Here is a 115,343-nt window from a genome sequence, read left to right as displayed (position 1 = left end):
ATTTGGCGAATATTTGGCGATTCATGCTCCAGATTAGAATAACAGGATCAATGTAAACACACAACCGCCGTATTCCGTGAATTACGGTATACGGCGGTTGTGTGTGAATGGACGGCGAATGTTTGAGCATATGGACGTAGGGAAGTTGTGTGCGGTATGTGCCTGTTAACCGATTATTGCGCTTGCCCTACGAGCTGCTTGATGACGGTTTGCTTTCGTCTAGGGATAGGGATGTTCTTGGAGTCGGATGCATCGGTGCCGAAATAAGCAATGCCATCCGTGATCGCCTTCACTTTGCGAATGTTAATGTAGCAATTGGAGCTGACTTGATAAAAATGGCTGTCGTCAATCAGCTTGCGAATTTGGTCCCCGGTCATTCTTTTCTTTATATTGTAGTTTCTGCCGTGGAAGCTGACGAGCTCGGGCATGCCGACCTTGAAAAAAAGGACGTCCGACTCGATTTCAAAATCCTCGTAAATATTGCGTTCACCGTTCAATACAGTATTCATCATTCCATAAGCCCCCTTCAAGAAATGAGAATGAAAACGGAAAATTGTTAGCGCTTACATTATATCATGGGCAGAAGACATTGGAAAGCGTTTTTTCAAAAACGGTTGTCATGCTTATTTTCATTGTGCTATGGTCACTATAATATAAAAATTACGCTTACATAATGAGAGTATGAGAGGATGAATAAGATTGAAAGCAAACAAGCTCGCAGGAATCGTCTATATCGGCTGCTACGGCAGTGCAGCGGAGCCGTGTATTTACGTGGCGAAGCAGGATAGCGAAAACGGTTCGCTAACGGTCATTCAGCAGGTAACGGGTATCGAAAACGCGTCATTTCTGAACGTGAATGAAGCAAGGGACCGGCTGTATGCGGTCAGTGAAACGGCGGAAGCAAATGGTGTGCGGGGCGGCGAGGTTGCTGCTTATGCGATTGACCCAGCAACCGGCAAGCTGAGGGAGCTAAACCGCCAGTCTACCCATGGCGAGCATCCATGCTATGTCAGCTCGGATGGCAAGTCCGTATTCGTAGCTAATTATACAGGCGGGAATGCAGTGATACTGCCGCTTGCAGAGGATGGGTCCTTGAAGCCGGCGGCGGCAGTTGTCGGCAGCAAGGGAGAGCTTGGGCCAAATGCGAGCCGTCAGGATGCGCCGCATGCCCATGCGATTTTGCCGCTCGGCGGTCCATCGCCTTATGTTTACATAACGGATCTCGGCACGGATTCCATCCTTATTTATCGCCAGAATCCAGAGGGCGCGGAGCCGCTTCAGCATGTGTCCTCCTACCAGCTGCATGCAGGAGCAGGACCGCGGCATTTGGCGCTGCATGAGCAGCTTCCCATCGTCTATGTGATGAATGAGCTGGATTCGACGGTTTCGGTGCTGAAAAAGAATGCGGAGGATGCAGGCTCCTTGGAGCTGGTGCAGACCATAAGCGCGCTGCCTGAAGGGTTTAACGCGTACAACGATGCGGCGCATATTGCGCTGGCACCGTCGGGCAAGTTTTTGTACAGCTCCAATCGCGGCCATAACAGCCTTGCGGTATTTGCAGTGAATGCGGCTGACGGCAGCCTAACGCTTGTGCAGCATATTTCCTGCGGCGGGGAAGGCCCCCGCAATTTTACACTTGCTCCTGATGGCAGCAGGCTGCTTGTGGCGAACCAGAAGACGAACCATCTTTTGAGCTATCGGGTTGATGCAGGCAGCGGCTTGCTGACATCTGAAGGCGAGCTGTTACAAATTTCAAGCCCTGTGTTCGTCTGGATCGGTTAAGCACAGCAGAAACAGTGAGAGAAGGCGTGCGGCATGTCCAAGGCACATCCATTAAGCAATCCTACTAAAACAGTTGATTCGAAAAATAAAGCGTTATTTGGCATATTATTTGCTATAAGCGGCGTCCATCTGCTGAATGATTCGATGCAGTCGGTCGTCGCCGCCCTTTTCCCGATTTTTGAACAATCGCTCGGTCTAACGTTCGGCCAGATTGGCTGGATTACGTTTACTTTGTATATGACCTCCTCCGTATTGCAGCCAGTTATTGGAATTTTATCGGATAAAAAGCCTGCGCCATGGATGCTCATTGCCGGCATGTGCTGCAGCATGGCAGGGATGGCGGGACTTGGCTTTGCGCCGAACTTCTGGACGCTGCTGCTCGCGGTTGTGTTCGTCGGCTTTGGGTCAGCGGTATTCCATCCCGAAGGCTCACGGGTTGTTTATTTTGCTGCGGGCGGCAGGCGCGGACTGGCGCAGTCGATCTATCAGGTCGGCGGCAATTTTGGACAAGCGCTAGCGCCGCTCATGACGATTTTTATATTCGTCCCGCTTGGGCAGCGCGGTGCCGTATGGGGGACGCTGCTGGCGCTGGCAGGCATTATGCTGCTGCTGCGCATCGTGCCTTGGTACGCAGCGGAGCTTGCGGCGAAAGGGCTTGCGGATCGCAAGGCGAAGCAGAGCGGTACAGCCGCAGCAAATGCGGATGCACTTAGCACGAAAGCGGTAGCCATTGCGCTGGGACTGCTGCTCGTCATGGTATTTGCCCGCTCCTGGTATGCAGCTGGGATTACAAGCTTTTATCAATTTTATTTGCAGCGGGATTATGGGCTGTCGATTGGTGCTGCACAGGTGCCGCTCTTTTTGTTCATGGCGGCAGGTGTCGCTGGCACTTTTTTCGGCGGCACGCTATCCGACCGCTTCGGGCGCAAGCGGATGCTGCTGTTCTCGATTGCGGGGGCTGCGCCGCTGACCGTCATTTTGCCGCATTTACCGATTTTCTGGGTGTATCCGGTCATTACACTGCTCGGCCTTATTCTCCAGTCGAGCTTCTCGGTCAGCGTCGTCTACGCGCAGGAGCTAATGCCAGGTAAAGTCGGCATGGCATCGGGGCTTATTACCGGGCTCGCCTTCGGCATGGGCGGCCTTGGGGCCATAGTGCTCGGCACAGCAGCCGACCATTACAGCATCGCGCAGGTGATGTACGCCTCGAGCGTGCTGCCGCTGCTCGGCTTGTTCGGCATCTTGCTGCCGAAGGATCGGCGGGATTAAGCTTTGCTTGAAGAAGTCTCCAAAACCGTGGATAGGAACGGTTTTGGAGATTTTTTGCTTCTATAAGTACAGGGAGAGCTTCCCTGCCTTTTATAATTTGATTTTTTAAAGTGGATATTGTTAATAGCCAAACAAAATGTTATTATGTCTATAAAATATATTGTTTGGAATAGGTGGTGTTTGTTTTGTCGCAACATGATTTATTCTGGTCAGCGGAGCTTACCGACTTGAAGAAAGGCTTTGTGTTCGTTCAAGACGAGGGCCGATACAGCTGTCTCGTATGTGGAGCAGCCTTCGAGGATGGAGAAGTATTCCGTGTTCCTGATAACGATAAATGGTATGATGCCCGCAAATATGCGGCCTATCATGTTCAGCATAGCCATGGCTCGATGCTCGATTATTTGCTCAGTCTGGATAAGAAGGCGAGCGGTCTGACCGATTTGCAAAAGCAGCTCATCCGTCAGTTTGCCTCGGGTATGTCCGATGCGGAAATCGTCAAAAGCTCGGGAGGTGGCAGCGCCTCGACCATTCGCAACCATCGGTTTGTGCTGAAGGAGAAAGCGAAGCAGGCGAAGCTGCTGCTGGCCGCCATTGAACTGATGGAGAGCGGAGTGTCCGCAGATACACCGCGTTTTATGCCGATTCACCGCACAGCGACGCAGGTTGATGAACGGTATGCGATTACAGAGGATGAATACGTGTCGATTATGCAGCAATATTTTCCGCAGGGGCCGAATGGTCCGCTTGCTTCGTTCCCACGTAAGGAGAAGCGCAAGGTGGCGATTTTGCGCCATATTTCAGCAGACTTTGAAGCTTCGCGCAAGTACACGGAGAAGGAAGTAAATGACCTGCTTAAACGTTACTGGGAAGCCGACTATGCGACGCTGCGCCGCTATTTAATTGAATATGGCTTTCTTGACCGTACGGATGATTGCAGCGAATATTGGGTTAAAGGCTGACTTGGCAAGGGCAGCTTGCTAGCTGAAAGTGAATAGACGAATTTGAGGAGGAATAACGATGAATAAAGAAGAGCGCAAGCAGCTGACGGCACAGTATATGGAGCAGGAACGGGTAATGGGCGTCTATCAAATTACGAATACGGCAAGCGGACGCAGGTTTATTGGCTCGACCTCCAATATGGATGGGGCGCTGAACCGGGTGCGGTTTGAGCTGGACTTTGGCACACACAAAAATGATGAGCTGCAAATGGACTGGAATGAGCAGGGAGCGGCGCAGTTCGAATTTGATATTTTGGAAAAAATGAAGCTCGAAGAGAAGGTGCTGTTCGATTATAAGGATGTAAACCCAGCGGAGCAGGGAGGCACGTCGGCCGAGCAAATGCGCAAATATAAAAAAGCGGCCGAGGGGTTGGAACAGAAGTGGCTGGAGAAGCTGCTGGCCGAAGGCGTCGATTGTTATAACGAGCCGGAATAGGCTGCATCAGATTGGGAGAACGAGCATGATTTTAGCTTATGAGGCGGCATAAAAAGAAGGAGCAGGATCATTCGCCCTAAGGGGTTGGATGGTCCTGTTTTGTATGCTTGTCGCTATTTTGCTCGCCCAATCGATAAACTGAATCGGTCCATAGACAATTTCTATTAGCAAGTAAATTGACGGTAAGAGAAGGGAAGTGATAGAGTGTTGTTAATCATAAAACCAATTAAATTAATGAGTTTTATCGGGATTCGAACGAGAGGTGAAGGGCGGGAACGAATGGAGGAGCAGCACAGTGCTTCACTGGAAGCGTAATCTTTATATTTTATGGTTTGGGCTGTTTTTCAATCATATGGCATATACGCTCTCGGTGCCATTTTTTCCATTGTTCTTACAGCATGATCTCGGTGTCGACAAGGGACTGGAGGCTTGGTCCGGCGTTTCCATTGCGATCAGCTTTCTGATCAGCGGTTTATGTGCGCCCTTCTGGGGCTCGCTTGCTGATAAATATGGCAGCAAGCTGATGCTTGTGCGTTCAGGCGTTGGCCTTGGGGCCGCGCATGTGGCGAACTATTTTGTCTATGATCCTTATACGTTTATCATTGTGAGGATTTTTCAAGGGCTGATGGCCGGTTTTACGCCCGCCTCACTCGCTTTGGTCGGGACGAACACACCGGAAAAGCATGTCGGGTACGCACTCGGCGTCATCTCCACATCGACCGCTGCTGGCGGCATTATAGGTCCGCTTGTCGGAGGCGTGCTGAGCCAGTGGATTGGACTGCGTGAATGCTTCATTGCGTCAGGCATCATTACGCTGATTTCAGCGTCCGTCGTTTTAGGTGTAAAAGAAGTACGTGAGCGCCGCACCGAGGCACGGCCGAGTGTGCTTCAGGATTTGAAGCAGGCAGCCCGGAATTCCAAGTTAATTCGCATCTATGGGCTGATTTTGCTGGTGTCCACCTCGGTCATGATTTTGGAGCCGCTGGTTACGCTCTATGTTGTGCAAATTGGCGGCAGCATAAGCAGCGCTAAGCTTAGCTCGGGTATTGTATTTTCGGCGATAGGGGTTGCAACCGTCATTATGGGCCCTTATTGGGGTAGGCTTGGCGGACGAATCGGTTATGGCAAGGTGCTGCTTATTGGGCTGATTGGTGGCGGCATTGGCAATTTGCTTCAGTTGACCATGCAGCATCTGGTCGGCTTTGGGATTTTGCGCTTTGGCTACGGTTTGTTTTTCGCCGCAGTGTATCCAGCGCTGAATGCGCTCGTTATCCAATATGCGGATAAGGACTTTCGGGGGAGAGCGGTTAGCTTGAGCCAAACCGCCAGTCAATTTGGTATTGTAGTCGGCCCTCTGCTTGGCGGTTTTATTGGCGGGTGGGCCGGTATCCCATTTGTATTTTTATTAACAGGTATTACTTTGCTGGGAGCAGCATGGGGAATAAGGGAGGCAAGTCATGACAAAACGACAATTGAAGCTAGGGGCTAATTTAAATGGGGTGGGCAACAGCATTTCTTTTTGGCGCCATCCGGATGTGCCCATTAATGCGAGCGTAAGCTTGGATTTTTACAAAAAGCAGGCGCAAATAGCCGAGCAGGGCAAATTTGATCTGCTGTTTATTGCGGACGGCTTGTTCATTAACGAGAAGTCCAATCCGCATTTTTTAAACCGGTTTGAGCCATTGACGCTGTTGTCGGCGCTGACGGGAGCGACCTCGCATATCGGCCTTGTTGCGACGTTATCGACCTCTTACAGCGAGCCGTTTACGGTCGCTAGGCAGTTCGCCTCCATTGACCAATTGAGCAGCGGCAGAGCGGGCTGGAACGTCGTCACTTCACCACTCGAAGGCTCGGCTTTGAATTTTGGCAAAGGTGAGCATCCGAATCATGCGCTGCGCTACGAAATGGCCGAAGAGCATTTGGAAGTAGTCAAAGGCTTGTGGGATTCATGGGAAGACGATGCGTTTGTCGGCGACAAAGCAGCTGGCGTGTTTTTTGATAAGGAGAAGCTGCATACGCTGCATCATAAAGGCACTTTTTTCTCGGTACAGGGGCCGCTTAATGTGGCGCGTTCCCGTCAGGGCTATCCGGTTATTTTTCAGGCTGGCTCCTCGGAAGCGGGCAAGGATTTAGCAGCGAGGTCGGCTGATGCGATCTATTCGGCACATGAAACGTTCGAGGAAGCGCGGGCTTTTTATCAGGATGTGAAAGGAAGAGCGGCAGCATTGGGAAGGGAGTCCGGCGAGCTGCTGATTTTCCCAGGTATCGGGCCAATTGTCGGCAGAACCGAAGCGGAGGCAGAGCAGAAGTATCAGGAAATAGCTGAACTCGTGGAAATGGAACAAGCGCTGCTTTATTTGGGGCGTTACTTTGATCATTATGACTTTTCCCCGTTTCCACTGGATGAAGCATTCCCAGACATTGGCGATATCGGCAGCAACAGCTTCCGCAGCACAACGGACAAAATCAAGCAGGAGGCGAGAGAGCAGGGACTCACGCTGCGCCAAGTCGCACTTCGGGCATCAACACCCCGCACATCGTTTATCGGCACACCGGAAACCATTGCAGATCAGATTCAGCAATGGTTTGAAGGGGAGGCGGCAGATGGCTTCAACGTTCGAACGGTCGTCCCAGGAGGCTTGGCAGATTTCGTAGAGCTGGTTGTTCCGATTTTGCAGCAGCGCGGGCTATTTCGTACCGAATACGGAAGCGACACGCTGCGCGGCAATTTAGGGCTTGAAGTACCAAGTAATCGGTATGCGGTAAAGCTTTGATCCTAGCATCAATCAACGACAAAAAAACGACCGAGATCGGATCTCGGTCGTTTTTGTTGTTAAAGCAGTGAAAAAATCGCAGTGAAATATTAGAAGCTAGCTGCAATTTCTTTCGCTTTAACGATCGCTTGTGCTTTAATCGCTTGGCCTTGATCTTGCGATACAGCCATACCTTCAACAAACAGCGGCTCGAAGGAAGGGATTCCGTAGAACAGCGAGATTTTTTTCAGGTAGCTAAAGCCGCTTTCCATTGCAGCTGCAGGGCCTTCGGAATAAACGCCGCCGCTAGCTTGGATGTGCAAGCCTTTTTTATCAGTAAGCAGGCCCACAGGACCTTCAGCAGTGTATTTGAACGTTTTGCCAGCAACGGAAACCGCATCAATGTATGCTTTCAGAACTGGAGGGAACGAGAAGTTCCACATTGGAGAAACGAATACATATTTATCAGCTGCAACGAACTGTTCTACGAGTTCGCCAAGGCGTGCAACTTTAGCTTGCTCAGCAGCAGAAAGCTGGTCGAATGCAGTGCCGGATTGAAGCTTGCCCCAGCCGCTGAATACGTCAGCATCGATAGCAGGAATATCAAGATTGAACAGGTCAAGACGAACGATTTCATCAGAAGGATTAGCTTCACGATAAGCGTTAACGAATTCTTCACCTACAGCAAGGCTGAAAGATGTGGAGTGATCATGCGGGTGTGCAGTAATGTACAATACAGTAGACATAATTATAACTTCCCTTCGTGTTTAAATGGTACTTCTCCATTATAACTTTTTTTTAGTTAATTTCAATAAGTAATTTGTTAATTTTAATGTTAGAGTATTTTTTAGATTGGGAACGTTTATGGACTCAAGTCAGTCTTCCCCTATGAGGAGTTATTTATTTATACAAATTCAGCTTGAAGGAAAGCTTATGATTGACAGCAGAAAATCCAAAACCACAGCCACGTTACGACTATGGTTTTGGATTCCGCTACTTGAAAGTAATCATTTTGTACTTACTTTGCGAGCAATTTATCCAACAAGCGAATGATCATTGCAACGGACTCCGCACGGGAAGCAGATTCATTCGGTTTGAACAATCCGTTGCCTTTGCCACTTACGATACCCGCGGCTGCGAAAGCACTTATAGGTTCAGAGGCCCAATTGGCAGTTGCATCCGAGAATGGATTGGATGAATTAGGAGTATAATTGGTCAATCGGGCAAGCATGGCAACGATCTCAGCACGAGAGATTTCTTGATTAGGATGGAAAGAACCATCACTGTAACCCGTGATTATCCCTTTACCTTGTAAGGCTGCGATCGCTTCAGAGGCCCAATGCCCTTGTGTATCTGTGAAGGAAGAGCCGCTAGCATTCCCAAGACCAAAAGCTTTCGCAAGCATTGTGGCGAACTCCGCGCGAGTTACCTTTTCATTGGGATGATAAGAGCCATCACTGTAGCCTGTTACAATACCCATCTTAGCGGCACGCTCGACTACTGAAGCACTCCATGAAGCTGCTGGAACGTCCGTAAAGCTTACGGTAGGAGCAGATTGTTCTTTTTCTACGATAGCCTTAACTACATCTACATCTACCTTGTCGTTAAAGACCAGCGTCGAAGGCGTTGGTGTCTGTGCTGGCGTTGGTACAGGTGTCGATGTCGGTGTTGGCGCTGGTGTTGTTACTGGCGTCGATGTAGATGGCGACGTCGGCGTCGGTGTTGGAGTCGTCGTTGGCGTTGGTGTAGGTGTCGACGGCCCATTGTTCGTTTGTTTCACAACGGAAAACTCATCTACGATATTACCTGCACTCGTACGTGCTTCCACATGGATCTCATCATCGGTAATTTCAATAGCGGAATAAACGGGAATGTCTTCATCAAAGATAAAATTCAAATAATTATACTGGGTGCCATCATAGAATTTCCAGCCCGAAGCACCGCCATCAAGGTATACAGTACCTTCATTTGTGGTTTTATTCGGCTTGCCCTCCTGCATTGGATAGGTGCGAGCATACACATGATCGTGACCCACTAGAACTAAATCAACTTTCTTTTCTTCCAAAATAGGGGCAAAATACGTTTGGGTATACTCCACAAGGGATTCTCGACCATTTTCCGTATGGTAGGCAGGACGGTGGAACATAGCGACCGTCCATTTTTTATCATTTTGATCCAAGTCTTCTTTCAACCAGGCTGCTTGTTCAATCATTTGTTCCTCTGTGCCTTCTGAGTTCAATACGACGAAATGAGTATCATCGACCTCATAAGAATAAGCATATTGCAGTTGGGATGCGGGTCCGTTCTTTGGAAAATTCGCGCCTTTAGTAAATACTTCCTTCCCTTCGCTCTTCACATCATGATTACCCAAGGTTAGAGCTGTAGGAAGTGTTGCTGCATAGACCGAGGAAGCTTGCCAGAACTTCTGCCATTCTTCAAATGCACCGCCTACATCAACCATATCTCCGCCATGCATAATAAACTGCGTTGATGGATTTTGTATCAAAGCGCTATTCATTAGTGCTTGATAAGCTTGTATTCCTTGTGATTGATTCGTATGCGAATCCGTAATAAACAAGAATGAGGTCGGGGTGGACTTGTTCTGGTCTACAGTAGAATATTCATGCCACTGCGACCAATTACTCTCATGGCCTACACGATATTTGTAAGCAGTATTTGCTTTCAACCCTTCAATCAGGACATTATGAAAGCGGATCTCACCCTTCGATCCATTCTCCTTCATACTCAGCACCTGAAGCTCGCTTTCCGCTTGCTGTTGCTTTACATGGTTGAAATCGGGATTTTCTTCAGTTCCCCATTCACTAGCTTCGATGTATTGAATAGAAGTAAAGGCTTGCTCCGGATTTGTTTGCCACGCAGCGCTCATTTGTGAGGACATATCCTCTGTTACATAGGTCTGAACATATTGCGGTTCATCCGTTCCGTACTGCTCCACAACTTCGTAATGGACAACCTTACTGTTCTGATCACCGATGACAGCTTGAACCTGATAGGTTCCAAGTGCCAACGTAGTTAAATCTGTCGTTAATTGACCTTTAGCATCTGTTTGGCCAAGACTGCTGTTCAATAACTTACTGCTGACATCAGCTTCAGAAATATAGCCTGTTGTTTGGCCATCTGGGAGAATAACCTCGAATAAACCATCTTCAGCTTCAGCTGAAGCATAGAAGCGTTCTCCAGCTTGTGCAACCACTATCACGTCAGAAGACATATCATCATCGCCATAAACATTAGACGTTACAGATTCAACCGTAACGACTGAGCTTTGCTTTAATAAGCCAGTGAAAACAATATCTGCACCTTCATACGGTGTACCTTCACGGTCCAATACGGTAAAAGTAGACGATGTGCCCACACTCACTCCCGTCATTTCCAGCTGATATGGAAATGCGATTGTATAGTGGATAGGGGAAGCTAGCGGTGAGCTAGTCTGAGCTCCGCCCGCTGTAAGATTAGGAGTACTCATGGTTATGGTTTTGTAATTTTCACCACGCTTTAACACGGCATGAGAGCTCACTCTAAAGTTAACCGTAACGACATCATGGGTTGCGGCTGTTACGTTATCAAGTGCTACCTGAACAATTCCTTGATCATTGTCGATATTTGAGTCCAGGGCAACTCCAGTCGCCTGAGTAATGCTTTCAACTTGAAGAGTGTTTGCATCATAAATTAATGCGAATTTTACCGAGTCTGCATTCAAGTAGTCTTTGAGGCTAACTTGAACAGGGTAGATTTCATTACTGACGGCTTCTTCAGCAGCAGTCATGAACAAACGTTCACCTGCATTTATCGTGAAAGCATATGTTCTGCTTGCTGGGTTGCCGACCATATCCAACACGTCAATAACAAGCTCATGATAACCACCATCCACAGATGCTCCTGGATAGGTCAATAAACCAGTGTCAGAAGAAAAGTTTGTTCCTTGTGTAATATCCGTTCCATCCAAAAGAACCGATAACGTATCTAAATCTAGACCTGCTCCGATATCGGTTAGCTCAACCTTTATTTCATCAAGCGGAGCGTTTAATACGTCATTCTCGACGGGGGATATAGGTTTAATGCTAGGTACGTCTTTATCCTCATCCTGATCCTCATAGATAAAGGTAATATCATCTACCCAAATCGAGCCTTTATTTTTTTTGCTCATATTCGATTGTTTCAATTGGAAAAACAATTCAAGGACTATCGGACCTGATTTGCCCTGCGGAACAGCGGCCTCAATATATTTCCAACCAGACCAGTTGATGCCCGTTTGACTTGCGTCATAAAACTCTGCTTGGAAAGAGGAGCCGCCTTGATCTCTAAATTTTGTCGTTAGCAAATGCCCTTCATTGTTCCCATAAACCCACATGCCTACTTTAGTAGGGTAACCTGTTACGGGGATGCTCCCTGTTTTATAACCTACTTCGATTTGAGAAGGGTTATCCACTATCCCAATCATATCGTAATCAATTCTAGCCGAATATTGTCCATTTCTTACGTGCTTCTTGTTATCCTCCAGGTGCAGCGTAGCCTCATACATCCGTTTAGGATTAAATTTCACATCTGAGATACCATCTTCAAAATTCTCAACTATGACGGAGGGCGTGACCGGTTCCGCTGCATAGACATGATCATTTTGCCCAAAGCCTGGATTCAATCCTCCTACTAGCAACGTTACCAATGATAAGGTTACTATTGCCTTGCGAAATGCTCTGATTTTCATTACTTTTCCTACTCCCCTTAATAAAATGATTGTCCAACGAGTAATATAACAGCGCTATGTAAATTTAAAACTCATTTACTATTAAGAAATTATATTAATTTAATTTGAAAAAATAATAATTCTTTTGATAAGTAGAACCTGAATTTGTATAGGTTAGGTTTTTCATGATGGACATCATCTACTGCAATGGAAATTGGGATCGAACCTAGCAATGGGGTAGTGCTGCTTGACATGCAAAAAATCCACAACCGAAGCGGTTGCGGATTACATGGTGATGGCGAGGGAGTCGGACCCCTTTTCGAAGATTACGCCAAGCTTGCTTTTATAGGTGTAGTAAAGGATTTGATGTCACCTGAGAAGCCGCCTTTGGCTCATCTGCTTACAGAATGTTCTTTCAATATATGCGCAGTAGTCTCCAACGAATGAATTCCTTTTGCAATATCTACGATAAACTCCACGGCATATTCACGTTCCATTCTTAGATGTTTTCCATTTAACAAAAGGAATGATTTTGTCACCAGATGAGCTGTCCGTTTATTTCCATTGTGAAAGCAAAGATTTTTAACTAGCGACTCTAGTAGGGCTGCAGCTTTGTCGAATAAATGGGGGTAAGCATCTTCTTCAAAAACACTTTGCTGAGGTCTATGTACCGCAGATTCCAGCAGGCCGTGATCCTTCACACCTGCTTGGTCTGCGTCGTTCATTTTTTTCATCATGAAGTAGTGGGCCGAAATAACCTCTTCTTTGGTTAGGAATATGGCCATATCATCGATCCCTTAAATCTTTAAGGATACCTTCATCTTCTTCAAACACGTCAAAGAAGGCTTCAAGAACTTCTGGTCTTACATTATCTGGGAGTTGACCTTGCCGCACCTTCTTCAACACCACTTCACCGCGATCATTCTCAATAAATTCGATCTCATCACCTTGTGAGATATTCAGCTTCTCAGCCAGGCTTTTTGGCAAGCTTACTCCCAAACTATTGCCCATTCGTCCAATTTTGCGGGAATACCGCGTTACATTTGGTTTATTATTTGTCACTTTGACCACACCATTCATTGATATTCTCATCTCTATAAGTATGATCTATACTCAATTTGTTATACCTTATAACTGTAATAACTTTTATAACGTATGTACATAATAGCAAATTACTCCTCAAATATAAAGCACAAACACCATCCTCATATGGATGGTGTTTGTGGTGGTAGGGGCAAATTGTGGATGTACAAAACCACAATTATTATACCCGGCATTCAGACCAATCGTCGATTTTGGTGATAATGCCTATTCTTCTGATTCATGGAGTAGAATGAGCAAGGGAGTTGCCCCTTAGCTAAGCTATCTAATGCTCAATCATTGTCAAAAGCTCTGCCAAAGGCGTACGAGGCTTCGGCGCAGGCTGCGCTTCCGAGTTAAAATAGCCCAGATGCAGCGTACCGACGATTTTCTCCGCCGCTGTTACTCCGACTGCCGCCTGAAAATCGGCATGCTCATTGTAAGGACTTGTTTTCCATACACATCCGATCTCCTTTTCCCAAGCAAGCAGTTGAATGTTTTGAATGAGCGCGGATGTGGCTGCGAAAGCTTCTTCCCATGCCTTCTGAGGCAAGTCTGCCTTCATCACGACAATGAGATGAACAGGTGTCTGGCTGCAATAGGCCTCGCGTATTTGCTCTCCATACTTTGCAACGAACTCCGGCGGCCTTGTATGAAGGACAGCCTCTGCAAATCCGCGTCTTCCCTCACCGATAAAAAGAATGAACCGCCAAGGCTCTTTCTTCGAATGGAACGGTGCCCATACAGCGTCCTCCAGAAGCGTATATATTACTTCCTTTGGAATCGGCACACCATTAAAATCCTGAATCGTCCTTCGTTCTCGAATGATATTTGCAATATTATTCATTACTTTCATACCCCAATCGCCATTAGGAATTCAACGAAAAAGCAGTCGTAATTTCGTCGATTATTTTGTTAAGCCCAATCGGACCGTAGCCTGCAAACCATAAGTTTGCATCTCCGATATAGACGCGATTATTTTTAACAGCGTTTAGGTTCGACCAGATGGAGGTGCTCATAATGGTATCCAGCGCTACCTTGTTGACATCGCCAGGACGAAGAATGATGAACATGCGATCCGGATTCAGCTCAGGGAGCACCTCTGCTGAAATCGGCACATTCCATGAATCTTTAAAATCGACAGCTTCTACCGATGCAGGTGTTAAGCCTAATGCACCAAACATGACGAAGTTATCGCTAGGCTGAATCAGCTGTAATTGCTTGTCCTGAACCCTCATAAAAGCAACCGTTTCATTCGGGGCTTCAGCAGCCAGCTTATCATGTGCATCCGCCACTTTCTTATCGTATTCCGCTTGAATGCGCTCTGCTTCAGCTTCCATGCCGAACACAGCAGCGGTTTCATGGAATCTTTCCCAGTCTCCTTCATTCTCGTTGTCAAAAAGAATGGTTGGAGCGATTTTGGACAGCTGGTCGTAATTGGCCTCGCTGAGCGTTTTAGACGCCAGAATAAGATCCGGCGCTGCTTCAAGCAGTGCTTCGTAATTTGGCGCTTCACCTGAGCCGATTTCAATCGTATTCTTCATTTGGTCAGCCATGTACGCAGGAAAACCAAGATCGTTGTAAGTAACCATTGCATGAGGCTCAATGCCGAGTGCCAGCAGATGGTCGGCGAAAACATACAGCATGCCAGCTACCTTTTTCGGATGAGCAGGTACAACAACATCGCCTTTAACCGTAGAAATAGTCCGGGTTTCAGCCCCGGATGCCACTGGCGAAGCTGATGGAGACTCGGATCTAGGGGACTCCGTACTTGAGGATTCCGCCTGCTCAGAGGGTGATCCGCTTGCCGCTGCATTTCCGGTGCTGCTGCTTTGGCCGCAGGCGGCTAACAAGCCGATAAGAAGCAGGAGCGAGAGAAGAAGAGTACCTCGCTTCATCATTTGAGAGAACACACTTATTTTAAACAAAACTTGCCACACGCCTTCCTTTATGATTTTGATAATCATTATCGTTATTTATTATAGGCAGACGTATGTTTTAAAGCCATGGACGATCCTGCTCACTGCATGGACGTTTGGCTCATGAATAATTCGGTTGTCCGGCGTAGAAACAAGGCATGGGATAGAGACGTGTAGCAGGAATAGCTGCGGGAAGCTCCAAGATCATAAATACGGCCGCTGCGCGCCGCTTTAAGTTCACGCCATGCTGCATTTGATTCGATCGAATGTCTGAATGCCTCGCTTTTTCGATGATCCCCGCCGGTGAACAAAATCAAATGATCGATATGATAGGCGGCTAGCTCCTCAATCGTAAGCATTTGAGAATGGGAGACATTAGCCAGTTCTCTCGGCATCGCAAACCCTAAATCGCGATACAGGACCGTACCCAGATTACGACTTCCAAACAGTTGAAAACGACCATTTTCAAATTGGGCCACGGCAACAGTCTGATCTTCGATTTGGTGTTGGATGGCGATACGCGAGCGTTCAGCCGATGTTTCATACTGCTCCAGCCATAAATCAGCCGCCTCGGTCCGATTCACTGCCCGGCTAATCATACGAAGATGGTCGCGCCATTCCCCATGGAAGGGCACCGTGCAGGTAGGGGCAATATGCCGAAAAAGATCGGCTTTGTCTGGTTCTTCATAATCTGTGCGCTCAAAACCAATGATGAGTTCGGGTCTGGCATGCAGAAGCTTGTCCAGATCAGGCTGAGCATTTCCTACTGTCAGGGTGTCACGCAGCTCGGCAAGGGGTTCTTGCGAGGGGTTGACCATTGCGGCATAGGGCTGCATGCCAAGCGCCAGTAAATGGCCCGTGTAAGGGATCGCTACAGAAGCGACTCGCGCTGAGTTGCGGTATTTTTTGATGAAAACGGTTGGCGAAGTACCCGTTGCAGCTTTAAATTTGCGGCTGAAATAAAACTCATCCTGGTAACCGACCCGATGTGCCGTCTCGCGAATGGTATGATCAGAACCAATCAGCAGGTTGCCTGCTTGTGCGATGCGGACTTCATTTAAATATTCCATAGGCCCCCGGCCAAATTCCCTTTTGAAAAGCCTAGAGTAATGCGCCACGCTCATACCTGCCATCGCTGCCAGCATTTCACGTGTGAGGCTGTGGTGAAAAGAGGTATCGATATAAACTTTCGACTGCTGCATCAGCTCACGGACATGGTTATGAAGCAGCTCAGGCTCCGTCTCAGCATGCCTAAGGACTAGCAGCAGCAGTTCTTGAAAGCGAATGTTCGCTTCCATGCGATCCCACCTGTTGCCTGCTTTCCATGCTGCGCTTATTTCCCTGGCCAGCTGTGGCGCTTCTGATAATGACACAGCCTGCTGGAAGTTTGGTTCAGCCTTCTGACGGTGAAGTGTGCCATCTGATCCTTCTATATAGACATCAAACGTAATTCGTTCATATTCAAGGGGAGAGTGGCCCCGAGCTCCTAACGTCCAGCTTATATCCGGTGAGAGAAGAAGGGCGTGTGATGGATAAAGAATAAGCGGCTGCCCGTTCCATTTTCCTTCCCCGCTGCCTTTTGTAATGATGAGAAGAGTATAGTGATCGGACTGATGAAGTTCCGGTTCAGTCAGAACTGTGCTGACGCTTTGAGCATCAATGAGCATATATAATCTGCCTTGTTCCTTCATTTGGGTTAGTTTGCTCCTTCCGCTGAGAGTACGATGTCAAACAATAATTACTCATATTTTACACCTATTTGCAGAGGGAGTACCATGGATTGTTGTTTGTAATGATGCAAAAAGCCGACCTGCTTTGGTCGGCTTCTTAGTCGTATTCATCTTTTCGTATTTAGCATCATAAAGATCTAATCCTATTTCAAATTCAAACCGGCTGCCCGCTCTTAACCTTCGCGAAAAAAGCACTAATCGCATAATAAGCGGCGCCGCGAACGGCGGACTGATCCTGCAATTCGGCGAACAAAATTTGCAGCTTCTCGCGGTGATAGCTGAGTGTGCGACGGGCGATAGAGGCGTGAATCGCATCCTCCAGCCAAGCTTGTGCGCGGCTCATGCGGTTGCCGATGATCACGACGTTTGGATTAAACACATTCACAATGTTGGAAATGCCTACACCCAAATATTCGCCAATGGCATAAAATAAGGCCTGCACTTCGCGGTTTCCTGCCTCTGCGGCAGCAAGCAGCTCCTCCAGTGTCTCAAAGCCAAGCGGCTCTGCCTGCTCCAGCAGCGCATTCTCCGAAGCATAAAGCTCCCAGCATCCCTGATTGCCGCAGCGGCACGGCTTGCCGCCATATTCGATCGACAAATGCCCCAGCTCGCCGGAAAAGCCGGAAGCCCCTTTATAAAGCTCCTTGTTTAAAATAATGCCCGTCCCTATACCGATGCCGACACTGACGTATATTTGGTTAGCGATGCCGCGCCCCGCGCCGTATTTCTGCTCGCCCTGCGCGCCAGCATTGGCTTCATTATCGATAGTCACAGGCAGCTGGAAGCGCGCTTCCAGCATTTGCTGAAGCTCAACCTGCTGCCATTCAAGGTTCGGCGCAAACAGGATCGCGCCTTTGTCATCGACGATGCCTGGCGCTCCAACGCCGATGCCGATTAGGCCATAATGGCTGCTCGGAGCTTGCGAAGCCAGCTCCTCAATAAAAGCGATGAGCTGGTTCAGGGCAAAATCCTGCTCTCGCTTTTTGAAGGTAAGCTGCCGCTCGCTAATGACAGTCCCTTGCAGATCGGTTAACACGCCGCGCATATAGTTGACGCCAAGGTCAATGCCGATGGCATGTCCGGCTTGTCCATTAAACAGCAGCATGACGGGCTTGCGTCCGCCGCTCGATTCGCCGGGGCCATTTTCAAAAACGAGATGATTGTCGATCAGATCCTGCACAAGGCTGGAAACAGTCGCTTTATTAAGTCCGGTCCGTTCAGATATTTGAGCGCGAGAGAGAGGGGCATGCTTAATAACGGCCTCCAGCACAATCGCGGTATTCATTTTTTTGATAAGCGCCAAGTCGCCGGTCGTCTTCAGTTTCAACTAGATTGCCTCCGTCCATCTAAAAATCCATGTAGTGTATTGTATCACAGGCGTAAACGATATGACCGTACCGCAGGCGAAAAAGCTTGAGTCCTATTGAAATGCAAGCGGAATCATTAGCAATGGTTAATAGGACTATTTTAGCACAAAAAAACTTAGTTTAGTCAATAGACAAACTAAGTTTGATCATGTTATGCTGTTGGGGAGCGTTTACATCATGAGATATGCAACAAAGCATTTATCCCATACCCTATCAGGAGGTTTTATAAAAATGAGCTATTTTTCTAACATTGGCAAAATTCAATTTGAGGGCAAAGGTTCGGACAATCCGTTTGCATTCAAACACTATAACCCGGAGCAAGTCATTCTTGGCAAAACGATGGAAGAGCACCTGCGCTTCGCTGTTGCTTACTGGCACACATTTAACGCTAACGGCACAGATCCTTTCGGTTCGGCAACAATGTTCCGCGAGTGGGATAAGCTAGACGGCCTTGACCGTGCGAAAGCACGCGTAGAAGCTAACTTTGAATTCATGGATAAGCTGAACATTCCGTTCTACTGCTTCCATGATATCGACATTGCTCCAGAAGGCGCTACACTGCAAGAAACAAACAAAAACCTCGATGTTATCGTAGCACTGCTGAAAGAAAACATGAAAACTTCCGGCAAAAAATTGCTTTGGAACACAGTTAACATGTTCTCGCACCCGCGTTTCGTTCATGGCGCTGGCACAACCTGCAACGCTGACGTTTATGCCTATGCTGGCGCACAGCTGAAAAAAGGCCTTGAAGTCGGCAAAGAGCTTGGCGCTGAAAACTATGTTTTCTGGGGCGGCCGCGAAGGCTACGAAACGTTGCTGAACACGGACATGGGCTTTGAGCTGGATAACCTGGCACGTCTGTACGAAATGGCGCTTGCTTATGCGAAAGAAATCGGCTTCGACGCGCAATTCCTGATCGAGCCTAAACCGAAAGAGCCGACGAAGCACCAATATGACTTTGATGCAGCAACAACGATTTCGTTCCTGCGCAAATACAACCTGCACAACGATTTCAAGCTGAACCTTGAAGCGAACCATGCAACGCTTGCTGGCCACACGTTCGAGCACGAAATCCGTACGGCAGCTATTAACGGCATGCTTGGTTCCCTTGATGCGAACCAAGGCGATCTGCTGCTGGGCTGGGATACAGATGAATTCCCGACTGACCTTTATTCCACTACACTGACGATGTATGAAGTGCTGAAAGCTGGCGGCATCGGCCGTGGCGGCGTTAACTTTGATGCGAAGGTTCGTCGTGCATCGTTTGAAGCGGATGATCTGTTCCTTGGTCACATTGCGGGTATGGACAGCTTTGCATGGGGTCTGAAAGCAGCTGCGAAGCTGACAGAAGAGAAAATTCTGGATGGCATCGTAGACAACCGTTACCGTACGTTCAAAGAAGGCATCGGCGCTGACATCGTTTCTGGCAAAGCGACTTTGGCTTCACTTGAGCAATACGCGCTGCAAAACAACCCGATCCGTCTGGAATCCGGTCGTCAAGAGCGCATTAGACTGCAACTGAGCGAAGTTATTTTCAGCGTTTAAGTCGGGAGGACTTCGGCTATGAGCTATGTCATTGGAATAGATTTAGGTACGAGCGCCGTCAAGGCGCTCCTCATTAATAAAGAAGGCACGGTTGCGGGCGAAGCTTCCCGCAGCTATCCGCTTTATCATGAGCACACGGGCTGGAGCGAGCAGAAGCCTGATGATTGGGTCGATGCAACGCTTGAGGCGCTTGGCGAGCTAGCCGCTGCCATTGGGCCAGAAGCAAGCGCGCAAATCGAGGGCATCAGCTTCTCCGGTCAAATGCATGGACTTGTGCTGCTGAACGGTGCTGGCAATCCAGTGCGCAATGCCATTCTCTGGAATGACACGCGCACGACGGCGCAATGCCGTGAAATCGAGCGTACGCTTGGCGACAAGCTGCTCGGCATTACGCGCAATCCGGCGCTGGAAGGTTTTACGCTGCCGAAAATCCTATGGGTGCGCGAGCATGAGCCTGCTGCTTTCGAACAGGCAGAGCTGTTCCTGCTGCCTAAGGATTATGTGCGCTATCGCCTGACAGGCGAGCAGCATATGGATTACTCCGATGCAGCGGGCACGCTGCTGCTGGATGTAGCAGCGAAGCGCTGGAGCGAAGAGGTGCTTGCAGCATTTGAGCTGCAAGCAAGCTTCTGTCCGCCGCTCGTCGAGTCGCATGGCCAGACGGGTACGCTGCTTGCTGAACTGGCACAGCGCACAGGACTGCCAGCTACAGTAAAGGTGTTCGCTGGCGGAGCCGACAATGCTTGCGGCGCAATCGGCGCTGGCATTTTGAGCGAAGGCTTAACGCTATGCAGCATCGGTACGTCCGGCGTTATTTTGTCCTATGAAAATGACAAAAATAAGGATTTTGCCGGCAAAGTACATTTCTTCAATCACGGCAAGGAAGATTCCTTCTACGCAATGGGCGTGACGCTGGCAGCAGGCTATAGCTTGAGCTGGTTCAAGAAGACATTCGCGCCGAGCGAATCCTTTGATGAGCTGCTTGCAGGCATCGGGGAAGTGAAGCCGGGAGCAGGCGGTCTGTTGTTTACGCCTTATCTCGTAGGCGAGCGTACGCCGCATCCGGATTCCCTTATTCGTGCCAGCTTTATCGGCGTGGATGGCTCGCATGAGCGGGTTCATTTTGCCCGTGCCGTGATGGAGGGCATTACGTTCTCACTGCATGAATCGGTCGATATGTTCCGTGCGGCTGGCAAAACGGTCGATACGATTGTATCGATTGGCGGGGGTGCGCAAAATCCGGTTTGGCTACAAATGCAGGCTGACATTTTTGACGCGAAGGTAGTAGCGCTCGAAAACGAGCAGGGGCCTGGCCTCGGCGCAGCGATGCTTGCTGCATACGGCAGTGGCTGGTTTGAGAGCCTGGAGGCTTGTGCAGCGAAGTTCGTGAAGCATGCCGAGCAATATTTGCCGCAGCCTGAAGCTGTTGAAGCGTATAAAGGGCTGTTCCGTATCTATCAGCAGGTTTACACGCAAACGCGCAGTTTGAACGAAGCGTTAGCCGCATACCGCGGTTAGCGAGGTTACCCGCAAGAACACATATGGCTGCCGCTTCTTCTGTGTTTCAGGAGGAGCGGCTTTTTTTGTGAAATGAATATAGAGAAGAAGTGAGAAGTGTCAGAAGAAAATAAAGTTCTAGACAGAGAAATTAAGGTATTAGACTGATGAAGCTTTATTAAGCTTTATTAAGCTAACAGGCAGTTTAACTTAATAAAAAACAAGAAAGCAGACGGTACTTGTCATGGTTTTTCTTATTTAAACAAATGGCGTAAAAGCGCTAGCTGGCATATTTTATGAGTTATGGTCTAGCAACAATAAACCACACCTGCATTGAAATAGTCACACCGTGGTTCTAGTAAATTCGCTAATATAATGCCATGATTATGGTGAAGGGTTACAGTTGCCGATAGTTATTTATTCATATCAAAACCAAATTATGATTTATGTCGAGCGACACCCTATAAAGTGTGAGATGAGTGGAGATGAAATTTATGATTAGAGTTGCAAAATTGGAGGATAGGAAAGATATAGCCAAACTATTGGCACAATTAGGCTACCCGGATACCGAATTTTTTATTAAAGAGAACATGGAAAGACTTCTAACTGACCCCAACGAAGAATTAATGGTTTATGAAGATGAAGGACACGTTATTGCCTGTATTGCCCTTCATTATATCCCACAATTAGGTATTAGAGGAGATGTTGCATTAATTAGTTATCTTGTTGTAGACTCCTCAATTAGAAGTAAAGGAATTGGAAAGGAATTAGAGGAATTTGCCTCTGCCTCTGCCAGAAAAAGGGGATGTGACAGTATCCAAGTTCATTGTCATTCTAGAAGAATAGACGCTCATAAATTTTATGAGAGACAAGGTTTCAAGGAGGCTCCTAAGTACTTTTCAAAAATGTTAGACAAATGAAGGACTAAATTCTCACTAGCCTTTATTGAATCGACAGCAAAGTTTTAATAGGGAGGTAATGATTTATTCAGCAAATTAATATTTAATTAACGGGTAACGTTTGTTTAATGGCAACAGCGGCAGTCTAAGACTTTATTTCTCAAGTCTAGGTCGCCGCTGCTTATTTTAATAGGCCAGTCTAATACTTTATATTCACTGAACAATAAGCTTGCATCTGCTCACCTGCCCACTCACTGCTTGAAGCTGCTCCAAATCGCTTCCGGCTTTACTCCCAGCTCTCCGGCGATCAGCTCGGCTGTGAGCCGCTGGGGCTTTTTTATTTTGCCGTTGCGAATTTTGGAAATGGTCGTCAAGGAAATGAGCGTGGAGCGGGAAAGCGATGTAGCGGAAATATTTTTGCTTAGCATCAGCATTCTCAGCTTGTAGGAAGGGTCCTCCTCTTGGGCTTGCTGGTTCAGCTCTGTGAGCATGATCAAATAGCTATGAAACGCCTTGTTGCCCGAATAAAAAGGCTTAATCAATGCTTTTGCGGTATCCTTGCCATCTCCGATCTGCATATGCAGCTCCAAATGCTCAATTTTACCGATGCTTTTGGCCCGTTCCATGATGCGACGCAGCGGTGCGCGGTGCTCCTCGGCAACCAAATCAAAAATGCTGCGATTCAAAAAGCTGGCCGAGCCTTGGGCAAGCGGGGCGAAATAACGCTTCAGCGAAAATATGCGGAATTGTTCCGAGATACCGATGGCCATCATGATTTTATGATCGATAGCGAATTCATCGCCCCAACGCTCGGCAGACACATCCTTGCAGACGAGCATATAATACGTTTGCTCCTCCATTTGAAATTTACGGCAGCTCAGCCGAACGGTCGCCGTCATCGTAGAGCGCGTCGTCAGCTCACAGTCGAACGTCAGCTGATCATCCTCAATAAGCTTCGCCATCAGCTGCCCGAAAGGCTGCGAATCCTTTACGAAATCCTCCGGGTTGACCTCTAGAAGCTCATGCTTTCGATAGCCGGACAGCCCGGTAAAGGCTTTGTTAATATCGCGAATATACCAGCGGTTAAAATCATATTCCACAATCATCATCGGGTCGGCTAGCTGGTAAAAGATCGTATGCATGCTAATAATGCCTCCTTCAATCGGTGGTATATCTAGAGTTAAGTTAGATTACATTAAGGGTTATTAAATGTGACATATCTCGTATTTTAAATTATGCAGAAAAAAACTCGAAATGACAACACCCTTTAGTCATACTTCGTTAACAAATTGGGGCAGACTAAAGATAGAGTCAACGCCCGAAAGGAGAAAAAACCGATGAATTCGGCATTATTGTTTGATTTCGCAGATATTACGAGCGCGGGGATGGCCTTTGATACGCTGGAGCAGCTTGGCTATGATCCGGTCCTGCATGAAGGAGGAAGACTGCATATTCATATGGAGGGTAACGATCTCATTTCTGCGCTTGAGATTATGCAGATGCATGGGGGCCGGCTTATTCAGGAAGCTGCCATTGATGCGAACGCTTACACGGATACTACCTATTCGCTTGACGGCATCACCATTCCCGCGCATATTGTTAATGAGGATTGGAACGAGGAGCTGTAGCCAGCATTTTCGGCAAAAGAAAAGCGCGGCTTTAGCTGTCTGAGACAGCCATTGCCGCGCTTTTTCCTGCATTGTAGCCTGTTGAGAAGGCCGCAGTAATGTTGTAGCCACCTGTGTAGCCATGAATATCGAGCACCTCGCCGCAAAAATACAGACCGGAGCTTTGCTTGGAGCCCATCGTCTTCGGATCGATTTCCTTCAAATGGACTCCACCGCCGGTGACGAAAGCTTCCTCAATGGATAGCGTCCCGTTCACCTTAACGGGGAAAGCTTTGATTTGCTTGGCGAGCGCAAGAAACGGCCCCTTGGGAAGATTGTCGTACGTAATATCGCCGTTGATGCCATTTTGCTGAAGCAGAAAATCCAGCAGCCGTTCCTGCAAATAGCCGCGAAGCACATTTTTAATTGCTTTTTTAGACTCCAGCTTCGCCATTTGCATCATTTCCTCATAAACGTCGGCTTCTGAGCGCCCCGGCAGCAGGTCGATTGTGAGAAGTACGGTTGCAGCCTCCCTAGCTTCGCTTCCTAAGTGCTCTGCCGCATCTAAAGCGTCTGTGCCCCCTATTCTGCCATTTGCTACGCTGATGCCTTGAGCGGCGCCAGAAGCGCGCTGCTCTTTGTTTGCCGCCTGTTTGAGCGCTTTGACGACGAATTGGCTGCATCTAAGGGCGGTTGGACCGGATAAGCCGAAGTGGGTGAAGATCATGTCGCCCTCATGGGTGATCAATTTTTTGCCTTTCGCATTCCACACCGTTAGCTCTACCTCGCGCAGTGAAATGCCCTGTAGCGTTTTGCTGCGTATCCAAGGCTCTGAGGAGGTGAGAGGCACTTCTGTCGGATACAGCTCAGTAATGGTATGCCCGCCGCTAATAGCCCAAGGATAGCCGTCTCCAGTGGAACCGGTATGGGGGACGGATTTGCCGCCCGTAGCGATGATGACGGCTTTCGCCGCGAGCTTTTCACCATTTTGCAGCAACAGTCCTTGTACGGCACCGTCCGCGTAAAGGACCTCACGCACGGGTGTATTTGTTCGAATGTCCACCCCTTGCTCTCGAACTTTGCGGATGAGCGCATCGACGACCGTTTTGGCTTTGTCAGAAACCGGAAACATTCGGCCTCGGTCTTCCTCCTTCAAGGCAATGCCCATCCCTTCGAAAAAAGCGATAATATCGCGATTGCCAAACGCATTTAGCGCACTGAATAAAAACTTTCCGTTTCCGGGTATATGTTGGATGAGCTGATCCATCTCTTTTGCGTTCGTCACATTACAGCGTCCGCCTCCGGAAATGCCGAGCTTGCGCCCAAGCTTGTCTCCTTTATCAACGAGAAGAACAGAGGCACCGTGCGCGCTTGCAGCTACCGCTGCCATCAGACCGGAGGGACCTCCGCCAACAATTATAATATCGTACATGATTCACTCAGCCTTTCTTTCTGCAATCTTGTTTATTGTACCATTCTTCGGACGAAATATTGAGTTATAATAGAACATAATTCATCAGCTGGAGGTGCCTTGGATGATTCGTATGGAATGGACGTTTCAGGGTTATGGGGATACCGAACTATACGTAAGAGAATGGAAGCCAGAAAAGGAGCGTCCAAAGGGCGTTTTATGTCTCATACATGGGATGGGCGAGCATGGTGAACGTTATCGTTCATTTGCGGCGAGGCTCGTAGCAGCTCAATATGCTGTAATCGCTCTTGATCAGCAGGGCCATGGCCGTTCATCCGGGCCAAGGGGGCATTTGCCTTCTGTAGTTGATGCGGCAGCCTACGCTGCCATGCTGGTGGAGCAGGCTGCAGAGCGCCATCCAGGGCTGCCAATCTTTCTTTACGGGCACAGCATGGGCGGCAACATCGCGATGAATTGTGCACTGCGGCTCCAGCCAGCAGTGAAGGCGCTCGTGCTGTCTAGTCCGTGGCTAAGGCTGGCCTTTACGCCACCACGTGCCCAGCTTTGGCTGGGGAAGCGGCTCGCCGCCATTTGGCCAGGGCTGCCGCAATCGACGGGACTTAAGAGCGGGGAGCTGTACCGCCGAGGTTATGAGGAGGCCGTGCATATGGAAGGAGACCCGCTGTGCCATTCCCGCATTACGGTTAAAACCTTTCTGAATCTCCATGATTCAGGTGAATGGGCAATAGCCAATTGCAGGCAGCTCCAAGTGCCGCTGCTGCTCATACACGGCGCAGCTGACAAGATCACCTCACATGAAGCAAGCGAGAAGGTGGCGCAGCGGCTTGGCGAGGCATGTACTTTTGTTTCTTGGTCTGACGGCTATCATGAACTTCATAATGATTTGGAAGCACAGCGTTTTATTGAAGTGGTGACGAACTGGCTGGATAGGCATACAGATGAAAATAAGGATCACGCAATTTAATCTAGTAAGCGATTAGGGGGGGAGACCTGTCGTTCGTGTTGAAAGAATTGCTGTTACAATTCGTAATCTCACTTATTCCCGTATTTTCCTTTCAGCTCTGGCATTATAAGCAGCGCAAGGAAAACCATATTCGAGTGTTTATAACGGCTGCTAGTGCAATCGCAATGGTTGCGTGCATGGCGGTTTCGACGGATTTTAATGGATATGAGCTGAATTTTCGCTTTGTTCCATTTATTTTGGGCTCTTTATACGGAGGGGTATATGGTGCCCTTATTCTTGATCTGCTTTATATTATCCTTAGAGTGCCAGCGCTTGATACCGATGCGGAAAAAATGGTTTTTGTCTTTTTCATGTTTGTTCACGTGCCTATTATTTTGCTCTTTGCCAAGCGATTCAGCAAGAAGCCCTTGCATCGAAAGCGGCTCATAGGCGTTAAATCGATAGCGCCAATCTCCGTCTACATATCCTTAATGTTTGTCATGTTTATGATGAATGAGGGCTTCTACTGGTCAACTGAGCTTGTTGCGGTATTCGGTTTATTATTAATTGGCTCGATCGTTGCCATTTGGTTGTCTATATTTATTGTGGAGAAATTTGTTGAAAATTCGCAGCTGCAGCTGGAGCTCAAAAATGTTTCGTCTAGCTATCGGCTGGAAGTAGAAAAACAGCAGCAGTTCATCGATGAAATGCTGCTAGCGATTTTATTCACAGATGAGCGTGGCGTCATCACGCATTTGAATGCGAAGGGCAAGGAGCTGTTCCAGCGGCAGCTTGAGGCAAGCGGAGATTTATTTTCAGGAAACGTACGTATGGACACCTTTTTTGCTGCAAAAGAGGACGGTTCCTATATCAAGCTGCTTGAGGATGCGCTCGCTGGAGCCAAGAGCAGTAAAGGACCACACACGGAAGAGGGCAAAACGCTGCTCAAGACAGCATTCGCCATTCGGAGGCAGGAGGATCATTCCATTGCGGGAGCTGCCCTTATTGTCCAGGATGTAACGGAGCTTACGCTGCTGCGCGATGAGCTGGGACGAATGGAGCGCCTTAGTCTAATTGGACAAATGGCTGCAAGCATTACGCATGAGATCCGCAATCCGATGGCGGTAATACGGGGGTTTATGCAGCTGATGCGGGAGCGAAGCCGGCTGAATGAGCAGCAGTATTACCAGATCGTTATGGAGGAGCTGGATCGGGCGAATACGATTATTAGCGACTTCTTGTCATTGGCGCAAAATCGTTCCGTCCCGATGCAGAAGCATGCCTTGCAGACGATAATCATGGAAATATTGCCGCTGCTTGAGGCGGACGCCAATCTTAGAGGACAGGTTGTGCAAACGGAGCTTGCCGATGATTTGCCCGCCTTTCTTATGTCTGACAAGGAAATGAAGCAGCTGCTTATTAATCTTGTGCGCAACGGCATGGAGGCGATGGAGGAGAAGGGCGTTCTGCACATATTTACTTGCTATCTCCCTCTGGAAAATAAAGTGGTGCTTCGGATTCGTGATAATGGCGTAGGTATTCCAGCAGATCAGATGAGCCAGCTGTTTAAGCCTTTTTATACGACGAAGTCCAAAGGAACGGGACTGGGGCTGCCGCTTTGCCTCAGCATTGCTGAAAGGCATAATGGCAAGCTGGAGGTGGAGTCCGAGGAAGGGGAAGGAACGACGTTCATTTTAACCTTTATGCTGGGTGAAACGGATATTTAGTTAGCGTTCTAATGCTCTATTGCTCTAATAACATAATGGAAACTAAACCTGCACATACTACCTTTGCCTGTCAGTCATACAAGACGGATGAAGGAGGAGAATACATGGAGCGCAATCATGCGAAGTCTGAACAATCCCTGCAGCAGGAGCAGCAAGATGCTGAAAATGCCAAAAAGCGCAAAGGGACATCTCAAGCTCAAGCCGGTTTCGACAAGAAGCTGGACGGACCGAATCGCCCGTCTGTCTAAAGATGCAGCGGTCAAAGCTGCCCGCTGGCAGTTGGGAGCAGAAGGAGTGCGAAATCATAGAGCAGCAGCTGAGACATGGACGGCTGTTGCTTTATTTTCCTACCCAGCGTTATAATAGTAACTAAATTTAGGTTATCAAAAAGGAGTGTATTTCAGTGTCCATGTCATTTGAAAGATACATGCTCGATATGGTTCAACCGATGCGTGATGATTTGACGCGTCTTGGCATTCAAGAGCTTCGCACACCCGAGGATGTGGAGCAAAATCTTCCTGAATCCAAAGGTACAGCGCTTGTAGTCGTAAACTCCGTTTGCGGCTGTGCAGCAGGCCAGTGCCGACCAGGCGTAGCGGAAGCGCTGCAGCATGATATTACACCAGATCATTTGTTTACGGTATTTGCTGGACAGGATAAAGAAGCAACGGCTAAAGCTCGCGAATACTTTGCGCCGTACCCGCCTTCCTCTCCATCCATTGCGCTAATGAAGGACGGAGAGCTTGTTCATTTCATTGAGCGTCACCAAATCGAGAACCGTTCCGCGTCGGATATTGCAGCCGATCTGGCTGATGCGTTCGATCGGTTCTGCCGCTAAGGGCAGGAGGAACTATGAGCTTACAAGCAGATATTATAAAAAGACTTGGCGTTAAGCCAGTCATTGATGTAGATCAGGAAATCCGCACCCGCGTTGATTTCCTCAAAAAATATGTATTGGACTCCCATACGACAGGCCTGTTGATCGCCATTAGCGGCGGCATCGACAGCGCAGTAGCAGCGGGCCTTTGCAAAAAAGCGACCGATGAGCTGACAGCTGAAACCGGTCGCGACTATATGACGCTTGGCGTTTACCAGCCTTACAGCGAGCAGTCAGATATTTCCGACAGCTACGCGGTATCTGAGGCATTCGGTATTACGAAAACCGTAGAAACGAACATTGGCGAAGCGGTAGACGAAATCGCCATAGAGACGGAGCACGGTTTGAAGGGTATCGGTATCCATCGTCATATTAGCCGCGGCGGCAAAGGCAATGTGAAGGCAAGAACGCGTATGGTTGTCCAATATGCGCTTGCCTTTGACCTCAATTTGCTCGTTGTTGGTACGGATCATGCATCCGAAGCCATAACAGGCTTTTATACAAAATGGGGCGACGGGGCCGTTGATATTACTCCGCTCAGCTCACTGAATAAACGTCAAGTACGCCAGCTTGCCTCGCACCTTGGCGTGCCGAAGAGCATTCTCGACAAAGCGCCATCCGCTGGTTTATGGGAAGGGCAAACTGATGAGGATGAGCTTGGCATTAGCTACGATGACAACAGCGATTATTTGGAAGGCAAGGAAATTGGTGCTGAGGCAAAGGAAAAGCTGGAAAAGCAATACCAGAAAACCGAGCACAAGCGCGCGCCTATTCCTGGCATTTAATTAAAAACGTATCATTTAGAAGCTTGTCCGCTGCAAAAGCGGGCAAGCTTCTGTTATTATGGAGCAAATACGTTGTAGGGAAGAGTACATATACAGAGTAATCATTGAAGGCAGGCGAGGCAATGATAGTAGGAATTGGTCATGATATAACGGACATGAGCAGAATGCAGACGATACTTGCCGGCAGCTCGGCGAGGAGATTTTTGCAGCGGATTTTGACAGAGCAGGAGCTTAAGCTGGCTGAAAGCTATGAAGGGAAACGGAAGGTTCAGTTCGCATCGGGGCGTTTTGCGGCGAAGGAAGCGGTGGTCAAGGCGTTTGGCTGTGGCATCGGAAGCATTATTGGCTTTGGCGATATTAATATTTTACGTTCGGAATCTGGAAAGCCGGAATGTGTATTGTCAGAAGCGGCATGGCAGAGGCTTGGATTATCCGCTGCCGCAGTGCGCGTTCATATTACGATTACGCATGACCGGGAGCTGGCATCTGCCGTTGCCATTGTCGAACAGCTTGCCTAATTACGCTGCTTATTGTAGCAAAATAGTTAGTTAGACAAGATTATGCTACGAATTGTAATGTTGATGTCAACTTTGTCATTATCAGGGGGCTATTTGCCGATAAAGATAAGGAGAATGAATTTAGGGCATTGAAGCCGTCGCTATTATTCGGCACGTTCTATATACAGCATGTGTTGGCAGCAGGCTTGCTCGCCGCCTATCGATGGCGGCGGACAAGCCTGCTCGTCTATTTCTTGCCAGCTAGCCAAGCGGCGAGTCCAGCGATTTCTTCGCTTGTGAGACGATCCTTGAACGACGGCATGGAGCCTTCGCCATTTTCCAATTGTGTCACTATGTCTGCCTCGCTCATCCGGGCTCCAACCTTCTGCAGATTGGTCTCTGTCCCCATGCGGCCTTGCAGGTCTGTACCGTGGCAGCTGATGCAGTTGGATTTATAGACAGAGGCTGTGCCGTCAGGTGCATCCATATGCGGCGTTGCTTTCGTTCCCGGCTGTGACTTGCCGCCGCAGGCAGCAAGCAGGGCTGTAGTCAGGGCTGCAAGCAGCAGCATTTTGACCCAGACAGATAGAGAATTACGTAACATTTGGGTTCCTCCCGTTTATCCATATTAGGAAATCATAGAGATAGTATAGCGGATTGCTTGCTGCAACTTCCATAGGATTTTGCCAAGGGGGGCGCTATAATAGAAAAGGCTAACAAGAAAATACGACAAGAGATCGGTAGGCATGGAAGATATATGGAAATAACTGGCGAACATATGCTCAACCAACAGTTTAAGCAGTTAAAGGTTGATGTGATGGTGGCATCCTATACGAAAAGTCCAGCAGGCTGGATAATGAGGCGGATGGAGCCTGACTATTTCTGCTTATGCTACGTCGATAAAGGTGAAGGTTGGCTGGAAGTGAACGAGTCCAAATATAAGGTCAGCGCCGGGCGGCTTTATTTGCTCCGTCCAGGCTGGGCAAGAAGGTACGGCTCGCTGGGTGAAAATCATTTTATTCATTATTGGTGTCATTTCCGCGCGGAGATGGCTGCCGAATCCTATATCCATTTGGCTCATCTGCCGCTGGAGGTTGAAGTGAAGGACGCGCAGGTCGTCAAGCAGCTGTTTACGAAAATGCTGGCGGCGCAGGAAGAAAGCGACCTCACGGGCGAATTGCGGACGAAGGCTGTGCTTTTCGAGCTGCTTGCGCTGTTCATGGAGAATAGTCGGACGCAAAACACGACCTTGCTGCAGCTGTCGGAGCATGAACACTGGAATGAAGTGCTCGTCTATGATGAAGTGCTTAATTTTATTGAGGCAAATTTGCAATATCAAATTCCAATTGGCGTGCTGGCCAGGCTGGCAGACCTATCGCCTATGGATTTTCATGCTGCGTTTAAAAATAAAGTCGGCTGCTCGCTCGTTCAATACATCACGCAGCGGAGAATTGCGACAGCCAAGAAGCTGCTGCGCACGACGAGCTTGCCGATTGCCGCTATTGCTGCGGAGGTTGGCATGCTCAATCATTATTTGTCGCGGTTGTTCAAGCAGCAGACGGGCATTACCCCTTCGGAATACCGCCGAATTATTTGCAGCAGCGCTTGGCAGGAAGCCGGGCAAACAGATCGAGAGGAGTACAGAAATACATGACAGCGGAAGCAAAACAACATTTCAGCAGAGAACTGCTGCATTGGTACCAGAGAGGCAATCGCGATTTGCCATGGCGTAAAAGCCGCGACCCTTACCGGATATGGGTATCGGAAATTATGCTTCAGCAAACGAGAGTCGATACGGTTATTCCCTATTACGAACGGTTTATGGCAAAATTCCCATCGGTTCAGGCACTTGCCGAAGCGCCCGAGCCCGAGGTGCTTAAGTGCTGGGAAGGGCTTGGCTATTACTCGCGGGCGCGGAATTTGCAAGCGGGAGCGCGCCAAGTAATGGAGCTGCATCAAGGACAGGTGCCGGATGATAAAACAGCCGTCGCTGCTTTGAAAGGCGTGGGGCCTTATACGAGCGGCGCAATTATGAGCATCGCCTTTAATCGGCCTGAGCCAGCTGTAGATGGCAACGTCATGCGCGTGCTGTCCCGTTATTTTGCGCTGGAGGATGATATTGCAAAGCCGGCCACACGGGTGAAAATCGAAAAGCTCGCCGCCGAGCTGATTCCTGAAGGCGCAGCAGGCGACTTCAATCAAGCTCTAATGGAGCTGGGTGCGCTCGTCTGTACGCCAAAGTCTCCTAGCTGCCTGCCATGTCCGGTGATGGAGCATTGTGAAGCAAGAATCGAAGGCCGCGAGACGGAGCTGCCTATTAAATCGAAGGCGAAGCCACCGCGGCCGGAAGCTCGAATTGGCGTCATTGTTGAAGGCTCAGGCGCGCATGCAGGCAAGGTGCTTGTAAGGCAGCGTCCGGCTACCGGGCTGCTTGCGCAAATGTGGGAGCTGCCGCATTTGCTTGTGCCGAAGGAGCTGGAACCGCTGCTTCATTTCAGCGAGGAGCAACTGACGGAGCAAGCACCGCTTGGCGGGCTGCTGACCCAGGCGGTCGCGGGCGATACGGGCTTGCTTATTCGTCCTCACCGCCAGCTGATGGACGCCGATCATATTTTCAGCCATATCCATTGGAAAATGAGAGTTTATAAGGCGGATCTAGGTGCGATGAAGATGGGCGCATTAGTGCCAATGGCGCAAATGGCTGCTGAAGTTGCGGCTGTTTATACAGCTGCTGGAAAGCAGCTGGAAGAGCAGGTGGACACAGAGCAGGGGGAGCAGTTAGAGCAGCAGGGAGAGCTTCCCGAGCCGTATCGCTGGATTGGGCCGGAGCATATGGATGAGCTGGCATTTCCGAATTTATTTTTGAAAATTTTACGCGATTATTGGAATCAGGATTTGTAAAGCCGAAGGGAGAGCTTTGGAATGAGTGATAGGTTGAAGCAGCTGCTAGAGCACAAAATCGTAGCGATTCTTAGAGGGATCGAGGATCGCCATGCTGATGCGGCAGGACAGGCATTAATAGACGGCGGTATTCGCCTGATGGAAATTACGCTGAATACGCAGGGCGCTACAACGATGATTCATCGCTGGCGCACCAAGTTTGACGATCAAGCGATTGTCGGCGCAGGTACGGTGCTGGACCTTAAGATGGCGCAGGAGGCAGTGGCTGCGGGGGCGCAGTTTATCATTTCGCCGAATCTTGATGAGGAGGTTATTGCTTACGGCGCCGAGCATGGCGTATCTGTATGGCCTGGCGTTATGACGCCTACCGAAATCGTCAAAGCTTGGAAAGCTGGGGCGGAAGCGGTCAAGCTGTTCCCGATGGGGACGCTTGGCACTAAATATTTGGCGGAGATTCGCGGCCCGCTGGACCATATTCCTATTATGGCGACAGGTGGAGCGGATCTGCATAATCTCGGCGAATATTTTGGAGCTGGGGCGAATGCCGTCGGTCTGGGCGGCAAGCTCGTTAATCTTGAGTGGGTACGCGAAGGCAAGCTTGAGCTAGTTACGGAGCGGGCGCGGCAGTTCGTTGATGCGGTGAGCAAGCTTTAATATGGGTTAGCGGGCGGTTAGCCCAAGAATTTATTCTCTATTATAGTTTTCTATCATCTGCTGGGGGTAATAAATAAAAGGGCCTGCGGCAACAACGGCCGCAGGCTGCAAGAGAGAATATATAATAAAGGGGGGTCATAAAGCTAGTATAATTGGATAAGATGAATATAACCTGAGCGATATATTACAGTTAGATTACAAGAAGGAAATCGCTTACAAAAAAGGTGGGTGAGCATGATGCGTTTTTCCATTTGGAAACCGGCGGTCATCGCAGCAGCGGTGTTAGGCACGCTTTATTTTACAATGAAGCCGGAGTGGCTGCCTGTATTCGCGGCATCGGAGCAGCAGGGCCAAGGCAGCGGAACGATCAGTCAATTGGAGCAGGAAATAGCCGCACATTTTAAAAATAGAGAAGAGCATTTCACGCTTCAATATAATGGGGATAGCAGCAAGCTGTCGACAGAGCTTAAAGCGATTATTGACCGCGCGATGGCGAAGGATGATTATACGGCGTATATTTTGGAATCGTATGTGTATACGACGCGCAGTCTCGGTACTCGCTCAACGATCAAGATGGAGGCGAGCTACCGGGAATCGAAGGAGCAGACGGCTGAGGTGGACCGCGTGGTTGCGCAGCAGCTTAAGAAGCTGGTGACTCCTGGCATGAATGACCATTTGAAGGTGAAGGCCATACATGACTGGATTGTGGGCAAGCTGCGGTACGACCAGTCGCTGACTCAATATACCGCTTATGAAGCACTTACTACTGGGAGTGCCGTATGTCAGGGCTACGCGCTGCTTGCCTACAAAATGCTGAGTGAAGCAGGCATAACGACGAAGATTGCCGAGGGTACAGTTGATACAGGCGATCATGCGTGGAATATGGTTAAGCTCGGCGGGAATTGGTACCATCTCGATGTGACATGGGATGATCCGGTCTCAACCGATCCTGCGGCGCCAGCTGATACGATCCAGTACAGCTACTATTTGAAGACGGACAAGGAATTGCGTCATGACCATCAATGGAAAAAAAGCTATCCGGCCGCGAATACTTCGTATGCCACAGAGCTAGACAAGCTTGAGAAGAAAGGCGGTTCTGCCGCAGCTTCTTACAAAAAGCTTGGGCAGCAGCTTGGCTTCCAATGGCTGAAGCCGGAAAACATCGTCGCCGATCGGGCTGCGCTGACCGAAAAAATTCGCGCTGGCGTCAAGCGCGGAGCGGCCAGCCTTGAGTTCCGCTATATGAAGGGCGCTACATTTTCCGCCGATCTCAAAAGCGCCGTAGCTGCGCTGAATGTACCGATTGGCTACTCTGCACGCTATGAGCCTTATTTGCATGATGGCTCGCAGCTGGTGAAATTGCAGCTGTCGTATTGACCCCTATACAAGCCGCGCAAACAACGTGGCAGCAAACGAGCCGCCAAGTAAGAAAAACGAGCTAAGTAGCAAAAAACCTCTCGTCTCCCTTCAATTTACTGAAGGTGAGCCAAGAGGTTTTTTTGAAATATAAGCATTTATAAGTTTCATCCTTATAATCAGCTTATATTTCACCGCGAAACGGTAGCATTGCCGCCAGAGGACGGCTTAAGCCGTTTACGCTTGTTTATAGCTGCAAAAGGAAAGGTAATCTTAAAGTAAGGGCGCTTCAGCGAATACGGCTCTAGCTTTATTTGCCCTGCTGGCGGGCGGCCGTCATTTGCTGCCAGACGGAGCCAGCTGCTTCCTCGCCGCGCTCGATGCGCTCCAAGGCGATTTGGGCTTGCAGCTGAATTTCGAATTCGCTGTCCTGTGCTGCGATGCGCAGGGCAGGAATGGCCGATTCGTCGCCAACTTCGTAAAGGAAACGGGCGGCCCGCCAGCGCACAAGCTTGTTCGTGTCGCTAAGCGATTCAATCATCGGTGCAGTAGCGGCAGGATCGCCCCAATCGGAGAGCGTGTCTCCAGCCGTTCTGCGCACTGATACCGATTTGTCGCGGAGCGCCTGGAATAAATAAGGCATCGCTTCAGCTGTGCGAAGGTCGCCCAAATAGACAACGGCTAGCCTTCTGATCGACACCGTGTCGTCGGTCAGAGCCTTAGCGAGAAGGGGCAGCAGCTCGGGCTCTGGCGTCAAGCGGTCAAGCGCGGCATAACGAATGCGCCAGTCCGGCGATTCCAGCAGCTCGGCGATTTCGTCCGCCGCTCGCTGCGCGGGCCTTGCCTTCGCTGCTGCGGCATCGCCGTCCGCTGCGCCTTGCGCCTTCGCGGCGGCGATCAGCTCATTCAGCCGCTCCGCCGTATAGGCGGCTTCCAGCTCGAGGACGACATCGGCGGCGATCTCCTCAAGCTCGCCATAACGGACGCCGAACTCCTCAAGCTTGCGTTCGCGAATCATGGAAGAGCCGGCCGCTTCGCTGACGGCGTTCGTGAACAGCTCGGGCAGCGCGGAGCGGGCTTCGCGCTCGCCGTTTTTCACGCGTACCTGCATCGGAATGCCCCGATACATCTGTACGAGCACATGCGCCTCGCCATAGCTGTTCTCGGTCAAGGCTGCTTGACCAGCTCCGCTGTCGTCGCCATGCAGCAGCGTTCTTGCTTCGCCGAGAATGAGCGCCCAATCCGCGCTCGATACGCGGTCCAGGGCAATAAAATCAGCGGTGCGGAAAATGCTGCGCACCCCTTCTATAGCAAGGAGACTTTTTAGTGGCTCCGGTGCGTGTTCTGCTTCTTTTTTCGAAAAAGTCTGTCTTACGCCGCGCGGCAGCGATTCATCCATATTCAGTTTCATGGAGTTCGGGCTGGGCGTCGGTTCAATGGATAAAAGCTTCACATTTATCATCCTCCGTTCATACAATTCAAAGGTTATGGGTTTAGTTTACATGAATTTGCAGGAGGATGCGAATTCAAAGTGCATAAGAAGCGGCTGGAAAGTTGCTTCGATCGCTCGTAGTTGGTATCTTAATGCTATACTAAGTTGAACAAAAGCTTTGTATGGGAGCTTCGGTCGCCACTACGAGAAAGTTTGGACTTACGGCCGCTGTTGTTTTCTGATTTCTCGATTACTATTCTTCTTTGAGGAGGAAATCAGAAAACAAAGGCGGACGCTAAGCTAATGCTTACGAAGCGGCTTTCCTACGGAAAGCTGTGGCTCTCTCCAGTTCCAATCTTTCTCTCCGTTACTCCCCTGCTCCATAACATTTTTGTTCAACTTATATATACTCTATTTTTATAAAGCGTAGGAGGAAGCCAGGATGAAACCCAGAAGATTTGAGAATCAGCAGCAGGTTGAACAGCATAACTCCTTTAAACAGTTTCAAAGATGGCGCTCGGAAAGATCAAATAAGATTAAAATCAAAGATTATTCATATACCGTGCCGAATGTAGCGCCGGATCTGCATTATTTGCATCACAATCGCAAGCATCCTTCCGTCACCTGGGTCGGGCATTCGACTTTTCTGATCCAGATGGCGGGGCTTAATATTGTGACGGACCCCGTCTGGTCAGGGAATATGGCCTTTGAAAAAAGGCTTGCGCCACCGGGCATTCCCATCAGCGATGTGCCTCCGGTTGACGTTGTGCTCATTTCCCATTCGCATTATGACCATTTGAACATTAACTCGCTCCGCAAGCTGGGAGGCGTAAAGCAAATTCTCGTCCCTGCGGGGCTTGCAGGCAAGCTTAAGCTCAAAGGCTTCCGCCGCATCAAGGAGCTGCATTGGTGGGAATCGGTCCATATTCATGGCGTTAAGTTCACCTTTGTGCCATCCCAGCATTGGACGAGGCGCAATCCGTGGGATACGAACAGCTCGCATTGGGGCGGCTGGGTGATGGAGCCTTATGCCACGATGCCAAGCGGAAGCGGCGACCACTCGCACGAGCAAGTTCAATTGCACGGCATGGGCGGCAGTGCCAGTGTGGCGGAGCGAGAGCAGCAGACAGTGGAAGCGCCAGAAGCAAAAGCTGCAGAGGCAGCAAAAGCAGCAGGAGGAGTTGATCGCCCGGGACATTCACATGGACCGGGACATGCTGCCCGTCCTGTAGCAGGAATTGCGCCTACCGTTTATTTTGCAGGTGACAGCGGATATTTTCCGGGCTTCAAGGATATCGGACGCAAGTTCCATATCGATGTTGCCCTCATGCCGATAGGCGCCTATGAGCCGGAATGGTTCATGGGGCCGCAGCATGTGACGCCGGAGGAGTCGCTGCAGGCATTCGAGGATGTGGAGGCGAAGTTTTTTGTGCCCATGCATTACGGTGCCTTTAAGCTGGCCGATGATACGCCGCGCGAAGCGCTGGACCGTCTAGAAGCCTGCCGTGAGAGCCGCTGCATTGAGGAAGAGCGTATTGTTGTGCTGCCTCATGGAGAATCCTGGCGGCTTGCAGGACAATAAATGCCAAACGCGGACAAGAGAAAGCCAAAACAGTGAAATGACTTCCCGCCCACTACATGCGTATACTTAGTAAGTAGGCAAGCAGAATGAACGGCAATAATAAATGACAGCGCATCGTTATTAGGAGGAGCATGTAATGAGTCAACCGATTCGTATAGGAATTATTGGGGCCGGAGCTATCGGCAAAGTGCATATGGAAACGTTTCAAAAGGTAGGGGCGGAAGCCGCGATTGTAACGGCGGTAACGGACGTATACTTGCCGCTTGCCGAGCAGCGTGCAGCGGAATTTGGCATAACGACGATTCATGAAAGCCCGCAGGCGCTGCTCGAGGATCCGGAGCTGGATGCGGTCATCATCGGTGTACCAAACCAATTTCACGCGCCTTTAGCGATTGAAGCATTGAAGCAGGGCAAGCATGTGCTGCTGGAGAAGCCGATGGCTATTGATGCCGAAGCGGCCCGCACCATCTATGAAGCTTCGCAGGCTGCGGGCAAGGTGCTGATGATGGCGCATCAAATGCGCTGGCTCGGCATTAACCGTGCGATTAAAGCGCGTGTGGAAAATGGCGATCTCGGCTCGATCTACAATGTGAAAACCGGATGGTTCCGCAAAAAAGGCATTCCAGGCTGGGGCTCATGGTTTACCCGCAAGGATCAGGCAGGCGGCGGTCCGCTGATCGACATTGGCGTGCATATGCTTGATCTGTCGCTGTATTTAATGGGTAACCCGCGTCCGGTATCGGTATATGGCTCGACGTATGCCGAGTTTGGCCCGAAGCGCCGCGGCATGGGCACTTGGGGCACACCGAATTGGGACGGGTATTATGATGTAGAGGACTTGGCAACGGCGCTTATCAAGTTTGAAAATGGCGCGACGTTGTCGCTGGACGTCAGTTGGGCTGCGCATTCGGCTTCGCTTAGCGAGGAGCCGTTCATCCATTTGATGGGCACGGAGGGCGGTGCAGCGCTTGTTGGCACCAATGGCTGCTACGTTACCCATGAGGATGATAAAGTTGTGGAATCAGAAATCACGCCATTTGATGGGGAAGAGGATCGCGTGCTGCTGAGCAGGCATTTCATCGGCTGCATTAACGAAGGCAAGCAGCCGATTGCTTCGGCGCTGTGCGGTTATACGAACAGCCGGATTTTGGATGCGATTTATGAATCGTCCCGTACAGGAAATGAAGTGAAGCTGCACTGGGACTAAGCCCTTGTGCAGGAATAGCAGCGCACAAGCCCTGGTGTGGACTTGCTGGCGCAGGGCAAGATGAAGTAAGGTCCCGAAAGGCCGCTGTTTGAATAGGCGGCTTCACCGGGGCCTGTTCGCGCGGAAAAATGCAGCGAATTGACAATTCGAGGTTCGTTTGCGGGCATACTGTGCTATAATAATGCAAGATAATGAGAATGAATGTGAAGGACGGGATTGCGAACCATGATTAGTACTACTGGCATAACGCTTCGATTTGGGAAGCGGGCGCTTTTTGAAGATGTTAGCATTAAGTTTACGCCGGGCAACTGCTACGGCCTTATTGGCGCGAACGGCGCAGGTAAATCAACGTTTTTGAAAATTATGTCCGGAGAAGTAGAGCAATCGAGCGGTGAGGTTCATATTACACCGGGCGAGCGTCTTGCTGTACTGAGACAGAACCATTTTGAATATGATGAGTTTGCCGTTATTGAAACGGTAATGATGGGCCACAAGAAGCTTTATGATGTAATGAAAGAGAAGGACGCGCTGTATGCCAAAGCTGACTTTACTGATGAAGACGGCATGCGCGCAGGCGAGCTGGAAGCTGAATTCGCCGACATGAACGGCTGGGAAGCCGAGTCGCAAGCAGCAGAAATGCTGAACGGCCTTGGCATCACGCCTGATCTGCATGACAAAACGATGTCTGAGCTGAGCGGTAATGAGAAGGTACGTGTATTGCTCGCGCAAGCGTTGTTCGGCGAACCGAACATTTTGCTGCTCGATGAGCCTACCAACCATTTGGACATTGAGTCGATTCGCTGGTTAGAGGATTTCCTTGCAAAATATGAAGGAACCGTCGTCGTGGTCAGCCATGACCGTCACTTCCTGAATACGGTATGTACGCATATCGCCGATATCGATTTCGGTAAAATCCAGATGTATGTCGGCAACTACGACTTCTGGTATGAGTCCAGCCAGTTAGCGCTTTCTTTGATGCGCGGCGAGAACAAGAAGAAGGAAGACAAAATTAAAGAGCTGCAGGCGTTCATTCAGCGCTTCAGCGCGAACAAATCGAAATCCAAGCAAGCGACTTCCCGTAAGAAGCTGCTTGATAAAATTTCCCTCGATGACATTCGTCCTTCGAACCGGAAATATCCGTTTATCAACTTCAAGGGTGAGCGCGAAGCAGGCAAATCGCTGCTGCTCGTAGAAGGCTTGACGAAGTCGGTGGATGGCGTGAAGGTGCTGGATAACCTAACGATTGCCGTTAATAAAGGCGACAAAATCGCTTTTGTTGGCCCGAACGAACAGCCGAAGACACTGTTGTTCCAAGTGCTGATGGGCGAGGTTGAAGCGGACGCGGGTACGTATCAGTGGGGAGTTACAACCACGCAAGGCTACTTCCCGAAAGACAACTCGTCTTATTTCGACGGTGTTGATCTGAACCTGGTCGAGTGGCTGCGCCAGTATTCCAAAGATCCGGATGAGACGTTCATCCGCGGCTTCCTCGGACGGATGCTGTTCTCTGGCGACGATGCGATTAAGAAAGCAAGCGTATTGTCCGGTGGAGAGAAAGTCCGCTGCATGCTGTCCAAAATCATGCTCAGCGGCTCGAACGTATTCCTAATGGATGAGCCAACGAATCACTTGGATCTCGAATCCATTACAGCGCTCAATAACGGCCTGATCGATACGGATAGCACGATTCTGTTCACTTCGCATGACCATCAGTTCGTTCAAACGATTGCGAACCGTATTATGGAGATTACGCCTAACGGACTGATCGATCGCATGATGACGTATGATGAGTACCTTGAAAGCGATGAGGTTAAAGCGCTTCGGGAAAAAATGTACGCCGAATAATAGAGCTGAATTCAGCTTGAAATAGAGAAAGGCTGCCCTCGTCTGTATGGACGATAGGGCAGCCTTTTTTGTGTTTGATGCAGCAGCTTTTATAGTATTTAGACTTTCGGAAAATGTATAAAGCTCGGCATTAGACTATTCTTTATGCTGGTTCCATTCCAGCAGCTGATGCTGCAAATGGACAATTAGCTTGTCGACATCTTGTAGAAAAGTGTCTCTGGCTTCCGTTTCCATGCTTTCAAGTGCTTTCGCCAGCGGCGGTGCGCCCGCAGCTTCCAGCGTCGTCATTAACTGCTGAAGCTGAGCTAGAACAGGTGGCATCCCATCAAGGCCCACTTCTGCTTCGGCAGCTGCGAGTGTCGCTACAGCGGTAACAGGCGGAGCTGCTACAGGCACATTAGCAGCTGCCGGTTGGGCGGCCGAAACAGCAGCGCTATCAACAGAAGCCGTATTAGCAGCAAGCGAAGCGCTATGATTAGGCAGATTGTCCATTACGCCGCACAGCGGCTGATCTTGCTGCTCTACAGATGGCTGCTCGGCCTGTAACGAGGCAGCTTTCTTTTTAGCTTCTGCCGGCTGGGCTGGCTTGGCCCGCTCGGCTTTGTTGTTCTGGCGAACGGACCATGTTTCGAGCAGTCCGGGACCGTTCTTGAACAGCAGCTTCTCTTTCGTGCTTGCTGAAATATCTGGGTCCTTGAATAGCTTAGCGATTTTCTTGACGTCGCTGACAGGCATCTCGTCACGCGCGAAAATAAGCGCGAGCGGGTCGCGCAGCTCCATCGGCAAGTCTTTAATCGGAAGCAGCTGATCTTCCGTCAGCACATCCTTGCGGATCGCTGTGCCGCTGACGATCCGCTTCTTGACCGCGCTGCTGAATTTGAGCAGCTCGCATTTATTTTTAATATACGATTCCGGCTTGCTGAGCTTGCTCGCAAGAAATTTAACGGAGCTGCTAAACTTCTCGTTGTTCAGCAGCTTGTGAAATGCCTCCGCCTCTTCAATCGGCGAGAAGCCCTCACGCGTCAAATTTTCGGCAATTTGCTCCAAATAAATATCCATTTCATTGGTCATCGTCGAGACGATGCAAGGAATCGTCGGCTTCCCAAGCGCGATGCAAGCTTTGTATCGGCGGTTGCCATATATAATTTTGTAGCGTCCGTTATCTGTTTTTCTGACTTTAATAGGCGACAGCAGGCCAAGCTCCTCGATGCTAGTGATGAGCTCCTGCAGCGACTGCTCGTCGAATTGGTAGCGGGGCTGGTCCGTATCTTCATCAATCAGATTAATATCCATTTGTATAATGTCCATATCTACTCTCCTATCTATAAACCAGGCTTCCATGCCGGCGTGGCAGGGCTTATGGGCCAACCTTAATTATATAACAAGGAGGGCCTTCGGGGAAATGAAGGCCCTTGGAATAACTGGATTTTATGCTTCTATTATAATTGCTCGGTTTTGAAGCGGCCAATGAGTGCATTCAGCTCTTCAGAGAGCTGGCGCAGCGATTCCGCTGAGAGGCTGATTTCATTCATCGAGGCAAGCTGCAGCCCGGAAGCGTCAGCGACCTGTTCGAAGCGCGAGGCTGACCCGCGGGAAATGCTCTCCATATCCTCGATGGAGGCAGCGACCTCCTGCGATCCGGCGGACAGCTGCTCGGAGGCGGCAGATACCTCAAGCAGGCGCTCATTAATGGTGCCAATGCCGGAATGGATGGAGGCGAACGATGCTCCTGCCTCCTGGACAACGCTTAGACCTGCGAGTACTTCCGTGTTGCTCGCCTCCATCTGCCCAGACAAATCAGAAGTATGGCGGACAATTTCTGCGATGAGCGTCGCCACATGCTCGGAGGATTCCTGTGACTGGGTAGCGAGCTTTCTCACCTCGGAGGCGACGACGGCGAAGCCGCGTCCTTCCTCGCCCGCACGGGCAGCCTCGATTCCGGCATTAAGGGCAAGCAAATTGGTCTGTGCGGCAATCCCTTTCATTATCGAAATAATTTCGACAATTTTGCCGGAATGCTGCTCCAGCTGTGCAGACGTTTCGCCCATTTTGGAAGTGGCGGCATGAATGGTGTCCATCCGCTGAATGACAGCGGAAATCGCTTCCTCGCCATTTTTAGCGCTGCTGGTCGTTGCTTCCGATACGGATGAGACGATGGCTGCGGAATGGGCAATATGCTGCATGCTTGAGGTTATCGCCTCCATCGCATGCGTAACTTCCCCAGCGCGTACAACCTGTGCGGCAGCACCCTCCGACGTTTGCTGAATGCTGTCCGTAATCGTAACGCCTGCTTCCTTCGTCGCAAGGGAATGGGAAGAAACGGCTTCGGCGGCGGTTAGCAGCCGATCTGAGCTGCTGCGTATGCCGCTAATGACCGTACGTGTATCTTCTACTAATGCCTTGAAGGCGGCTGCCAGCTGCCCGACCTCATCCTTGCGGCCTAGATCAATAGCGACCGTCAAGTCGCCGCTGCCGACGCGGGCAATCAGCTTTTTGAGCTGGACGAGCGGCCCAGTCAAATAACGGGCCAGCAAATAAACGAGCAGCAGACTGAGCGCAAAAATCCCCAGTGCCATCCAAATCATCGTATTGCGATTTTGCGCCATCAGCTCGTAAACCTTCGTGGCATCGAGATCAGCGCCGACGAGGCCAAGCAGCTTGCCATCGGCAGACATAATCGGCACATAAGCGGATAAAGTTGACCCATATTCATCCTGAGTCAGCTCGCCAATGCTGGGCTTCATCTCTTGAAAGGTTGTAATCATACCCGCGTAGGGATTCTCTTCAACCGAACCGAAGGGGGAAAAATCATCCTCTGCTACGTCCTGTGGGGCGCCATCCACGACATAAAAGTAGACAGGCTGACCTCCCTCTTCACGCATGCCAAGCGTATACAAGTATTTTAAACCGTTCGCTTCACGCATATCGTTAAGCTGCGTACGAAGCTCATTGTAATAATCGCTTTGCTCCATGCCTGCGCTGAGCTTATCGTATTGCTGCGTATCAACAAGACTAACTGCCCGCTCAGCAACGGATTGCGCTTGCATACCCATCGAATTTTCCACCAAATGGGCGGAGGCACGATACAAGGTAATTCCAAGCACCGAGCCAATAATAAGCAAAATAATAGAGAAAAACATAAAAATACGCATAAACAAGCTATTCATCAATGAAAGCAGCCTCCCTGGCATCTTTTGCAGCAATAGTCCGTAAGTCTCACTACCTATATGTATCGGCAAAAATAGTAAGCGTTATTAGGGAGGGCAGAGGGCCAATCACAAACAAACAGAAATATGCTATAATCGCACCATAAGAATCATTCATAGAAAGTGGAGCATACCTTATGTTTGCGATAGAAAGAATCAAAAAAATCAAACAAATTTTATTAAAAGACAAGCGCGTTGACGTTGTGGAGCTGAGCGAGCGTTTCTCGGTGACCGAGGTAACGATTCGGCGGGATCTCGACAAGCTGGAGCAGCAAGGTTTTTTGGTGAAAATATATGGCGGTGCCGTGCTGAATGAGGAAGATCAGCCGGGCATGCCGACAATGGTAGCAGATGACAAGCTGCAGGGCGAGAAGCGGCTTATTGGACAAATTGCCTCGCGGCATATTGAGAACGGCGAAGCTATTTTTATCGGGACGGGTACAACCTGTTTGGAAATTGCCAAGCACTTGAAGGAGAAGAAAGTGACGGTCGTCACGAATGATCTGCTAGTCGCATTAGCGCTTAAAGATACGCAAGGTGTGAAGGTTATGCTGACAGGCGGCGATTTAATTGCGGGCACCTCTACGCTCATAGGCGGTTTTGCGCTGCAGACGCTAAGCGGCATTTATGTGAAGAAGGCGTTTATTGGCGTGAAGGGGGCTCATTTTCAGGCGGGCTATACGGTAGAGAGCTATGAGGAAGCGATGATGATTCAGAGCGTGCAGCGCATGGCGAGCGAAATTATTATAGCAGCGGATTATACGAAATTTGATGTGCCGGGCTTTGCGAAGCTTGGCGAGCTGACGATGGCGGGCAAAGTAATTACAAATAAACAGCTGCCAGCCGAATATAAAAAATATTATTTTGAACATGGAATCAAGCTGTATACGACGTTTGAGCTGGAGTAGTCCTGCGGGGGAGAGAACGAAGTTGAGCGAATTATTGACGCTGCGAAATATTAGAAAGCGCTTTAATGAAACGACGGTGCTGGATGGCATCCATTTGACGATTGAAATCGGCCAGGTTCACGCGATAATTGGGGAAAATGGGGCGGGCAAATCAACGCTGATGAAAATATTAGCCGGACTTTTTCCGCCAGACTCTGGAGAGATTGCGCTTGGTGGGGAGCTTGTCAGCATTGGTAGCCCGAATGAGGCGCAGGAGCTCGGCATTGCGGCAATTCATCAGGAGCTGCGGCTGTTTCAGGATTTGAGCATTGCGGAAAATATTTTTATGCGCCGCGAGCCTTTGAAGCCGTTGTTATGGCCGAAGCTGATCGACTGGGAGCGGCTGCATGAACAGACCGCTTGCTATTTGCAGCAATTTGGCATGGCGGTCGATTCCCGGGCGCGTGTGAATACACTGTCCATCGGCGACCAGCGTTTCGTTGAGCTGATCAGGGCGCTGTCCCAGCAGGCCCGAATCATTATTATGGATGAACCGACGGCCGCACTTAACAATCAGGAATGTGAGCGGCTGTTCGAGGCTATTCGCCATGTGAAAAAGCTGGGAGTGGCGATCCTTTACATTTCCCACCGCATGGAGGATCTCCAGCATATTGCCGATCAGGCTACGCTGCTGCGCGATGGTGCCGTGATTCGGACCTGGCGCATGAATGATGCGGCAAGCATGCCGGAAATCATGGAGGCGATGGCGGGCAAGGAGCTGCATAACCGCTATCCGAAGCTGAAGGTGCAGCTCGGCGGCGAGCTGCTGCGAACGGAAGGACTGAGCGTGGCGGGAAGGCTGAATAATGTTAATTTGCGCTTGCGCAGAGGCGAGATTTTGGCGATTGCCGGGCTTGGCGGAGCGGGGAGGCGGACGCTCGCCAAGGTGCTTTTTGGCATAGAGGGGCCGTATGAAGGTGCCATTCATTTGAATGGGCGTACCTTTAGGGCGATGACGCCTCATAAGGCGAAGGCCAATGGCATTTGTTATGTGACGGGACTGCATGCGGAGGAAGGGCTAATCTTAAATGCGCCGATAGCGGAAAATATTACGCTGACGAATCTCCCGCGCGTGTCGCGGGTCGGATTTATACGCAGCGGACAGGAAGCCGCTTATGCGAGAGATTTGATGGACCGCCTGGAAATTACAGGCGAAGAGACGGAGCGGCCGATGCATCTCAGCGGCGGCAAACAGAAGAAGGTCATTTTAGCCAAATGGCTGTTCAGCAATGCCCGTATTTTCATTATTGAAGAGCCGACAGCGGGCATTGACGTCGTCTCCAAAATAGACATTTACAACATTATGAATGAGCTGGTGCTGTCCGGGAAATCGATCATTATGCTGTCCTCCGATATTCCGGAAATGCTCGGCATGTCCGACCGAATTGCCGTCATGCACGAAGGCTCGATTCGTCATACGATGTTAACAGAGGAAGCGACGCTTGAGCGGATATTGCATTATGCTTCAGGTGGCGAGGCCGTGTTGGAGGGCTAGCAGAGATTCCATAGCGTAGCGTGGATATAACAATAGAACGACTTGTTTAACTGTCTTCATAGACGGTTAACAAATCGTTCTATTTTTTTGTTTTAAAACCTCGAAAAGGAAAATAAAAAGGAGAAAAATGTCGTTAAAACAAAATTTGTTCACATGATTCGACATCTTAAAGCTATATTCGACAAAATCCCTCAATGAAAAGGATTGGAAATGTCTGTATAGTGAAGATTGAACCTAATTAATGACAAAAAAGGATGGATGACATGCAGGATGAAGCAAGAGAAAGCAGGGGGCGAAGTCGCCTGTTAAAAGGTTTTACGTATTTTTCTAAATATAGGAAAGTAGATGATTTTCATCCTTTCTCTATATTTCTTGGAATGAAGCGCGCTGCACCGCCAGAGGACAGCGGCAGCCGTTTCACCTTGTGGGGCAAGATTAGTATGTTTGCATTGGTTATGTTTGGTTTGCTGAGTTCATCGGCTTTTGCGGCTGCGTATACGTACGATGAGCTTAATCGTCTGGTAGCTGTAGATTATGACAATGGCGATCGCGTGGAATATGTTTATGACAAAAATGGAAATATGCTTTCTTCCAAGTATACGTCAGCTGCCATAGTTCCCCCAGTGACTCCTCCCGTTAGTGGAACAGGCCTTCTCCACACTTTTGAAGATGGCACCTCCCAAGGCTGGGCCCCGCAAGGCGATGGTGTGCAGCTCATTAATTCGCAGGACATAGCCAGCAGTGGGAAACACAGTCTGAAAGTCACCAACCGCACAGCGTCATGGCAAGGCCCGATACTTGATGTAACCCCATCGATAGAGAAAGGAAAGAGCTACCGCATTAAAGCAGCTGTACGTCTTCCTCAAGGTGAGGAATCGACACAAATCATGATGACCATTAAACGGACATTGGCTGATGGAACCAGCTTTTATGACCATTTGAATACCCAAACGGTTACTGCTGATGGCTGGGCTGTATTAGACGGAGTCTATATGATCAGCCAAGAGGCGTCTAATCTGTCTCTCTATTTGGAAAGTGCAAGCGATACAGCCGTCTTTTATTTGGACGATGCGAGTATTGATGCTTATGTTGCTCCTTTACCTACGCCTTCACCTGATGCGCTATTGCATGATTTTGAAGATGGAACCACGCAAGGCTGGAGCGCACAGGGCGATGGTGTTGTGGTAGCCAATTCTCAGGAGGCAGCCAGTGCGGGAAGCCACAGCCTCAAAATTTCAGAAAGAACGGCGTCCTGGCAAGGCCCCATTCTAAATTTGACCTCAAGCATGAAGAAAGGGGTCACTTACGACATTAGCGGCAAAATTAAGCTTGCGGAAGGAACGCCATCCTCTGATATTTTATTAACGATGAATCGCAAAGCGGCGGATGGTACGGATTATTATGAAAATATTAGTGCGAGCCATGTGACGGCAGATGGCTGGGCTTTCTTCGAAGGGGGTTATACCTTTACGGGGGAGGTAACCAATCTTACCGTTTATATGGAAAGTGCAAACGCCACGGCCAGCTTCTATTTGGATGAGTTTCAGGTGAAGAAGCATGAAGCGGCTCCTCCTGTCGTCAGTCATGATTTTGAAGATGGCAGCTTGCAAGGCTGGAATGCGCTTGGAGAAGGAGTCGTACTCCGTAATTCGGATGAGGCAGCCAGCAGTGGACAACGCAGTCTTAAGGTAACCAATCGCACGGCAGAGTGGCAGGGACCGCTATTGAATTTGACGGGATCCTTGCAAGCGGATCAGTCCTACACGGTGAGAGCGGCTTTCCGTTTGCTCGGCGAAGCTGCACCAGCCAATCTGCTAATGACGATTCATAGAAAGACAGCAGAAGGTGCGGATTACTACGATAACGTCAGTGTAAACGTCGTAAAAGCTGGAGAATGGGCTATTCTTGAAGGTCCTTACAGCTATAGCGGAGATGCATCGGAGCTTTCTCTGTATGTCGAAAGCTCCGATGCAACTGTTGGCTTTTATGTAGATGACTTCACAATTAACCGGAGGCAGCCATAATGATACGCAAAACGATACAATGGCTGACCTTAGCCTGTCTAGCTTTAGCTTTTACGGTCGGTTTCCTAGTGAAGCCGAATGTCACCTATGCAGCTCCTCTTAATTATACCGTTCCCGGTTATTCATCGGCGGTTGTAACCTCCAGTTTTGCTGCATCCACTACAGCGGTAACCGCTGAAGGCACGTCTTATGATTATGCCCGTTATGCAGCCAATGGGTCAGTTGTCAACTTTGGCCAAGGTACAGGCAAAAAGTCGCTTAGCATCGTAGGCGGGCAGCGGCTCGTTATTACGAATACGTCAGCAAGCGGAGTTGTGCTGAAGACGGTAACTAGAGAGCTTGGTGCAAGCTACACCTCTACACCTGCCTTGAAAAAATATTTGCTGTTTCCAGGGCAGAGCATGAAGGCTACAAATCTAATCACATCATCGGAAAGCATTGACGTAGGCGGCAAAAACAGCCATGCCGATTACAATGCCAATGATATTCCCAATACCTATGACCGTACTCATGCTGGCGGAACAATGACGATTCCAGCAAGGGAAGGCATCGCGATTACGAATACGGGAACAACGAGCTATGAGGTGCTGGCGCCTTATGAGGTGTTCTCTTTCGCTAGCCGTACTAATCCAGCGGTTTTTGTAAAGACTCTGCAGCAGGGTCAGCATTTAGAAGCGTTAAATGTGACCCCTTATACGTTCACGATGTATTTCACCCATAAAAATTATGACTATGCGATTTACGATGCCGCAGGCGTTCTCGACTCTTATGGTCATACAGGCTACACATCAGATATGTTGACTGCTGGGCGGAAAATAATTGTGAGCAACTATTCGGACGTACCGCTCGTGATCGAGGGTCCCTATGATGCGCTTCCAACTAAAGCACGTGCTTACCCTGCGCTTTATACGCAGACGCTGACCAGTGGTCAAAGTGTTCTAGTTAAAAATACATCCTCCGAAAGCTATACCCTAAATTTAAAAGGGGCATATGATTTTGCACAATATAGCGCTAATGGCAGCGTCGCCGATTATGGTCGGAAAATAACGACAACGGCAGGGACAAAGACCATTCCTGCTGGCGGCAGCATCGTCATTACCAAGACAGATGGAGGTACAGCCGAAGTCGTCGGGCCTCCAGACGGATTCACCTTCACGGGCCGCACAGATCCAGCCCTTTTTATTGGTTCAATAGCAGTAGGACAAAGCTATGAAGCGACGAATCGCTTATCGGGCAATGGCTCCTTTACGATGAATGGCCTGTACGATTACGCGATGTATGACAGCTCAGGGAACATTAATAATTATTATGCAAAACGTTCTTTAGGCAGCTTCAGCATCAGTGCGGGAGAACGCGCCGCCTTTACGAATGTGGGCAGCGTGGCAGCGGAAATTATTGCGCCTTATGATGCCTTTAGGTTCGTAGCTCGCGCTAACCCGGTCAGCTTTAATAAGACACTGGTAGCAGGGGAAACCGTTCAGGCGGATAATATTTCTCTTAAATCATTTACAGTCAGCTTGAACAATCAGCATCATTATGTCACCTATGACACGGGAAATGCAGTGAGCGAATTCGGCAATCCGCAGACGGCGGACAGCCATATTGTGGATGATACGGAGCGAATCATCATTTCCAACAGCGGTACGGCGCCGATTGTTGCATCGGGCCCTTATGATGCTTTTCGCTTAACGGACCGATCAGCTCCTGCGCTTTACAAGGGCTTTTTGGCCAATGGGCAGAGCATGCGCCTGACAAATACAAGCCCGACGTTGTTCCATTTAAATATGTCAGGAACGTACGATCAGGCCAGTTATAAACCGACAGGAGAGCCGCGCTCATCGAAGCGCAAGGAAACCTCTCTCGGACAAATTCTTTATAACTCGGAACGGATAACGCTGACAGGCAGCGGGAGCTCCGTGCTGCAAATTCTTACGCCTTATGATGTGACGCTAGTGCAATCGAGCACGAACCCAGCCTTGGCTGTGAAGGAGCTTGCAGTTGGGCAAAGCGCTCAGGCTAAGAATACATCCACTTATAATGAACGTGTGGATCTGACAGGCAAGCACGATGTTATGGATTATGATGCCGCTGGCAATCCAGACAGCTATGCACGCGGGCGCACGATTGCTTACCGTGATGTGGATGCAGGTAAACATGTCTCCGTTATGAATACCGGAACAACGGCGATGGAGGTTTATGGGCCTTACGAGCTGTTTGCGATCACGAGCAGGGCTAATCCGGTTACATTTAGCAGAGTATTAACGGCAAATGAGAGCATGGAGCTGCGAAATCAGACGGGCAAGCTGTTCCCGGTTTATTCGACAGGACTTTATGATCTGGCGCAATATGATGCTGCTAATGATGTAACCGATGTCGAGCGTGAGCATGGTACAACGGTCAAAAATGTGTCTGGGCTCAATCGTTTGGCGGTTACGAATGCACAGGCTTCTTCTATGGCTATTGAAGGGCCCTATGATGTATTCGCATTGACCAGCCGGGCGAATCCTGCTCTTTTTGAACGAACCCTTGCGCCTCGCCAAAGCATGGAGGCTGTTTTTAAAGGAGTGGATGATGCCTCTGTCCATATGACGGGCAAATATGATTATTCGCTTTTTGATCAAAATGGTTTAAAAACCTATGCAAGGCAGCAAAACATCATTAAAAATAGATTGGTGAATACAGGGCAGCGAATTGCGGTTATGAACACGGATGTTCAGTCCATCGTCGTTTACGGCGCTTATGATGTTTTTGACAACAATGCCCGTACGAATCCGGTAACGTTTCAGCGTACGCTAGCTCCAGGCGAAAGCTTTGAAGCGACAAACAAGGAGCTGACTCCTTATGAGGTATACCCGAGCGGCCTATATGATTTCGTTGAATTTGCTGTGAATCAGGATGTCAGGGAGCTCGGACGGGATCAAACGGCAGCGCTTGAGGTTATTTCGTCAGGAAATCGCATTGCGGTTACGAATGCTAATTCCTTAGCCATTACGGTTGAAGGCGCTTATGATGCTTTCCAATTGACGAATCGTACGAACCCTGCCTTATTCGAGCGTACGCTTCAGCCGGGCAGCAGCTTTGAGGCTGCTTACACCGGTACGAAGGATGCCAATGTGAAAATGACAGGCGTCTATGATTTGGCGCTGTACGATGCAGCAGGCGATATTAAAAGCTACTACCGCGAGCGGAACGCTTCTATTGGACAGGCTGTCACTGTAGGTGAAAAAGCGGCCATTATGAACAGCGGCACTACCAATATGGTTGCTTTTGGCGCATATGATTTGTTCCAAATTAGCAATCGGGCGAATCCCGTTTCTTTTGTCCGCACGCTCTCCGGAGATGGGACGCTGGAAATTAAGCAAAAAACGAATAAAAGAATGAGCCTGTATTTAGACGGCACATATGATCATGCCGAATATGCAGCAGATGGCTCCGTTAACAGCTATGGAGCTGGGGCAACGCAGGAAGAGCAAATTATTTCCGTTGATGCGAAGTTTGTGCTGACCCCATCTGCTACGCACACGGTCACCGTTAGCGGTGCTTATGATGCTTTCGACATTACCTCAAGAATGATTCGGGCGGTAACGATTAAGTCGCTTGATCCAGGAGCTTCCTATTCGCTGCGCAATATTTCACCGGATTCTTTCAATCTGCGGATCATTGGAAAATATGACTATCAGATTTATGATTTATGGGGGAATATGCAGCGTTTTGGCAACGGCAGCTTGGTGAACCCACGTGTGATTGACTCAACAGAGCGGATGCTGATTACCAACGCGGATGTCGCTCCTATAACGGTTATGGCGCCAACCGATGCGATCAACGTAACCGATGGCGGCAATGCTAATGAGTTTGTGAAAGCTTTGGCAATAGGCGAAACGCTGGTGGTGAAAAATCAATCGAGCGGTGCGTCTACGATCAACCTTAGCGGAAAATACGATTACGCTTTGTATGATAGCGCAGGAGCACCTGTACGCTATTTGAGAGAGGCAACTAATACAGCTATAAGCGTACCGACAGGCCATAAGCTAGTCATCACGAGCCGGATTGGTACCGGAACTGTTGTAACGGGCGGTGCGCTTGCTTTCCTTGTAACGGAGCAGGAAGAGCCGGCCCTGCGAATTGTTCCGATTTCCTTCAAGAAGACGGTCGAGCTGACGAATACCAGCCCGAAGGCTTGGTCCTTTACGAGCAGTGGCACAATGGACTGGGCATCGTATGATAGCCAAGGAACAGTGCTTGGTTTCGATTCTCGTGATACAGCAGCAACGCACGAGCTTGTTCTAGCTGAAAAGATGGTTATAACGAGCCCTCTTAGTCAATCGTTAAGTATTTGGGGACCTTATGAGTCCTTCAGTCTCATAAACCGCAATAATCCAGCACTTGAGCAGGAAATGCTGAAGGCCAATCAAACCGTTCAGGCTAAAAATATGACTATATTTACTCATTCGCTTAAAGCGGGCGGTTCCTTCACGTATCGCAGAGGCTCTGGCAGCGAGATGCCGGGTCAAAGTCCGTTAAATATAAGAACGGGAACAACGGTGCTGATTACGAATACAAGTGGTGCGGAATATCTCGTATTTGCACCATTTGGTGCCATTGATTTGAGCTTTCCTGGAGCAGATGATACACCAATATCCGGCATTGGCGCAGCGGACAAAGTGAAGACGCTGGACCCGTCGGACTATGATCCACAGACATTCCATGCTGATCCGATTGATACGGCCACGGGAGCGCAAATTATTAATCGCACCTTGCTTACGGCGCATGGCGCGGTTCCGATTCCTTTTCAGGCCCAATATCATTCGTTATTGACGGGGACTGGCGATCTGGGAGTCGGCTGGAGCCATAATTTCGAGATGAAGCTGGAGGTTGGCACAAACAACGTAACGGTTTACTGGAATGCCTTCCGCTCAAATGTATTTAAGGAATTAGCGAACGGCGGCTATTCGTCAGCGGATAAAGCAACCAGATTGGATCATTTGACGAAAACTGCGGATGGTACCTATGTGCTTGAACGCAATGACGGTACATTCTATCGTTTCACTGCCGCAGGGCGCTTGACTGAAATTGAAGAGAAAAGCGGGCTGAAGCTGGCATTTGGTTATGCAGCGGATGGTGCCTTAACGACAATCAGTGATCCATTGACGGGAGCGGCATTGACGCTAAGCTACGATGCGGCAGGCCGAGTGGCTAAGGTTGTTGATCCGGCGGCACGTTCCGTGCAATTCTCCTACGATGAAGTCGGTCGTTTGAGCGAAATAACCGATGCGGCAGGAAATACGACGACGTACAGCTACGACAGCAGCAATCGGATTGTCAGCGCATCGAGCGAGGGCGTCCAGCTGTTCGAGAATACGTATGATAATGAAGGACGCGTCATCAAGCAGCAGGATGCTGTTGCGAGGCATGCTCCAACTACGTTCAGCTATGAAGAGAAGGACAAGCAGCTAATTACGACCATTACCAATCGTAATGGCGATGTGCAGAAGCTCACGCATGATGCGCAGTACCAACTGCTCCAAACGGAAGACAGCTTAGGGAATAAAATGACCTTTTCGTATGATGCGCAGGGCAATCGCCTAACCGCGACTAATCCGCTAAATCAGACGATCAGCTATGTTTATGATGACAGGCGAAATCTGATTCGTTCCACCGATTATACAGGTGCGCAGGTCAATATGACCTATGACAATATGGACAATTTGCTCAGCGCAACAGGCCCTGATGGCAATACGATTACGTATACGTATGACAATATGAACCGTTTGATATCTGTAACGGATACAGATGGACAAGTGACTACCTATGCGTATGATGCAGCTGGCATGTTATTGTCGGCTACTGATCCAAAAGGTGCGCAAACCTCCTATACGTATAGTGATGGACGACTGGTTAGCATGAACAATGCGGCGGGCGAGGTTACGACGTATGGTTATGACACAGCCGGAAGAATGGCAAGCGTAACCGACGCGGCAGGAAATACAAGCCAGCTCGTGTACAATGCAGATGATCAGCTGCTAAGCGATACGAATGCACTGGGACATGCGTACTCGTATGCTTATGACAAGCAAGGCTTCCTTGCGTCAGAGGTTGATGCGCGTGGCAACACGACACATTATACCTATGATAACAATGGCAATCTGACACAGGTTGTGAATGCATTGAATCAAGCTTCGCAGCTCATTTATGATGCGGAGGGCCGTTTGATTGAAGCCATTAATCCGCTTGGCGACAGTGTGAACATTGTTTATGATGCAGTCGGCAATGTGCTGACTCAGACGAATGCAGAAGGAGAAAGTGTTCGTTATGTGTATGATTCCCTCTATCGTCTTGTAGAAGCCTATAATGCGGACAATACCAAAGTCTACGAGGTTGTCTATGATGCGAAGGGTAATCCGGTCACCATTAAAGATGCGCTGAATCATTCGCAAACTTATGTGTACGATGAACTTAATCGTCTCGTTGAAACGATTGATCCAATGAATCGTTCTACTACATTCGCTTATGACGATCTGAGTCGTTTGACGACCGTAAGCGATGCGCTTAAAGGTGAAGCAAGCCGCAGCTACGATTCATTAAGCCAAGTCATCGGCTACTCCGATCCGAATCAGAATGCGGCGACGTATACGTATGATTTGGCAGGAAGATTAATTGGCGAAACGAATGCAGCTGGCGAAACATCGACTTACACGTATAATGCTCTAGGCTTGCCGGATGTGGAGACGAATGGTCGCGGACTGACGACATCCTATAACTATGACGCAGCGTCAAGACTTAGCAAGTTCGTAGATCAAGCTGGTGAAGTCAGCTATACGTATGATGCGAACGGCAATATAACTGCGGTAACGGATGGGCAGGGCAAAGCCTTAACGCGTGTATTTGATGAGCTGGACCGCGTCGTGCAATATACCGATGAATTCGGCAATGTCATTAAATACAGCTATGACGCAGCAGGCAATATGATCATGCTGACCTATCCAGATAACAAAACTGTTTCCTACACGTATGACCGTGCAGGCCGCATGACGAGCGTAACCGATTGGAACGGCCGCGAAACAGCTTACAGCTATGATGCCAATGGCCGTCTTGCATCAACGCTTCGACCTAATGGCACAACGGAAACAAGAACGTATGATGCGAAGGGTCAATTGTTGACGATTAACGACATTGGCTTGGATAGCAGCATAATTCTTTCGTATACGTATGGCTATGATGCGGTTGGCAATGTCATCAGCGAAAATGGCGGTCCAACCGTCACCGACAGTGTATACTTGAACGGATTAAGTGTAGGTGAGAACGTAAACGGCAATGTGTCGGGCAGTGTATACGTACCAGGAGAGGCTGCTGGCTTGCAGCCGGAATCAGCAGAAATGCAGCTTCCGCCTGGCATGAGCAACACGGAAATGACCTACACAGCGGACAATCGTCTGGCGACCTATAATGGGAATGCAGTCGTGTATGATCAGGATGGAAACATGATCACCGGTCCGCTTGCTGGCAGCATGCAAAGCTACAGCTATGATGCGCGCAACCGACTAATGGAAGCAGGCGGCATCAGCTATGGCTACAATAGCGAAAACGTACGTACCTCCGTCACTGTAAACGGGGTAACGACTCGTTATGTTGTAAATCCGCAAGCTGTATTATCCCAGGTGCTGATGGAGACCGATGGTCAAGGCAATCCGACGGCGTATTATGTGTACGGTCTCGGATTAATTGGCCGCGAGGCAGCGGATGGCAGCTATGTCACGTATCATTATGACCGTCGTGGAAGCACAGTCGCTCTGACGGATGACAACGGCGTGATAACCGATACGTATGAATACGGACCGTATGGTGAACAAATCCGTCATATGGGCACGATAGAGCAGCCGTTCCAGTATAATGGACGGGATGGCGTTGCAACGGACGCAAATGGCCTGTACCATATGCGTGCGCGTTATTACAATCCCGAAATCAAACGTTTCATCAACCGGGATGTACTGACAGGTTCGATTAGCGATTCACAAACGCTGAACCGTTACGCGTATGTAAATGGCAATCCGATATCCTATGTTGATCCATTTGGCTTAAGCCGTGATGGTGACTCCGCATGGCTGCAAGGGGGAAGCTTCCTTGCTGATCTTGTGCCATGGGTAGGCACGGTGAAAGGCTTCCAGCAGGCATTTACGGGTAATAACTATATTACCGGTGAACATCTCTCGGCGGGAGACCGTTGGGGCGAAGGAATTGGAGCCACGCTGAGCATTATTCCGATTCCAGGTCTGAAGCATGCGGGTAAATATGGCACGAAGGGCGTTATTTGGGCGGGTTCGAAGCTGAAGAATATTTTTGGTGAGGGATCTGTTAAAACAACGAAAAAACTCATCTACGAATGTAACTGCTTTACAGCAGGAACCAAGGTTCTGACAGACGAAGGGGAGAAACCTATCGAGGAAATTGAGGTAGGGGATAAGGTTCTCTCTAAGGATGATGAGACCGGAGAAGTGGCGTATAAAGAAGTCGTAGGACTGTTCCAGAAACAGGCTGACGAAATCTATTACGTCCACATCGGAGATGAAATCATCGAGGCCACAGGCGAGCATCCATTCTGGCTTGATGGGAAGGGTTGGACGTTTGTAAAAGACCTGAAAGTCGGCGATTTGCTTGTTTCGAGTGATGGGACTAAACTGGCAATAGACAAGATCGAGAAAGAGTCACGCGAAGCAACGGTTTATAACTTTGAGGTTGCGGACTTTCATTCGTACTTTGTGTCGAATCTGGGGATTTGGGTTCATAATTGTGAGATTAGTCCTTCTCCCCAACAATTATTAGGGATTAAATTGGGTGCTGGAAATCCGAGGTCAGCTTTAAATGATATAGTTAAAGTGAAGGACGGTGCAAGTTCAAGTTCACGTCATTTGACTAAAAATGAAAAGACAATTGCTAATCAAATATTAAATGACATTGCCGATGCAAATAATGGGGATACAACTGCATTAGCAAGGTTGCAAGCAAGGGGAGATCATGTTCTTGAAAATCGTGCTTCTTCTGGTAATTATTCTGGATGGAATTCCGTCTATGTAGGCGCAACTGGTGGGGCGAGTAATACAGTACGTATACTCTATAAGCAAACAGGTGACGGTATAAAATGGAATGTAGTGATCTGGCATTAATTAAATGATTTATTAAGGTCTGAGAAGGCTATACCTAGGTGTATGGCCTTCTATATTAAGTAGATAAACAAAAGGAGATCTTTATGGAGGATAAAGTACAAAAAATAAACTCTTTATTTAAATATTTAACTCATAGTAATGAAGGTTCTCCAGAGTTTAATACATTTATGGCCTTATTACGCGGCTTGAAGGATTATTCAACCTTGTTAGATTTTTATGATATTGAATTTATCAGTCACCTCTTCGAAGAAGTGTTGCCGAAAACAAATGAAAAGTATAATAAAGCTTTAGTAATTGAGACTATTGTGGAAGCGATTTACGGCAATGCTGAGAAGAGCATGATAGACAAGCTTTTTAGTGAGTACATTCCTTTATTGGCGCAGTATGCTACTACGCTTGAAAATGCGGCCAGATGTTTGAGGGGATTTATTGAATCGGGGATCAGCAGTAATGAAATATTGCTTGAAATCGTTATGTTTAAAGACAAGCAGCACGCTATTTCATTGTTGGCGTTAATAAATATTCAACCATGGGGGGATCTTTCTGAATCAGCTGCGCTTCATACTGAAGTTAAGAATGCGCAAAAGATCAGGGAGCGTACTTATATTTTTTCGCAATTTTTGGTTATTCTGCACCCTCTCGTAGGTAAATACCAGAGGGTAAGCTCCATAGATTTTATATTTGATTATGAAGGAGCACATATCGATTGGCCGTTTAGTCGAGAGGGAAGTTCTCTAAGGTTGTTTAAACAAAATATTATCGATGAAAGAGAAGGAGCAATATTTGAAGAACTAGGTAAACTCATTCATGATGAAACCATTGATCTGCAATCATCAAGAGTCCTAAACCTATATCAAACCCTTTTTAGCGGGAGAGATCCGCTGGATGTTATTTTTACGCTACCTGAAGGGCGGTAGGAAAGTAGATATTATTTTATGTAGGGATGATGCATTTGTCGATTAGTAAGGAGAGATTATATGCTCCAAGAGCTAATAACAAGTGTAAGGATTTTGATGTTTATACCCACTCTCCAGTACATTTAGGAGGTAAGTAAAATGAGTGATACTTTAATGCCAAAACACTTGGAAAGCACATACAAGATGTTGAAAAGTGCTTTTCCCAATGGCATTGGTAAAGAGGATTACTTCCCGCTAGTGTCCTTGCTCTACGAGTATATGTCTGACAGAAACTTGGCAGAGGTTATTTCGTCAATGACTGGAAAAGACATAGCTATTACTCTTAATGACATTCAAAAATCAGTATCAGTAAACCTACCAAATGATGAATTCATGCACAGTATACGGAAAAAACTTTTACCTCATGGTTTTGAAGAATGGATAGAAGAGGATTAAATACTTCGGACCTTGAGGAGCTTCAAGCTTCTCAAGGTCTCTTTTTGGTGGGAGCTACCCAGTTCTGAATGAACCCATCGTTCAACTAGTAACATACATATGGGGACGACAGAGCAGCCGTTCCAATATAATGGACGGGATGGCGTTGCAACGGATGCAAACGGCTTGTATCATATGCGTGCGCATTATTACAATCCCGAGTTCAAACGTTTCATCAACCGGGATGTGCTGACAGGTTCGATCAGCGACTCGCAAGCCCTGAACCGTTACGCTTATGTAACTGGCAACCCGATATCGTATGTTGATCCGTTCGGCTTAAGTCATGCTGGAGACTCTGCATGGCTGCAAGGCGGAAGCTTCCTTGCTGATCTCGTGCCATGGGTAGGCACGGTGAAAGGCTTCAGCAGGCATTTACGGGTAATAACTATATTACCGGCGAACATCTCTCGGCGGGAGACCGTTGGGGCGAAGGTATTGGAGCCACACTGAGCATTATTCCGATTCCAGGTCTGAAACATGCGGGTAAATATGGCACGAAGGGTGTTATTTGGGCAGGTTCTAAGCTGAAGAATGTAGTTACCCACAGCGCGGAAGCAAAACCTGTAAAAACAGAATATAGGCTGAAGCTTAATTTGCAGTTGTTTGGCGCTACTACTAATATCCCTAAATTAGTATACAAAATAATTAATGTTCGTAACGGAGATGCAAATATTAAAGGTTCGGGTTTAAATTATGCTCTAGGAAAGCATGGTGGAGTAGATAGACCTAATAAATCACAATTTTCTTTTTCTCGTGAAGATTTAATAGAATTATTGCAATCGAAATAAGTCGTGAATTCATCTATTACTATTTCAGAGAGTTCGGGAAATTTTGTGCGTCAGGTGGATGTGGGGTATTCAGTGGGTGATTTACCTATTAATAGAGGTGGTTTACCAACCAATACTATAACAGTGATTACCGATGAGAAAGGTAACCTTGTAAATGCTGTCCCAGGTGGATTGGGATTTGGAGAGTGATATGGTGTTCAAAATTATATTAGAATCGGTTAACGGTGAACAACTAGATAAAACCTTCGAAGAAAACAATGCAAACTATTTGCAACAAAATGAGGGTGATTTTGAAATTTTATCAGAAATATCATTGTTTAGTTATGATGTCTTTTCAATTAGAGATATGGATAAATTAATACTTGAACTCGAGAAGTTAAAGGGTATGCTGATCGATTCAAATGAAACAATGCATATTGAACAAATAATAAACTTAGCTAAAAAATGTAAAGGTATAGCCGACAGTAGACTAATCTTTACACCTTTTTAAGTGGGTGAATATTGGGCTACAAACCAATGCTTTGCGTAGCTAAGTCCTAATAACTTAGTAGACACTGAATAAGCGCTTAGACTAAAAGCTGTTTCCGGTACTCAAACGGAAACAGTTTTTTCTTTCCGAATCATTTAATAGACAGTGTTGGACGTAGATAATAGTATACTTATAATCGAATGAATAATATCATAGTTTTAGACTTTTCACTGGCAAACCCCAGCTTGTGTCAATATGACTATCGAGGAAATTGAGGTAGGGGATAAGGTTCTCTCAAAGGATGACGAAACCGGAGAAGTGGCGTATAAAGAAGTCGTGGGGCTGTTCCAGAAGCAGGCTGATGAAATCTATTACGTCACATCGGAGATGAAATTATCGAGGTCACAGGCGAGCATCCATTCTGGCTGGATGGCAAGGGATGGACGTTTGTTAAAGACCTGAAAGACGGCGACTTGCTAGTTTCGAGTGATGGGACTAAATTGGCAATAGACAAGATCGAGAACGAGTCACGCGAAGCAACGGTTTATAACTTTGAGGTAGAAGACTTTCATTCTTATTTTGTGTCGAATCTAGGGATTTGGGTTCATAATTGTGAGATTCCAAGAACTGGTGGAACTCATGACTTTGCTAAAGAGCCTTTTTTACCTGAAGAATATTACAAAAATAATTATGCTCCAATGTAAGGGATTCCGGGGGCTAGAGTCGATTTTAGCCGTTTAGGTTCGAGCAGACAGGCTGAGATATGGAAAAATAAATAAATCAAATAATAAAATAGAATTTATTTACTAAAAACGAGGTGTGAAATTTGCAATACATTAAGAATTATAATATAGTTACTAATGAATTAAATGCTCTTGGTTCTTGGACGTATGAAGAAATAATTAAAATTAATTATGATGTTGACATTGACTATGTAGATAATTATATTATGACACTTGATTTGTTTTTCTTTTTATCGGTTTTGAAAACGAAACAACGTTTTAGATTAAGAGTTAGGTATCATAATGTCTCCGAACTTTCATTAAGAAAAGTCACAAATTTATATTTAACGGACAGTTTGATAATACATGATAAAAAAGAACAGGGTTGGGATAGTAATCAAAGATATCATGTTCATGATGATAGCGGCTACGGAGAAAACGATGGGTATGACTTCATCAATTTTTACTGTAGTTCCATTGAAGCTATTTCATTGGAAGAATTCTAATCTGATTGATTCTCCCTGAGGTTTTTTTATATTTGGGCAACTAACGATTAAATTTTACAAAACCTTGATTGGTCTACTGGCCTTTCAAGGTTCTTTTTTTGTTAGAAAAAGAAAGATTAAAAATAAATTAAAAGCTACAGTTATATCAAAGCAGGCGGTATTATCACAAGTGCTGATGGAGACCGATGGTCAAGGCAATCCGACGGCATATTATGTGTATGGTCTTGGATTGATTGGCCGCGAGGCAGCGGATGGCAGCTATATCACGTATCATTATGACCGTCGTGGAAGCACAGTTGCTCTGACGGATGACAATGGCGTAACCACTGATACGTATGAGTACGGACCGTATGGTGAACAAATCCGTCATATGGGGGCGACAGAGCAGCCGTTCCAATATAATGGACGGGATGGTGTAGCAACGAATGCAAATGGTCTGTACGATATGCGTGCGCGTTATTACAATTCCGAGATCAAACGTTTTATCAACCGTGATGTGCTGACAGGTTCGATTAGCGATTCGCAAACGTTGAACCGTTACACGTATGTGAATGGCAACCCGATATCCTATGTTGATCCATTTGGCTTAAGCCGTGATGGTGACTCCGCATGGCTGCAAGGGGGAAGCTTCCTTGCTGATCTTGTGCCATGGGTAGGCACGGTGAAAGGCTTCCAGCAGGCATTTACGGGTAATAACTATATTACCGGTGAACATCTCTCGGCGGGAGACCGTTGGGGCGAAGGAATTGGAGCCACGCTGAGCATTATTCCGATTCCGGGATTGAAGCATGCGGGTAAGTATGGTACCAAGGGTGTCATTTGGGCGGGTTCGAAGCTGAAGAATATTTTTGGTGAGGGAACGGTTAATACGACGAAAAACTCGTCTACGAATGTAACTGCTTTACAGCAGGAACCAAGGTTCTGACAGACGAAGGGGAGAAACCTATCGAGGAAATTGAGGTAGGGGATAAGGTTCTCTCTAAGGATGATGAGACCGGAGAAGTGGCGTATAAAGAGGTCGTAGGGCTGTTCCAGAAGCAGGCTGACGAAATCTATTACGTCCACATCGGGGATGAAATCATCGAGGCCACAGGCGAGCATCCATTCTGGCTGGATGGGAAGGGTTGGACGTTTGTTAAAGACCTTAAAGTCGGCGACTTGCTTGTTTCGAGTGACGGGACTAAACTAGCCATAGACAAGATCGAGAAAGAGTCACGCGAAGCAACGGTTTATAACTTTGAGGTTGAGGACTTCCATTCTTATTTTGTGTCGAATCTAGGGATTTGGGTTCATAATTGTGAGATTCCGGGGTTGGGTGGACTTTCTTGGAAACCTGGAATGCAAGTTACAGAAGAACACATTAGAGAAGCGATGAAAAATGCCCCCTTACAAACTCAACAAAAAGCGGTATCCTTACCTGCAATTAATCGATATACTCAACGTTTATTAAATGGCGAGGTTCCACCTCCAATTAAAGTTGATAATAACATTATTGTAGATGGTAATCACCGTTATATTTCAGGTAGAGTGTTCGGGGTAGACTTACCTACTACTCCTTATCCTGGTGGTAAGCCGGACAATATTATTGAATGGGGAAATGTGAAAATTGATCCATTTGATTGGGGAAACAAATAATTTAAAGAGGTGAACAATATTATTATTATAAATTGTATTGCAAATGAACCAATACAACTTAATTTGGATTCACTAAAAGAAGCAAAACTAGACAATTTAAATTTACACAGAGCAATTCTTAATCGAGAAAATTTAAGCGGTTCGAGTTTAGTGGAAACAAATTTACGTGGTGCTGAGATTAAAGACGCAAATTTAAGTGAGACCAATTTAACGTGTGCCTTACTAATGGTGGCAATGCTTGAAAACTCTAATTTAGAGTCTTCAAATCTTACAAAGGCAAAACTTGCAGGAGCTGACTTTAGTAATGCAAATTTAAGTAATGCTATTTTAGTTGGAGCTGATGTATGGAATGTTAATTTTAAAGGTGCAAAATTAATGGGTGCTAATATGTTGTGTGAAAGGATACAGGATATTGTACTAGAAGGCGCTTTATTTGATGAAGATACTATTTGGCCACCATTGTTTAATCCGTTAGAGTACGGAGCAATCAAGATTTGAATTATAATGAATTATGTAACAAGAATAAGTATTAGTACAGGATAATTCTAATAAATTAGGAATATATAACTTTTGTAGTTAATTTCGTTTTATACCTTGAAAGGATTCGTCTTTCAAGGTTTTTTTGCTTCTTAATGATGAAATCAGGCAGATGAAATCTATTACGTCCACATCGGGGATGAAATCATCGAGGTAACAGGCGAGCATCCATTCTGGCTTGATGGCAAGGGATGGACGTTTGTTAAAGACCTGAAAGTCGGCGACTTGCTTGTTTCGAGTGACGACACTAAACTGGCGATAGACAAGATCGAGAAAGAGTCGCGCGATGCAACGGTTTATAAATTTGAGGTTGAGGACTATCATTCATACTTTGTGTCGAATCTTGGGATTTGGGTTCATAATTGTGAGATCCCAGGGATGGGTGGAGCTGATGACTTTGCTAAAGAGCCTTTTTTACCTGATGAGTATTACAAAAATAATTATGCTCCAACGCAAGGGGCTCCGGGGACTAGAATTAATTTTAGCCGCATAGGTTCTAGTGGACAGATTGAGAATTCTAGAGTCATTTATGATCAAGCAGGGAAACAAAGGTATAGAATTGATTATAGTGATCATGGTAATTCTGCTCATCACACAAATCCACATATGCATGAGTACATCTATCAGGATGCAGGGAGAAATGCAAATGAATTTGAATATTTTGTAGAAAAATCAACAGACAGGCTGAGATATGGAAAAATAAATAAATAAAATAATAAAATAGAATTTATTTACTAAAAAAGGGGATAAGAAATTTGCAATGTATTAATAATTATAATATAGTTACTGATGAATTGAATGCTCTTGGTTCTTGGATGTATGAGGAAATAATTGCGATTAATTATGATATTGACATTGATTATGAAGATAATCATATTACGACACTTGATTTGTTTTTCTTTCTATCGGTTATAAAAACGAAACAACGTTTTAGATTGAAAGTTAGGTATCATAATGTTTCCGAACTTTCATTAAGAAAAGTCACAAATATATATTTAACGGACAGTTTGATAATACATGATAAAAAAGAACAAGGCTGGGATAGTAATCAAAGATATCATGTTCATGATGATAGCGGATATGGAGAAAACGATGGGTATAACTTCATCAATTTTCACTGTAGCTCCATTGAAGCTATTTCATTGGAAGAATTTTAATATAACTAATCTCTTGGAGTTTTTTTTGAGGGGGGATACCCTGTGCGAAGGAGGCTATTATTCAACCAATAACACATATAACCCATGTAATATCCGTAAAAGATTTCTCCACATCATATGCTTTAATTTTTAAACTAAATATAACTATTTCTTTGTAAAAAACAGGTTGATTATGATCATAACCAACCTGTTTTTTGTTAACTTCATTTTCTAATAGGATATTCAAAATGTTACACAATTGTAGAATAAACCGCCCCGCTAGGGAGGATGAAAAGGCAAAGCATTGTTTGAATTAGATAGCCTGACCATTAATATTGTAAGGTCTTATCTGCAAATCGTTCACAACGAATGGGCTACTTGCCGCGCTAGTTATTGTGAACGAACATTTTGGTGACGACCAGTTGACATAAACAGGCGACGTATACGTATGATGAACCTGGAATACTATTGATCTTTAGCCATCCGTTCTATGTAGAAGGTAAAGGGTGGACGCTCATCAAAGATAAAAAAGTCGGAGGTTTGCTTGTTCTGAGCGATAGCAATACACTCAAGATAGTTTGGATTGAATTGGAACATAGGCAGGCCACTGTCTACAACATAACAGTGGATGAGTTCCACATCTATTTTGTTAGTGGTCTTGGGATATGGGGTCACAATACTAACAGTGAGATACTAGATTGGTCAATAGTTAGTAGTAGAATGGGTGAAACAAGAGTTGAACATGTGGGGACACATCTTCTGGAAGACACGTCTAAAGATATTCACGGTGTATATATTGATAATCTGTGACTGTTCTAAATCAGGTTTGGAACAATAGAGCAAGTGGAACGGTTACAGTATCCGATAATGTGGAAATTTGGAGGGTTCCATATCCTGAAGCGGGTCTACAGGGTGGATCGAATGGTTATAGTACAGTGTTAAACTAAGTAGAGATAATAGTTAAAAAGGAACAAATAAGATTATTATAGGATATCCTGCGGGATAGGAAGGAGATTTCAAATTGCACCTAAAAAAACATCCAATCGAAACTTGTCATTTCTGCAAACAAGGATGGGTAGTAATTGTAAAGGAGATTTCTACAAATAATTTTCTTGTTTACTGTAACGAATGCGAATCAGAATGGAATCATCCTGAAAGTTACTTCAGCAATGAAGAAAGCACTCTTTTTAATATCGGTAGGATTACTGAACCTGAGGAAGAAGAAGTGACAGCAATAGAATGGGATAAGTATGTAAATAAAGAATTGAAAAGAAGAGTTAAGTAATTGAAAGATAAGCAACAGTTCCAAAAGTCGTGAAAATGACTGAGAGCAGCCCTGATTCAAAGTACTAAAAAAGAAGCCGTTTCTTAGAAAAGTGGGAGAGGTTCTCACCATTTAAAAAGAAACGGTTTCTTTGTACATACAGTCTGAAGCATGCGGGTAAATATGGCACGAAGGGTGTCATTTAGGCTGGATCGAAGCTGAAGAATGTTTTTGGTGAGGGAACGGTTAAAACGACGAAAAACTCGTCTGCGAATGTAACTGCTTTACCGCAGGAACCAAGGTTCTGACAGACGAAGGGGAGAAACTTATCGAGGAAATCGAGGTAGGGGATAAGGTTCTCTCAAAGGATGACTTAGACCGGAGAAGTGGCGTATAAAGAAGTTGTAGGGCTGTTCCAGAAACAGGCTGACGAAATCTATTACGTCCACATCGGGGATGAAATCATCGAGGTAACAGGCGAGCATCCATTCTGGCTTGATGGCAAGGGATGGACGTTTGTTAAAGACCTGAAAGTCGGCGACCTGCTAGTTTCGAGTGACGGTACTAAACTGACGATAGACATGATCGAGAAAGAGTCGCGCGAAGCAACGGTTTATAACTTTGAGGACTATCATTCGTACTTTGTGTCGAATCTGGGGATTTGGGTTCATAATTATGCAGTTAAGGTAACTGTGATGGTGGCCCGAATTTCAATCTGAATTAGATTTCATTAGAGAGTGAGGATGACGATGAATAATTATTTATTATCTTTTACAAAAAAGTTTGATTATTATTTCGTGCAAAAAGAAATCTCAAATATTATTTATTTACATGATGAGGCTGATAACGAGAGATTAGACCATGTCCTTTTTCTTGAGAAAGATGATGGTGATGTTATAGGCTTATATATAAGAGGTATGAATCCGCTATTCTCAATGCATAGAATTTATGATTTGGATGATTTTAATTTATTTGCTAGCTATGAAGAAGGGTTAATTGAATGCAAAGAAAATATTGAACTCAAAGTAGAGTATTTATGTTTGTTTTTTAGCACTCAATACAACGAATTATTTGGTTTTTATTTAGCGAATAACGATGAATCTAGCTCTATATTTTTCTTGTTTCTAGAAGATGAAATGTATATTGAAAAAGGTCGTAGTAAATATGACGCTGTAAGGATGCTTGAAAAAAAGTCTTCAACTGAAGGCTTTATAAGTTATGAAAAAAAAGGTGAAACTGACTGGAAGCAAGTAAGCGTATAAATGGGGAAATTCAATTAAACAAAAACACTAGAATAGTCCCCGAATTAGGATCGATTACCCATTCAAACGATTCAAATCAATTCTACTTCGATAGGGCTGCTCAAAGTTTGGTGAGATGCTTAATCAAGGAAAATACAGTTTTCCCTGAGGAGCAGATATTACTGGATGGGAAGGTAACTTAATGATGCAAATAACATTACCAAAAGCTTCTCAACTGCCGAAGGGTTTTAAATATCCGGATGCTTTCTTAAAGACAGTTAGACTTCATTTAGTGGATTTTGATATATGGAATGTCATGAATGGAGATCAAGTTCTTCAAAGATTAAAGGGATTGCAAGAGAGATATCCAAATAGAATGTTAATCCCCTTCGCCCGGAGAATGGATAATGATGATCTTGCTTGTTTTGAAGTAGGAAAAACGGAAGAAGTACAGATTGTCCATGATTTTTCATCCCCTGGTTACGAGCAGCGCAAGTCATATATTACATTTTGGGATTGGTTTAAAGATGCAGTAGATGAAATGATTGATTTTGAATAACAATAAACAATATGAACTGAAGATAAAGATCATAGAATTAACGGATTTTATGACGGTTGGAGTGGATTCTTAATGGTCACTTGGACAACAGATTATGATGAAGCTGATATTGAACATGTTAAGGTTGTTGAGGAGAGACTTTCTGTACATTTTCCTCAAGACTATCTGAATTATGCAGTCAAATACCAAGGTGGCCGTCCATCTCCTTCAAATATTATGGTGGATGGAAAAGGCAGTGTGCAATTTATTAGCTTATTGACGTTTTTGGCCTTTGATGAGCTTGATATTCTTGATAAATATAATTCAGTGAAAAAACATTTTCCAATTGGCTTAGTTCCGTTTGGGCTAGGGGCGGATGAGCATCTTTTTTGCTTCGATTATCGGGCAGGCAGTATACCTTCAGTATCATTATGTAAGCCCGATTCAAGTAGTAGAATAGATGAAGTGCATGTTTGTAATTCATTTAGTGATTTGATTTGCAGATTCTGTTAGTTCTAATTGCTTTAAGACAAAGGGCAGGAAAGGGGCTATTTTGGAGAAAGAAGGTTGTGCTTCATTGTGGCTGGGGAAGCTGTGCTCAGCGGAGCAGCTTAAGGAACTGCTTGAAATCAATTATACAAGTGATGGAGATTCGGTTCCTTCCGCCTTTGCGGGGTATTTTGGCATTGAGAGGTATGACGATGGTTTCAGGGAAGCTGAATTTTTTGTGGAGGAACGTCGAGGCGGCGATACAGCGAATCTGCTAGCAGGCTTCTCCTATGAGGGGGATTTGATTCCGATGTTTGCCGATTTGCTAAAAGGAAGCACTTTGAATGAATATAATACCGTCATTATTCTGTACAACTTCAAGTATGAAGGCAAGCAGGGAAACTATCAGGACATATCTGCACAGCTGAACTTTATCGGAAGTATGCCATATCAGACATAATGCCCGTATATGCCCAATGAATCCCCACCTATTTGTTGAAAAAAAAGAGAGATCAGCCTGCTTCTTCAAGCAAAGCTAATCTCTCTTTTTCATTGCCGATAAAGCTATTTCCTCAGCTCGCTATACTGCCGATGAATACGGTTTTCGGGGTTCCGATCGACCGTATACAATACGGCGAGAAAAAACCATTCCAGCGGCTTCATCAGCAGGTAAACGACATCGGCAGACCACGGTCGATTGATATGCTTACTGAGCGGATAGCCGTATTTGTCGTAGCAGCGGCGGATGATTTTGTGCGTTCGCGGCGCGTACTCCTCAATAATATTTTCAAAAGCATTCGCAACCAGCAGTTGGCGGTTGACGACGATTCTGTTGCCGTGTCGAAGCCCGGCGCGCAGCGGCTTGACGATTTTGCGGTGCCCTCTCACCGAAACGGTGCATAAATAATGACCATCTCCCGGTACGATAACCGGCGGAGGGGCTGGCAATTGCGAATAATGAAAGCTGCTCGTTTCAATAAATACACGGATGAAGCTATCTGGGCGCTGTCCGAACAGCACCAGCAGCAGCTGGACGATTAGCATGACTGGGAAAAAGGCAATCGACCAGAGCAGCGGCAGCCGGGAATATTTTTGGCGAAAATAGTCCATGAACCGCAGCCATTTGCTGCTGTACACGATCTCCTCTTGTTGGGCGCGGTGCATAAACGCATTGGCGGAATGCTTAAGCTCAGCTACATACAGTCCGATTAAGCACGCGAAGCCCAAATGCAGCAAAATAATGGGAGTGGCTCCAGCGGAATCATCACCGTAACGGCCGAAGCCGATGTGCGAGAAATAGGCGATAGCGAAGATGACATTGGCAATTAGGAGGACGGAGGCCGCTGCAAAAAGTATTGGCGGTAAAGCCCCTCTAGCCAATTTTAACGCCAAATAAGCGAAGCCACTCAAAATAAGGCTGCATATAACGGTCACTACATAATCATTGGAAAGAGTAGCGTAGCCATCCAGAAAGTTTCCCGTCAGCTCACTCTGCTGCAGCGGCAGTCCTCCTGCTATACCGTAGCTGTTGAACAGAAAACCTAGACATAGAAACCCAACCATTGCGATGAAGGACAGCACCTCCATTATGATCACATGCACCTTTTTAACGGGTGTACGCTCATCTACGATCCAGCTGCGAACCATTAATACGATAGAACTGACCGGGAAAAGAAAGATAGCAATAAACACTAGCAGATAAAAAAGCAAACTCTTCTCTCCTTAATTGAGGCGGACAACGGTGTGGTTAATCCCCTTTGTATGTATAATCATATCCTCTCATATTTACCCAATTTCGGTCTAGCCGACGCGAAAAATTTTTTTCGAAAAAGCGATTTTGAAAAAAGGAATTGCGCATATCATGTCGAAATGATAAATCAACGAACATGAATAATCACAAAAGAAAGTAAATAAACATCTAAAGCGTCTAAAAAAAGCTATTTCATGTTTGCTTTAAATAAGCTGACGAATAGGAGCAAGCCGATGGAGCCATATGTTTTAGAATTGAAAGCGATTACAAAAATCTTTCCCGGTGTAAAGGCGCTGAGCGATGTCATGTTTCAGTTAGCGCCCGGCGAAATTCATGCGCTGATGGGTGAGAATGGAGCAGGCAAATCCACGTTTATCAAAATCATTACCGGCGTGCATTCTCCTACTGAAGGCGAGATGTACGTGAATGGGCAGAAGGTGCAGTTTCAAAACCCGAATGATGCGAAGCGTCTTGGCATCGCTGCCATCTACCAGCATGTGACCTGTTATCCGGATCTTAGCGTGACGGAAAATATTTTTATGGGCCATGAAAAGGTGCAAAAAGGGACGCGACGCATCCGCTGGGGCGAGATGCATAAGGAAGCGCAAAAGCTGCTGGATGACCTTGGCGCAAAATTCAGCCCGCGTACGCTGATGGGCTCGCTCAGCGTAGCGGAGCAGCAAATCGTCGAAATTGCGAAAGCGCTATCAACCGATGCGAAAATCATCATTATGGATGAGCCTACGGCGGCGCTCACAAAGCGGGAGAGCGAGGAGCTGTACCGAATCACAGAGCGGCTGCGGGATCGCGGGGCTTCGATTATTTTTATCTCCCATCGGTTCGAGGATATGTACCGCCTAGCCAGCAAGGTAACCGTATTTCGCGATGGCAAATATATCGGCAGCTGGCAGGTTGATGAAATCGACAATAAAGATTTAATCGTCGCCATGGTCGGCCGTGAAATTACCCAGCTGTTTCCGAAGACGGAGGCGAAGCTGGGGGATGAAGTGCTGAGGACGGAGGGGCTGGGCAGAACAGGCTACTTCGCAGATATTTCATTTTCGCTGCGGCGCGGAGAAATATTAGGCTTTACCGGACTTGTAGGCGCGGGACGCACAGAGGTATTTCAAAGTTTGTTCGGCATTGAAGCGTATGACAGAGGGCAGGTGTTCGTGAAGGGCGAGCCGGTGCGAATTGAAAATCCGCAGCAGGCGATGAAGCTGGGCATTGGCTATTTGCCGGAGGATCGTCAGAAGCAGGGACTGGTGCTGGATTGGGAAATTTCGCGCAATATTACGCTATCCGCGCTTGATCGATTCGTCAGTAAAGGCTCGCTGGATACGGCGAAGGAAGAGGAGGAAGCAGTCAGGCTGGCGCAAAAAATGAACGTCAAGGCGCCGAGCATTTACCATCTAGTCAGCTCGCTGTCGGGCGGGAATCAGCAGAAGGTGGTGTTCGCCAAGCTGCTGACGGCCGACCTCGACATTCTCATTCTCGATGAGCCGACGAAAGGCGTAGATGTTGGTGCAAAATCAGCCATCTATGAAATTATTAGCACCTTGGCCGGGCAAGGCTACGGCGTCGTTATGATTTCCTCGGAAATGCCGGAAATTATCGGGATGTGCGACCGAGTCGCGGTTATGCGCGAGGGGCGAATTACAGCAATGCTCGGCAAGGGCGACGTGACGCAGGAAAATATTTTGCAGGCGGCGATGGAAAGTCGCAGTCCGAGTGTTGTGCTGGCGTAGCGGTGGCGAGCTAAAGCAACAATAGTAAGCTGCTGATTCGGGACAATACGCAAGCGTTATTTTTGAACGGGAAATATTCCATTATGAACGAAAAGGGTGGGACGGCAATGGCCGAGACAAAAATGGCTGCCAAGGGGTTAGTAAACAGGCCAGCAGAGAAGCAGTCGCTGAGCGCTGTGGTCGCGAAGTTTCGCGAGCTGGGATTGTTAGCATTTATTATTGTACTGTCACTCCTCGTGCAGCTGCGCAATCCAAGCTTTCTAACGCTGGAGAATATGAACGACATGATTACGAATACAGCGATTCTTAGCATATTGGCGGTGGGCATGATGCTCGTCATCATTACGAGAGGCATCGACCTATCCATAGGGGCGACGCTGGCGCTATCGGGCATGATTGCTGCGCTTACCGTAAACGCGTTTCCAGAGGTTAATCCGCTAATTGCGATTTTCCTGGGAACGGCTGTCGGGCTAGTGTGCGGCGTCGTACTAGGGTTTCTCATTGCAAAAATGGGCATTCTCCCGATTATTGCCACGCTCGGCATGATGAATGTATTCCGCGGGCTGACCTTTATGGCCAGCGGCGGCAAATGGGTAAGCGCCCATCAAATGCCGGTCAGCTTTAAAGCGATTGCCACGGGCTCGATCCTCGGCATTAATACGCTGATCGTCATAGCGGTCGTCATTTATATTGTGTTTTATTATTTCATCAATCACACCCGTACCGGCAGACAGATTTACGCGGTGGGCAGCAATCCCGAATCAGCGAAAATCAGCGGCATCCGCAATGACCGCATTTTATGGCTCGTCTATTCAATTATGGGCGGTTTATCCGGTCTTGCCGGCGTTCTTTGGGTATCGAAGTTCGCTTCTGCGCAAGGGGATACAGCTATGGGCTACGAGCTTAGCGTTATCGCAGCTTGTGTACTGGGCGGGGTTAGCATTGCGGGCGGATCGGGAAAAGTATCCGGCGTTATTCTGGGCTCGATTTTGCTCGGCATTCTTAATAATGCGCTGCCGCTTATTAATGTATCGCCTTTTTGGCAGACGGGCATTCAAGGCTCGATTATATTGATCGCCGTTATTACGAATGCGCTCGTCAAACGGGGCGTTGACCGCAATAACCTCATGAGGAGGAACATTTAACGATGGAAACACGAGTGATTTCAGGCAGCCGGGCCTTTTCATGGAAGCGCTTTTTTATGCAATGGGAATGGATGCTGGTGCTGATTTTTATAGCCGTAAACATTATGAATATGAATTTGTCGGAGTATTATTGGAGCTTTGACAGCCTTAGGGATGCGACGATGACCTTTCTGGATAAAGCATTTATCGTGCTGCCGATGGTGCTGATCATCATCCTTGGGGACATTGATATTTCGGTCGCGTCGATTGTCGCGTTGTCCTCCGTCATTATGGCGGATCTTTATAACTCCGGCGTTCCAATGCCGCTGGCGATGCTGATCTGCCTCGGCGTTGGACTCGTATGCGGCTTCATTAATGGTCTATTAATCGTCAAGTTTAAGGAGCTGTCCTCAGTCATAGTCACGCTGGCGACGATGATCATTTATCGCGGCATTGCGTATATTTTGCTGGAGGATCAAGCAGCAGGCAAGTTTCCTGAATGGTTCAGCTTTCTTGGCTGGGGCTACGTCGGCCCCATTCCATTCATCCTCATTGTTTTTGCAATATGCGCGGCGGTGTTCATCGTGCTGCTGCATCGTACGACCTTCGGACGACGCGTCTATGCCATGGGCAACAATTTGACAGCCAGCCGCTTCTCGGGTATTCGCGTCGACCGGATGAAAATTATTGTGTTCACCTTGGCGGGCTTAATGGCGGCGGTTACGGCGCTATTCCTCACCTCGCGTATGGGCAGCACAAGACCGAATGTGGCGACAGGCTATGAGCTGGATGTTATTGCGATGGTTGTTCTTGGCGGCATTAGTACAGCTGGCGGCAAAGGACGAATGATCGGCGCGATTTTGGCTGTGTTCCTAATTGGGTTCTTGCGCTACGGCCTTGGTCTCGTCAATGTGCCAGCGCAAGTGCTGCTCATTATTCTCGGTCTGCTGCTCATCGTAGCGGTTATGCTGCCGAAGCTTAAGCTGTCTTCTCTTACTAGGAAGCGAAGCAGCTAAGCTAAGCGCACCACGTGCGGTCGCCATGGCAGTATAGCGAGCAGAGCGGTGCGATATTACATCGGCATAGCAGTAAACACACGGTAAACGGCTGCATTTTTAACAGGAGCGGGCAGCAGAGAGAGAAGAGCGTTTCGTTTGCAGCAGCCTGCCCGACTCATCCGGGGAAGAAGCAGCTTTTTATATATAAATGATAAAAGGGAGGCAATACAGATGAAAAAGGTTTTAGCGACATTTTTGACAGTAATTATGGTGTTAACGGTTTTAGCCGCATGCAGCACTTCGGGAAGCAAACCGGCAGGGGAATCCGGCGGCGATGCTGGAGCGAGCGGCGGCAAGAAGAAATTTGCAATCATCTTTAAAAATACGGGGAACCCTTATGGCGAGAAGGAGATGGAGGGGTTCAAGCAGGCGATTGAGGAGCTGGGGCATGAAGCGATTTTGAAGGCGCCGGACCAGCCGACTGCTGAAGCGCAAATCCAAATGATCGAAGAGCTGATCTCCCAAAAGGTTGCGTCTATCGCCATTGTAGGCAACGATCCCGACGCCCTGCAGCCGGCACTGAAAAAAGCGATGGATCAAGGCATCAAGGTGCTGTCGCTAGATTCCGCTGTTAACGGGGAAAGCCGGATGGTGCATATTAACCAAGCGGACCCTGAGCGTATCGGGCGTGTGCAAATACAGGCCATTTCCGATATGATCGGCGGTAAAGGGCAAATTGCAGTTCTCAGCGCAACTTCGCAGGCAACGAACCAGAACACATGGATTGAATGGATGAAGAAAGAGCTGGAAGATCCGAAATACAAAGAAATTGAACTGGTGAAGGTAGCTTACGGCGACGATCTGCGGGATAAAAGCGTATCGGAAACAGAGGCGCTGCTCAAATCGTACCCTGACCTTAAGGGCATTATTGCACCAACGACGGTAGGGATTGCAGCGGCAGGCAAAGTGCTTACCGACAAAGGGCTGACAGGCAAGGTTCATCTGACGGGCCTTGGCCTGCCAAGCGAAATGGCAGAATACATTGAAAGCGGCGTTAGCCAGTGGATGTATTTGTGGAACCCGCTCGATGTGGGCTACTTGTCCGGCTATGCAGCTGATGCACTTGTGAACGGTACCATTACAGGCGAGGTGGGCGACAAGTTTACAGCAGGACGTCTCGGCGATAAAGAAGTTATCGTTGATGTTGGCGGCACGCAGATTATGCTGGGCGACCCGTTTAAATTTGACGCAGCCAACATTGCAGAGTGGAAGGAAGTCTACTAAAAACGGGCTGGGCTGAAGAGGAGGAGGAAGCATCATGGCAATGAGTAATAAATACGCCTGGAGCTGGCAGGTGAAGGAGGAGTGCTTGGAGGAATATATACGGATGCATCTCGATCCGTGGCCGGAAATCATAGAAGAGCATCGCAGTGCGGGCATCTCCAACTATTCTATTTTTCAAAATGGGACGCAGTTTTTCTATTGCTTTGAGTGCGAGGATGTGGAAGCCGCCTTCGCCTACATTGCGAAAAGCGATGCTTGCAACCGCTGGAATGCCATTACGTCAAAAATGGTTCAAGGCTCATTTAATTTTCAGCAAGCCGAACCCATTAAGCCGCTCCGTGAAGTTTTTTTTCTGAAATAGCGTTTTAAAGCGATCCGCCTCAGCCCCTGCTGCTATGCGATTTCCAAGGTAAAGTGTTGCCCTGCTGCATAAAAGTACGCATAAGGTCAACACTGTTTCTCTAGACCCACTCTGGTTTAGTCGGGTATGATACCTTTACTTGGAGATCATTAGGAAATGAGGTAAGGACGCTTTGGATCAGTATGAAAAAATCAAGCAGGGCGAGAAGGGTGCTTGGCTCAGCATTGTGACGTATTTGACGCTGACCGCACTAAAGCTAGGAGGCGGCTACTATTTTGCTTCTGGAGCGCTCGTTGCGGATGGCTTTAACAATTTAACGGATATTGTGGCCTCGCTGGCGGTACTTATCGGTTTGCGAATTTCACAGAAGCCGCCGGATAAAGATCATCCTTATGGACATTTTCGGGCAGAGACGATTGCCGCGCTGATTGCGTCCTTTATTATGGCAACGGTCGGCATTCAAGTATTGATTACAGCTGTCGGTTCGCTTTGGTCGGGTAAAGAAGCGGCGCCATCCCTTAACTCGGCGTGGATCGCCATCTTTTCTGCTGTCGTCATGCTGAGCGTTTATTATTACAATCGGCGGCTGGCGAAGCGAATTAACAATCAGGCGCTTATGGCGGCGGCAAAGGATAATTTATCAGATGCGCTCGTCAGTACAGGAGCTGCGATTGGCATTATCGGCGCCCAGTTCGGCCTGCCTTGGCTTGATCCAGTAGCGGCAATTGCGGTTGGTATTATTATTTGCAAGACGGCTTGGGAAATTTTCTACAGCTCGACCCATGCGCTGACGGATGGCTTTGATGAGAATGAGCTGACGACGCTCAGGGCGACGATTGAACGTACGAAAGGGGTTAAATCCATTAAGGATATTAAAGCCCGCGTTCATGGCAGCAATGTGCTGGTTGACGTTATAGTACAGGTTGATCCTGAGCTCACACTGATCGAAAGCCATGTCATTTGTGATGAAATTGAGCATCGCATGGAGCGCAAGCATAATATTATGAGTGTGCATGTCCATGTAGAGCCCCATGAGCTGGAGAATGCTAAATTTGAGCCAAATGCCGAAAAACATGTCGAATAAAAGGGATGTAATTGTTCCCAAGGTAAAATAAACCAATCCAGTTGATACTTTAGTCTCAATTCATTATCGCGACTATAGTCATGCTTTCTGGGACGGGGAAATAAAGCATTAAAGTGAGTAACAGCAGTAGTTACAGAGCTTTTAACGAAGAGGCCAATCGCTATTGCGAAGGCCTCTTCGTTTTTTATTGCGAAATTTTAATGCTTCCAATTTACCAATTTGGTAAATTGGCAAATAGGAAAAAAGGTTGATGCTGGCAGCAAGTGGGCGCCTCTACAATGGTTGAAGCACCATTTATTTATGCTCAAACAACCAAGGAGGCGTACAGCTTGAAACACACCATGAAAAAAAGGATGCTCACCGCAGCTTTTACCGCATCTCTATTACTGGGTTCTGTCTCGGCTTCAATTCCCACAGTGTTGGCTGCTCAGAGCGCGACCGTAGATGCAGGCGTGAACTTCCGCAGCGCACCATCGGCCTCAGCTCCCGTTATTCGTATGCTTAAAAAAGGAGAACAGGTCACGATTCTAGATGCGTCTAACACGTATTGGTACAAGCTTCAGGATTCCTCTGGCCGGACGGGCTATGCTTCGCCTTCCTATTTCTCAGTGTCCTCCGTATCGACTCCGAACGCGGCAACAGGTACCATTCAAAAATCGGTATCCTTCCGGACAGGCGCTTCGCTTTCGGCTAGCCGTATCCGCTTTTTGCAGGCTGGTGAACAGGTAGTAATTGTATCGCAGCCAAACGGCAGCTGGTATGAGATTAAAGATTCTTCTGGACAAGCTGGCTATGTCAGCTCTCAATCCCAATATATTAGCATCTCAGGCAGCTCAGGCGGATCGCCTGGCACTACAGCACCGTCGACCGGATCTGTGGAAAGCGTCATTGCGGCGGGGCTCAAATATTTAGGCACCCCCTATGAATACGGCTCAAGCCGCAGCACGACGGCAACATTTGATTGCTCGGATTTTGTAAGACAGGCTTTTCTAGATGGAGTAGGCATTAAGCTGCCCGCTGATTCGAGGGGGCAAGGGGAGTATGTATCGCAGCGAGGGAAAGCTGTGACGGACTGGCGTCAGCTTAAGCGTGGCGATATTATGTTTTTCATGTCTTATAAGGGAAGTAAAGCTTCTGCCTATGCGGGCACGAATAAATCGTCAGCCACTATTACGCATGACGGCATTTATTTGGGAGACGGCAAAATTTTGCATACATATTCCAATGAGGCGGGCGGCGTAACGATTAGCAGCATAGCAGGCACGCATTGGGAATATCGTTTCCTGTATGGAGGCAGCGCGCTGTAGGGTGAGCAAGGGGTAAAACTATTTTTATAAAGCCTATTATTAAAACAGCCTCCGTCCACCATTGCAAAGCAGCGATGGATGCCGGAGGCTGTTCATTGAGAAAATCCAACGTTAAGCTGTAAAGTCTTTTTGCGGCGCACTTGGCGTTTGCGGTCGTTTTCCCGGCTTTGGCAAATTGCCAAACAACACCCAGGAGAAAGGCAAAAACCGTGCAGCTAATGAAACGATAATCCAAGAACCGACGAGCGCAGCTGCATAGCCGCCTACATACCAGCTGTGCAGCAGCAAGGAATTGCCGGTCACAGGCGGATATTCGCGGTAGTAGAACAGGATGAACGGATGAACCAAATAAATGCCGAACGATAAAGCGCCAAGCTTTGAGAGCAGTGAGACTAGCCAAGGCGCTGCCTTGCGGTAAAGCAGAAACCCGAGCTGCAGCAGCACAAGCGCCGAGAAGAAGGTATGCATATTCCATAAAAACTCATACAGCAGCGAGTGATAGCTGTCGATTTTAAGTCTCGTATCATACCAAATGCTTACATGCCATAGGCCGGCTCCAACCCAAAGGCACCAAAGGGCAATCCAGGCGATAACACGCGATTTGGTTGCATTTTGTTTGTTCATAATGATCCAATGCTTGATTTTCGGAAAATAGATACCGATCGCTGCTCCCATTAAATAGTAGGAGAAGTAGGATAGCGAATAGCTGCCCTTATTCGGAATCGGCGTCGTCAGTACGTATTTATTAATGAGAACGAAAGCCCATTGAATGGCAAAGCCTGCCGGTATCGCCCATTTGACCAAGGCCGGAAACTTTTTCAGCAGCCATAGAAACAAAGGGAGAAGCAAATAAAACTGAATGCTGATAAATACAAAATACAAATGCGTATAAGCGTTACCCGTCAGCACCTTATCCCAGAAGCTGCTTAACGTTTCATCGAGCGGCCTGTTCGGATAGTAGTTGTAATGCAGCAGAGTGAAATAGATAATGGAAAATACCAAATACGGGATAATGATATAAAGCGCTCTGCGTTTGTAAAAGGAGCCAATCAGCTTGGCATCCAGCGGCCTCGTATAGTAATTGTAAAATAGCACGAAGCTGCTTAGAAAAATAAAGGTCGGCGTGCCGAACTTCATAAATATATTAAAAAAGTTATACAGGAAATAGTAGCCGGAATTGACCATTTTCAGCGTAGCGTAGGAGGTCGAGTGGACCGATAATACGCCTAGAATGGCCATTGCACGAACAATCTGCAGCTCGGGAATTGCTTCCCGCCGCTGCAAGGATGCTGTAGACATGTAGCATTTCTTCCTTTCTGTGAGGCTATTCGCGCGGATGTCTGCGAGCTACACCGCTCTCGATAGCAGCATGGATGACGCGTTTGCGTACCTCTTCTACGACTTTGGCATTGAAAACGCTGGGGATAATATACATCGGGCTGAGCTCGTCATCACTAATGACAGCAGCAATCGCTTCAGCGGCAGCCAGCTTCATTTCTTCATTAACGGTAGTTGCTCGGCTATCGAGTGCCCCGCGGAAAATCCCCGGGAAGCACAGCACGTTGTTAATTTGATTTGGATAGTCGGATCGCCCTGTTGCAAACACAGCAACGATATCCTCGACCAGCTCCGGTCGAATTTCAGGCTCGGGATTCGCCATCGCAAATACGATCGGCTCTGCATTCATCGACTCAACATGCGCCCTGGACAAAATCCCGCCTGCCGATACGCCAATAAAAACATCTGCACCAGCAAGCGCTTCGGCCAAATGGCCCGTCTTCTTCTCGGCATTTGTGTGCTCGGCGTACCACTGCCACATGCTATTGTCATAACGGCGGTCAGCGGTTAAAATCCCTTCACGGTCGACTCCAATAATATGTTTTGCGCCGCCGGCAAGCAGCATCTTAGTGCAAGCCGTACCTGCTGCTCCAATACCACATATAACGAAGCGGGTATCCGAAATGTTTCGACCCGTCAGCTTGAGCGCGTTCAGCATAGCGGCGAACAGGACGACGGCTGTGCCATGCTGATCATCGTGAAACACAGGGATATCAAGCTCTTCACGCAACCGGCGTTCGATCTCAAAGCAGCGCGGAGCGGAAATATCTTCTAGATTAATGCCGCCGAAACCCGGCGCTAATTGTTTGACGGCTTGTATAATCTGTTCCGTATCCTGGGTATCGAGGCAAATGGGAAACGCATCAACGTCTGCGAATTGCTTGAACAGCATCGCTTTGCCTTCCATGACAGGCATTGCGGCATATGGCCCGATATTGCCAAGCCCGAGTACGGCACTGCCGTCAGAGACGACAGCGACGGTATTGCGCTTAATGGTTAGCGTAAATGCCTTGGATGGATCCTGTTCAATTGCTTGGCATACTCTTGCGACGTCCGGCGTGTAAACGCGCGAGAGATCGTCGCGGTTCTGAATCGGCGTTTTTGGCTGAACGGTAATTTTGCCACCGAGATGGAGCAGAAAGGTGCGATCGGAAATGTGCTGAAGGCGGATGCCGGGCAGCGTGCCAAGAGCCGCGGAAATGCGATCGGCTGTGCCAGCCTCGGTCATTTTCACGGTTAAATCCCGTACGGTCGTTGTTTTATCGGTATGAATGACATCAATCGCTATAATATCGCCGCCAGCAGTCTCAATAGCCGTCGCGGCCTTGCCGAACTGTGCTTGCTGAATATCGATTTCCACCCGTAAAATAATCGTTTTACCGTCCATGCTGCGTTCCTTCATTCGCTTTCCACTCCTTATCGATTGGCCGAGGAGTCTGACAAAAACGCCGTCACTGCATTAAACGCAGGACGGCATTCGGGCAGCTCTTCGGGTCGTATTGTTGGTTGCGCTTCGTTAGCAAGCTTTCTCGGAATTGGCCTGAGGTATACGGTTCCTGAATCATGGCAAACCACTTATCTACCATTGCAGCAGAATCAAGCATTTCACCAAAGCCATTGCGGATAAAATATTCGCAGTTTTCTTCTTCCTGTCCCGGAATCGGTTCATAGAAGAGCATCGGCATTCCTTTGCTCATGCCCTCGGTACAGGTCATCCCGCCCGGCTTCGTCACGAGTAGATCGGCAATGTCCATCAGCTTGCTGATCTCGTTAGTGAACCCGAGCACCTGAATGTTCGGATGCTGGAACATGGTGCTCGAAAGCATTTTCTCCCTTACCTTATCATTGCTGCCGACGCAGAAAATCAACTGTATGCTTTCGCGCCACTTGGTCATATATTCTAGGAGATTGTCTTCATACATCAATCCCCAGCCTCCACCCATTATAAGCACGGTAGGCATAGGCTTTAAGTTGAATTTCTGCAGCAGCTCCTGCTTGTCGTAGGTTGTCCAGAAGTTCGGGTGTACCGGAATGCCGGTCACTTCAATATTCATGGGGATTACGCCGCGCTCCATCAGCTTGTTTCTCACAAGCGGGGAAGACACCAGGTATTTGCTGACCTCCGGATTGACCCATGCGCCATGGGCATCGTAATCGGTAATAAGCGTGTACAACGGAATATGTAGTCCAAGACGCTTTAGCCTTCCTACGACTGCATTGGGAACGGGATGCGTACATACGATAAGATCCGGCTTCAACTGGGAAATGACCTGTGACGTTTGTGTATAGAACATGCGATGAAGAGCAAGCTGCGTAAAGCGGTTTAGCGATTTCTTGTAATTGCTGCGATACATCAGGCCGACCATTTTTGGCTGTTTGCTTACGGTTTTGCGATAAGCAGACATAATCCATGGCCCGACTACCGGATTAAGAAATTTGCCCAGCTCAATAACGCGGGTTTGAATCTCGGGGTTGATTTGGCGCAATCCCGCCGCTAGAGCATATGCGGCTTGCGTATGTCCCGAGCCGAAACCCTCGGAGAGCAGCAGCACTCTTTTCTTACGCATAATGTCACCTACTTTTCTAATTCCATAATACGTCTCCAAGGTTGGGAACACAAGTCATTCCAGGTTATAAAAATGTAAGCGGTCATGGCTGCTGCGTTCGCATGGTGGCCTGCTCCACATGCTGGTGCAGCAACCTGTCGCAAGCAACCTTGCTCTAAGCTTGCCTGCCTGCGCCATTGTCCTTTATGATTAGAATGGCATCAACCGGAAGCAGATTATACATCCTGATCGTTTCATTTAAAATAAAGCTGGTGTTGTGGCTAGTTAAAGAAGCTGCATACGGCACTTAAGTAGGAGGCATAATTAATGGAAGAAGCAAGGAGCACATTTGAAGTCGGAGCCATTGTGAAAGCGGAAGTAAGATCGGGCCTATATGTCGGAGAAGTAATGGAATTGCATGGACCCCGTGCATTGTTCAAGGTGCTGGCTGTCCTTAAGCATCCACAGCAAGGTGATTTGCACCATCCGTATGAGCCGGATGTGCCGCTGTTTCATGAGCGGCCGGCGCTGGCCTATACAGAGAAGACGATGATTCCGCTGCGCCAGCTGCAGACCTTTAGCGGCCATGTGCCGGATTACCGCGAATCTCTGCGTGCTGCTTTGGAGGCCGAAGTGGCTACGCTTGATCGGTTGAAGCGCTGGTCAGAACAAGGTCTTGCTTTGCTTGAGCAGCTTGGAAAGCAATATAAGTAGTCGTTTATACAGCTCATATATTGTGCTGCGCTAATCGGGTAAAACAAACGGCAGTCGTTCGCTTAGGACGGCTGCCGTTTGTTTTATTTATGACTGGTCTTACATTTGCTTGCTTACTTAGCTTAAAGCTAGTTGATGAAGACAGCTTGAAGCGTACTGCGATAGGTAACCTGCAAGCCAAGCTCCTCGGAGAGGACCGCTAGCGGCAAATAGGTTTTTTGTTCTTTGCCGCTCTTTTGCAAATAAGCAGCGGGGCTGTTCAGTTTTTTCTTCACGCCATCAACAAGGATAGTAGAAGATCCAATTGTAAAAGCTACCGTATGATTATTGTAGGAAACGGTTGCGGTTTGGTTCGTTTTGTTCCAAACAAGCTTTGCTCCAATGGCATCTGTAATGTCGCGCATCGGCACGAAGGTGCGGTTGCTTTTCATGGTGGCAGGGGATGAAGCTGCGAGCTCCTTGCCGCGTACGACTACAGAGACGGGCACATTCGCTGGGCGAGTGCGAACACTCAAATACTTATTCCATATTGTGGTAGAATAAGTCTGACCCATAGCCGCGTACCCAAGGCGGGTCGGGTGGAAGTCACTGTTTGCAATCGACGTATATTCCAGCTCTTTGCCGACAAAAGGTTTGCTGACTTCAGTAATGGAAATATCGAATCCTGCTGTTTTTGTAGTGGCTACTATGCTTTTAAGCTTTTCATTAAGCTGGCTCAGCGCTTGCAACTCAAACTCACGCAGGCGTGCTGCATCTTCGGGTAAGGGAAAGCTTAGACCGCCAACTGTAATGGTAGCCGGAATCGGCATGTATTGATCGGCAATTACGAACTTTGCTTCTGGCGCGAGTGCGGTTGCCGCCTGCAGCCCAGCGTTCAGCCCTGTTTCAAATTGAGTCAGTGCCGTTTGCAGCAGCTGTGCTTTCTCCTCATTCGTAGTGGTGGATGTGATTTGTGCGGCTATACCGATCAAATCATTTCCTCCTATCGTCATAACGATCAGATCGGCGCCGCGAATGCTGCCTTGCATTTGTGCAGTTCCGCTAATGATAGCTGCGGCGCGAGGATCCTTCAGTCCAGGCTGAACGTCGCTGACCGTGACGGTTTTACCTTCTGACACCGCTCCAAGCAGTTGGCTAAAGCCATTTGTCGTCAGGCCAAGAATACCGTAATTGACATATTCCGCGCGTAGCCCTTGGAACAATGCCTGCTCGTATACGTGCTCCACGTAGCCGTATGGTACAGATTTTGCATCAAAGCCATACTCATAGCCGGCAGTTAGTGAATCTCCAAGCGCGACGATCTGATAGGACTCCGCTTCTTTTTCTGCGGCGGCAGCTGTTTTCAAGCCGGGTGAAGCCACCAATAAACCGATAATTATAAATAGAAACGACACTTTCCTCCACTTTCCAGACAACATGGACACTTCCTTTTGATAAAATAGTAGCAGCGGGTTTTCATTCATTTGCATAATTGTGTATAAAGTTTGCAGAAAGAACACGAACATTGCCGTTCTGATCACAATTATGAAAATATTAAATTGATTCCGTTTTGGCCTGATGTTAAAATACTGTAATAATCGCAAGTGGCGGAATACAGCCCGGAATATGGTCAACCTCAAACGATGCCCGCAGCGCTGCTTAATTTTATTCAACATAACACGAACGTTTTCCTGCGAGTGCAGCTAAAAAGTTTGTGTACATCTATTCGGCGCGCTATCGGATACAGACGTATGAGTAATTATGCAAAGTGATAGGCTGGCGGATAATCTCTGTTGTCCGCTTTGCTAAAATATAAGCATTTATAAGTTTCACACTTATAAATGGGCTTATATTTCATCGTGAAACGGCAGCTTTGCCACCAAAGGACGGCTTCAGCCGTTTACGCTTGTCAAGCTATAAGCCTGTTTGATGAAGCATAACTGCTTGTTCTCACAGCGATCGGCTTGGTTCTGTTATGCACGCCCCAAAAATCTTCTGATAGAAAGGTTGCACACAATGAAAGAGAAAATTTTTGGATTACCGCCGAAACAAGGTCTGTATGATCCTCAATTTGAGAAAGATGCATGCGGCATGGGATTCGTGGCGAACATTAAAGGAAGAAAGTCGCACAAGATTATTCGCCAGGCGCTGACGTTGCTGGAGAATATGGAGCATCGCGGCGGTCAAGGCAGCGAACCAAACACTGGAGATGGAGCAGGAATTATGCTTCAAATCCCCCATGCGTTTTTTGCAAATGAGCTGAAGCGAATGGAAGTGGAACTGCCAAGCGAAGGAGAATATGCCGTAGGTATGGTGTTTCTGCCGCAGGATGAGAACGTTCGCCGTTCGCTGGAGAGCGATCTTGAAGCTATTATTCGTGAAGAAGGCCAGTCGCTCATTGCTTGGCGTACCGTGCCGACGAATGATGCAAAGCTCGGTCAATCTGCTAAGTCGGTTAAGCCTTTTGTCCGCCAAGTATTTATTGGTAAGAACGAGAGCTTGAAGGACGTCTTGGCATTCGAGCGCAAGCTGTATGTCATTCGCAAACGGGCGGAAATCGCCATTCGCTTCTCGGGCAAAGAAGGCGGAGAGATGTTTTATTTCCCGAGCTTGTCCACGAAGAAAATCGTTTATAAAGGCATGCTTACGACGGAGCAGGTTGGCTCCTTCTATGTGGAGCTGAATGATGAGTCGGTCGTCACAGCTATGGCGCTTGTCCACTCTCGTTTTAGTACAAACACTTTCCCAAGCTGGGAACGTGCTCATCCGTTCCATTATTTGATTCACAACGGGGAGATTAATACGCTCCGCGGCAATGTGAACTGGATGCATGCTCGCCAGACGCTGTTTGAAACCGAATTGTTCGGCAGCGACATGGACAAAATTAAACCGATTATTAATCCCGATGGTTCGGATACAGCGATGTTTGACAATACGCTGGAATTTTTGTACTTGTCCGGTCGCTCATTGCCGCATGCGGCAATGATGATGGTTCCAGAACCATGGTCCAACCACGAGGGCATGGATGATGACAAAAAAGCTTTCTATGAATACCACAGCACTCTAATGGAGCCTTGGGATGGACCAGCTGCAATGGCCTTTACAGATGGCGTGCAGATCGGTGCTTTCCTTGACCGCAATGGCTTGCGTCCAGCTCGTTATTACGTAACGAAGGACGATCATATTATTCTTGGCTCCGAGGCGGGGACCGTTGTTATTCCGCCAGAGGATATTTTGTATAAAGATCGCCTGCGTCCGGGTATGATGCTGCTCATCGATACGAAGGAAGGCCGCATCATCTCCGATGAGGAAGTGAAGAAGCAAATCGCGACGGAGCAGCCGTACCGCGAGTGGTTGAACGAGCATTTGATCGATTTGGAAGATTTGCCGGATGCGCCGGAATTGCCGGAGCTTGACCATGCGACGGTACAGCAGCGCCAGCAATCTTTCGGCTATACATTTGAAGATTTGCGCAAAGTGCTTGAGCCTATGGCAAGCAGCGGCATGGAGCCGATTGCTTCGATGGGCTACGATGCTCCGCTTGCTGTATTGTCAGACCGTCCTCAGCGCTTGTACAACTATTTCAAACAGCTGTTTGCGCAAGTAACGAACCCGCCAATCGATTCGATTCGTGAGGAGATCATTACTGCAGTAGGTACAACAATCGGACCTGAGCGCAACCTATTGAAGCCGGAGCCGGAAAGTGCGCGCCACATTAAGCTGGAGACGCCGCTCCTTTCCAATGAGCAGTTTGCGAAGCTACGCCATGTTCGTCGTCCGGGCTTCAAGTCGATTACGCTGCCGATCTTCTTCACGGCTAGTGAAGGAGAAGAGGGTCTGCGCGCAGCACTGAAGCAAATGTGCGAAGCAGCAGACCGTGTTATCGACAAAGGGCATAATATTCTTATTTTGTCCGACCGCGGTATCGACAAAGAAAATGCGGCGATCCCGGCATTGCTTGCCGTATCCGCTTTGCATCACCATTTGATTCGCCAAGGTACGCGGACTAAAGTAGCGATTTTGCTTGAATCCGGCGATCCGCGCGAGGTTCATCACTTTGCGCTGCTGCTCGGCTACGGCGTGAGTGCCGTTAACCCGTATCTGGCATTTGAGACGCTTGACGATATGATCCGCCAAGGCTTGCTGAGAAATATTTCGCATGAGAAAGCGGTCAAAAACTTCATTAAAGCAGCTACTAAAGGCGTAACTAAAGTGTTGTCCAAAATGGGTATTTCCACGATTCAATCGTACCGTGGCGCTCAAATTTTCGAGGCGCTTGGCTTGAAAGAGGAGCTCATTAATGAGTATTTCACTTGGACGCCTTCGCGTATCGGCGGTATTGGACTTGATGTTATTGCTGAAGAAACGCTGAAATATCACAACTTGGCTTACGCTGAACAGGAAGGCCGTGTAACGGAGCTGGAATCCGGCGGCGAATACCAATGGCGTAAAGACGGCGAGGACCACCTATTTAGTCCGCAGACGATCCATACCCTGCAGATGGCGGCTCGCTCCAATGATTATAAGCTTTACAAAAAATTCTCCCATCTTGTTCAAGGTGAGGACAAGAAGCATATGATGCTTCGTTCATTGCTGAGATTTAAGGATGGCAGAACAGCGATTCCGATCGAAGAGGTTGAACCACTGGAATCGATTATGAAACGCTTTAAGACAGGCGCGATGTCCTTCGGCTCGATCAGCAAGGAAGCGCATGAAAGCCTGGCGATTGCGATGAACCGCCTTGGCGGACGTTCGAATACAGGAGAAGGCGGCGAGGACCCAGCGCGCTTTATTCCGGATGAGAACGGTGATTCCCGCCGCAGTGCAATCAAGCAGGTGGCATCGGGACGCTTCGGCGTAACGAGCAACTATTTGGTCAATGCGGATGAGATTCAAATCAAGATGGCGCAAGGCGCGAAGCCAGGAGAAGGCGGACAGCTGCCAGGACGCAAAGTGTACCCTTGGGTTGCCGAGGTTCGTGGCTCCACGCCAGGTGTAGGCTTGATCTCGCCTCCGCCGCATCATGATATTTATTCCATCGAGGATTTGGCTGAGCTGGTTCATGATTTGAAAAATGCGAACCCGCGCGCGCGCATTAACGTTAAACTCGTATCTGAGGTTGGCGTTGGTACGATTGCAGCAGGTGTTGCCAAAGGCCGCGCCGACATTATTATGGTCAGCGGTTATGATGGAGGAACGGGCGCTTCTCCTATGAACTCGATTCGTCATGCGGGCTTGCCGTGGGAGCTTGGTCTGGCTGAGACCCACCAGACGCTGATGATCAACAACCTGCGTGATCGTGTTACGCTTGAAACAGACGGCAAAATGATGAACGGACGCGATGTTGCGATCGCTGTTTTGCTCGGCGCTGAAGAGTATGGCTTCTCGACAGCACCACTAGTTGTGCTCGGTTGTGTGATGATGCGCGTTTGCCAACTAGACACATGTCCGGTCGGTGTAGCAACGCAAAATCCGGAGCTGCGCGCGAAATTTATGGGTGATCCAAGCCATGTGGTCAACTACCTGCGTTTTGTTGGTGAAGAGCTGCGCGAAATTATGGCTGAGCTTGGTTTCCGCACGATTCAGGAGATGGTTGGCCGCGTAGATATTCTTGAAGCGAAGCATCTGGCGGATCATTACAAAGCGAAAGGTCTTGACCTGTCGCCGCTATTGTATCAACCGGAAGTATCTCAGGATGCTATTCGTTACTGTGCGCAAGAGCAAAACCATGGTTTGGATTTGTCCCTTGACGTTCAGGAACTGGTACCAGCAGCGAAAGCCGCTTTGGAAAATGGGGAGCAAGTACGCGGTACATTCCCCATTTTGAATACGAACCGTGTTGTGGGAACGGTGCTTGGCAGCGAAGTGACTCGTCGTTATGGCGCGAAGGGCTTGCCAGAGGATACGATTTCCTTCCACTTCGTTGGTTCGGCAGGCCAAAGCTTTGGCGCTTTCGTTCCTCAAGGCATTACGCTATCGCTGGAAGGCGATTCGAATGACTATGTAGGTAAAGGACTTTCCGGTGGCAAGGTCATTGTGGCTCCTTCATCGAAAGCAACCTTTGTCGCTGAGGAAAATGTCATTATCGGCAACACGGCACTCTACGGAGCAACAAGCGGCGAAGCTTATATTCGCGGTATTGCCGGCGAGCGTTTCGCGGTTCGCAACAGCGGCGTGAATGTTGTTGTTGAGGGCGTGGGCGACCATGGCTGTGAATATATGACGGGCGGCAGAGTCGTCATTCTTGGCCAGACTGGGCGCAACTTTGCAGCTGGGATGTCCGGCGGTGTTGCTTACATCTATGACGAGCAAGGCGACTTCTACAAGCATTGCAATATCGAAATGGTATTGCTGGAGCGTCTTGAAGAGGAAGTCGACATTGCCGAATTACGCGGCATGATTGAACGCCATGTTGCCTATACGGATAGCGCTATTGGTGGTCGTGTGCTGAATGACTGGGATCTATCGCTTGCGAATTTCGTAAAAGTCATTCCAAAAGATTATAAGAAAATGCTGGAGTATATCCGCAAAGCTGAAGATTCCGGTTTGACGGAAGATGCAGCGCTGCTGTCAGCATTTGAAGCCAGCATGAAAGAGCTTGCCCGCACAGGCGGCTGATCCATGTGGCCCAATAGATAAATGAAAAACGGCTCTCCGATAAGGAGAGCCGTTTTTCATTGCTTTTTTTAAAAAAATATAGGAAAGGATATGATTGTTCCATCCTTTCACTATATTTCTACGCGAAACGATAGCTTTGCCGCCAGATTTTATTGTTTTCTTTTCCGAACAAGCAGTGTTCACTGATTTAGGAAAAATGAAAAGTATTTCAAAAATCACATAATATTTACCTTAAATCTACGTATTTCGACAAAAAAACAACAAAAAAAGAACAATCGTGCTCCCACCTTACGACAAATTCCCAGTAAGGTATTGGGTATAATAACAGTATTGTTCAAACTATACATAAGGCAGGAGTCGGATACGAAGATGGCAGAGAAAAATTCAGGCCGTATTGAATTAGATATTAAGGATATACTTATCCAAATGGGAATTCCTCCAGAGAAATGGCCGCCGCTAGCGAATCCACCATCCAAATAAATAGTCTAATTCATCATTCTCTCCGCTCGTACAAAAGCTATAAACCGTTTCGTTTCTTCCACTGTCAACTTACGCCCATCAATACTCAAATTAAACTTCTCCAATATCTCATCATCGGCTAACTCCAAATGCTCGGTAAAATTGCGAACGTCGTCGCTAAGCACCGTTTGCGGATGAAGGGTGCGTCCAACTAGAAAATCTACGGACACTTGGTATAGATCGGCAAATTTTTTCAATGTCTCGGAATCCGGTTCTCGGCGATTTTTCTCGTAATGAGATAAAGCAGCACGTGAAATGCCAAGCTTTGCTGCGGTTTGCTCTTGTGTCCAATGTCTGTCATCTCTCAATTGAGCAATTCTGCTGCCTATATTCATATGACCCCTCCTAAAGGTTTGTGGAACAAACCATCTTCGTAAGCATAAACTTAGGTTTGCGTAGCAAACTGACTTCGTAAGCATAAACGTACTTACAACATATAAACGGCAGGTTTTGCTATGCAAAACCTAGTTTGTATACACACATATTGGATTATTACTGCTACACCTATATTAATACGGAAACGTTAGATTTGCATTTGTTGCAACGAAATGTCGCAAAAAATATTGTTAGACGTTTTTTTTGCTTGACATGATACATATTGTATCTTAAAGTGAAGGAAAAGATTGATACATAATGTATCGAATTATTTCCAAGGCTCTATCACTTTATACCTATAAGGAGAAATAAATGGATGCTAAAGAAGAAAATTCGCGCAGCAAGGTCCGTTTAAAGCTGAAGCCAGGCATTAAGGCAGGGCTGAGGCTGCTCAATCGGCATGGCATTTTAATAAGTCCCTCTACTGGAACGGTACTGGTGCTGAATTTAAGCCAGGAGGGGTTATGCTTCTGGTCTTCTTTAAGGCTCCCCGTACATCGGCTGTATATGGTAGAAATTCGCATGAAGCTGTCCGGCAAAAACATCCGGCTTCAGGGAAATGTGGTTTGGCGTAAACGAACGGATAATGTTTTCGAGTACGGTATGCATTTTGAGCCCCCACTGCTTATCAAATCCATTATTACCCGCCTATTAAATGAAGAATTACTCGCCCAACATCCGCAGCAGCGGAAAATCCATCAGCTATACCGCAGTTTGAACGCAAGAAGCACTTTTGTCAAATGAGGAGGATTTTCGGGTGAAACGTTGGGTTAAACGCTCGCTTATCGTCGTCAGTACCGTATGCCTGGTCGCAGGCTTGGGAACGGCTTTATACAGCTGGTATCTTTATGGAAAGTTTGAAAAAACGGCTGCTGATATGTTTGAGCCCATCATTTCTACTCCGTACGTAAGCTCAGATTCGGAGCTGCAGGTATCCGGCATAGAAGAAGCAATAATCGGGCAGAAGCCCTTCACCGTATTAGTAATGGGAGTAGATGAGAGGACAAATGATCGCGGACGAACAGACACCATGATTGTCATGGGAGTGAATCCGCTCAAGCATTCGGTCTTTATGTTCAACATTCCGCGTGATACGAGAACGGAGATTATTGGACATGGCACGACGGACAAAATAAACCATGCCTACGCTTTTGGTGGGGTGGAAATGTCAAAGCTGACGGTGGAGCATTTTCTTGATTATCCGATTGATTATTATATTCGGGTCAATATGGAAGGTTTCTCGAAAATCATCGACAAGCTTGGCGGAGTAACCGTCAACAATCCATATGCTTTTGATTTCAGCGGTTATACGTTTGAGCAAGGGCCAATTCAGTTAAATGGTGAACAGGCGCTGCTTTATTCTCGCATGAGATATGAGGACCCGAAAGGGGACAGGGGAAGAAATGACCGTCAGCGCGCTGTCCTAAAGCAGCTCATTTCCAATGTGTTTACCTTATATGGCGCTGCACAATTAAGCAATCTGCTTGCGGAGATGGGCGACAATGTGAGGACGAATATAACCTTTGATGAGATGAAAATCTTTTTTAAGGAATATGGGACAGGGATCGAAAAGCTGGATAGCGTTGAAATAGGCGGCAGCGGGACGATGATTGATAAGGTTTGGTACTATATCGTCGGCGATCAGGAACGCAATCGAATTCACGAGCTTCTTAAAAAACAAATGAGCATATAAATGGATGAGGTTTAAAGCCTTCTGCTCTTATAAAAAAATGATAAGGGCCCTGACAAAATGTTGTCAGGGTTCGATGCTTCTGTAAGACGACAAAATTTGAGTTTTTTGTTGACATTATTCGCTAAATACCATAAAATATAAACAAACAGATACATTACGTAACATTTTACATAAAAGTGATACAATAAGTATACAAGGAGTGATCAGGTGATTCAGCTTCAGGAGCAGTTCTATTGCGTCGGATGCCAAAACATGATACCTACAGGGCAAGCGAATGTGTTATTCCGAACCGGATTTTTCCGAGTAGTAAATCGGCTAGGGTGCTGTAGAGCTTGTGCTCAGGCACAAGCTGGCCATGCTAATAAGTTGGAGGCACAATTGCAAAGCGTAACAGGTGAAGTCATCCCATTAACTGCCAAATCTGATTATGATCCCTATCAAACGAGCTTCTATCCGGCAAGCCAAAACCTCCTGACTACAGAAGTTGTGTAGCAGGAGGTTTTTTCTATTTCATTGCTGCTACTTGCGTGCATGTTCCAATCGTTTCCTTATTCGATTATACTAGGTAGGGTTAGATGCAGTCGGATTAATGTTAGATCAGTATTAGATCGCTATTAGAAATGTAAGAGGACATGCGGTTCACTGGAGAAGGAGGAAATAGAAATTGGAGCAGCCAATCGTACAAATGCTAAATGTAACGAAGCGCATCGGCAAACGGACGATCATTGATCATCTTAGCCTTGACTTGCCGGCTGGTGAAGTATTCGGCTTCCTTGGTCCGAATGGAGCAGGAAAGACAACCATGATCCGAATGATGGTCGGCCTCATTTCAATAACGGAAGGCGAAATCAAAATCGATGGCCACAGCATCTCAAAGCATTTTGAGAAAGCGATTCGCCATGTCGGCGCCATTGTCGAAAATCCCGAGATGTACAAATATATGACCGGTTATCAAAATTTGGTTCATTTTGCCCGGATGGTTCCTGGTGTTGAGCATTCACGGATTCAGGAGGTGACGGAGCTTGTCGGGCTTGGCTCGCGCATTCATGATAAAGTTAATACCTATTCGCTGGGGATGCGGCAGCGGCTGGGCGTAGCACAGGCGATTTTGCATCGTCCAAAGCTGCTTATTTTGGATGAGCCGACGAATGGACTTGATCCCATGGGTATTCGTGAACTGCGGGATTATTTGCAAAGGCTGGCCAAGCAAGAAGGACTGGCGATATTCGTCTCCAGCCATTTGCTAGCCGAGATGGAGCTAATGTGCGACCGGGTGGCCATAATCCAGCAGGGCAAGCTTGTGGAGGTTGTCAAGGTTGAGAAAAACAGGGAGTCAGAACAAACGGCAATGCAGCGGGTTGTTTTTGAAGTAGACGATTTAGAGGCGGCGCTTGCTGTTGCAGCAGCTGAGGGGATAACAGGGGAAAGGGCTGGCCAAGCCATCGCTATTGGGGCGGATAAAGAAGCGGTCGCAATCTTTAATGCAAGGCTCGTAGCGGCAGGCATTAAAGTATATGCCATTCAGGCACAGTATCAATCTTTAGAGGATCGGTTCCTCGAGAAGACGGGGGGCGGTCATATTGTATAACTTCAGCAAGCTGCTATTGAATGAAAATATGAAAATCTATCTCCGCACAAGAACCTGGATTATGACGGGACTGCTGCTGGCGTTGGTTGTATTTATGACCGTACCTGTTTATTTTATGTCCAAAGACAGTGCGACATCGATGTGGACACTTGTAAAATATGAATCAGCTGTAGGTTATTTGCTTATTGCGATGTTCACAGCCGTTGTTGCGGCTGGGAGTGTTGCTGAGGAGTTCACGAGCGGAACGATTAAGCTGCTGCTGATTCGCCCATGGATGAGATGGAAAATTTTATTGTCCAAATACATTTCGGTCGTATTGTTCGCGCTGTTCCAGGTCGTGCTGTTATATGCATTTACTATTGCGTTCAATTTTTTGTTTTTTGATTCTACGAATGTAACGGCTGGAGAGATTCATGGCTTTTTCATGGACGAGGGACAATATGAAGGGTCGGCAGCGGTATATAATATGAAATATTATGTGATGCGCTTTATTGCATTGCTTGTGACATCAATGATAGCGTTTATGCTGTCAACGGTATTTCGAAGCGGCGGACTTGCCATTGGATTATCGATTTTTCTCGTATTTTCCTCCATTTCTGTTGGTCCTTTTATCGGGCTAATCAATTATGAATGGGTGGACTACTTGTTTTTTGTCCAATTGGATTTGGTGCCTTATTTGGTTGGAGACGTAGGCGGTCGGACGCTCAGCTTCGCGATTAGCGTGCTTGTCGTCTATTATGCGCTATTTGCAGCGCTCACCTGGTTCGTGTTCGAGAAGCGTGACGTTGGCGCTTAGAGAGGACGTACAAGCATGAGGGAAGCTTGGGGGGCTTTAGTCCGCTGAAAAAGAAGGCTTGCCAGCCTGGCTCCTGAATAAGAGAGCAAGCGGGTGTGAAAAATAGTACAGGGCAGGCGAATTATCGCCTGCCCTGCTTTCGTATGTTCTCTAATGATGCTTGCAGGCTGCTTCTCTTAATCCAATCCGGATTGCTTGTTCTATGTGTTTTCAGCTGTGTGCTTCAAGCTGCTTCTTATGTGCCGTTCATTGAAATACGTTAGCCGCTTGCTAGACTGCCTGACGGGCTTTATCCCGATTGCTGCCGTCCTTAGCAGCCGTTTCTTTGCCTGTACCGTCTGTTTCGGAGAGCGGGCGTGTGAGCGGGGCCTGCCCCCGTTCCATATGGCTGCTGCCATTAAAGCTTCCGCCATCTTGAATGATTAAGGAATGGGCGTTAATGTTCCCTGTAATTTGTCCAGTTGCGGTAATGGTGAGCCGCCCCTTCGTGGTAATATCGCCGAATAGCTTGCCCGCTACAGTCAAATCCTTCGCAGTTATGTTAGAACGCGCTATCCCAGATTCGCCAATAATGACATCTCCTGCACATTCAATGTCTCCACGGAATTCGCCTTCGATGCGCAGGCCTGCTTCACAGATCAGCTTGCCTTCCACATGGGTACCTTGACCAATCAGTGTATCCGTGGGGGATATTCGTTTGTTTTCCTTGAAAATAGACATGGAAAAACCTCCTTGTTTCGCAGCTTAGGATGGTTGAAGCAAGTAAGGCAAAGGATTGACGGCCTCATCGCCCTGCATAATTTGAAAATGAAGATGAGGTCCTGTACTTCTGCCAGTAGAGCCTAGCAGGCCGATTTTCTCGCCCCGTACGACCTGTTCTCCCTCCTTGGCTTCCATGCTTTGCAAATGCATATAGACGCTGTACAGTCCGTTATGATGGTCGACAATAATATAGTTGCCCTCTGAGCCTCCAGTGCCAACCTCCTTAATCGTTCCATCCGCCGCGCTGAAAACAGGGTCGCCTGCTTTGCCGCCAATATCAATACCGGCATGAAAGACAGCTTTCCCTGTAAAAGGGTCCTTGCGGTAGCCGAAGCTGGAGGTCAGCTTCTTCGAATAGGTAGGCCAGCCCGATGGATAGGAATCGACCTGCTGCCTTCTTGTTTGAGCTTGCCGAAGCGTCTGTTCCATCGTTTCCTCCAAAGAATCGACCATTGCGCTCAACGATTGAACGTCAAATGAGGTAGAAGAAGCCAAAGCTCGAAAGGACATCCCGTTCGTTTGCAGGGAACCGCTGGCATCATAACCGGCTTGCTGTGCCAAAGCCTGCTCGCGCTTGTACAGCTGTTCAGATTGCTGCTGAGGCTTGTGGCTGCTTGTGTCTATCCCAGAATCAGAGCTGCCATATTTGTCGATGAACGCTTTGAGCTTGTTTTCCAGTGCGAGGAGCTCATCCACACGCGTCTGCATGTCCTCGGTTTGCTGGGCAAGGCTTGCCAGCTGCTGCTGTAGGGCGAGGATCGTCTCATCCTTATTGGCGACGGTATGCTGATACTGCTGCGTTTGTTCATCCTGCTGCGTTGCCTGCTCCACAAGCTGCGCCTCGAGCTCATGCAGCTCAAAGACGGATTTGAGCTGCAGCGCGGCAAAGCAGCCCGACACGGCTAGTGCGGCTGCGGCGGGAGCCGCAATGACGGATCGCTTTGAGACATGAAACTGCTTGACGGTTTTGTCGGCGCCGCGCATGACTACAAACGACCACTTTGAATGGGACGATCGATTCAATAGAGGTTTCTCCTTCCGGCCGGTATGAGAATTTAGAACGTTCTAATGCAATTTATTCTGCGGCGGCGGGAAACATGTCAGAAAAATAGGAAAAGCGCCTCCTAGGAAGCGTCTTTAAACGGGGGCATGCGTTAAAACATGCTAGATTTAACCGTTTGAAGACGCGACTCGGGAGCCGCTTGTCGTAGGCAAATTATTTACTTTCGATCGCAGCCAGTGCCTGCTGCATGGCAGGGGTGAAGTTGAAATCTCGACCCTGTGATTGCTCAGGAGGCAGCGTTGCGAGCTGGGCAATGCGCCGCTCGACTTCTGCTTTAATTTCCAGCGCCCGCGTGCGGTAAGTATCCGCGTTGCCAGCATCGCTGCTCATAGCAGCCGCGTATTCTACAATCGCATGATCATATAAAACAATATCCCATCGGAATTTGCTAATGCCTTCTTCCAGCACTTTAAGCATTTCCGTTATGTTGCCGTCCTTTTTGAAATTTTCGTATTGGGCCAAAATAAAGGTGCGATTATAAGGATCATTCGCTTTGCCCGCTGCAAGCGTCTGCAGCGCCTGTTCTTTCATGGTAGCATTTTGCGTTTGCTCATAGGCCTGCATGAGCCATTGATATTTCGTCAAGCTGAATACGGAATGATCAGGAGACGTCTTAATGGCTTTGTCAAGCGAAGGCAGCAGTTGGTTAAGCTGAGCCTGTCCGGCAGCTGCCGTATTGTACGTTTCTTGGAACGTGTGGTTTGCGCTGTTCTCGCGTGCGGAGCCGACTAGCAGGACAATTGCCAGCACACCGATTGCAGATGGATAGATCCATTTTACGGTGCTGCCCTGTACATTTTCTTCTCTGTGTTTAAACGCTAGCGATTTGCCATACGGTGCAATCATAGCACCCAAGCTGATGAACAGCAAAGCGCTCAAATAGACGTAACTCATATCAAAATCGATGGCGCTATGCAGCAGCAGCGTCGTTGCCAAAATAAAAAAGATCAAGTGGCTGCCCCGGCGCTCTGGGTGCCGAATATATGAGCGGATATATAAGAAGTAGGTGTATACAAGCAGCCCAATCAGCGCAGCAAATCCAATCCAGCCTACCTCAACCAGCGTTTGAATGAAGAAGCTGTGCGCTTGTCTGCTCCAATAAGGATTGTTCTGGTATTGCTCATAAACAGCCTGCCAGCCGCCTCCGCCTGCTCCGAGCAGCGGATAGTCTTTGGCAACCTTAAGACCGTCCTCATAGAAGGTCCAGCGCTCGAGAACGCTGTGCTGCTGCAAGTTGATGTTTTCAAAGCGGGAAGCGATTTTCTCAGGCAGCAGATCACGTATGCCATCGCTTGTAATAAGCAATACCGCTGCTAATAGTCCGACAACGATAATCGCGGCGGGAAAAGCAGCAAATGCCCATTTGCGCTGCGCAAGACGCTCACTTTTATTTTCAATCCAAGGGAATAGCTTCTTGTGTATAAGTATGATCAGCCCTGCATTAACAAGGGTAGCGCCAGCAAGCAGTGCCCAGCTTTGCAGCGGCAGCTTGTCGAACATCGAGATCGTCGTCGCTACTTTCGTTTCGGTCGGCTGGACAATTGCGGAAATCGCTTCTGTATTAGCCGTAATTTTGCCCAAAATAACGAGAGTCAGCAAAGCGGATAGACCAGCATAAATGACATAAGCAAACTGTCTAGCCAGCTTCAGGAAAGGCAGAATCACAATAAGCATCACCGGTATGATAACGATGGCGCCCCGCGAATAAGCGAGAAAAAAGGAAATTAAAATCGGTACGAGCATAATGGAATTAGCAAGACGCATGTACCAGCGCTCACAGGTTGCCGCATAATAAGCGGCGATCAGAAAGATGGCAATCAGGAAGCCAGCGTAAGTATTGGAATATTGAAAGACTGAGCTGAGCCGGTAGCCGTCATGGGCAAGCCACATGGCGTCTTTGTAATATTGCTGGCCGAACAAGTTCAGCAGACCGAAAAATACGATTAAATAGGCAGACAGCATAACCCCGTATTCCAGCCATTTGCGCATCTGTACTTTTCCAGCGGCATAAAGACTGGTCAGAAACAGGGCAGCGAGCAGGAAAAAGACAAACGTCATAAATTTGGCATAATAGCTGGAGACGGCCTGCATAGAAGAGAGCCAATAGATGGCCGGCAGCAGCAAAATCGCAATCGACAGCACGCTGCGGTGGTTGTTCAGTTTCCAGCCCGTGAGATAAGCGAACAAGGCGGTTGCGGCGAGTAGAACGTAGCCATAGATGGCTGCGTTGTAAATGGGAGACTCAAAGCCATATTCGTAGCCATTGAACAATCCGCGATCGTATGGGAAAATAAGGACGAACAAGGCTAGGCCGAGCGTCAGTAACCCTTGCAACAGCGGCTGCTCTTTTGCTAATCCCGCTGTGTTTTGTGTTGCATTTTTCCTTGCACTCATTAATATGTACTCCTTGTATGCGTAGTAGATTTCTTCATAGAGTTATTTTAACAAATGATGGGGGGGATTACTATATGGGGGAGTGTGAAGAAGTGACAGGTTTCATTTCAGAAACCAGTAGACTTAGCTTGGTTTTTCTGGGATTTGAGGAATGAGAGTAGTATTCGTATAGTAATTTTGATAGAATGACTCTGTGCGTAAACGTCAGAAAGTTACTTTATTCGATCTTTTTCTTATGATTATAATTATTCAGAGAAATACATAGTTAGTTATTTATAGATACTTTTGAGAGGGGTTTTTAAGGTAAATGAAAGGAATTATTCTCGCGGGTGGGTCAGGTACAAGATTATATCCTATAACAAAAGCAATATCTAAGCAAATCGTTCCAGTTTATGATAAACCTATGATTTATTATCCGCTTTCTGTCCTAATGTTAGCTGGTATTCGGGAAATTCTCATTATCTCGACTCCTAGAGATATTAAAATTTTTGAAGAATTATTTGGCAATGGGTCTGATTTAGGTTTGTTTATAACATATGCCGTACAGGAAGCACCTAATGGGTTGGCCGAAGCTTTCATTATTGGAGAGGAATTTATAGGAAATGATTCTGTAGCATTAATTTTAGGCGATAATATTTTTTATGGTCAAAGTTTTGGGCGGATTCTTGAGGAAGCTACCAAGCTGGAGGAAGGGGCAACAATCTTCGGATTTTTTGTGAAAAACCCTCAAGCATACGGAGTAATTGAATATGATAACAACGGGAAAGTTTTATCTATAGAAGAAAAGCCTGCAAAGCCTAAGTCGCATTATGCGGTTCCAGGTCTTTATTTCTATGATAATTCCGTAGTTGAGATAGCAAAAAGTATCAAGCCATCGGCCCGCGGAGAGCTAGAAATTACTGAAGTTAATAATCAGTATCTTAGCAAAGGTAAGCTAAATGTCAAATTGCTCGGTAGAGGCATGGCATGGATGGATACTGGGACACATGATACAATGTTAGAGGCGAGCAATTTTGTCGAGGCAGTGCAAAAGCGTCAAGGGCTATATATAGCTTGTGTTGAGGAGATTGCGTTCATCAAAAAGTTTATTTCGAAAGAGCAGCTTCTTGAATTAGCGAGTCCACTTATGAAAAGTGAATATGGTCAATATTTAGTGCAAGTTGCGGAAGGTTTTAATTAGAGGTAAGGGAATACCGATTCATTGAGGAGGATCTTGATGGGACAGTTTAATTTTGTGAAAACGAAAATTGAAGGTTTGACGATTATAGAGCCTAAAGTTTTTGGAGATGAACGTGGATATTTCATGGAGACGTATAATTTTAATGCTTTTAAAGCAGCAGGGCTGGATATGGAGTTTGTTCAAGATAACCAATCCAAGTCGCGTAAAGGGGTTCTTCGCGGGCTTCACTTTCAGACTCAGCATCCACAAGGAAAGCTAGTTCGCGTATTATCGGGAGAAGTATTTGATGTAGCTGTAGACTTGAGAAAAGACTCACCTACTTATAAACAGTGGGAAGGTATTATTCTTACAGGGGAAAATAAAAAACAGTTTTACGTTCCAGAGGGCTTTGCACACGGTTTTGTAGTTTTATCTGAAGAAGCAGAATTTGCCTATAAATGTACTGACTTTTATTATCCAGAATTCGATGCTGGTGTGCTGTGGAATGATCCCGAAATTGGAATAGAATGGCCGATTGAACAACTGGAAGAAGTTTTGCTGTCTGAAAAAGATAAAAATTTAAAAACGCTATCTGAACAAATCTTATAACAAATGCATATGTATATATTAGGAGGAGAATAAAGTGTCAGTCAAAGAAGAACGCGAAGTACAACAAGCAACCCTTTTAGTGACGGGGGGAGCAGGTTTTATTGGGAGTAATTTTATTTTGCACATGTTTAAGCAATTTCCTAATTACAAAATTATTAACCTTGATGCTTTAACGTATGCGGGGAATCTTGATAATATGAAAGAAGTTGAGAACAACAGCAACTATGTTTTTGTCAAAGGCGATATTTGTGATAGTGAATTAGTTGAGAAAATTTTTGAACAATATCAACCTAATTATGTATTGAATTTTGCTGCAGAATCTCATGTGGATCGCAGCATCACCGACCCACAAATATTTCTGAAGACGAATATTGAAGGTACTCGTGTTCTGCTTGATGCATGTAGGAAATATTGGACTGCTCCCTATACGAATCAAAAGTATTTACAAGTTTCAACAGATGAAGTGTATGGCTCGCTTGGCGAAACCGGTTATTTTACAGAAGCAACTCCTCTAGCTCCTAACAGCCCTTACTCAGCAAGCAAGGCATCTGCCGATATGTTTGTAAGAGCCTATCATGAGACATTTGGGTTAAATGTAAGTATAACAAGATGCTCTAATAATTATGGTCCTTACCAGTTTCCTGAAAAATTGATCCCTTTAATGATATCGAATGCCCTTGAAAACAAGGAGCTTCCTATATATGGGGATGGTTTGAATGTTAGGGACTGGCTATATGTTGAAGATCATTGCAGTGCAATTGCTGCCGTACTCCATAAAGGGAAATCAGGAGAAGTTTACAATGTAGGCGGGCACAATGAAAAGACCAATATTGAAATTGTGAAATTGGTTTTACAAGAGCTAGATAAACCAGAAAGCTTAATAAGCTACGTTAAGGATAGACTAGGGCATGACCGGAGATATGCAATAGATGCTGCCAAGATGAAAGAGGAATTAGATTGGGAGCCGCGTGTTATGTTTGAAGAAGGAATTCGAATGACAATACGTTGGTATCTAGATAATAAAGAATGGCTTAATAATGTGAAAAGTGGAGAGTATAAGGAGTATTACTCCAGAATGTATCCTTAGGAGACATGTCCATGAAAGTGTTAGTAACAGGCGCTAAAGGATTGCTGGGACATGACATTGTCCAGTTTCTGGAATCGCAAGGAACGGAATTCTATGGCCTGGATAGGCAAATGCTAGATATTAGCGATATGGACAAAACAGCAGAATTCATTAAAAATTATTTGCCGAGCGTTGTAATACACTGTGCGGCGTTTACTAGTGTTGATAAAGCAGAAAGCCATGCAGCACAATGTCGATTAATAAACGTTGAGGCTACTGCTAATATAGCAAAGGTTTGCAAGGAGATAGATGCAAAGCTTGTTTATATAAGTACAGATTATGTATTTTCTGGTGAAGAGAAAATACCTTACGAAGTATATTCTAAAACGAAACCATTGTCGGTTTATGGCCAAACCAAGTTAGAGGGTGAAATGGAAGTATTACAAACTGTAGAAAAACATTTTGTAATTAGAACTTCTTGGTCATTCGGCGTCAATGGAAATAACTTTGTAAGCACCATGCTGAAGCTCAGTAAAAACCAGGATGAAATTAATGTTGTTGCTGATCAAATTGGCTCGCCTACGTTTACTGAAGATTTAGCAATGCTTATTGTAGAAATGATAAAAACAGAAAAATATGGTATTTACCATGCGACTAATGAGGGGTTTTGCAGTTGGGCGGAATTTTCAACTGAAATTTTTAGGCAGGCAGGGTATAACACAACAGTTAATTTTATTAAATCAAGTGAATATCCAACCGTTGTTAAAAGACCTAGTTATTCTAATTTGTCTAAATCTACGCTTGATCAGGCGGGTTTCGGCCGTTTGCCAACTTGGCAAGATGCGCTGGGGCGCTATTTAAATAAAATTGGAATTATTAAAAGCTAAACTTTTTGTTTACTGCTTTTTATTTTTTAAAATATCCTCACCCCTTACAAAATTACGTTGACGGTAGTTTTGTAAGGGGTAAGTATAGCTCTAGTAATTAAGTTTTACATTTTTTTGGACAAGCCTAACTATACGTCAAATAAATATCTGAGGATAGAATAACTATGAGATATTTTAAAAACTTTTGGAAGTACAAAGAATTGTTGAGTCAATTTGTTATTAGAGATTTGAAGGTGAAATACCGTCGTTCTGTATTAGGTTATTTATGGAGCCTGTTGAACCCTCTCTTAATGATGACAGTTATGACAGCTGTTTTCTCCAGCATGTTCAAGTTCGATATACCTAATTTTCCGGTGTACTTGCTTTCTGGACAGATTATCTTCAACTTTTTTGCCGAAGCTACTACGTTATCTATGAACTCCATATTAAATGGGGGTTCTTTAATTAAGAAAGTATATATCCCTAAATATTTATTTCCAGTTTCAAGAGTTTTGTCATCTTTTGTTACTTTGTTGTTTTCACTAGTAGCATTGCTTATAGTTATATTAGTTACTCATGTCGAAATTTCTCCAACTATTTTGTTATTTCCATTACCTTTGATATATATTTTGTTTTTTTCAATAGGTATTGGGCTTATTATGTCGGTTAGTGCAGTTTATTTTAGGGATACATTGCATTTGTATTCTGTAGTTTTATCGGCGTGGATGTATCTTACACCTTTATTTTATCCACTTAATGCCGTTCCTGATTTCGTAAAATCGATTATATATGCTAATCCAATGTACTATTTCGTAGAGGCATTTAGAGAGGTCGTTTTGTACAATAAATTGCCTAGTCTTGAAATTAATCTTATGTGTATTATGTTCGCAGTAGTATCAATGGCAGCGGGACTTTTTATTTTTTACAAAAACCAAAATAAATTTGTATTTCATATTTAAAGGTTGCTTACGGAAGGAGCTGAACAATGACTCAATTTGCGGTTGAAGTTGCAGACGTTTCAATGCGATTTAATCTAGGGAAAGAGAAAATAGATTCTTTAAAAGAATACATGATTAAGTTATTGAAAAAGGATTTAGCATACGATGAGTTTTATGCATTGAAAAATGTCTCTTTTAAAGTTGAAAAAGGAGATGCCTTTGCGATAGTAGGCAGCAATGGTTCAGGTAAAAGTACGATACTTAAAGCGATATCTGGTATTTTAAAACCCACGTCGGGAAATATTGCAGTTAGTGGAAGTGTAGCTCCGCTTATCGAACTAGGTGCAGGTTTTGATATGGATCTGACAGCTAGGGAGAATATATTTCTTAATGCAGCCGTACTGGGATATTCTAAAAAATTCATACTTGAAAAGTATGATGAAATATTGGGTTTTTCTGAACTAGAGGATTTTGTAGATGTACCCCTTAAAAATTTTTCCTCAGGAATGGTTGCTCGTCTAGGGTTCTCAATTGCGACGATTGTAAAACCAGATATTTTAATTGTAGATGAGATTTTGTCTGTTGGAGATCATGCTTTTCAGGAAAAATGTGAGAAGAAAATGGATGAGATGACAACTGGCGGAACAACGTTAATATTGGTATCACATTCAATTGACCAAGTAAAGAAAGTATGTAAAAACGCGGTTTGGTTGAATAAAGGTGAAATTGCTGCAGTAGGTTCGGTTGAAGCGGTTTGTAATGCATACGTGAATAAATAAAATAACTTGTTTTAAAATCGGAGGAGAGTTAGATGTCTAACGGTAAATCAATCTTGGTAACGGGAGCCGGTGGCTACATTGGACGCCATGTTGTTAATTGCCTACTAGATCTAGGATTTCAGGTAAGTACAATAAAATACAATAATTTAGTGGTAGATCGTCGTGTGAAATTAATCGATGCAGATATTTTTGGGGATTATGAAAATATCTATGATGTCTTGGATAGGCCCGATATATGTCTACATATGGCTTGGAAGGATGGTTTTGTACATAATTCCGAGTCTCATATGCAAAATTTATATTCACATTATAAGTTTATTAGAGACATGGTAAATGGCGGACTTCAACATGTGGCTGTGATGGGGACAATGCATGAGATTGGCTACCACGAGGGAGAAATTAATAATGATACCCGAACCAATCCTCACTCTCTATACGGAATTGCAAAAAATAGTCTCCGTCAAGCGTTAGAGACCATGTTTAAAGATAAGGAAGTTATTTTTCAATGGATGCGTGCCTTTTACATATTGGGTGATGATTTAAACAATAAGTCTATCTTTTCTAAACTTATACAAGCTGAGCAGGAAGGGAGAAAAACATTCCCATTTACTACAGGTAAAAATATGTACGACTTTATTCCAGTAGATGAACTTGCCCAACAAATTGTAATGACAGTGATGCAAACAGAAGTTACAGGCATAATTAATTGCTGCTCTGGAAGTCCAGTCGCTTTACGGGATATGGTTGAAAAATTTCTAATTGACAATGAATTTAATATTAGTCTGGAATATGGTGCATTTCCTGATCGACCTTATGACTCACCTGCTATCTGGGGGAACAATGAGCAAATTGTGAAAATACAGAAAAATTTTAAAATGAAGAAAGATGCATCTAAGCTCAATAAATAATTTTTAAGCAATAATAAAGGGAGAAAGCGATGTGAAAAACTGAATTTTAGTTTTTAAATTTAAAAGGATATGTAGGGGAGAAGAATAAAATTGATACTTGAAAATAAAAAGAAAATAAATAGATTAGGTATATTCTTTTTTTATGATAAACAAGGAATAGTTGATGACTATATTCCTTATATGCTTGAAGACATGAAAAAGAATGTTAGTGAATTATTAGTAGTTTGCAACGGGAAGCTTTCGCCTGAAGGCCGGGAGAAATTTAATAAAATTACTAAGGATTTACTTGTACGTGATAACACGGGGTTTGATGTATGGGCATATAAAGAAGGGATAAAATATTTCGGTTGGGACAAAATAAAAGAATTTGATGAAGTTGTTTTTTTTAATTTCACTATTTTCGGTCCATTGTATCCGTTTAAATATATGTTTGAAGAAATGGATAAAAAGGATTTAGACTTTTGGGGGATTACTACTTATCATGGAGCAGAATATGATCCATTCAAAAAAATAAAGTATGGTTATTTGCCAGAGCACATCCAGTCGCATTTTATTGTTGTTCGGCAGGATATGTTAAGAAGTTATGAATTTAGAAAATATTGGGATGAAATGGGTCCGATAACGTCCTACGAAGAAGCAATATGCTATCATGAAGCCATATTTACAAAGGATTTCAGTGATAAGGGATTCAAATGGAGTTCGTTTGTGGACACTAAGGACTTGCATAAGCATTCTCATGCTCCAATTTTAATGGCTGCTTTAGAGCTCGTTAAAAATAGGAAATGTCCAATCGTAAAACGCCGTAGTTTTTTTCATGAATATGCTGATTATCTCAATTACACAACGGGTGAACAATCTATAGAAATTTATGAATATATTAAAGAAAATTTTGATTATGATGTGAATATGATTTGGGATAATGTGTTACGCATTAATAATCAAGCAGATATTAAAAAGAATATGCACCATAATTATGTTTTACCGACAACATTCTCGAAAGAGGAGCAAGCTACTAATTCAAATAAAAAAGTTGCATTAATTATGCATATATATTTCGAAGATTTAGTCTCCTATTGTTATCAGTATGCTAAATCGATGCCTTCAGAGGCCGATGTATATATTACGACAGATACAGAAAAGAAAAAGAAAAAGATTTTAGAGGTTTTTTCAAGCCTTGATTGTGCGAAATTAGAAGTTATTCTGATTGAAAATAGAGGAAGAGATGTAAGTGCCCTTTTAGTTGGCAGCAAAGATTTTGTAATGGATTATGATTATGTCTGCTTTGCACATGACAAAAAAACGACTCAGGTTGAACCACATGCAGTGGGGGAATCATTCTCCTATAAGTGCTTTGAGAATATACTCCAAAGTGAGCATTATGTTCAGAATATTATTAGTACATTTGAAGAAAATCCAAGGTTAGGCATGTTAACTCCACCTACACCAAGTCATGCTCATTTTTATTCAACAATTGGTTTTGAGTGGGGCTCGAATTTTGAGAACACTAGAAAGCTTGCAGAAAAGCTCAAGCTCAATGTGGATTTTCATTCTCATAAAGAGCCCATTGCTCCGCTTGGCACAATGTTTTGGTTTAGGCCTAAAGCTTTAAAAACTTTATTTGAGTATGACTGGAACTATGAGGATTTTCCTAAAGAACCTAATAATACTGATGGATCACTGCTCCATGCCGTAGAAAGGATTTATCCTTTTGTTGTTCAAAATGATGGCTACTACTCTGGTTGGGCATTAGCAGATAGTTATGCAAGAATTGAGATAACTAATCTCTATTATATGCTTCGTGAAATCAATATAGCATATTTTGATAAGTGTGGGCCGCAAGTGCACTATACAATGCTAACTAATTTTAGAAATAATCTTACCTTTAATAATTCATTCTTCATAAGAATGAAGGTGAAATTAAAGCAGCGCTTGCCTAGGCCGGTGTTTAATATGTTAAAAAGGATGAAGCATAGGTTTTCTAGGTAGACCATAAAGAAATTCTTTATAGTTTATGATCGAAAGAGGTTCTGAAGATGGTTTTTAGTTCGACTATATTTTTATTTTGTTTTCTTCCTTTAGTATTGTTAGGATATTACTTGTTGAAAATAGAGTATAGAAATGCCTTTTTGCTGATAGCGAGCCTTTTATTTTATGCTTGGGGAGAACCAAAATTCGTTTTTGTTATTATATTATCTATAATAATTAACTACTTATTCGGGATTCTAATCACATTTAGTAAAAAACGCTCGAACCTTTTTATCAGCAGAGGTACTTTAATTCTCGGTATTGTAGCTAACTGCGGGTTACTGTTCTATTTTAAGTATTTTGATTTTGCTATATCGACTATTAATAATATAGTAAAATCTAACCTAGAATTACATCACATTATACTGCCTATTGGAATATCATTTTTTACTTTCCAAGGTCTTTCTTATGTTATTGATGTTTATTCGGGCAAAGTGTCTGTTCAAAAAAACTTTGTGAAATTTGCATTATTCAAAGCCTTTTTCCCACAATTAATAGCAGGGCCTATAGTTAGATACGTTGACGTACATGATCAAATTGATAATAGGACAACAACTATTGATGATTTTGCTCATGGTATCCGGAGATTCGTTTTAGGACTTGGGAAAAAAGTGATAATAGCAAACTCATTAGGATCGGTCGCAGATAATATTTTCGGATTGCCTCAGGATCAAAATACGATGGCAATGGCATGGGTAGGGGCAATTTGTTACACATTCCAGCTATATTTCGATTTTTCAGGATATTCGGACATGGCCATCGGTTTAGCTAGAATGTTTGGTTTTAAATTTTTGGAAAATTTTAATTATCCATATATCTCGAAATCAATCACGGAGTTTTGGCGCAGATGGCATATATCACTTTCCTCGTGGTTCCGAGATTATTTGTATATCCCGCTAGGTGGCAATAGAAGAGGAAATGTATATGCAAATCTGTTTATAGTTTTCCTAGTCACCGGATTATGGCACGGAGCTGCGTGGAACTTTGTTATATGGGGATTATGGCATGGAATATTTTTAATAATTGAGAGAGTGTTGAATAAAAGAGAGTGGGGCTTTAAAATTCCTGCCCTATTGACGTGGCTATATACAATGTTAATTGTTATTATTGGCTGGGTATTTTTCAGGGCTCCTAATTTAGATGATGCCATTAGCTATCTAAAAATAATGTTTGGTGTTGTTCAGCCTACTGCTGTAGGCTATACGGTGTGGTATTACTTAGATCCAATGACGATAACCGTAATAATTATAGCGATTATTGCTTCATTGCCAATAGCTAAATATTTAAGAACGAATATAGGATCGTATGAAGAGCATAGTAGTTTTAGTTTGTTAGTTCAAAATCTTTATATCGTTTTAATTTTTATTATCTGTATTATGTTCTTAGCAACATCGACCTATAATCCTTTTATTTATTTTAGATTTTAAGGAGTAATCAATGAAAGCATTCAGAGTGTTGAACATCTTAATGATATTATTTTTTTTCATTTCTATAATGGTTCCTATAATTAAAGTAAACTTGGAAGAAGGAAAAATATCTGCTTCAGAAAATCGAGTGTTGGCTTCTTTCCCTTCTTTCAGAACACCTGACAATAATATAAACACTGGTTTTATCAGAGAATTTGAGACATGGCTAAATGATAATTTAGGCTTTAGAGACGAGCTCGTAATGACAAATACGCTTCTTCAATATGAGTTATTTGGTAAACTTACGAAGACAGATACTATGATCGGTAAGGATGATTGGTTATACTATGTAAACTCGGATGTTATTAAGGATTATCAAAATTTAAGCCTTCCATCCGAACAACAACTTAAAGTTTGGGGAAATTCATTGGAAAAAGTTAATGATTATTTGAAACTGAAAAACATTCCAATGATTATGATGTTGAATTTAGATAAAAAAACGATTTATCCTGAAAATTATCCTGATACCATATTAAAGGTAGGCGACATATCTAAAACTGACATCATAACAGATTACTTATTAAAAAATACAAATATTAATTTCTTTACTCCCGAAAATGCACTAATGAAAGCTAAATCTGATGCAACAGTCTATTCGCCTCGATATGACAATGCTCACTGGAATAAGTATGGTGCTTTTATTGGATATACTGAATTGATGAAGAAGGTGAAGGAATACCTTCCAAATGTGAATATGCTGTCATTTGAGGATTATGACATTTCGAACTATGAGCGGGAAGTCAAGGTTTATAATGCTGTGCCATTTAAAGAATTAGATTATGCATTTACACCGAAATATACAGGTACGGCGGTTCAGTCTAACGGTGTTTTTAATGATATAAATTTAACTTATAATAATGTATCCTATAGCTTTGAGAACAGTAATAAAAAATTACCTAAGGCTCTTGTATTAGGTGATAGTTACTTTTATGGGATGCTGATTCCTGAACTTGCTGAATCGTTTTCAGAAATGACTTTTATTCATACAGATAACATGAATAAAATTCAAAGCTTCATTGATTTAACCGAACCAGATATAGTTATAGTTGAAAGCGTGGAAAGAATGTTTGATCACACAATGAATGTTTTATCTAATTCTACTGAAACATTTAATAATTTTGCTACTTTTTCAAAGTTACCTACAATTGGTGATTCATCTTTGTATCTGGATTATACTAATAATGAGTTGGTAAATGAGCAAGGTACAATAATTATTGATGATTCAAAAAAATATGTGAGTTTAAGTGGTTGGGCATTTGATCCGACAACTAATAAATCAATTAGTGATATATTTTTGAAGGTTGGAGATAAGTATTATTCCGGAGTATATGGAACACCTCATGGAGGAGTAGCAACTCATTTTAAGAATAATGACTTATTAAATACTGGGTTCACATTTAATGTTAATACTGCAGATTTAAAGAAGGCAGGACAGTTTAGCTTCGTAATTGTAGCAGCAGATAAAACGCATTTTTTGGAACCAGTAAAGTTTAAGGTTGAGCTTAAATAATGAAGTTCTAAACTAGTGTGTAAAAGATAGTGAGTGATGAGTTGTAATGGCTACAGCAAGCGTCTGTATCGTGACCTACAATAGCGCTTCAGATATTGAAGCGTGCTTACATGCAGTTCTGAGTCAGACTTTGCGGCCAGAGCAGGTTATTGTTATTGATAATGCTTCCAGTGATGGAACGCAAGCGATTGTGCAGCGTTATGCCGCAAATGAGGGCTTGAAAGGAAATATTCATTTTAGCGCCAATAGCATAAACAATGGATTTGCCGGCGGGCAAAATCAGGCTATCTCGCAAACCGATGCCGATTATGTTCTGGTTCTTAATCCCGATGTGACGCTCGGGGAGGATTATTTGGCGGAGGCGGTAGCTTTCATAGAAAGCGATCAGCAAGTTGGCAGTGTGACAGGTAGGCTAGTACTAGGTTCTGATCCTTCTAAGATGGATAGTGCAGGACTTGGCATGCGCCGCACGCGCCAAGCCTATGATTTGGCCACTGATGAGCCTGCCGTGAATTGGAGCAAACCGATGGAAGTATTCGGGGTATCCGGAGCAGCGGCAGTGTATCGCATGGCTATGATTCGTGATATTCAAATCGACGGACAGTTTTTTGATGAGGACTATTTTGCCTATAAAGAGGATGTAGACGTGGCGTGGCGGGCGCAGAAGCTAGGCTGGAAAGCCAGTTATGTGCCTTCGGCTGGTGCGCTTCATCACCGAGGATGGAAGCAGGGAGGGCGCCGTTCTGTTCCCTTGTTCATCCGGAGGCACTCTTATCAGAACCGCTGGTTCACGCTTATTAAAAATGAGCCAATCAGCTGGCAGCTGCTCTGGTTGATTCCCCTGCTGACTTTCGTGGAAGCTGCGAAGCTTGCGTATATTCTGCTTAGAGAACCAGGGCTACTTGGATCTTGGCCCGTTATTTTCAAAATGCTGCCTGCCATGCTGCGAAAGCGTAGGCAAATCTATCGCAAGATGAAGGAAAAACGTAGTGAAGTAGCTATTTTAGGAGGCAATGAATACATGAAATGAATCACCAGAAAATTTTAAAAAACAGGTTCTGGTGAAGTGAAAATCCCCCTTTTCTTTATTTCACTTTGGATGTGCTCTATCCTTATCTATATTCAAAAAGGAGACTTTAGTTTATGTTTTTTGGCGCAATATGGTTATGGATATTGATCTCGGTTTTATTTAAATCTAAGTCTTCACAGGAGAAAAAAATAGATTTTTTTGATAGGAAAAGTACAGATACTTTACGCGGCATATTTGCTGTAGTTATAGTGCTAAATCATTATGCTCAGCATGTATCAGCTTTTACTAATTTTTCAGGTAGAATATTTATGTATACAGGAAGTTGTGCGGTAGGTTTTTTCTTTCTACTATCAGGATATGCTAACTACATGTCATTTACCAAAAATAAACTAAAAAAGTTTCATTGGGTAAAAAAGGTTCTTCAAGTATTTGTTATTACTGAAGTGATTAACATTGTTGATACTCTCCTTTTTGATCAATCATGGTCTATGAATAAATTAAATATTTTCAATGCAGGATATTGGTTTATCCTTGTTCTAATGGGTCTTTACATATTGCTTCACTTTGTTATTAAGTATTTCGGGAAATATGACGTACTTGTTTTTTTTGGTATAATTATTCTGTATATGATTACACTGAATAGGCTTGGTATATCAGATACTTGGTATAATAGCATTGCATGCTTTGTTTTAGGATTAGCCGTTGCAAAATACAAAGAAATTTTGTTTGTGTTTTTTGAAAAGGTGAATATTCCATTAATTATGATTCTTCTGTTGCCTATAATTATTTTTTTGTATCATAAGACTATGACGGTTGGCTATCCTTATAATATTATAGTTGCATTGGTTTTTAATATGTTTATCGTTTTGTTTTTATATCAATTTAATTTTAACTTTAGATTTTGGGGAATTATAGGTTTTATTTCGTTAGAGTTGTATATTTGGCATGTGAAAATGCTATATAGAGTAATTACTATTAACGGGCAGGTTTATACTGACTTGACCCAATTTATTATTTTCTTGGCAATGTCTATTGGGTTATCATTTTTGATTTATTGGATTATTGATTATTGCAAAGGATTAATAGTCAAGTTTTCTACGAATAAGCAATAAAAAAATAAAAAAATATACTATAGACGTAGTAGGATTATACTGCACAGCAACCGATGCTCACCCAAGGCCACTGAAAAACCTGATTTAAGGCTGTCCATTCGCTCACGGCATCTGTATTGGTAACGGTTGCCGTTGATTGCGGTAAAGAATTTGCTTACCACGAACGCCTAAATACTTTGCATAGTTTTTGAGGTTTATTTTTCCGGTTTCTATTCCTCTTGGCAGCAGGCAAGAGTGAAAATGCGAACAGACTGCTAGGAGAGTTCTTTACCAGAGACTGTGGTTTCGCAGAAGCTTCGGAAGAGGAATTAGCGTGCGCTTTGTTCCTTATTAATAAGGACCCCAAAATTGTCTTGGATGGAAAACCGCACATATTGCTTTTAGGGTTTAAGTGTCGTATGTTGCTTGACCATTTGCTAATTATTATTAAATCACTTTAAAAAAATAAAAAACTTGGTTTTTAAATTGAATTTCATACTTAAATATCTAATTTGTGTTATTTTTTCAGGTGATTTCTTTTGATTTTATTCGATTGCTTGTTAGGTTACAAGACAAATGACTTCAAATAAACAGAGGCACCTGCTCAGGCTTCCGTTGTTTCAAGGATGCAAAAAGAACTCCATGTGGAAACAAATGGGGTTCTTTTTGCATCCTTATTTTGATACAATACTACTAGAGTCGAAATCTGATAGAATGTGGGTGAATTTGCATTTATGATCCGGCAAAACCAGAGGATATTGTCCCAGTTATATATGCTTGCGGATCTGTTCTGTACGTTAATCGTATTTCTCGCCGCCTATTGGCTTAAATTTTATAGTGGCTGGTTGTCCTATGTGAATTCCGTTCCTTTCTCCACCTATTTGGTTTGGGGAACCGTCTATTCATTTTCAGCCGTCGTTGTCGGTTTTTATTTGCAGTTTTATTCGCCTAAGCGGCGCAAAAATTATTCTTATGAAGTATTAAAGATTATACAGATTCAGACGATCAGTTTCCTGTTCTTGCTCAGTTTATTTTATTTCACAGGTGAAGTTCATATTTCCCGGGAATTACTTTTAATCTTTTTTCTGATGAATATTGCAGCTATAGCTCTCTATCGTTATGTTGTAAAATCTATGCTGTTCTCCTTTCGGCGTCGCGGTTACAACAAGCGTTATGTGTTAATTGTCGGGGCAGGATCAGTGGGGCGCAGCTTTTATCATAATTTGCAGAAGCGTCCTGAACTGGGATATGAAGCAGTCGGTTTTCTTGATGATTATCAGGGAGAGCATGCGGAGGAGCATCAGTTTATGCAGCCGATTATCGGCAAACTCGACGATCTTGAAGAGAAGCTGAACGATCTGACGATTGACGAGGTTATTATTGCATTGCCGCTCGAAGCGCATAAGAAATACGCACAGATCATTGAGACTTGCGAGAAGACAGGCGTGAAGACGCTAATTATCCCAGACTTTTTTGATTTGTTGCCTGCTAGGCCGTTTTTTGATAATTTTGCCGGTATTCCGCTCATCAATGTACGGGATGTTCCGCTAGATGAGCTAAGTAATCGTGTGCTAAAACGCGGCTTTGATATTATCTTCTCGCTTATTGCTATTATTATTACTTCACCCATTATGTTGGCAACGGTTATTGGCATCAAGCTGACCTCTCCTGGACCGGTTCTGTTTAAGCAGGAGCGGATGGGGTTGAACCGCAAAAATTTCTTTATGTATAAATTTCGCTCGATGCGAGTGTCAACTGGCGAAGTGTCCAATACCCAGTGGACGGTGGAAAATGATCCACGCCGTACGAGGTTTGGCAGCTTTCTGCGTCGCACGAGCCTTGACGAGCTTCCGCAGTTTTTTAATGTGCTGTTCGGACATATGAGCGTTGTCGGGCCGCGCCCTGAGCGTCCCTACTTCGTTAGCCAGTTCAAAGAAGAGATTCCGAAGTATATGATTAAGCATCAGATTCGTCCCGGCATTACCGGCTGGGCGCAGACGAATGGGCTGCGCGGTGATACATCCATTGAAGATCGAATCGTGCATGATTTATTTTATATTGAAAACTGGACGTTTATTTTGGATTTGAAAATCATCGTAATGACGATTGTGAGAGGGTTTGTCAATAAAAATGCTTACTGACCGCAATACAAATGTGAAGGTTTCGGTAATAATTCCTACATTAAATGCAGGAGTGGAGTTTGTTGAGCTTATTCAAAGGCTTCAGAAACAAACATTGCAGCCCTACGAAATTATCGTTATGGATTCTGCGTCAGACGATAGTACGCCGGAGCTGGCCAGTCAACTGGGCACGCGGGTGCTGTCGGTGCTGCGCAGTGAGTTTGATCATGGTGGTACACGCAATACAGCGGCTGCACAGGCAAAAGGCGATTTTTTCGTATTTATGACGCAGGATGCGCTGCCCTATGATGAACAGCTGCTTGAAAAGCTTATCCAGCCGCTGCTTGATGATCCCAGAACCGCCTGCTCCTACGCAAGGCAAATACCTTATCCCCATGCAGGTATACTGGAGAGGCTGGCCAGATCATCCAATTATCCGCCTGAGCCCCGATTGAAATCTAAAGCAGATATTGATCAAATGGGCATTCAAACGTTTATTTGTTCGAATGTATGCGCAGCCTATCGCAGAGAAACCTTTTATGAGATGGGAAGCTTTGCAGCTCCTGTTATTTTCAATGAGGATATGTTTATGGCCGCGACCTGTGTTATGAACGGATACAGCATTGCCTATGCCGCGGAAGCTGGGGTTTATCATTCCCATGATTATACGCTGATGCAGCAGTTTAGGCGTTTTTTTGACAATGGGGTATCGATGTGCCGCAACGAATGGATTATTCCATACAGTAAAGTAGGAAAGCCTGGTTTCAAGCTGGTCAAAACCCAGCTGAAATGCTTGCTGAAAGAGCATCGTTATCATTTGATTCCTGTGCTTTTTGCTGAATCGGCAGCGAAGCTTATTGGCTACAAACTAGGTATAAAACATAAGCGTCTTCCGGTGTTTTTGTGCAGGTATTTCAGCATGCATAAGCTGATTTGGGATAGAATGCATCGTGTTAATGATGCGTCGGCTCCAATGAAACGTACGGGCTAGCCTTACTATCAGATATGCTTAACGAAGCTTTCAGCAAACAGCATTGTAAAGCAATAAACAGCACGGGGCTGTCCCAAAAGCATGAAGTTCGCTGGAGAGATAGCCCCCTTTCAACCCAAATACTTGAAAACATGAAAAAATAGCCGTACAGGGTGTCTATTCCTGTACGGCTATTTTTCTCTTTTGGTCTATGTTTGCTTGCTTCATGAGATTATGGGCAAGCGAAAGCCACCCGACCTCCAGACTTACCTTAGGCAAGCTACGAAGCAGAAAACGCCGGAATCCCCGGTTATTTTTTATCTGCCCGAATACACTTTCGGGTTCAATCATTCGTCTTACCGACAGCGCATATCCTTCCTCGCTGCGCAGTTTT

At 46.1% G+C, this 115,343-nt stretch carries 96 protein-coding genes and 4 pseudogenes; 75 read left to right on the top strand and 25 right to left on the bottom strand.

Translation table 11 applies throughout. The features are described 5' to 3' along the window. Positions 1–173 precede the first annotated feature (173 nt). Complete coding sequence (locus AC50YG_RS06055) at positions 174–512, bottom strand: LytTR family transcriptional regulator DNA-binding domain-containing protein (RefSeq protein WP_046228950.1); 339 nt, start codon at positions 510–512, stop codon at positions 174–176. Between the two features lie 187 nt (positions 513–699). Here AC50YG_RS06055 and AC50YG_RS06050 point away from each other — a divergent pair, with 187 nt between their 5' ends. The 6 genes from AC50YG_RS06050 to AC50YG_RS06025 all read left to right on the top strand — a co-directional run bounded on the left by AC50YG_RS06050 (position 700) and on the right by AC50YG_RS06025 (position 7,259). Continuing rightward, the gene (locus tag AC50YG_RS06050) at positions 700–1,782 is read left to right on the top strand and encodes a lactonase family protein (protein ID WP_494825449.1); all 1,083 of its coding nucleotides are present in this window, start codon (positions 700–702) and stop codon (positions 1,780–1,782) included. A gap of 33 nt (positions 1,783–1,815) precedes the next feature. Continuing rightward, positions 1,816–3,051, top strand: coding sequence for an MFS transporter (locus AC50YG_RS06045; protein WP_494825447.1), 1,236 nt, complete (start codon positions 1,816–1,818; stop codon positions 3,049–3,051). A gap of 185 nt (positions 3,052–3,236) precedes the next feature. Continuing rightward, entirely contained in the window at positions 3,237–4,010 is a 774-nt protein-coding gene (locus tag AC50YG_RS06040; RefSeq protein WP_494825445.1) for a DUF2087 domain-containing protein, read from the top strand. A 58-nt stretch (positions 4,011–4,068) separates the two neighbouring features. Further along, on the top strand, positions 4,069–4,485 hold the full coding sequence (locus AC50YG_RS06035) for a GIY-YIG nuclease family protein (RefSeq protein WP_473758293.1): 417 nt from the start codon (positions 4,069–4,071) through the stop codon (positions 4,483–4,485). 295 nt (positions 4,486–4,780) lie between these two features. Further along, positions 4,781–5,974 carry an MFS transporter gene (locus AC50YG_RS06030; RefSeq protein WP_494825442.1) on the top strand — a complete coding sequence of 398 codons (1,194 nt, stop codon included), beginning with the start codon at positions 4,781–4,783 and terminating at the stop codon, positions 5,972–5,974. After that, entirely contained in the window at positions 5,943–7,259 is a 1,317-nt protein-coding gene (locus tag AC50YG_RS06025) for an LLM class flavin-dependent oxidoreductase (protein WP_494825440.1), read from the top strand. Before AC50YG_RS06030 ends, AC50YG_RS06025 begins: the two co-directional genes overlap by 32 nt. Positions 7,260–7,348: 89 nt before the next feature. Here AC50YG_RS06025 and AC50YG_RS06020 read toward each other — a convergent pair whose 3' ends face one another. The 8 genes from AC50YG_RS06020 to AC50YG_RS05985 all read right to left on the bottom strand — a co-directional run bounded on the left by AC50YG_RS06020 (position 7,349) and on the right by AC50YG_RS05985 (position 17,957). Further along, positions 7,349–7,984 carry an FMN-dependent NADH-azoreductase gene (locus AC50YG_RS06020; RefSeq protein ID WP_494825438.1) on the bottom strand — a complete coding sequence of 212 codons (636 nt, stop codon included), beginning with the start codon at positions 7,982–7,984 and terminating at the stop codon, positions 7,349–7,351. Between the two features lie 272 nt (positions 7,985–8,256). Beyond that, positions 8,257–11,964 carry an S-layer homology domain-containing protein gene (locus AC50YG_RS06015; RefSeq protein ID WP_494825436.1) on the bottom strand — a complete coding sequence of 1,236 codons (3,708 nt, stop codon included), beginning with the start codon at positions 11,962–11,964 and terminating at the stop codon, positions 8,257–8,259. Between the two features lie 371 nt (positions 11,965–12,335). Beyond that, complete coding sequence (locus tag AC50YG_RS06010) at positions 12,336–12,728, bottom strand: type II toxin-antitoxin system death-on-curing family toxin (protein WP_056042737.1); 393 nt, start codon at positions 12,726–12,728, stop codon at positions 12,336–12,338. 1 nt (position 12,729) lies between these two features. Next, entirely contained in the window at positions 12,730–13,023 is a 294-nt protein-coding gene (locus AC50YG_RS06005) for an AbrB/MazE/SpoVT family DNA-binding domain-containing protein (protein WP_056042735.1), read from the bottom strand. 286 nt (positions 13,024–13,309) lie between these two features. After that, a complete protein-coding gene (locus AC50YG_RS06000) occupies positions 13,310–13,870 on the bottom strand; it encodes a nitroreductase family protein (RefSeq protein WP_081419136.1) in 561 nt (186 codons plus the stop codon). 22 nt (positions 13,871–13,892) lie between these two features. Continuing rightward, a complete protein-coding gene (locus tag AC50YG_RS05995; RefSeq protein WP_494825432.1) occupies positions 13,893–14,924 on the bottom strand; it encodes an ABC transporter substrate-binding protein in 1,032 nt (343 codons plus the stop codon). A 119-nt stretch (positions 14,925–15,043) separates the two neighbouring features. Then, positions 15,044–16,633 carry a helix-turn-helix domain-containing protein gene (locus AC50YG_RS05990; protein ID WP_494825430.1) on the bottom strand — a complete coding sequence of 530 codons (1,590 nt, stop codon included), beginning with the start codon at positions 16,631–16,633 and terminating at the stop codon, positions 15,044–15,046. A gap of 193 nt (positions 16,634–16,826) precedes the next feature. Then, entirely contained in the window at positions 16,827–17,957 is a 1,131-nt protein-coding gene (locus AC50YG_RS05985) for an ROK family transcriptional regulator (protein WP_473758433.1), read from the bottom strand. 313 nt (positions 17,958–18,270) lie between these two features. On the opposite strand from AC50YG_RS05985, the gene xylA reads away from it, so the two are divergent. The 3 genes from xylA to AC50YG_RS05970 all read left to right on the top strand — a co-directional run bounded on the left by xylA (position 18,271) and on the right by AC50YG_RS05970 (position 22,001). Next, positions 18,271–19,584 (top strand): xylose isomerase, encoded by a 1,314-nt coding sequence (gene xylA, locus AC50YG_RS05980; RefSeq protein ID WP_494825428.1) that lies wholly within the window; start codon positions 18,271–18,273, stop codon positions 19,582–19,584. Between the two features lie 18 nt (positions 19,585–19,602). After that, the gene (xylB, locus tag AC50YG_RS05975) at positions 19,603–21,102 is read left to right on the top strand and encodes a xylulokinase (RefSeq protein ID WP_494825426.1); all 1,500 of its coding nucleotides are present in this window, start codon (positions 19,603–19,605) and stop codon (positions 21,100–21,102) included. A 473-nt stretch (positions 21,103–21,575) separates the two neighbouring features. Next, a complete protein-coding gene (locus AC50YG_RS05970) occupies positions 21,576–22,001 on the top strand; it encodes a GNAT family N-acetyltransferase (RefSeq protein ID WP_494825424.1) in 426 nt (141 codons plus the stop codon). 230 nt (positions 22,002–22,231) lie between these two features. On the opposite strand, the gene AC50YG_RS05965 is transcribed toward AC50YG_RS05970, so the two are convergent. Next, a complete protein-coding gene (locus AC50YG_RS05965) occupies positions 22,232–23,122 on the bottom strand; it encodes a PAS domain-containing protein (protein WP_494825422.1) in 891 nt (296 codons plus the stop codon). A gap of 195 nt (positions 23,123–23,317) precedes the next feature. Between AC50YG_RS05965 and AC50YG_RS05960 the strand changes: the two genes are divergently transcribed. Continuing rightward, positions 23,318–23,608 (top strand): hypothetical protein, encoded by a 291-nt coding sequence (locus tag AC50YG_RS05960; protein WP_473758306.1) that lies wholly within the window; start codon positions 23,318–23,320, stop codon positions 23,606–23,608. A 31-nt stretch (positions 23,609–23,639) separates the two neighbouring features. Here the strand turns inward: AC50YG_RS05960 and AC50YG_RS05955 are convergent, their stop codons facing one another. Further along, a complete protein-coding gene (locus tag AC50YG_RS05955; protein ID WP_494826336.1) occupies positions 23,640–25,022 on the bottom strand; it encodes a BaiN/RdsA family NAD(P)/FAD-dependent oxidoreductase in 1,383 nt (460 codons plus the stop codon). A gap of 100 nt (positions 25,023–25,122) precedes the next feature. Between AC50YG_RS05955 and AC50YG_RS05950 the strand changes: the two genes are divergently transcribed. The 6 genes from AC50YG_RS05950 to acpS all read left to right on the top strand — a co-directional run bounded on the left by AC50YG_RS05950 (position 25,123) and on the right by acpS (position 29,869). Beyond that, on the top strand, positions 25,123–25,983 hold the full coding sequence (locus tag AC50YG_RS05950; protein ID WP_494825420.1) for an alpha/beta hydrolase: 861 nt from the start codon (positions 25,123–25,125) through the stop codon (positions 25,981–25,983). A 35-nt stretch (positions 25,984–26,018) separates the two neighbouring features. Then, complete coding sequence (locus AC50YG_RS05945) at positions 26,019–27,689, top strand: two-component system sensor histidine kinase NtrB (RefSeq protein WP_473758309.1); 1,671 nt, start codon at positions 26,019–26,021, stop codon at positions 27,687–27,689. Positions 27,690–27,793: 104 nt separating this feature from the next. Beyond that, complete coding sequence (locus tag AC50YG_RS05940; protein WP_494825418.1) at positions 27,794–27,937, top strand: hypothetical protein; 144 nt, start codon at positions 27,794–27,796, stop codon at positions 27,935–27,937. Positions 27,938–28,092: 155 nt separating this feature from the next. Further along, positions 28,093–28,527 (top strand): BrxA/BrxB family bacilliredoxin, encoded by a 435-nt coding sequence (locus tag AC50YG_RS05935; protein ID WP_046228930.1) that lies wholly within the window; start codon positions 28,093–28,095, stop codon positions 28,525–28,527. Between the two features lie 14 nt (positions 28,528–28,541). Continuing rightward, entirely contained in the window at positions 28,542–29,351 is an 810-nt protein-coding gene (gene nadE / locus AC50YG_RS05930; protein ID WP_473758311.1) for an NAD(+) synthase, read from the top strand. 122 nt (positions 29,352–29,473) lie between these two features. Then, the gene (gene acpS / locus AC50YG_RS05925; RefSeq protein WP_494825415.1) at positions 29,474–29,869 is read left to right on the top strand and encodes a holo-ACP synthase; all 396 of its coding nucleotides are present in this window, start codon (positions 29,474–29,476) and stop codon (positions 29,867–29,869) included. A gap of 226 nt (positions 29,870–30,095) precedes the next feature. Here the strand turns inward: acpS and AC50YG_RS05920 are convergent, their stop codons facing one another. Further along, positions 30,096–30,452: a c-type cytochrome gene (locus AC50YG_RS05920; protein WP_473758314.1), complete on the bottom strand. Its 357-nt coding sequence runs from the start codon at positions 30,450–30,452 to the stop codon at positions 30,096–30,098. Between the two features lie 153 nt (positions 30,453–30,605). Between AC50YG_RS05920 and AC50YG_RS05915 the strand changes: the two genes are divergently transcribed. The 4 genes from AC50YG_RS05915 to AC50YG_RS05900 all read left to right on the top strand — a co-directional run bounded on the left by AC50YG_RS05915 (position 30,606) and on the right by AC50YG_RS05900 (position 34,780). Continuing rightward, positions 30,606–31,502 carry an AraC family transcriptional regulator gene (locus AC50YG_RS05915; protein WP_473758316.1) on the top strand — a complete coding sequence of 299 codons (897 nt, stop codon included), beginning with the start codon at positions 30,606–30,608 and terminating at the stop codon, positions 31,500–31,502. Continuing rightward, on the top strand, positions 31,499–32,749 hold the full coding sequence (gene mutY / locus AC50YG_RS05910; protein ID WP_494825412.1) for an A/G-specific adenine glycosylase: 1,251 nt from the start codon (positions 31,499–31,501) through the stop codon (positions 32,747–32,749). Before AC50YG_RS05915 ends, mutY begins: the two co-directional genes overlap by 4 nt. 21 nt (positions 32,750–32,770) lie before the next feature. Further along, entirely contained in the window at positions 32,771–33,403 is a 633-nt protein-coding gene (locus AC50YG_RS05905) for a bifunctional 4-hydroxy-2-oxoglutarate aldolase/2-dehydro-3-deoxy-phosphogluconate aldolase (protein ID WP_341281388.1), read from the top strand. Positions 33,404–33,637: 234 nt separating this feature from the next. Further along, the gene (locus AC50YG_RS05900; protein WP_494825411.1) at positions 33,638–34,780 is read left to right on the top strand and encodes a transglutaminase domain-containing protein; all 1,143 of its coding nucleotides are present in this window, start codon (positions 33,638–33,640) and stop codon (positions 34,778–34,780) included. Between the two features lie 289 nt (positions 34,781–35,069). Here AC50YG_RS05900 and AC50YG_RS05895 read toward each other — a convergent pair whose 3' ends face one another. After that, the gene (locus AC50YG_RS05895; protein WP_494825410.1) at positions 35,070–36,212 is read right to left on the bottom strand and encodes a virulence factor; all 1,143 of its coding nucleotides are present in this window, start codon (positions 36,210–36,212) and stop codon (positions 35,070–35,072) included. A gap of 421 nt (positions 36,213–36,633) precedes the next feature. On the opposite strand from AC50YG_RS05895, the gene AC50YG_RS05890 reads away from it, so the two are divergent. From AC50YG_RS05890 to AC50YG_RS05880, 3 genes are all read left to right on the top strand, one after another. Continuing rightward, complete coding sequence (locus tag AC50YG_RS05890; RefSeq protein ID WP_494825409.1) at positions 36,634–37,773, top strand: MBL fold metallo-hydrolase; 1,140 nt, start codon at positions 36,634–36,636, stop codon at positions 37,771–37,773. A gap of 136 nt (positions 37,774–37,909) precedes the next feature. Then, positions 37,910–38,980: a Gfo/Idh/MocA family protein gene (locus AC50YG_RS05885; RefSeq protein ID WP_494825407.1), complete on the top strand. Its 1,071-nt coding sequence runs from the start codon at positions 37,910–37,912 to the stop codon at positions 38,978–38,980. A gap of 225 nt (positions 38,981–39,205) precedes the next feature. Continuing rightward, on the top strand, positions 39,206–40,825 hold the full coding sequence (locus tag AC50YG_RS05880) for an ABC-F family ATP-binding cassette domain-containing protein (protein ID WP_341281393.1): 1,620 nt from the start codon (positions 39,206–39,208) through the stop codon (positions 40,823–40,825). A gap of 135 nt (positions 40,826–40,960) precedes the next feature. Here the strand turns inward: AC50YG_RS05880 and AC50YG_RS05875 are convergent, their stop codons facing one another. Both AC50YG_RS05875 and AC50YG_RS05870 read right to left on the bottom strand, forming a co-directional pair. After that, positions 40,961–42,133 (bottom strand): ParB/RepB/Spo0J family partition protein, encoded by a 1,173-nt coding sequence (locus AC50YG_RS05875; RefSeq protein ID WP_494825405.1) that lies wholly within the window; start codon positions 42,131–42,133, stop codon positions 40,961–40,963. A 131-nt stretch (positions 42,134–42,264) separates the two neighbouring features. Beyond that, entirely contained in the window at positions 42,265–43,992 is a 1,728-nt protein-coding gene (locus tag AC50YG_RS05870; RefSeq protein WP_494826335.1) for a methyl-accepting chemotaxis protein, read from the bottom strand. Between the two features lie 176 nt (positions 43,993–44,168). On the opposite strand from AC50YG_RS05870, the gene AC50YG_RS05865 reads away from it, so the two are divergent. The 25 genes and pseudogenes from AC50YG_RS05865 to AC50YG_RS05745 all read left to right on the top strand — a co-directional run bounded on the left by AC50YG_RS05865 (position 44,169) and on the right by AC50YG_RS05745 (position 68,831). Next, positions 44,169–44,939, top strand: a complete 771-nt coding sequence (locus tag AC50YG_RS05865) for a DeoR/GlpR family DNA-binding transcription regulator (protein WP_473758328.1) — start codon at positions 44,169–44,171, stop codon at positions 44,937–44,939. A gap of 22 nt (positions 44,940–44,961) precedes the next feature. After that, positions 44,962–46,473 carry a sugar ABC transporter ATP-binding protein gene (locus AC50YG_RS05860; protein ID WP_494825402.1) on the top strand — a complete coding sequence of 504 codons (1,512 nt, stop codon included), beginning with the start codon at positions 44,962–44,964 and terminating at the stop codon, positions 46,471–46,473. 263 nt (positions 46,474–46,736) lie between these two features. Next, entirely contained in the window at positions 46,737–48,497 is a 1,761-nt protein-coding gene (locus AC50YG_RS05855; protein WP_494825400.1) for a carbohydrate binding domain-containing protein, read from the top strand. Continuing rightward, positions 48,497–56,560 (top strand): annotated as a pseudogene (locus AC50YG_RS05850) (RHS repeat-associated core domain-containing protein); the annotation flags it as partial. The gene AC50YG_RS05855 and the pseudogene AC50YG_RS05850, both read left to right, overlap by 1 nt. Further along, positions 56,546–57,655, top strand: a complete 1,110-nt coding sequence (locus AC50YG_RS05845) for a polymorphic toxin-type HINT domain-containing protein (RefSeq protein ID WP_494826334.1) — start codon at positions 56,546–56,548, stop codon at positions 57,653–57,655. The pseudogene AC50YG_RS05850 and the gene AC50YG_RS05845, both read left to right, overlap by 15 nt. Before the next feature lie 83 nt (positions 57,656–57,738). Next, positions 57,739–58,572 carry a hypothetical protein gene (locus AC50YG_RS05840; protein ID WP_494825398.1) on the top strand — a complete coding sequence of 278 codons (834 nt, stop codon included), beginning with the start codon at positions 57,739–57,741 and terminating at the stop codon, positions 58,570–58,572. 138 nt (positions 58,573–58,710) lie between these two features. Continuing rightward, positions 58,711–59,007 carry a DUF3349 domain-containing protein gene (locus AC50YG_RS05835; RefSeq protein ID WP_494825397.1) on the top strand — a complete coding sequence of 99 codons (297 nt, stop codon included), beginning with the start codon at positions 58,711–58,713 and terminating at the stop codon, positions 59,005–59,007. A 99-nt stretch (positions 59,008–59,106) separates the two neighbouring features. Continuing rightward, on the top strand, positions 59,107–59,496 hold the full coding sequence (locus AC50YG_RS05830) for an RHS repeat-associated core domain-containing protein (RefSeq protein ID WP_494825395.1): 390 nt from the start codon (positions 59,107–59,109) through the stop codon (positions 59,494–59,496). Beyond that, a complete protein-coding gene (locus tag AC50YG_RS05825) occupies positions 59,385–59,834 on the top strand; it encodes a pre-toxin TG domain-containing protein (protein ID WP_494825393.1) in 450 nt (149 codons plus the stop codon). Before AC50YG_RS05830 ends, AC50YG_RS05825 begins: the two co-directional genes overlap by 112 nt. Positions 59,835–60,012: 178 nt before the next feature. Further along, positions 60,013–60,324: a hypothetical protein gene (locus tag AC50YG_RS05820; protein ID WP_494825391.1), complete on the top strand. Its 312-nt coding sequence runs from the start codon at positions 60,013–60,015 to the stop codon at positions 60,322–60,324. Positions 60,325–60,558: 234 nt separating this feature from the next. Further along, positions 60,559–61,007 (top strand): annotated as a pseudogene (locus AC50YG_RS05815) (polymorphic toxin-type HINT domain-containing protein). A 122-nt stretch (positions 61,008–61,129) separates the two neighbouring features. Continuing rightward, on the top strand, positions 61,130–61,531 hold the full coding sequence (locus AC50YG_RS05810) for a hypothetical protein (protein ID WP_494825390.1): 402 nt from the start codon (positions 61,130–61,132) through the stop codon (positions 61,529–61,531). 175 nt (positions 61,532–61,706) lie between these two features. Then, positions 61,707–62,456 carry an RHS repeat-associated core domain-containing protein gene (locus tag AC50YG_RS05805; RefSeq protein ID WP_494826332.1) on the top strand — a complete coding sequence of 250 codons (750 nt, stop codon included), beginning with the start codon at positions 61,707–61,709 and terminating at the stop codon, positions 62,454–62,456. After that, positions 62,453–63,166: a polymorphic toxin-type HINT domain-containing protein gene (locus AC50YG_RS05800; protein ID WP_494826331.1), complete on the top strand. Its 714-nt coding sequence runs from the start codon at positions 62,453–62,455 to the stop codon at positions 63,164–63,166. The genes AC50YG_RS05805 and AC50YG_RS05800 overlap by 4 nt, the downstream gene beginning before the upstream one ends. A gap of 9 nt (positions 63,167–63,175) precedes the next feature. Then, entirely contained in the window at positions 63,176–63,664 is a 489-nt protein-coding gene (locus AC50YG_RS05795; protein WP_494825389.1) for a pentapeptide repeat-containing protein, read from the top strand. A gap of 156 nt (positions 63,665–63,820) precedes the next feature. Next, positions 63,821–64,063, top strand: a pseudogene (locus AC50YG_RS05790) (polymorphic toxin-type HINT domain-containing protein); the annotation flags it as partial. An 18-nt stretch (positions 64,064–64,081) separates the two neighbouring features. Continuing rightward, on the top strand, positions 64,082–64,414 hold the full coding sequence (locus AC50YG_RS05785) for a hypothetical protein (RefSeq protein WP_494825388.1): 333 nt from the start codon (positions 64,082–64,084) through the stop codon (positions 64,412–64,414). Positions 64,415–64,458: 44 nt separating this feature from the next. After that, complete coding sequence (locus AC50YG_RS05780; RefSeq protein ID WP_494825387.1) at positions 64,459–64,860, top strand: hypothetical protein; 402 nt, start codon at positions 64,459–64,461, stop codon at positions 64,858–64,860. A 447-nt stretch (positions 64,861–65,307) separates the two neighbouring features. Beyond that, positions 65,308–65,649, top strand: coding sequence for a polymorphic toxin-type HINT domain-containing protein (locus AC50YG_RS05775; protein WP_494825385.1), 342 nt, complete (start codon positions 65,308–65,310; stop codon positions 65,647–65,649). A gap of 211 nt (positions 65,650–65,860) precedes the next feature. After that, complete coding sequence (locus AC50YG_RS05770; RefSeq protein ID WP_494825383.1) at positions 65,861–66,124, top strand: hypothetical protein; 264 nt, start codon at positions 65,861–65,863, stop codon at positions 66,122–66,124. A gap of 238 nt (positions 66,125–66,362) precedes the next feature. Continuing rightward, positions 66,363–66,786 (top strand): annotated as a pseudogene (locus AC50YG_RS05765) (polymorphic toxin-type HINT domain-containing protein); the annotation flags it as partial. Between the two features lie 66 nt (positions 66,787–66,852). Beyond that, positions 66,853–67,365, top strand: a complete 513-nt coding sequence (locus tag AC50YG_RS05760; protein WP_494825381.1) for a hypothetical protein — start codon at positions 66,853–66,855, stop codon at positions 67,363–67,365. A gap of 181 nt (positions 67,366–67,546) precedes the next feature. Next, entirely contained in the window at positions 67,547–67,903 is a 357-nt protein-coding gene (locus AC50YG_RS05755) for a hypothetical protein (protein WP_494825379.1), read from the top strand. 72 nt (positions 67,904–67,975) lie between these two features. Then, positions 67,976–68,395 carry an SMI1/KNR4 family protein gene (locus tag AC50YG_RS05750; protein WP_494825378.1) on the top strand — a complete coding sequence of 140 codons (420 nt, stop codon included), beginning with the start codon at positions 67,976–67,978 and terminating at the stop codon, positions 68,393–68,395. Between the two features lie 40 nt (positions 68,396–68,435). Further along, positions 68,436–68,831, top strand: coding sequence for an immunity 22 family protein (locus tag AC50YG_RS05745; protein ID WP_494825377.1), 396 nt, complete (start codon positions 68,436–68,438; stop codon positions 68,829–68,831). A 104-nt stretch (positions 68,832–68,935) separates the two neighbouring features. Here the strand turns inward: AC50YG_RS05745 and AC50YG_RS05740 are convergent, their stop codons facing one another. Then, a complete protein-coding gene (locus tag AC50YG_RS05740) occupies positions 68,936–70,081 on the bottom strand; it encodes a DUF6688 domain-containing protein (protein ID WP_494825376.1) in 1,146 nt (381 codons plus the stop codon). A 273-nt stretch (positions 70,082–70,354) separates the two neighbouring features. Here AC50YG_RS05740 and AC50YG_RS05735 point away from each other — a divergent pair, with 273 nt between their 5' ends. The 7 genes from AC50YG_RS05735 (at position 70,355) to AC50YG_RS05705 (ending at position 78,027) form a co-directional block, all read left to right on the top strand. Then, positions 70,355–71,869, top strand: coding sequence for a sugar ABC transporter ATP-binding protein (locus tag AC50YG_RS05735; RefSeq protein WP_494825375.1), 1,515 nt, complete (start codon positions 70,355–70,357; stop codon positions 71,867–71,869). Positions 71,870–71,976: 107 nt separating this feature from the next. Next, complete coding sequence (locus AC50YG_RS05730; protein ID WP_473758363.1) at positions 71,977–73,014, top strand: ABC transporter permease; 1,038 nt, start codon at positions 71,977–71,979, stop codon at positions 73,012–73,014. Positions 73,015–73,016: 2 nt separating this feature from the next. Next, positions 73,017–74,009: an ABC transporter permease gene (locus AC50YG_RS05725; protein ID WP_494825374.1), complete on the top strand. Its 993-nt coding sequence runs from the start codon at positions 73,017–73,019 to the stop codon at positions 74,007–74,009. 213 nt (positions 74,010–74,222) lie between these two features. Beyond that, positions 74,223–75,275 carry a rhamnose ABC transporter substrate-binding protein gene (gene rhaS, locus AC50YG_RS05720; protein WP_494825373.1) on the top strand — a complete coding sequence of 351 codons (1,053 nt, stop codon included), beginning with the start codon at positions 74,223–74,225 and terminating at the stop codon, positions 75,273–75,275. 34 nt (positions 75,276–75,309) lie between these two features. Next, entirely contained in the window at positions 75,310–75,636 is a 327-nt protein-coding gene (locus tag AC50YG_RS05715) for an L-rhamnose mutarotase (protein ID WP_494825372.1), read from the top strand. 172 nt (positions 75,637–75,808) lie between these two features. Then, positions 75,809–76,720: a cation diffusion facilitator family transporter gene (locus tag AC50YG_RS05710; protein ID WP_494825370.1), complete on the top strand. Its 912-nt coding sequence runs from the start codon at positions 75,809–75,811 to the stop codon at positions 76,718–76,720. A 329-nt stretch (positions 76,721–77,049) separates the two neighbouring features. Beyond that, on the top strand, positions 77,050–78,027 hold the full coding sequence (locus AC50YG_RS05705; RefSeq protein ID WP_494825368.1) for a C40 family peptidase: 978 nt from the start codon (positions 77,050–77,052) through the stop codon (positions 78,025–78,027). A gap of 111 nt (positions 78,028–78,138) precedes the next feature. Here AC50YG_RS05705 and AC50YG_RS05700 read toward each other — a convergent pair whose 3' ends face one another. From AC50YG_RS05700 to AC50YG_RS05690, 3 genes are read right to left on the bottom strand one after another with little or no spacing between them, the layout of a single operon-like run. Then, positions 78,139–79,326 carry an acyltransferase gene (locus tag AC50YG_RS05700; RefSeq protein ID WP_473758372.1) on the bottom strand — a complete coding sequence of 396 codons (1,188 nt, stop codon included), beginning with the start codon at positions 79,324–79,326 and terminating at the stop codon, positions 78,139–78,141. Between the two features lie 25 nt (positions 79,327–79,351). Continuing rightward, positions 79,352–80,767 carry an NAD-dependent malic enzyme gene (locus tag AC50YG_RS05695; protein ID WP_494825366.1) on the bottom strand — a complete coding sequence of 472 codons (1,416 nt, stop codon included), beginning with the start codon at positions 80,765–80,767 and terminating at the stop codon, positions 79,352–79,354. A gap of 49 nt (positions 80,768–80,816) precedes the next feature. Continuing rightward, positions 80,817–81,932: an MGDG synthase family glycosyltransferase gene (locus AC50YG_RS05690; RefSeq protein ID WP_494825364.1), complete on the bottom strand. Its 1,116-nt coding sequence runs from the start codon at positions 81,930–81,932 to the stop codon at positions 80,817–80,819. Positions 81,933–82,238: 306 nt separating this feature from the next. On the opposite strand from AC50YG_RS05690, the gene kapB reads away from it, so the two are divergent. Beyond that, positions 82,239–82,625 carry a kinase-associated lipoprotein KapB gene (kapB, locus tag AC50YG_RS05685; protein WP_494825363.1) on the top strand — a complete coding sequence of 129 codons (387 nt, stop codon included), beginning with the start codon at positions 82,239–82,241 and terminating at the stop codon, positions 82,623–82,625. Between the two features lie 128 nt (positions 82,626–82,753). Here the strand turns inward: kapB and AC50YG_RS05680 are convergent, their stop codons facing one another. Continuing rightward, positions 82,754–84,040, bottom strand: coding sequence for an SGNH/GDSL hydrolase family protein (locus AC50YG_RS05680; protein WP_494825362.1), 1,287 nt, complete (start codon positions 84,038–84,040; stop codon positions 82,754–82,756). 580 nt (positions 84,041–84,620) lie between these two features. On the opposite strand from AC50YG_RS05680, the gene gltB reads away from it, so the two are divergent. Next, complete coding sequence (gene gltB / locus AC50YG_RS05675; protein WP_341281406.1) at positions 84,621–89,222, top strand: glutamate synthase large subunit; 4,602 nt, start codon at positions 84,621–84,623, stop codon at positions 89,220–89,222. 485 nt (positions 89,223–89,707) lie between these two features. On the opposite strand, the gene AC50YG_RS05670 is transcribed toward gltB, so the two are convergent. After that, positions 89,708–90,076 (bottom strand): helix-turn-helix domain-containing protein, encoded by a 369-nt coding sequence (locus tag AC50YG_RS05670; protein ID WP_338554856.1) that lies wholly within the window; start codon positions 90,074–90,076, stop codon positions 89,708–89,710. A 352-nt stretch (positions 90,077–90,428) separates the two neighbouring features. Between AC50YG_RS05670 and AC50YG_RS05665 the strand changes: the two genes are divergently transcribed. From AC50YG_RS05665 to AC50YG_RS05650, 4 genes are all read left to right on the top strand, one after another. Next, positions 90,429–90,860, top strand: coding sequence for a PilZ domain-containing protein (locus AC50YG_RS05665; RefSeq protein ID WP_473758380.1), 432 nt, complete (start codon positions 90,429–90,431; stop codon positions 90,858–90,860). A gap of 13 nt (positions 90,861–90,873) precedes the next feature. Beyond that, positions 90,874–91,809: an LCP family glycopolymer transferase gene (locus tag AC50YG_RS05660; protein WP_473758381.1), complete on the top strand. Its 936-nt coding sequence runs from the start codon at positions 90,874–90,876 to the stop codon at positions 91,807–91,809. Positions 91,810–92,494: 685 nt separating this feature from the next. Then, entirely contained in the window at positions 92,495–93,397 is a 903-nt protein-coding gene (locus AC50YG_RS05655) for an ABC transporter ATP-binding protein (protein WP_494826330.1), read from the top strand. Continuing rightward, positions 93,390–94,193, top strand: a complete 804-nt coding sequence (locus AC50YG_RS05650; RefSeq protein WP_494825359.1) for an ABC transporter permease — start codon at positions 93,390–93,392, stop codon at positions 94,191–94,193. The genes AC50YG_RS05655 and AC50YG_RS05650 overlap by 8 nt, the downstream gene beginning before the upstream one ends. A 270-nt stretch (positions 94,194–94,463) precedes the next feature. Here the strand turns inward: AC50YG_RS05650 and AC50YG_RS05645 are convergent, their stop codons facing one another. The 3 genes from AC50YG_RS05645 to AC50YG_RS05635 form a co-directional block, all read right to left on the bottom strand. Then, positions 94,464–94,913: a bactofilin family protein gene (locus AC50YG_RS05645; protein WP_494825358.1), complete on the bottom strand. Its 450-nt coding sequence runs from the start codon at positions 94,911–94,913 to the stop codon at positions 94,464–94,466. A gap of 24 nt (positions 94,914–94,937) precedes the next feature. Beyond that, positions 94,938–95,978, bottom strand: coding sequence for a M23 family metallopeptidase (locus AC50YG_RS05640; protein WP_494825356.1), 1,041 nt, complete (start codon positions 95,976–95,978; stop codon positions 94,938–94,940). 193 nt (positions 95,979–96,171) lie between these two features. After that, entirely contained in the window at positions 96,172–98,412 is a 2,241-nt protein-coding gene (locus tag AC50YG_RS05635) for an O-antigen ligase family protein (protein WP_494825355.1), read from the bottom strand. Between the two features lie 307 nt (positions 98,413–98,719). Here AC50YG_RS05635 and rfbA point away from each other — a divergent pair, with 307 nt between their 5' ends. The 14 genes from rfbA (at position 98,720) to AC50YG_RS05565 (ending at position 114,970) form a co-directional block, all read left to right on the top strand. Next, a complete protein-coding gene (gene rfbA / locus AC50YG_RS05630) occupies positions 98,720–99,592 on the top strand; it encodes a glucose-1-phosphate thymidylyltransferase RfbA (protein ID WP_473758386.1) in 873 nt (290 codons plus the stop codon). A gap of 36 nt (positions 99,593–99,628) precedes the next feature. Further along, complete coding sequence (gene rfbC / locus AC50YG_RS05625; protein WP_494825354.1) at positions 99,629–100,180, top strand: dTDP-4-dehydrorhamnose 3,5-epimerase; 552 nt, start codon at positions 99,629–99,631, stop codon at positions 100,178–100,180. A 34-nt stretch (positions 100,181–100,214) separates the two neighbouring features. After that, on the top strand, positions 100,215–101,267 hold the full coding sequence (rfbB, locus tag AC50YG_RS05620) for a dTDP-glucose 4,6-dehydratase (protein ID WP_494825352.1): 1,053 nt from the start codon (positions 100,215–100,217) through the stop codon (positions 101,265–101,267). A gap of 11 nt (positions 101,268–101,278) precedes the next feature. Further along, positions 101,279–102,133: a dTDP-4-dehydrorhamnose reductase gene (gene rfbD, locus AC50YG_RS05615; RefSeq protein WP_494825350.1), complete on the top strand. Its 855-nt coding sequence runs from the start codon at positions 101,279–101,281 to the stop codon at positions 102,131–102,133. Positions 102,134–102,297: 164 nt separating this feature from the next. After that, on the top strand, positions 102,298–103,071 hold the full coding sequence (locus AC50YG_RS05610; protein WP_473758390.1) for an ABC transporter permease: 774 nt from the start codon (positions 102,298–102,300) through the stop codon (positions 103,069–103,071). Between the two features lie 26 nt (positions 103,072–103,097). Continuing rightward, positions 103,098–103,829: an ABC transporter ATP-binding protein gene (locus tag AC50YG_RS05605; protein WP_473758392.1), complete on the top strand. Its 732-nt coding sequence runs from the start codon at positions 103,098–103,100 to the stop codon at positions 103,827–103,829. 32 nt (positions 103,830–103,861) lie between these two features. Continuing rightward, positions 103,862–104,737: an NAD-dependent epimerase/dehydratase family protein gene (locus AC50YG_RS05600; RefSeq protein ID WP_494825349.1), complete on the top strand. Its 876-nt coding sequence runs from the start codon at positions 103,862–103,864 to the stop codon at positions 104,735–104,737. A 90-nt stretch (positions 104,738–104,827) separates the two neighbouring features. Further along, positions 104,828–106,723, top strand: coding sequence for a rhamnan synthesis F family protein (locus AC50YG_RS05595; protein ID WP_494825347.1), 1,896 nt, complete (start codon positions 104,828–104,830; stop codon positions 106,721–106,723). Between the two features lie 47 nt (positions 106,724–106,770). Next, a complete protein-coding gene (locus tag AC50YG_RS05590) occupies positions 106,771–108,189 on the top strand; it encodes an MBOAT family O-acyltransferase (RefSeq protein WP_494825345.1) in 1,419 nt (472 codons plus the stop codon). Between the two features lie 10 nt (positions 108,190–108,199). Further along, positions 108,200–109,738, top strand: a complete 1,539-nt coding sequence (locus AC50YG_RS05585; protein ID WP_494825344.1) for an alginate O-acetyltransferase AlgX-related protein — start codon at positions 108,200–108,202, stop codon at positions 109,736–109,738. A gap of 46 nt (positions 109,739–109,784) precedes the next feature. After that, a complete protein-coding gene (locus AC50YG_RS05580; RefSeq protein WP_494825342.1) occupies positions 109,785–110,768 on the top strand; it encodes a glycosyltransferase family 2 protein in 984 nt (327 codons plus the stop codon). A gap of 113 nt (positions 110,769–110,881) precedes the next feature. Further along, positions 110,882–111,880 (top strand): acyltransferase family protein, encoded by a 999-nt coding sequence (locus AC50YG_RS05575; RefSeq protein WP_494825340.1) that lies wholly within the window; start codon positions 110,882–110,884, stop codon positions 111,878–111,880. A gap of 713 nt (positions 111,881–112,593) precedes the next feature. Continuing rightward, positions 112,594–114,000: an undecaprenyl-phosphate glucose phosphotransferase gene (locus AC50YG_RS05570; protein ID WP_494825339.1), complete on the top strand. Its 1,407-nt coding sequence runs from the start codon at positions 112,594–112,596 to the stop codon at positions 113,998–114,000. Next, a complete protein-coding gene (locus tag AC50YG_RS05565) occupies positions 113,990–114,970 on the top strand; it encodes a glycosyltransferase family 2 protein (RefSeq protein WP_494825338.1) in 981 nt (326 codons plus the stop codon). The genes AC50YG_RS05570 and AC50YG_RS05565 overlap by 11 nt, the downstream gene beginning before the upstream one ends. Positions 114,971–115,126: 156 nt before the next feature. Here the strand turns inward: AC50YG_RS05565 and AC50YG_RS05560 are convergent. After that, on the bottom strand, positions 115,127–115,343 hold a 217-nt coding region (locus AC50YG_RS05560; protein WP_494825336.1), incomplete at its 5' end, for a transposase.

This window comes from Paenibacillus sp. J31R34 (assembly GCF_059383715.1).
Note: the sequence above shows the minus strand (reverse complement) of the source record. Positions and strands in the feature narration are given on the sequence as shown.

What these genes read in the sequence shown, in the direction of transcription:
- AC50YG_RS05785 (WP_494825388.1), top strand. Translation starts at nt 64,082, where the DNA reads ATGGGTGGAGCTGATGACTTTGCTAAAGAGCCTTTTTTACCTGATGAG.
- AC50YG_RS05665 (WP_473758380.1), top strand. Translation starts at nt 90,429, where the DNA reads ATGGATGCTAAAGAAGAAAATTCGCGCAGCAAGGTCCGTTTAAAGCTG.
- AC50YG_RS05840 (WP_494825398.1), top strand. Translation starts at nt 57,739, where the DNA reads ATGGAGGATAAAGTACAAAAAATAAACTCTTTATTTAAATATTTAACT.
- AC50YG_RS05920 (WP_473758314.1), bottom strand. Translation starts at nt 30,452, where the DNA reads ATGTTACGTAATTCTCTATCTGTCTGGGTCAAAATGCTGCTGCTTGCA.
- AC50YG_RS05885 (WP_494825407.1), top strand. Translation starts at nt 37,910, where the DNA reads ATGAGTCAACCGATTCGTATAGGAATTATTGGGGCCGGAGCTATCGGC.
- xylA (WP_494825428.1), top strand. Translation starts at nt 18,271, where the DNA reads ATGAGCTATTTTTCTAACATTGGCAAAATTCAATTTGAGGGCAAAGGT.
- AC50YG_RS05590 (WP_494825345.1), top strand. Translation starts at nt 106,771, where the DNA reads ATGGTTTTTAGTTCGACTATATTTTTATTTTGTTTTCTTCCTTTAGTA.
- rfbC (WP_494825354.1), top strand. Translation starts at nt 99,629, where the DNA reads ATGGGACAGTTTAATTTTGTGAAAACGAAAATTGAAGGTTTGACGATT.
- AC50YG_RS06045 (WP_494825447.1), top strand. Translation starts at nt 1,816, where the DNA reads ATGTCCAAGGCACATCCATTAAGCAATCCTACTAAAACAGTTGATTCG.
- gltB (WP_341281406.1), top strand. Translation starts at nt 84,621, where the DNA reads ATGAAAGAGAAAATTTTTGGATTACCGCCGAAACAAGGTCTGTATGAT.
- AC50YG_RS05565 (WP_494825338.1), top strand. Translation starts at nt 113,990, where the DNA reads ATGCTTACTGACCGCAATACAAATGTGAAGGTTTCGGTAATAATTCCT.
- AC50YG_RS05655 (WP_494826330.1), top strand. Translation starts at nt 92,495, where the DNA reads ATGCTAAATGTAACGAAGCGCATCGGCAAACGGACGATCATTGATCAT.
- AC50YG_RS05575 (WP_494825340.1), top strand. Translation starts at nt 110,882, where the DNA reads ATGTTTTTTGGCGCAATATGGTTATGGATATTGATCTCGGTTTTATTT.
- AC50YG_RS06015 (WP_494825436.1), bottom strand. Translation starts at nt 11,964, where the DNA reads ATGAAAATCAGAGCATTTCGCAAGGCAATAGTAACCTTATCATTGGTA.
- AC50YG_RS06020 (WP_494825438.1), bottom strand. Translation starts at nt 7,984, where the DNA reads ATGTCTACTGTATTGTACATTACTGCACACCCGCATGATCACTCCACA.
- AC50YG_RS05610 (WP_473758390.1), top strand. Translation starts at nt 102,298, where the DNA reads ATGAGATATTTTAAAAACTTTTGGAAGTACAAAGAATTGTTGAGTCAA.
- mutY (WP_494825412.1), top strand. Translation starts at nt 31,499, where the DNA reads ATGACAGCGGAAGCAAAACAACATTTCAGCAGAGAACTGCTGCATTGG.
- AC50YG_RS05970 (WP_494825424.1), top strand. Translation starts at nt 21,576, where the DNA reads ATGATTAGAGTTGCAAAATTGGAGGATAGGAAAGATATAGCCAAACTA.
- AC50YG_RS05915 (WP_473758316.1), top strand. Translation starts at nt 30,606, where the DNA reads ATGGAAATAACTGGCGAACATATGCTCAACCAACAGTTTAAGCAGTTA.
- acpS (WP_494825415.1), top strand. Translation starts at nt 29,474, where the DNA reads ATGATAGTAGGAATTGGTCATGATATAACGGACATGAGCAGAATGCAG.
- AC50YG_RS05995 (WP_494825432.1), bottom strand. Translation starts at nt 14,924, where the DNA reads ATGATGAAGCGAGGTACTCTTCTTCTCTCGCTCCTGCTTCTTATCGGC.
- AC50YG_RS05805 (WP_494826332.1), top strand. Translation starts at nt 61,707, where the DNA reads ATGGAGACCGATGGTCAAGGCAATCCGACGGCATATTATGTGTATGGT.
- AC50YG_RS05750 (WP_494825378.1), top strand. Translation starts at nt 67,976, where the DNA reads ATGGTCACTTGGACAACAGATTATGATGAAGCTGATATTGAACATGTT.
- AC50YG_RS05690 (WP_494825364.1), bottom strand. Translation starts at nt 81,932, where the DNA reads ATGCGTAAGAAAAGAGTGCTGCTGCTCTCCGAGGGTTTCGGCTCGGGA.
- AC50YG_RS05735 (WP_494825375.1), top strand. Translation starts at nt 70,355, where the DNA reads ATGGAGCCATATGTTTTAGAATTGAAAGCGATTACAAAAATCTTTCCC.
- AC50YG_RS06010 (WP_056042737.1), bottom strand. Translation starts at nt 12,728, where the DNA reads ATGGCCATATTCCTAACCAAAGAAGAGGTTATTTCGGCCCACTACTTC.
- AC50YG_RS05730 (WP_473758363.1), top strand. Translation starts at nt 71,977, where the DNA reads ATGGCCGAGACAAAAATGGCTGCCAAGGGGTTAGTAAACAGGCCAGCA.
- AC50YG_RS05870 (WP_494826335.1), bottom strand. Translation starts at nt 43,992, where the DNA reads ATGAATAGCTTGTTTATGCGTATTTTTATGTTTTTCTCTATTATTTTG.
- AC50YG_RS05830 (WP_494825395.1), top strand. Translation starts at nt 59,107, where the DNA reads ATGGGGACGACAGAGCAGCCGTTCCAATATAATGGACGGGATGGCGTT.
- AC50YG_RS05835 (WP_494825397.1), top strand. Translation starts at nt 58,711, where the DNA reads ATGAGTGATACTTTAATGCCAAAACACTTGGAAAGCACATACAAGATG.
- AC50YG_RS05855 (WP_494825400.1), top strand. Translation starts at nt 46,737, where the DNA reads ATGCAGGATGAAGCAAGAGAAAGCAGGGGGCGAAGTCGCCTGTTAAAA.
- AC50YG_RS05715 (WP_494825372.1), top strand. Translation starts at nt 75,310, where the DNA reads ATGGCAATGAGTAATAAATACGCCTGGAGCTGGCAGGTGAAGGAGGAG.
- AC50YG_RS05580 (WP_494825342.1), top strand. Translation starts at nt 109,785, where the DNA reads ATGGCTACAGCAAGCGTCTGTATCGTGACCTACAATAGCGCTTCAGAT.
- AC50YG_RS05875 (WP_494825405.1), bottom strand. Translation starts at nt 42,133, where the DNA reads ATGGACATTATACAAATGGATATTAATCTGATTGATGAAGATACGGAC.
- AC50YG_RS06025 (WP_494825440.1), top strand. Translation starts at nt 5,943, where the DNA reads ATGACAAAACGACAATTGAAGCTAGGGGCTAATTTAAATGGGGTGGGC.
- AC50YG_RS06005 (WP_056042735.1), bottom strand. Translation starts at nt 13,023, where the DNA reads ATGAATGGTGTGGTCAAAGTGACAAATAATAAACCAAATGTAACGCGG.
- AC50YG_RS05585 (WP_494825344.1), top strand. Translation starts at nt 108,200, where the DNA reads ATGAAAGCATTCAGAGTGTTGAACATCTTAATGATATTATTTTTTTTC.
- AC50YG_RS05900 (WP_494825411.1), top strand. Translation starts at nt 33,638, where the DNA reads ATGATGCGTTTTTCCATTTGGAAACCGGCGGTCATCGCAGCAGCGGTG.
- AC50YG_RS05865 (WP_473758328.1), top strand. Translation starts at nt 44,169, where the DNA reads ATGTTTGCGATAGAAAGAATCAAAAAAATCAAACAAATTTTATTAAAA.
- AC50YG_RS05950 (WP_494825420.1), top strand. Translation starts at nt 25,123, where the DNA reads ATGATTCGTATGGAATGGACGTTTCAGGGTTATGGGGATACCGAACTA.
- AC50YG_RS05825 (WP_494825393.1), top strand. Translation starts at nt 59,385, where the DNA reads ATGGGTAGGCACGGTGAAAGGCTTCAGCAGGCATTTACGGGTAATAAC.
- AC50YG_RS05960 (WP_473758306.1), top strand. Translation starts at nt 23,318, where the DNA reads ATGAATTCGGCATTATTGTTTGATTTCGCAGATATTACGAGCGCGGGG.
- rfbD (WP_494825350.1), top strand. Translation starts at nt 101,279, where the DNA reads ATGAAAGTGTTAGTAACAGGCGCTAAAGGATTGCTGGGACATGACATT.
- AC50YG_RS05695 (WP_494825366.1), bottom strand. Translation starts at nt 80,767, where the DNA reads ATGAAGGAACGCAGCATGGACGGTAAAACGATTATTTTACGGGTGGAA.
- AC50YG_RS05940 (WP_494825418.1), top strand. Translation starts at nt 27,794, where the DNA reads ATGGAGCGCAATCATGCGAAGTCTGAACAATCCCTGCAGCAGGAGCAG.
- AC50YG_RS05755 (WP_494825379.1), top strand. Translation starts at nt 67,547, where the DNA reads ATGATGCAAATAACATTACCAAAAGCTTCTCAACTGCCGAAGGGTTTT.
- AC50YG_RS05985 (WP_473758433.1), bottom strand. Translation starts at nt 17,957, where the DNA reads ATGAATACCGCGATTGTGCTGGAGGCCGTTATTAAGCATGCCCCTCTC.
- AC50YG_RS05725 (WP_494825374.1), top strand. Translation starts at nt 73,017, where the DNA reads ATGGAAACACGAGTGATTTCAGGCAGCCGGGCCTTTTCATGGAAGCGC.
- nadE (WP_473758311.1), top strand. Translation starts at nt 28,542, where the DNA reads ATGAGCTTACAAGCAGATATTATAAAAAGACTTGGCGTTAAGCCAGTC.
- AC50YG_RS06000 (WP_081419136.1), bottom strand. Translation starts at nt 13,870, where the DNA reads ATGAATAATATTGCAAATATCATTCGAGAACGAAGGACGATTCAGGAT.
- AC50YG_RS05880 (WP_341281393.1), top strand. Translation starts at nt 39,206, where the DNA reads ATGATTAGTACTACTGGCATAACGCTTCGATTTGGGAAGCGGGCGCTT.
- AC50YG_RS06055 (WP_046228950.1), bottom strand. Translation starts at nt 512, where the DNA reads ATGATGAATACTGTATTGAACGGTGAACGCAATATTTACGAGGATTTT.
- AC50YG_RS05605 (WP_473758392.1), top strand. Translation starts at nt 103,098, where the DNA reads ATGACTCAATTTGCGGTTGAAGTTGCAGACGTTTCAATGCGATTTAAT.
- AC50YG_RS05645 (WP_494825358.1), bottom strand. Translation starts at nt 94,913, where the DNA reads ATGTCTATTTTCAAGGAAAACAAACGAATATCCCCCACGGATACACTG.
- AC50YG_RS05760 (WP_494825381.1), top strand. Translation starts at nt 66,853, where the DNA reads ATGAATAATTATTTATTATCTTTTACAAAAAAGTTTGATTATTATTTC.
- rhaS (WP_494825373.1), top strand. Translation starts at nt 74,223, where the DNA reads ATGAAAAAGGTTTTAGCGACATTTTTGACAGTAATTATGGTGTTAACG.
- AC50YG_RS05890 (WP_494825409.1), top strand. Translation starts at nt 36,634, where the DNA reads ATGAAACCCAGAAGATTTGAGAATCAGCAGCAGGTTGAACAGCATAAC.
- AC50YG_RS05700 (WP_473758372.1), bottom strand. Translation starts at nt 79,326, where the DNA reads ATGTCTACAGCATCCTTGCAGCGGCGGGAAGCAATTCCCGAGCTGCAG.
- AC50YG_RS06035 (WP_473758293.1), top strand. Translation starts at nt 4,069, where the DNA reads ATGAATAAAGAAGAGCGCAAGCAGCTGACGGCACAGTATATGGAGCAG.
- rfbA (WP_473758386.1), top strand. Translation starts at nt 98,720, where the DNA reads ATGAAAGGAATTATTCTCGCGGGTGGGTCAGGTACAAGATTATATCCT.
- AC50YG_RS05905 (WP_341281388.1), top strand. Translation starts at nt 32,771, where the DNA reads ATGAGTGATAGGTTGAAGCAGCTGCTAGAGCACAAAATCGTAGCGATT.
- AC50YG_RS05670 (WP_338554856.1), bottom strand. Translation starts at nt 90,076, where the DNA reads ATGAATATAGGCAGCAGAATTGCTCAATTGAGAGATGACAGACATTGG.
- AC50YG_RS05570 (WP_494825339.1), top strand. Translation starts at nt 112,594, where the DNA reads ATGATCCGGCAAAACCAGAGGATATTGTCCCAGTTATATATGCTTGCG.
- AC50YG_RS05600 (WP_494825349.1), top strand. Translation starts at nt 103,862, where the DNA reads ATGTCTAACGGTAAATCAATCTTGGTAACGGGAGCCGGTGGCTACATT.
- AC50YG_RS05990 (WP_494825430.1), bottom strand. Translation starts at nt 16,633, where the DNA reads ATGAAGGAACAAGGCAGATTATATATGCTCATTGATGCTCAAAGCGTC.
- xylB (WP_494825426.1), top strand. Translation starts at nt 19,603, where the DNA reads ATGAGCTATGTCATTGGAATAGATTTAGGTACGAGCGCCGTCAAGGCG.
- AC50YG_RS05965 (WP_494825422.1), bottom strand. Translation starts at nt 23,122, where the DNA reads ATGCATACGATCTTTTACCAGCTAGCCGACCCGATGATGATTGTGGAA.
- kapB (WP_494825363.1), top strand. Translation starts at nt 82,239, where the DNA reads ATGGAAGAAGCAAGGAGCACATTTGAAGTCGGAGCCATTGTGAAAGCG.
- AC50YG_RS05635 (WP_494825355.1), bottom strand. Translation starts at nt 98,412, where the DNA reads ATGAGTGCAAGGAAAAATGCAACACAAAACACAGCGGGATTAGCAAAA.